Raw genomic sequence first — 110371 nt, 5'->3', positions numbered from 1 at the left:
AAACCGAGAGCGGGGAGAACCCGTTCCGCCAGACAGGGGACAGAACAACCATGAAACAAGTCATTCGGGCGGCGCTCATCGCCGTCACCGCGGCTATATGTGCGAGCGGAGCACAGGCCCAATCGCCCACTCTGGCGCAGGTCAAGAATCGCGGGATCTTGCACTGCGGCTCCGGCACCGGTCTCGCCGGTTTCGGCATCCCTGATCAGCAGGGCAATTGGAGCGGCATGGACGTGGACGTCTGCCGCGCCGTCGCCTCGGCGATCTTCAACGATCCGGCCAAGGTCAAGTTCATTCCGCTCTCGGCCAAGGACCGCTTCACCTCGCTGCAGTCGGGCGAGGTCGATCTTCTATCGCGCACCACGACCTGGACGATCTCGCGGGACACCGCGCTCGGCCTGAACTTCGCCGGCGTCAACTACTATGACGGCCAGGGCTTCATGGTCCGCAAGAAGCTCGGCGTCGATTCCGTGCTGAAGCTCGCCGGCGCCTCGATCTGCACCCAGCAGGGCACCACGACCGAACTCAACCTCGCAGACTATTTCCGCAGCAACAAGATCAAGTACGAGGTCGTCGCCTTCGCCTCCAACCAGGAGACGGTCAAGGCCTATGAGGCCGGCCGCTGCGACGCCTTCACCACCGATGCCTCGGGCCTTTACGCCGAGCGTCTGACGCTTTCGAATCCGGACGATCACATGGTGCTGCCGGAGATCATCTCGAAGGAACCGCTCGGCCCGGTTGTGCGCCATGGCGACGATGTCTGGCTCGATATCGTCAAATGGTCGCTCTTCGCCATGATCAATGCCGAAGAGCTGGGCGTCACCAAGGCGAATGCCGACGAAATGCTCAAATCCGACAACCCGGAGGTCAAGCGTTTCGTCGGGACCGAAGGCAAGTTCGGCGAGCCGATGGGCCTGACCAATGACTGGGCCTATCGGATCGTCAAGCACGTCGGCAACTACGGCGAGAGCTTCGAGCGCAATGTCGGCTCAGGTTCGCTGCTCAAGATCGCGCGTGGCCAGAACGCGCTCTGGACCAAGGGCGGCCTGCAATACGCTCCGCCGATCCGGTGAGGATGCTGATGCGCGGCACTCGTCGCGCATCGGTCATTGAAGCTGTCTTGTTCCGGCGAACCGGATAAGAATACGGGCTGGCAGTGATCCGTTCGGGTCGCTGCCGGACCCTCGGTCGCCAACACTCAGAAGGGCGTCAGACGTGTCGACTACTTCCGCCGAGATCAAACCGGGCAAAGCCTCATTGCTCTACGACCCCAAGATTCGGGGTTATGTCTATCAGTTCGCCCTGCTCGCCGTGGTCGGCTTCCTGATCTGGTCTGCGGCTTCGAATGCGATCGAGAACCTGCGAGCGCAGAAGATCGCCTCCGGTTTCGGCTTCTGGCACAACGCGGCCGGCTTCGACGTCAACCAGAAGCTGATCCCCTTCAGCGCATCGGGCAGCACCTATGGCCAGGCCTTCTGGGTCGGCCTGCTCAACACGCTGCTCGTCGCCTCGATCGGCATCGTGCTCTCGACCTTCCTCGGCTTCTTCGTCGGCGTCGCCAGGCTGTCGAGCAACTGGATCGTCTCCAAGCTCGCGATGATCTATGTCGAGGTCATTCGCAACCTGCCGCTGCTGCTGCAGCTGTTCTTCTGGTACAACGCGGTGCTGAAGCCGCTGCCCAATCCGCGCCAGTCGATCGAGCTTCCGGCTGGTTTCCTGCTCAATAATCGCGGCCTCTATGTGCCCGATCCGCAATTCGGCCCCGGCGGCAACCTGATCATCTGGGCGCTGCTGATCGGCCTGGTCGCGACCTTCGTCTTCCGCTTCTGGGCTCGCAAGCAGCAAGCGGCGACCGGCAAGCAGTATCCGATCGGCCTGGTTGCCTTCGGCCTGATCATTGTCCTGCCGCTGCTGGTCTATTTCGCCACCGGCCGGCCGATCACCTTCGTCTATCCGGAGCTCGCCGGCTTCAATCTGCGTGGCGGCATCCAGATTTTCCCGGAGTTCGTCGCGCTACTGGTCGGTCTGACGACCTACACCGCCGGCTTCATCGCCGAGGTGGTCCGCGCCGGCATCCTAGCCGTCTCGAAAGGGCAGACCGAGGCGGCCAATGCGCTCGGCCTGCGGGCGGGGCCGACGCTAAAGCTCGTCGTCATCCCGCAGGCAATGCGGGTGATCATCCCGCCGCTGACCTCGAACTACCTCAACCTGACCAAGAACTCCTCGCTCGCGGTCGCGATCGGCTATCCCGATCTGGTCCAGGTCTTCACCGGCACGGTGCTGAACCAGACCGGTCAGGCGGTCGAGGTCGTGGCCATCACCATGGCGGTCTATCTGACCATTTCGCTGGTGACGTCGTTTTTCATGAACATCTACAACAAGCGCATGGCGCTGGTGGAACGGTGAGGGCGCCCCGATGACCGACGCAACCACCGAAATGGCTCCCTACGCCTTCGTCCGCAGGGAGACGCTGGAGCAACAACCAGCGCCGCTCTCCGTCGCCGGGCCGCTCGCCTGGGTCAGGCAGCACCTGCTCTCCAGCCCGCTCAACATCGCGCTGACGCTGGTCTGCCTCTATCTTGTCGTCGACTCGGTGCCGGGGCTGATCCGCTTCTACTTCCTCGACGCGGTCTGGACCGGTACCAGCCGCGATGCCTGCCTCGCAGACAAGGTCGGCCGGCCGGTCGGCGCCTGCTGGGCCTACATCGCCGATCGCTTCCAGTATTTCATCTATGGCTCCTATCCGATCAGTCAGCGCTGGCGCGTGAACATCGTCTTCGTCATGTTCGCGCTCGGCGTCGTCTGGCTGCTCTGGACGAGCGCGCCGAAAAAGAAGCTCGGCATCTTCTTCTTCTTCGTGCTGCTGCCGATCTCGGCCTATGTGCTGCTGCTCGGCGGCCCCGGCGCCGAGCGCTTCCTCGGCTTCTGCCTCACGGTGACGCTGGCGCTCGCGGCGCTTTATGTCGTGCTCTCCTTCGTGCCGCAGCTTGTCCGCTTCTACATCGGGGAAGCTGCGGTCGGTGTGGTGCAGCAGCTACCCATCTGGAAGCGCTTCTTCGGGCCGAAGCAGCTCGTCCTGTTCGCCCTCGCGATCTTCGTCTTCCTCAGCCTGCTGGCGAATAGCCCCGGTCTGCCCAGGGTCGATACCGGCCTCTGGGGCGGCATGACGGTGACTTTCCTGATCGCGGCGGTCGGCATCGTCTTCTCGCTGCCGCTCGGGGTCGTTCTGGCGCTGGGGCGCCGTTCCAGGCTGCCGATCATCCAGCTGCTCTCGGTGATCTTCATCGAGTTCGTCCGCGGCGTGCCGCTGATCACCGTGCTGTTCATGGCCAACACCATGCTGCCGCTCTTCGTGCCGCAGGAGTATTCGCCGGACCGGTTGCTGCGGCCGCTGGTCGGCGTGGCGCTCTTCGCCGCCGCCTACATGGCGGAGGTGGTGCGCGGCGGCCTGCAGGCCATGCCCAAGGGCCAGTATGAGGGCGCGATGTCTCTCGGCCTCGGCTACTGGAGCATGATGCGGCTGATCATCCTGCCGCAGGCGCTGCGCATCGTGATCCCGGGCATCGTCAACACCTTCATCGGGCTGTTCAAGGATACGACGCTGGTCACCATCGTCGGCATCTTCGACTTCCTGCGTACCATCGAGGCGACCCTGGTCGATCCGACCTGGGCGACGCCGACGACCCGCGCGACGGGCTATGCTTTCGCCGCGGTTTTCTATTTCCTGTGTTGCTGGGGCATGTCGCGCTACTCGATTGCGGTCGAGAAGCGGCTCGCCGCCGGCCAGAAGCGTTGAGGGGACCAATCATGGCTATGGCAGAAACCACCAGCTCGCGCCCGACGGCGCTGAAGCAGACCGCGCTCAACACCGCGACGGCCGTCGAGATGATCGCCGTCAACAAGTGGTACGGCGAGTTCCACGTGTTGCGCGATATCAATCTCAAAGTGTCGCGCGGCGAGAAGCTGGTCATTTGCGGCCCGTCCGGTTCCGGCAAATCGACGATGATCCGTTGCATCAACCGGCTGGAGGAGCACCAGAAGGGCCAGATCATCGTCGACGGCACCGAGTTGACCAACGATCTCAAGAAGATCGACGAGATCCGCCGCGACGTCGGCATGGTGTTCCAGCACTTCAACCTGTTCCCGCATCTGACGATCCTGGAGAACCTGACGCTGGCGCCGATCTGGGTTCGCAAGATGCCCAAGAAGGACGCCGAGGAGATCGCGATGCACTATCTCAAGCGCGTCAAGATCCCCGAGCAGGCGTTGAAGTATCCCGGCCAGCTCTCCGGCGGCCAGCAGCAGCGCGTCGCCATCGCCCGTTCGCTATGCATGAGCCCGAAGATCATGCTGTTCGACGAGCCGACCTCGGCGCTCGACCCGGAAATGGTCAAGGAGGTGCTCGACACCATGGTCTCGCTCGCGGATGAGGGCATGACCATGCTCTGCGTCACCCACGAGATGGGCTTTGCCCGTCAGGTCGCCGACCGGGTGATCTTCATGGACGCCGGCCAGATCGTCGAGATGAACGAGCCGAACGAGTTCTTCAAGAACCCGCAGCACGAGCGCACCAAGCTCTTCCTCAGCCAGATCCTGCTTTGAGGCAGGCCGGTCTTACCGGCCATGACGGCGCCCCTGCGGGCGCCGTTTGCGTTGGTGACACGACATCCGGCGTTGGCGTCGCGAGGGAACCTTTGCCGGCGCTCGCCGTTGCTTTTCCCAACACAGGAGGAAAAGCCGATGAAATTGCTTGCATCGACCCTGGCCGCGGGCCTGCTGCTCGCCGGCTCCGGTGCCTTCGCGCAGTCCGTGGATATCGGGCCGGGCGGCGTCAGAATCGACCCGCGCACGCCGCATCAGCGCGCGATGGATCGCGAGGATCGCTGGCGCGAGCGTGATCGCTGGGAACGCCGCCGGGCCTATCGCGCCGAGCGCGACTGCCGCACCGAGACGCGAATTCGGGAGACCCCGCGCGGTGAAATCCGTCGCACGGTACGCGTCTGCGACTAAGCGTGAGTTGAGTTACGTCTAGTCGGGTCTATTGCGACCGCCGCACCCAGTTGGTGCGGCGGTCTTGCATTGCGTGGTTATTTGGCGTTGCGCGCCTTCACGGCCGCATCGGGGAAGTCCGAGAACAGCCCGTCGATGCCGAGCGCCAGATAGGCCTTGTACTCGGCCGCCGGATCGCCCTTGAAGTCGGAGGCAAGGCGCTTGGGCTCGCTGCGGAAGGTCCAGGTGTGGACGAAGAGCCCGACGGCATGGGCGTTCTTCACCACGTCGGTCGGCGGCAGCAGCACGCGGTCGCGCTCGTCGATCGTGCCGTCGCCGTTGAGGTCGCGCGGCTTGCCGTCGTCGCCGAGCACCTGCTTGGCCGGCATCAGATAAGGTTTCCAGGGACCGACGCCGTCGGCATAGGTCTTGACCTCCTTCAGTCCCTCGGCAGTGACGAGGTCCTTGAAGGTGCGCTTGTCGCCGGTGACGACAAAGTCATAGGGTTTGTCGAACGGCGCGGCGAGGACGATGCCGCCATCCTTGTCGACATCGTCGGCGTCGACGAGCTGGATCAGGCGCAGCTGTGTCTTGCCACGCAGGTATTTGAGGTTGGCTGTCTCGAAGCTCTGGATGAACACCGGAGAGGTCTTCTCGGTCCAGCCGGCGGCTTTCAGCTGATCGAGCAGCTTGTCCTCGATCGCAAGACCCAGAGCCGAATGATAGGTCGAGTGCTTGATCTCCGGGTAGATGCCGATCGTGCGGCCGGTCCGGGTGCTCTCGGCTTTGGCGAGGTCGATGACCTGCTGCAGCGTCGGGATCTCGTATTTGCCGTTATGCGACTGATCGCGGTCGGCAAAAGCCTGCTTGGCCCGCAGCGTCTTGATCTCGGCGAGGGTGAAGTCGGAGGCGAACCAGTCGGTGGTGTCGACGCCGTCGATCTTGCGGGTTGTCTTGCGCGCGGCGAACTCCGGCCGGGTCGAGACGTCGGTGGTTCCCGACAGCATCGGCTCGTGGCGGACGACCAGGTGTCCGTCCTTGGTCGAGACCAGGTCGGGCTCGATGAAATCGACGCCGTGCTCGATCGCGAGCTTGTAAGCTTCGAGCGTGTGCTCCGGCAGATAACCGCTGGCGCCGCGGTGGCCGACGATCAGGGCCGGCTTGCCGTCGAGGGTGGGGGCCGTCTGTGCCTGTGCGGCCGGAATCTGGAGCGCCAGTGCACCGAGAAGCGATGTCGAGAGAAGGAGGTTCTTTATCATGGTTTGACCTAGTCTCGCGGAAATGCGCGCGACCTTAAGGCACTGGATATGACACGGCCATGAAAGCGCGCGCTCGGATTCGAGGAAAGTGTCGTGGCTCTCGCCCGGATTTGGGGAGGTCGGTAATCGAGTAAGGTGCCGGTTCGCACTCCACTCGAATTTCGGCGCAAACAGAAGCGGACCGACACTTTCCGTAGGCTGGCCGGGTTTCGAATAAGTAGAGACATCATGGCTGAACGACGATATGGCGAGCCCGCTCCCAAGACGGTCGAAACGATTGCCGGTGCGGATTGGTATGGCGACGAGCTCAACCGGCAACGCTTTCAAAGCACGCTGTTTGCCGATCTCGATCTGAGTGAGGCCCGGAACACCGGCTGCGTCTTCAAGGAATGCACCTTTCGCCGGGCGCGCTTCAACGGCTCTACGCATCACAGCGCGGCTTTCTTGAACTGCACCTTCGCCGCGTGCAATTTCTTCGACACCACCTTCACGGAATGCAAATTCGTAGGCAGCATGTTCGACGGCTGTCAGTTCGACAGCATGCAGGTCGTCGATGGCGACTGGTCCTTCGTTGGCCTTCCTGGGGCGGATTTACGGAAAGCGAGCTTTCGCGGCACCCGATTGCGGGAAGCTGACCTGACCGGCGCGCGGTGCCAAGATGGCTCGATCCGGGAGGTCGATTTGTCCGGAGCCTGGCTGCACAGCGCCGATTTTTCGAATTGTGATCTGCGAGGAAGCGATCTGAGTGCGTTGGAGCCTGCCAACGCCCAGCTTAGCGGCGCGATCATCACGATCGACCAGACTATTGTCGTTGCCAGGGCTTTGGGCCTGGACGTTCGCAGAAAGTAGGCACTGCCTGAGCGTAGGCTCGCTCCGATCCCTCGCTCTGTAGTCCCGCCAAGAAAAAGCCCACTCCGACGGGGGCCGGAGTGGGCTTCGCGTGGTCGCTGACGTCAACGGGACCGACCAGTTGTGGCGCCGCCGGCCTGTCTCGTCCCGCGAAATCTCAGCGGCGGCCTTCGAGCGTGGTCTTGGCGTCGAGGCGCTTGGACGGCGGCGGTGTGGTGTCGACCGGCTGGGTGGCGCAGGCGGCCAGCGACAAGCAGAACAGGCCGGCGAGCGCGAGACGGGCGAAGGTGGTCATTGCAGGATCCCCAGACGATTGGCGTTACGGAAGGAGTTGTATCGTCTTGCGCCCTGTGGGACGAGGGCGTCAAGGGTCCTTTCGCGCTTCGGAATCGTTCCAGATCGCGCTGCCCTTGACGAGCAGTGACAGGAAACGCCGGACATGACCCCCGCCGCCCGCATCAGCGCCGCCATCGAGGTCCTGACGGACCTGATCGAGCGTCGGCGCCCGGCGGCCGATGCGTTGAAGGATTGGGGCCTGTCGCGTCGCTTCGCCGGCTCGAAGGACCGCGCCGCCATTGCCTCACTGGTCTATGACGCGCTGCGCCGCCGGGCTTCCTCTGCCCACGCGCTCAGCGAGGAAACGCCTCGCGCGCTCGTCCTCGGAATGCTGGTCAGCCAGCGCGGCATGGCGGTCGAAGAGATCTCGGAGCTCTTCAACGGGCAGAATCACGCTCCGGCTCTGCTGACCGAGTTTGAAGTCGCGGGGCTCGTTGCCTTCGACCTCAATGCGGCGCCCGGCTGGGTGCGCGCCGATGTGCCGGACTGGCTCTGGCCCTCTTTCATGGCCGGCTTCGGCGACGATGCGGTCGCCGAGGGGCAGGCGCTGGCGGGCAGGGCTCCTGCGGATATCCGTACCAATCGGCTGAGGACCGATCGCGACAGGCTGCGTTCCGCGCTGAGCCATCTTCAGCCTGAGCCGGGGGCCTGGTCGCCCGACGCGCTGCGCTTCCTGCCCGGCCCCGACGGCCGAGGCCCCTCGCTGCAAAGCGAGCCGAGCTTTTTCAATGGCGAGTTCGAGATCCAGGACGAGGGCTCGCAGCTCGTGACCCTGCTCGCCGGCGCCCGGCCCGGCGAGACGGTGGTCGATCTCTGCGCTGGCGCCGGCGGCAAGACGCTCGCGCTGGCCGCTGTGCTTGACGGGAAGGGGCGCATCTTCGCGACCGACCTCGACAGCCGCAGGCTGGCGCCGCTGCACGATCGGGTTGCCCGCTCGGGCGCCGGCAATGTCGAGGTCCGCGTGCCCAAGAGCCGCGGCCATGATGCGCTCGCCGACCTCGCCGGCAAGGTCGACCTGGTGCTCGTCGATGCACCCTGTACCGGTTCCGGCACCTGGCGGCGCAACCCCGACGCGAAATGGCGGGTGCGTCCCGGAGCCCTGGCCGAGCGCATCAAGGAACAGGCGCAGGTGCTCGACCGTGCCGCCACGCTGGTCAAGTCGGGCGGGCGCATCGCCTACATCACCTGCTCGGTGCTGCCGGAAGAGAACGACGTCGCGGTCGAAGCCTTTTTGGCGCGGCATGCTGGCTTTGCGCCGATTGCGACACGCTCGCTGCTGAATACTGGCGAGGTCGATTTCGGCCTGCTCGCCCGCTTCGCCACGCGCCTCGGCTTGCAGCTCTCGCCGCGCCGGACCGGGACGGACGGGTTCTACCTGAGCTGCCTCACGGCGCCGACCTGATCCGCTCTCAGCGCCGTTGCGCGCTTGCGCGCGATGGCGTAACCGGGCGCGATGAGCGCCCAGCCCCAAAACACCGTCCCCCACGACTCCATCCTGATCATCGACTTCGGCAGTCAGGTGACGCAGCTGATTGCGCGCCGGGTGCGCGAAATTGGCGTCTACTGCGAGATTGCGCCGTTCCAGTCGGCCTCGGAAGCCTTTGCCCGGATGAAGCCCAAGGGCGTGATCTTCTCCGGCGGTCCGGCCTCGGTGCCGGATGAGGGCTCGCCGCGTGCGCCGCAGGAGGTGTTCTCCTCAGGCTTGCCGGTGCTCGGCATCTGCTATGGCCAGCAGACCATGGCCCATCAGCTCGGCGGCAGGGTCGAAGGCGGGCATGCCGCCGAATTCGGCCGCGCCGATGTCGAGATCGTCACGCCGTCGGCCCTGTTCGAAGGCGTCTGGGAGGAGGGCGGGCGCTATCCGGTCTGGATGAGCCATGGCGATCGCGTCACCCAGCTGCCCGCCGGTTTCACCGTCAAGGCGACCTCGGAGAACGCGCCCTATGCGGTGGCGAGCGACGAGGACAGGCGCTTCTACTCGACCATGTTCCACCCCGAGGTCGTGCACACCCCGGACGGCGGCAAGCTGCTGCGCAACTTCGTCGTCGACATCTGCGGCTGCAAGCCCGACTGGAGCATGTCGGCCTATCGCGCCGAGATGCAGAAGAAGATTCGCGACCAGGTCGGCACGGGGCGGGTGATCTGCGGGCTCTCCGGCGGCGTCGACTCCGCGGTGGCGGCCGTGCTGATCCATGAGGCGATCGGCGACCAGCTCACCTGCGTCTTCGTTGACCATGGCCTGATGCGGATGAACGAGGCCGAGGAGGTCGTGCGTCTCTTCCGTGACCACTACAACATCCCGCTGGTCCATGTTGAAGCCGAAGAGCTTTTCCTCTCCGAGCTCGCCAAGTGCGGCGCCGATCCGGAGGCCAAGCGCAAGACCATCGGCCGGCTCTTCATCGACGTCTTCGACGCCGAGGCTGCCAAGCTCGGCGGCGCCGATTTCCTCGCCCAGGGCACGCTCTATCCCGACGTGATCGAGAGCGTCTCCTTCTCCGGCGGGCCTTCGGTGACGATCAAGAGCCACCACAATGTCGGCGGCCTGCCTGAACGCATGAAGATGAAGCTCGTCGAGCCGCTGCGCGAGCTGTTCAAGGATGAGGTCCGTGTGCTCGGCCGCGAGCTTGGTCTGCCCGAGGCCTTCGTCGGTCGCCATCCCTTCCCGGGGCCGGGCCTCGCCATCCGCTGCCCCGGCGAGATCACCAGGGAGAAGCTCGACATCCTGCGCAAGGCTGACGCGATCTATCTCGAGGAGATCCGCAAGGCCGGGCTCTATGACGTGATCTGGCAGGCTTTTGCCGTGCTGCTGCCGGTGCGTACCGTCGGCGTGATGGGCGATTACCGCACCTACGACCATGTCTGCGCTTTGCGCGCGGTGACCTCCGTCGACGGCATGACGGCCGATTTCTACCCCTACGACATGGCTTTCCTCGGCCGCACCGCGACCCGGATCATCAACGAGGTCAAGGGCATCAACCGGGTGGTCTATGACGTGACCTCAAAACCGCCCGGCACAATCGAGTGGGAATGAGGCGCAAAGCCCGGGAATAGCCTGGGGCGGCAGCAATTACGCTGCCCGTCATGCTGGCGTACGGGGCTGACCGCTCGTTGCTCAGACGCACTAATTCCAATGGGTCGTAGAGATATCTCTATTTGTCATTGATGGAGATAATCGAGGCTCTAGCGTCAGATCAGTCGATCGGCTGGCGGACAATCCGCTGGGGACGTGCTGATGGCCATCGCTCTCATCATCGTCATGGCGGTGCATCTTGCGGTCGCAAGCCTGATTGCGCTCAACTCAACGCTCGAAGCTGAGCGTGCAGTCCTCGCCGTCAAGGACTTCGCCCAGCAACTCTCCTGACGAGTTGAAGGACCCCTTGTTGATGGCGTCGAAGATGCCGCTGTCCTTGCCCTGCATCACACGCAGCCCGTAGCTGCGGGCGAGCTCGACGGTGCCGTCGCTGCTGCCGCCATCGACGATCACATGCTCGATCTCGATGTCGCGCGTCGCATTGCGGCGCGCGGACTCGATGCATTCCTTCAGATAGTCGACGGCGTTCAGCGTCGGGGTCACGATTGTCGCGATCATGGATGCAGCTTCGCCGCTGAGGCCGGTTTGTTCACGAGAACCGCGGCGAGTTCGCCACTTCCTGTCTCGCAGCGATCATCGGCAGATGCTCGTCTTCAGCTGCGCCGGACTCTTCGGCCACCGGAATCCTAGTCACTGCGTTCTGCATCGCCCACATGGCCGCCTGGGTACGGTTCCTGACGCGGACCTTTCGCAGGATCGCCTTGACGTGGACCTTCACCGTGGCTTCGGCGATCTCCAGTTTGCGCGCGATCACCTTGTTGGATTCGCCCAGCATCAGCCCCTCAAGGATGCTCACCTCGCGGGCCGAAAGGCCCTGGAATGGCGAGCCGTCTGCCCGCCTTTGCACGCCCTGGAGGAGGCGCTGCGGCTCGACTGCGATCTCGGAGAGTTGTGACAGAAGTTCGGGCGGGAAGACGGCGCCGTTGGCGATGACGACTTCCAGTGACGTGATGAGATCTTGTGCCGAAATGGATTCGACGAGATAGCCCACTGCGCCGAGCTGGATGGCGCGACGCATCAGCTCGCGGCTGTCGCGGAGGGCGAGTGCCACGATCTTGGCGCTCTTGAACTGCCTTTTGATATCGCCGACGATCGAGCACGACATGTCGTCGATCACGACGATGAAAAGGTCGGGGATTTGCTGGCTGACTTCCGGCCTGTAGAGATCGCAACTCGTCGTTCTCTGGCTTACATGGAAGCGTGCGCCATCCAATAATTTGGTTATGCCTTCCCGAAGCAGGGCGTTGTCGCTCAGTACAGTGGTTTCGATGATTTCAGGCATCGTTACTCCCCTTCTACTCGGCACAAAACTGTCTCAACGAGCGCAACAGGGAGCGTCAGCTCGCCATTGCCTCAGCGAAAATATTCCACCGCGTTGTTAGAGAAACCTTCAGGTAAGGTACGCTTGGCCTAATCAATTATGAGCACTGGATGACGCAACGGGATGCGAGCAACCAGAATTTCATCGTTAATAATTAGTTCATTCGGATGCATCCGTCTTGTCGGGAAAATTACTATCCCGTCAGGATAATCCTTACAACGAAAGCTGTATTTGGCTGCTGATTTCGATCTCAGGCGAGCGGTTTCAACCTGTCGGATCGACTCTGAGGATACGAAGCAGGTCCTTAGCGAGCACAGCCGCTTCGGTACGGTTGCGGACATTGAGAGCGCGCATCAACGCCGAGACGTGAATTTTTGCCGTTGGCTCGGCAATGTGGAGTGCCTGGGCGATTTCCCGGTTCGAAAGCCCATCGGCCAGCAGTGCCAGGACATCTTTCTGCCGGCGCGTCAGCCCGAATGGGGCCTGCTGCGGCCCGGCGCGGCGCTGCGGTGCTTCGCGAGCGCTATGCATCTCTATTGTAGACCCGAATGACGTTAATCCGCGCGGGACCGCGAGACGTCCGGCGAGAACTTCCCGGACCGCTTCAACGATCTCGTCATCCCGTTGCAGTTTCGAAATGAAGCCGTGAAATCCTTCCGCGATATAGTGGAGGACCTGATCGAAGGTACCATTGCTCGAGATGACGATGTAACGCGTCGTCGTCGAGGCTCGCTTGAAGTCCCAGATGATCTGCGGTTCGGTGGAGCCGGTCATGCGCAGACTGACCAGCACGAGATGGATCGGCTGATCTTCCATCAGGCAGCGCATCAGGCCTTCGAAATCTGGAGCTTCCAGAAACTCGGCGTCTGGCAGCGCAGCCTGCAGAATCGTGCGCAGACCCGTGCGGTAAAGCGCATGTTCGTCGGCAACGAGGATCCTGGTCATGTCTGCGCCGCCGGTCTGCTCGCCTTTGCAACGAGGGACGCGACCGCGCGGGTGGGCTCTGCTGGTCGCAGGCGGCCCTCAAGCGCAGGCTTCTGAGCCCCCGCATTTCGTAGCGGCAACGGTTCTTCAAGTCGCTACGCTCTTCGGGAGATGTGGTTAGGTGGCGCTTGGCTATTATTGTTGTGGCCGCGCCAAGTTGAGTACTCCACGCAGGGCCGAATGCGGCAGCTCAGCCCGCTGATGGCATAGTCACTACTGTCAGACGTCGAGGATCCAGCCATGACTGGCGCCATATCTGATGATGTCGAGGCGCGAGTGCAGCATCAGCTTCTTGCAGGCTCTGTAGCGGTAGGTTTCGACCGATTTGATGCCGAGGCCGACGCGCCGGGCGATCTCCTTGTTGGAGTGGCCGACGGCGGCAAGGCGCAGGACCTGCGTCTCACGATAGGTCAGCGTGCCGCTCGCGGTTGCCGGGGCCGAACCGGAGGCCGGACAAAGCTTGCGAATCCATTCCGAACGGAAGTCTTCCAGATCGGAATCGATATAGACGCCGCCGCTCAGCACAGTTCTGATCGCCTGTGCGACCTTTTCGCTTGCTGAAGCTTTGAGGACATAGCCACAAATGCCGATCCTCAGCGCCTTCTGGACATAACTCGGCTCCTCGTAGTGGGTCAGCATGACGATCCGCGTATCGGGCGCCCCTTCGAGGATGCGCTCGGCCAGCATCAAACCGCTCATACCTGGCAATCCCATGTCGAGCACGACGATGTCGGGGCTTTGGCCGCGGACGAGCGCGAGCGCCTCAGATGCACAGGTCGCCTTTCCGACGAGTTCGAGATCGGGCAAACCGAGCACGAGGGCCTGCAGGCCGGCGAGTACAACCGGGTGGTCATCGACCAGGATGAGACGTGCCGTCATGACGGGGCACCTCCAAGCAAGTCGCAGACCAACGGAGCAGTCGCGGTGACGATCGTGCCCTTGCCGAAGCGCGGGCCGATCGCCAGCGCCCCGCCGATGTCAGCCAGGCGTTGCCGCATTCCGCGGAGTCCGATGCCGGCAGCGTCGCTCCCTTCCGGTAGCACCGCTTCTGCAGAAAGGCCGACGCCGTCATCGGCTATCGTCAGCGAGATGGAGGCATCGGCAAATTCCAGGACGACGTCGACTTTCCGGGCGCCGAGCGCGTGCTTGAGCACGTTCGTCAGGGCTTCCTGAGACACCCGATACAGTGCGTTCTCGATGTCGATTGGCAGCGGGCCTGGCTCGTTCCCCTTCGTCTTGAAGGAGAAACCAAGTCTGCCATCGACTGCGACCGATGCCACCATGGATTCGATGGCGCGGGCAAAGCCGAGCTCTTCGATGATACGAGGCCGCCCATTGACGACAGCATGATGGATCTTGCGCCCGATCCCGGCGACGTGCTCGACGATTTCTTCGAGACTTTTTTTTGCGGGACCTTTCGCTCTATTCTGCAAGACCCGTAGTTCTGCAAGGACGACGGCCATCTCCTGCCCGGTATGATCATGCAGGTCACGCGCGATGCGTTCGCGCTCGTCACAGCGAATGTGATTGATCTCGTCCTGCAGTTCGTGCGTTCGCGCCTCGACGACGCGCAGCGCTTCAGCGACGAAGCAATACTGCTCGACCAGCCGCAGGCGGTCACTGCGCAACTCGTCGAATTGCTGCACGGCAACGCGTTGCTGCCGCTCCGCCGTCAAACGCCGTATCCGCTCCGCCGCCGCGGAAAACCGTGGGTCAAGTAGCGGGAACAGACGTAGAAGAAGCGTGGCTTGGCGGCTTCGGCGTCGGGGTACCAGCACATTGCCGAAGCAGCGATAGTCGGTGGTACCGTCCGGTCCGTCAAAACTGATCCGTTCGATCAATGGCTGGCGTGAGCCTGAGCAGGCGCGAAGATAGGTCTGCAAGGTCTCGACCCCGCTCGCGCACAGATCGAGCAGCGAGGGTATCGAGCTCGCGGGATTGAGAAGCTGGCTAGCGGCGCGATTGAACGCGTGGACACTTCCGTCGCTCAAAGCGATGACCGACGGCTCGAGATAGGTCTCGAGGTCTAGTTCATGCCGAAGCTGTAGATGCATCATCTCGGAAGTATTCCCTCGTATCGGGGCCCAATTCCGTTCGCTTCAGATGAAGGACAACGCGGCAGCCAGGGGCCCCTCTGGCGATCGTTTGCTCGAGATCCACCGCAGCGTATCCGACCGTGTTGGCGGCCATCCGGCCGAAGATGTTCGAGGTCAGCATGCAGAGGGACGGGTGGTTCGCAGCAGCCTTACCGAGAGGGCAGGCGCAATTCCCGAATACGACGCGGTCCTCGTCTTGCTCGATCAAAGAAAAACTCCCGCCTGCGCGGTTTTTCAGATCGATCAGAACCTCGATCAGCTGACTGCGGTTGAGGTTTTGAGTGCCCAGCGCCGCCTTGTATTGCTTCTCGATATCGGCTCCCAACCGCGCGGCGATGCTGCTGACATAGACGCATGCATCCTCGACGCCCGCTATTGTCTCCAACAGCTCCGCCATATTGGCGACCAGGGCGTTGAAAAGACCATGGTGGTCGAATTTGATGTCAAGCGAGCCGATGCTCGGCGACGTCACGTTGGTGGCAGATGGAGTCACGATGACTGGCCTCCAGAGCGGGGCGTTGTTCCAGCAAGAGCGTCCATTGGCATTCGCGGAAGATTGCTCCCGTGCCCAGGGGAAGAAGGGCTCCTTTCTCGGCAGTGCTGTTTCATGTGATCTACTTCAAGTCTCCGGTGTCGTTGAATTATGAGTGTCTAAACTTGAATTAAATGGATTAATTTCAAAGTTTTTATATACTGAATTCACGATGTTTGCGATAAAATTTCTATCTAAAACGTAGGCCGTATTAGCATTCCATAATTTTAAAGAATTTAGATGTCGTTATAATATTTAGAATAGAACGGTCGTTAGGGTATCTGGATGGCGTGTGTGCCTGCCACGAGGGCGCCGAATATTCTTCCTCGAAGGGAGAAAGATATAAACACTGCGCAGCTAGCGATGGGTGCGACAGCCGAGGTAGTTTAACGTGATCTCAAAACACGAAATTCGCATCTTATGGGTGATAATAGCAGCTTATTGGGATGGTGTCTGCCAAAATTTAGCTAAACTTGTACTGAATGGATTTTTTACAGCAGATATTCTAATATAGGTTGTATGAGGGCAGCGCGGATCGTGATCGAGCCGAGCTGGGTGAGAACCAAAAGAGAACGAGAGAACCGGAAAATTTGTAAGAAAATTAAATGAATTGGGCTTAGAGGGTGGTATAGTGAGATTATTTTGAATTGAAGATAGGTTGATGCATAATATAAATGGAATAAAAGTAAGATACATTACATTTATCTACTTTCTGTAGAATGATTTATAGCCTCTATCGTTCGCCCAGGGTTCGTGGCGTCAGGAGCGAACCGGCGGGCATCTTCGTTGGCGAGAATGTTGTGATCTTCACGATCATGTGAGGATTTCTCGGCGGTGGAGCGGCAGAAGCACTGGATCCATGGAGATTGCCTGGCGGCATTGCGAACTGCCGTTCACATTCGGCCCCCTGTTTTTTGCTCACCCACTGTCGATCACAGAGCGACTGGGCCTGGTCGAACCTCTCGTCGATGCAATGGCAAAGCGACGAGTTTTCGGAGCCGCCGCCAGGCAAATGGCAGGAAGCTTCGCTGGGCGTGGTCCGTGGGCGTGCGCAATACCAGGCCGGGGTCGATGATCATCGTCCCGCCGGTCTGGGCGGCGAGACGTCGGTTGAAGACGAGATGTTCGCAGATGTCCGGATCGGCCTGGAGATAGCTGCTCAAGCGATAAGTGTCGGCGCGGTAGAGGCACAGGCCATTGAATGTCGAGGCGCATACAATCTCGCGATCGTCCGTGAGCGCTCGCTGGTGTGGATAGATCCGTGAGCGGAAGAGCCGATAGTACTTGAAGATGTCGATCCGGTTTCTCGCAAGGTCGTCGAGAAGGGTCTCGAATGATCGATGTTCGTCCTCGAACACCAGAAGATCATAGTAGTGTGGGAGCGAAGTCGCCGACACGCCGAATATGCGTGGCCGATCGAGTTTCGCAGCGGCCGCAAGCAAGGCATGCGGCAAGGGGGGCCTCGCGATGACGTTGTCTATGTCGAGAACGCAGACGAAGCGAGGTTGGAGGCCCGATGCTTCGAGTTCATTCTTGAGCCGCTCTCGGCCCAGCGCCATCCGCCTCAGACGCCTTGGTTCGTCCGCCATGAACGGGGTTGGGACAAGGGTGATCTTCCGACGCGTCTCTGCTGCTGAAGCAATGCACGTGTTCCGTCCCGCGATCCGTTCTTGCCGACGAAGGCTGCGACGCTCAAGCCGCTACGTCACGGACTGGATCGTCGCGAAGGAGTGCTGTGCATGGAGCGGCCTGCGCTGGACGATCAGATGCCGCGGGCGCTTTTGCCAGGCGTTCAGCCGTTCGTGCAGGTAGTGTTCGGGCAGGTATTGCAGCGAGCCCTGCCGCGAGCAGGATGTCCATGCCGCAGCTGTCGTCGGCCGTATTGGTGAAGCGTAGGCGCGGTGTGGGCTGCTGCGCTGCGAGCGCCCGCCCGGCCCGGGTGATGTGTGGAAGGTCGAAGACGGCCCAGCGGAAGTCGTCCGGGAAGGCGAGATAACGATCGTACTGGCGGAAGGCGTGTCCGACATAGCCGCCGAGGTCGAGCAGCGTCCGGGCGCCTTCGTCGAGCGCGCCACGCAGCCAGAACAGGACCGGATATTCGGCCGCCGGCATCGGCTCGATGCCGGCGGCCATGGTGGTGTAGTGGTCGATGTCCGCCATCGCGTCATGGTCGAAGCCGGAAATACCGGTCGGCAGCGCGCGCTCGGCGGCATCGAAGCTGGAGTACTTGCCGTTGTAGCCGCAGTGATATCTGCCGGCACGAAAGCGGGCTTCGTAAAGTCTCTGGCGCAGCTCGACGACGCCCGGTCAGCTGGCCGAGGCCGGGCCGGCCGTCCGGCGCAGTGTCTGCTTCAGGCTGGCGATGACGGACATCGCTCAGGCATCGCCGGCGCGTTTCGCCTGGGGGCGGGCGTTTGGCTTGATCGGGTTGGTTTTGCCGGGCCGCGAGGTTTCGACTGTGCCAGAGGCTTCCGGCCGCGCTGCGAGCCCCAGCAGCCTCGCAGCGGGTTGCGCGAAGAGTACGGCCAGGGCGAGCAGCAGGAGCGCCACCGTCGCCCGCAAGCGTGTCGAGGGAAGGGCGCCGTCCGAATGAGGCGCCGGCATGTGAGGCATCGGCGCCGTGCTCAAGGTGGGCCGCGGCGGCGTCCGCCGGGCGGGCGCACCGAAAACAGCTTTGGTCAGCTCCGCACCGCCGTCGTCGACAGCGAGCCAGTGTTTCGTGAAGGCAGAATGCCGGACCGCCGGCAGCGACGGGGAGATGCGGGTTTTGCTGCCATCGTCCCGGCTGCGCTTCTCCGAGCTGGTCAAGGATCCCTCCGTTTTGGCCGATCGGGAGCCTTGCTTCCTCATCGGGCCGGCTCCGCGCATAGCTTTCAGAGCTGTTGCCGAACCTCGTCGATGCGGATGACGGCGTCTTCGCCGAGATAGCTGCCGTTCTGGATCTCGATGAGTTCGAGCGGCTCCGTGCCACCGTTCTCCAGCTGGTGCACTGCTCCAGGCGGGATGAAGATGTGCTCGTTCCTGCCGAAATGGCCGACGGTCTCGTCGACCGTCACGGTGGCAGTGCCGCGCACCACGACCCAGTGCTCCGAGCGGAAACGATGCTTCTGCAGCAGGAGGCGTCCTTTCGGCGCGACGATCATGCGCTTGACCTGGAACCCGTCGCCGGCATCGACGATTTGATAGGAGCCCCAGGAGCAGTGGACGCTGGCATGCGTCTCGGCCTGGCTGCAGCCCTTGCTGCGCAGGAGTTCGACGACCTGCTTGACCTCGGCCGCCCGGTTGCGGTCGGCGACCAGCACCGCGTCGCGGTTCGCGACCACGATCAGATCCTCGACACCGAGGACGGAGGTCATTGGTCCGTCGGTCGAGACCAGGCAGTTATGCGCGTCGACCAGCTCGACATTGCCGCGGCGGACATTGCCGCTGCCGTCATGATCGCTCAGGGCCCAAAGCGCATCCCAGCTCCCGATGTCGGACCAGCCGCACGACATCGCGACAACGGCGGCCCGGTCAGTGCGTTCCATGACGGCGAAGTCGATCGAACGCTTCTGCGCCCTGACGAAGCCGTCCAGCGCCAGTGCGAAGGCGCCGCCTTCGTCGCTCCCACACGCGACGGCTGCTTCGACCGCGTTTACCGTCGCCGGCTCGAAGACGCGGTACTCCTCGATCAGGTTGCGCGCACCGAACAGGAAATTGCCGGAGTTCCATAACCAGCCTCGGCGCAGATAGTCAGCCGCGCGATGCCCGTCAGGTTTTTCGGTGAAGCAATCGACGGATCGTGCCTCTCCTTCGAGCATCATTCCTGGCTCGATCCAGCCATAATCCGTGCAGGCGTGTTGCGCCGGGATCCCGAAGGTGACGAGTCGCCCGGCATGGGCGGCGGGCAGGCCGCCGGCGACGGCGTGGCGGAAGGCGGCACGGTTGGTCACGATATGGTCGGAGGCGACGACGAGGACGGCGCTGTTCGCCTGCTGGCCTTCCGCGATCAGGCAGCCAGCGAGGATGGCGGGACCAGAATCCCGTCGCTCAGGCTCGAGCACGATCTCTGCCTCGGCGTTGATCTCCGCCAGCTGCTTTTCGGCCAGGACGCGGTGACTGTGGTTGGTCAGGACGAGTGGTGGGCCGAACAGCTTGTTGCGCAGGCGCAGGACCGTGTCCTGGAAGGTTGAGCGTTCGCCGAGCAGCATGGCGAACTGCTTGGGAAGGGAGTTGCGCGAGGTCGGCCACAGCCGCGTCCCGGCACCGCCGCACATGATGATCGGGCGAATTCTCGCAGACATGTCGACCCTCTCGGCGTGAACTGGAATCGGGTCGCTGCTGGCTGGCGAGACCCGTGAGTTGGCGCATCGGCGTCTTTACCTCGTTCCCCCGGCAGGACGAGCGGCCAAGGCTGCTGTCGGTCCGAGCGAACGGCAAGCGCCGGTCGGGCAGAGACGGGGGACGAGTTCCCGGAGTGAATTGATGCGTTCAAAGCTAGCTCCGACCGCCCAGCCGAAGCCTGGCGCCGCGATGCGGGCAGGATGTCAGGACCGGCGGCGTTTTCCGCTTCGGCATTCGGGCCAAGACGCGTCGCCACCGGATTAATCCCATAGTCGAGCGGAGAGCTCGTCGCTGGGTCAGGGCGTCTTCTCGCGTTGCGTGGGAAGTAGCCCTTCCTCGTTGCCGGGGGCGCTCACTTCCCAAAGTGTCCGATCCGCCCCGCGAGAAATCCGGTTTGATTGCTAGTGAAGATTGGCCTTCCGGCTAACGCAGAGGCGGCGTAGACGGTCCCGATTGCGCCGCCACCCGCGTGCCATGGCGGGCATAAGGGCCTTCGAGCCGGCAGCTTGTCACCGTGCGAGGCGGGCGTCGCTTCGCGATGGGGCGGCTGGAGCAGTTATTGGCGAGATGGCGGGTGATGAGTTCGTCGGAATGAGGGGGGATTACTAAGCATAAATCAATGATATACTTCAAGTCATAAGTTTATAAAATCGATAAGAAAACAAAAACAAAAACCCGTTAGCTGTATTGCAGAGATTGGTAAGCGCCGCTCTTCACAGCCTCCCATCTTGATGATGATCAAGTCGAAAGATGTGGCGCGGCTACCCTGCTGGGCGCTCTCGACTGCCTAAGCCGGCCAATAAGTCACTTGCTTGCGATGAAGGTCAAGTCGAAGTAATAATTGTTCGAATCAGCTGAAAATCGTGCATGAGGAAAGCATGATTCGAGAACAAAAACCTGAAGTGATCGGATACGAAAACGGTCCGTATCAATACATAGCGGTTCTTACTATTTTGGCAGCCAAAGAACTGGCTGATAACGATATTGATTATGTGCCATTGCTAATGAAATCGGGTTTGCCGTCGTCACTTTCCAGTGATGCGTTGTCGAACATGCCTGTTCGTAGCCAGTCTGAGTTTCTTGATTTGGCAGCCGATGCCTTGAAAGATGATTTACTTGGGTTCCACCTCGCGTTGAGTTTTGATTTTCGTGCACTCGGTTTCATTTATTACGTAGTCGCTTCTGCTGAAACCCTGGCGCAGGCGCTCGCCAATGAAGAGGAATATTCAGCGATCCTGAACGAGCCGGTGCGGCTGCGAAGCGGCAGAACGAGTGGCCTGTCTGTCGAATTGAGCTACGAAGGCTTGGATCCCCATCTGGACCGTCATTTTTCGGAGTTCTGGATCACGGGCACTCTCAAGCAGTGCCGCGACTTTACGAGCCGCGAGCTGATCCCAACCTCCGCGACCATGGTCCATCTGCGAGTGGGCAAGGTACCTGAGATGGACCGCTATTTCGGTCGGGAAGTCGTCTTCGGGGCGGACAGGGACCTTCTCGAATTCGGAAAGGACGTGGGCGACTTGCCGCTCGTCACCCATGATCCGCATCTTCATCAGCTTCTACGGCGGCTGCAGAGCCGCGGATCCACGGTGCGCGCTCCGGAACCCGACTCCCTGCGGTTTCGCGTGGAAAAGGCGATCACCGCACGTCTTCGGTACGGGACGGTCACCATCGACGCCATTGCCAGTGACCTCGGAACGAGCGCGCGCACCCTGACACGGAAGCTTGCGGAGGAGGGGGTGAGCTTCAGCAGCATTCTCGACGGTGTGCGGGCCTCCCTTGCCGTTCGATATATGCGAAACGGCGAGATCGTCATGTCGCAGCTCGCCTGGCTGCTGGGCTATCGCGAGCCGAGCACCTTGGTCCGGGCGTTCAAGCGATGGACGGGCAAGACGCCGACGGAGTTTTGGCGCGAGCTCAAGCAAGGCGGGTTCGACGACGCCTGACTTGGGGGTTTGCTGCGGGTGCACATTGGCGGGAAAAAGCAACGATTTGGCGGGCAAAGCTATGACGTGCCTGCCGCCTTTCACCTATACACGCACCGTCCTACTTCGGCTGCCTCGCGAATCAGTGAGCCGAAAAATCGCTATGAGACGAGTCCACGTTGCTGCGGTGAAGCTGCGCGTGACTTTATGCCGTCTGAATACGACTTGGGAAGTTGAAATGAAAATCTGGGCTAATAAGTAGCGGATCACCTCCGTTTCTGTGAAGTTTGACAGCAGCATCCAGATTAACTGCGCCTCTTCTCAAACTGTCGCTTCTGCGTAATCCAGCCGCCGACTAACCGTATCGGTTAGTCCACGGCGGAGCCGTGTCTGCTTGAACGGCTTCGCATGTCTATCCATGGAGAGAGACTTCATGACTATATACTACGTATCGCCGACCGGGTCTGACAGCCAGGCAGGAACCATCGAACGGCCTTTTGGCTCCCTGCAATATGCTCATGATCTCGCGAAGCCGGGTGATACAATCTATCTCCGCGGGGGTGTATACAAGCTCACCGAGGGCATCCAGCTGACCAATGATGGTACCAGCGGGGCGCCGATCACGATCTCCAACTACCCGGGTGAGACGCCCGTCCTGGATGGGTCTCAGATGACGTCGACCGACTATTACGGTCGCGGGGGAGCTGGCGGCTGGGTGCTCGATGGTTCGAGCATCTCATGGAACCACATCGTCGGGCTTGAGATTCGCGGCGGGCCGATGGGTGGCCTCGTGTTGCGCGACCAGTCGCACAACAACATCGTCGAGCGCCTCGACGTGCACGACAATGGCCGGCTCACCTATTCAGAGGGCAAGGGCATCTCCTTGTTCGGAGCCAGTTCGAACAATCTTTTCCTCAACAACGACTCCCATGACAATCAGGACTTGTCCGGCGACAATGCCGACGGCTTCCAGATCAGCACCACCGGTGCGGGCAATGTCCTGCGCGACAACCGCGCCTGGGGCAACTCCGATGACGGTTTCGACTTCTTCAATATCCAGGACGGCACGCGCAATGCGCCGGTCCGGATCGAGGGCAACTGGGCGTTCGAGAACGGCTACGCGGCGGACGGCAGCGTGTCGGGTGACGGCAACGGCTTCAAGCTAGGCGGTTTCCGGGAGGGTACCGGTAGCTCCTCTGGCGGTCACATCGTCATCGGCAACGTCGCCTGGGGAAATGCGGCGATCGGTTTCGACGAGAATCGTGGAACCGGGATCACGCTGAGAGAGAATACGGCTTACGACAACGGCACCTACAATTACGGCTTCTTCAACGGGACAAGCAGCTTCTACGACAACGACGCCTTCGGATCCGGCAGGATTTCGGCTTCCGGATCGGGATCTGGCAATTCGTGGAACGCCGGGGGAGGCTCCGGGAGTAACGCCTTTGCGTCCCTGGAAGCTGGCTTGGGAATCGCCGATCGTCTTGCCGATGGGTCGCTGCCCTTCACCGACGGGACGGGCACTACGCCGCTCCCCGAAACTCCGGGAACCGATCTGGGCGGCGTCAAGCCGGCGCCCCTGGACCCGGTGATTCCCACGCCTTCGGAACCTGCGGTTCCGGCTCCTTCGGAGCCGGCCCCCACGGTACCTGCGGGCCCCATGGCCAAGCAGTACGGCACGGACCGGGCCGATACGCTTACGGGTACGGCCGGGAGCGATTTCATTCACGGCAACAGTGGCTCCGATCGCCTGGATGGCGGCGCGGGCAACGACGAGATCCGAGGCGGCAGCGGCGCCGACATCCTGACGGGCGGTTTTGGTGCCGACCTCATGCACGGCGGCGACGATCGAGACACGTTCGTGTTCAGGGCTGCAGGGGAGAGCGGCGTCGGCGCAGGCCAGCGCGACGTCGTGCAATGGTTCCAGCAAGGAAAGGACACCATCGACCTCAGCTTGATCGATGCGAACACCGCAATGTCCGGGGATCAGTTGTTCAAGTTCGTTGGTGAGACACGCTCGGTCGAAGCCAATTCGGTTTCATTCTTCAAGTCAGGCAGCTCCACTATTCTTCAGGGTGATATCAATGGAGATAGTGCGGCTGATTTTCAGATCGAGTTCAACAGCAAGCTGATTCTCAATCGATCTGACTTCGCCCTCTGATTGATTGGCGAACTCCCTAGTTAGGCCAGGTCGACCCTTCCGGGCCGGCCTGGCACACCAGATCTGCTCCCGCCGGCCCCCCGATCGCGAGGATTTTGAACTGTCAGACTCCCCATCCCTTGGCAAGCCGACTTTCGCAATGGATTCTTGGCGAGAGCGAGGTGTTGTTGCGTTGAATGCCTGGAAGAGGAAGCTTCTTTCCTGGCGAATTTTCCGTGTTATTTTGAGAGCGTGGTTGAATACCTGGAAGAAAGCGGTTCTTTCTTGGCAGGCTTTGCGCGTTCTTCTGGGAACGCGGTCAGAGGGCGCGCCGGCAGCCTCCGTCGCGATGGCGGCCTTCGGAATTGGTAGTCGACCGGTTCCATCGGCTTCTCCGCTCACGGACGCGCTCTTCCGATGGCGCCGTGCGCTCGTCACGATCGCGGTACTCAGCGGCATATTGAACCTGCTCACGCTGGCCGGTTCGCTTTATATGCTCGAGATCTACGATCGCGTCCTGCCGAGCCGAAGCGTCCCGACCCTGATCGGCGTCACCCTGCTCGTCGTGATGCTGTACTTCTTCTACGGCGTTTTCGAGATATTGCGCGGTCGCCTCCTGCTGAGGATCGGCGGCGCGCTCGACGAGGCGATGACGTCGAGAGTGTTCCGGGCCTCCCTGGCCGTTTCGTTGACCTCACGCTCGTCAGGGGAGAGCATGCAGCCCGTGCGCGACCTTGATCAGGTGCGCACGTTCCTATCCGGCAGTGGCCCGGGGGCGCTGTTCGACCTGCCGTGGATCCCGCTCTATCTCGGCGTGTGCTTCCTGTTCCACTTCTGGATCGGTGTCACCGCTCTCGTCGGCACGATCATTCTCGTTGCGTTGACGGTTCTGACCGAGCGCCTTTCACGTTCGCCGGCCAGAGCGACGAGCGAGGCGGCCGCGCAAAGGCTGCATGTGGGGGAAATCGGCTGCCGGAATGCCGAGACCGTCCAGGCGATGGGGATGGGCGGCGAGATGACAGCCTTGTGGACGGCTGTGAACAATGAGCATCGCCGTCATCAGCAGCGCGCCGCAGAGGTCGCCAGCGGTTTCGGGGCCGGCTCCCGCGTGCTACGCCTGCTGCTGCAATCCGTGGTGCTTGGCGTCGGAGCCTATCTCGTCATCAAGCAGGAAGCGACGGGCGGCATCATCGTGGCCAGTTCGATCCTCACCGCGCGTGCTCTCGCGCCGGTCGACCTGGCGATCGGCAACTGGAGCGGGTTCGTCAAGGCTCGCCAGGCCTGGGCGCGCTTGACTGAACTGCTCGCCGCGCAACCGTCCGTGCCGCCGGCCCTGGCGTTGCCCGCTCCCCGGGAATTGCTCGCGGTGGAGACCGCCTCGGTGACGCCCCCCGGTGTGCAGCGCCTGACGGCCATCGACATCGCCTTCACGCTTCGGGCCGGGCAGGGCCTGGGCGTGATCGGACGCAGCGCTTCGGGAAAGTCGTCGTTGGCCCGCCTGTTGGTCGGCATCTGGCAGCCGCTCCGCGGCGCGGTCCGGCTCGATGGATCGTCGCTCCAGCACTGGCAAGCCGAGGCTTTGGGGCGCCATGTCGGCTATCTGCCGCAAGAGGTCCAGCTCTTCTCGGGGACCGTGGCGGCGAACATCGCGCGCTTTCGCAGTGATGCAACGGCTGCCGAGATCGTTCGCGCTGCGATGGCGGCCGGCGTCCACGACATCATCCAGCGTCTTCCGAACGGCTACCAGACGCAGATCGGCGACAGGGGTGCCGCCCTCTCGGCGGGGCAGCGGCAGCGGATCGCGCTGGCCCGCGCATTGTACGGCGAACCCTTCCTGGTCGTTCTTGACGAGCCCAACTCGAACCTCGACTCCGATGGCGAGGAGGCCTTGACCGCAGCCATTCTCGGTGTGCGCAAGCGAGGCGGGATCGTGATCGTCGTTGCCCATCGACCGAGCGCCTTCGCCGCCCTCGATCAGGCGATGGTGATGGCGGATGGCCGGATGCAGGCCTTCGGGCCCAAGGAACAGGTCCTCTTCACCTCGCTCAAGGCTGTGCCCAAGTCCACCGAACTACCCGCTGGAGCAACGCTGAAGCGAGAGGGCGCATCGCATGAGTGACGTTTCCCAGCGGACGATCGCCTCGATCGACAGACTCCTTCTAGCCGCCGGCGGCGGCGTCGCCTTTTTTCTCATCGCGGTCGGCGGATGGGCCACGATGACCGAGTTCTCGGGTGCGGTCATGGCTTCAGGCTCGCTCGTCGTGGAATCCGAGCTGAAGAAGGTGCAGCATCCGACCGGGGGCGTGGTCAGCGAGCTGCGTGTTCGTAACGGCGACCGGGTTTCGGCGGGGGATATCGTGGTTCGCCTCGACGAGACCGTGACTCAGGCGAGCCTTGCCATCGTGCAGAAGGCGCTGAACGAGGCCATGGCGAGGCAGGCTCGCCTTTATGCCGAACAGAAAGATGTTTCGGAAATCCTGTTCCCGGACGAGTTGCTGCCCTTGGCCGCCACGCCGACGATGAAGACGCTTATGGACGGGGAGCAGAAGCTTCTCGACATGCGCAAGACGTCACGCTCCGGCATGAAGTCGCAGTATGCGGAACGGATCGGGCAGCTCCGAGACCAGATCCAGTCATATGCCGAGCAGATTGCCGCGAAGGATCGCGAGATCGAGCTCATTCGGCAGGAGCTCGAAGGCGTACGGGACCTGCTTGGCAAGAAGCTCGTTTCGCTCAGCCGTGCGAATGCACTGGAACGCGAAGGAGCGCGCCTCAGCGGTGAGCGAGGGGCCCTTGCCTCGTCGGTGGCTCAAACCAAGGGGAAGATCACGGAGACTGAACTGCAGATACTGCAGATCGACCAGGATTTCCGGACCGAAGTCGGCAAGGAGCTCGCCGATCTCCGAGGCAAGATCTCGGAGCTGGTCGAGCGAAAGATCACAGCTGAGGATCAGCTCAAGAGGACCGATATCAGGGCGCCGCGGGACGGGACGGTCCACCAGCTCGCCATCCACACGGTCGGGGGTATCGCCGCGCCCGGGGAAACGCTGATGATGATCGTGCCGACATCCGAGCGGCTAACGGTCCAGGCCAAGGTGGCGCCCCAGGAGATCGAGCAGATCCACCAGGGGCAACGCGCTGCGCTGCGCTTTTCTGCCCTCAACCACAGCACTACGCCCGAGATCGGCGGCGTGGTCTCGCTGGTGTCAGCCGACCTGACGGTCGACCAACGCTCGGGCCAAGGCTTCTACACGGTTCGGATCGCCGTTGCGGACGACGAACTGGCACGGCTGCAGGGGGCGAAGTTGACGCCGGGGATGCCCGTGGAAGCCTTTCTGCAGACGCAGCAGCGGACGGTCCTGACCTATTTCACCAAGCCTCTCGCGGACCAGATCGCCCGCGCTTTCCGGGAACGGTGAGCGCCGGCATCGTCTGCCCGGGTTTTGACGGACGCCGGGCTGGGCCGAACCGGCGCAGGTCTGTCAGGCCTGGGGAAGGCCGAGTCCGCGAAGTCGGGCATCCGATGGCAGGGGCGCCGCGCCCTCGCCATTAAGCGCCTGACGATTGGCACTGAAATTTCGTCGGCTCGCGCCGCGGCCGTTCTTGATGGACCTCAACTCGGCGTTGGTACGGCGCTGCACACTCCCCGCCATGCCTGGCTTCGTGGCTAGGTTCCCTGGCGGTCGGAGCAGCGTCATGAAGGTCGTCATCCTGGCGGGAGGCTATGGTACGCGCCTGAGCGAAGAGACCACAGTCGTCCCGAAGCCGCTTGTCGAGATCGGTGGGTATCCGATCCTCTGGCATATCATGAAGATCTACTCGCACTATGGGTTGAATGATTTCGTCATCTGCTGTGGGTACAAAGGTTCGGTTATCAAAGATTATTTTAGAAATTTCTTTCATCGAAATTGTGATTTTACGATCGATCTCACAGATAACACCTTGGTCACGCATCATCCCTCACGCGAGCCGTGGCGGGTGACAGTTGTCGACACGGGCGAGAAGACGATGACCGGCGGCCGCTTGAAGCGGATCCGGGAACATCTTGGCGGGCAAACGTTCTGCCTGACCTACGGCGATGGCGTCGCCGACGTGAATATCCGTGATCTGATCGCATTCCACCACCAACAGGGTGCGCTGGCGACCGTCACGGCCGTTCAGCTCCCGGGCCGCTGGGGTGCATTGAATCTCTCCTCCGACCGGCCGCGAGTCATAGGCTTTCGGGAGAAGGAGAGCGGCGACGGTCACACGATCAGCGGCGGGTTCTTCGTCGTCGAGCCAGAGGTCCTCGACCTGGTCGACGGAGATGAGACGGTTTGGGAGCAGGAACCCATGCGTCGGCTCGTCGCCGACGATCAACTTGCGGTCTACCGACACGAGGGGTTCTGGCAGAGCATGGATACTTTGCGAGACAAGGTTTTGCTCCAGGAGATCTGGGATTCGGGGCAGCCGCCCTGGCGCGTCTGGCAACGCCCCCAAACCGAGACCGAAACGCCCCGAATCCTGGTCGCGGGCTGACCTCAAACATAGGGCTCATGCCAATGAGAGTTCTTCTCACAGGAGCCGATGGCTACATCGGAGCGGTTCTCGGCGCCAGGCTGCTCGATCGAGGCCACGAGGCGGTCGGGATCGACACCGGCTTTTATCGGCGCGGTTGGCTGTTCGAGGACGGCTTGACCCGGCCATCCGTTCTCACGATGGACTTGCGCGACATTGGCCTGGCACATCTTGCGAATGTCGACGCGGTCGTCCATCTCTCGGAGCTATCGAACGATCCGCTCGGCGAGAACGATCCTTCGATCACATTCGCAATCAATCACGAAGGTTCGGTTCGCCTCGCTCGCCTGTGCAAGGCCGCCGGGGTCACTCGCTTCATCTATGCCTCGTCGTGCAGCATCTATGGCGCGGGCGGGAGCGAAGCCAAGACGGAGCTGTCGAGCCTTCATCCGCAGACGGCCTATGCCCGCTGCAAGATCCTCGTGGAGGAGGAGGTCCGCAAGCTCTCGAGCAGCGACTTCGTGCCGGTTTTCCTCCGCAACGCCACGGCGTTCGGCGCCAGCCCGCGCCAGCGCTTCGACCTCGTGCTGAACAACCTCGCGGCCTGGGCGCATGCCGCCGGTGAAATCCGGATGACGAGCGACGGTACGCCCTGGCGGCCGCTCGTGCATATTGAGGATATCTGCTCGGCGGTTCTTTGCGCGCTGGAAGCACCGCGAGAAGCCGTGGGCGGGGAAGCCTTCAACGTCGGCGACAACGACCAAAACTATACGGTGCGGGACATTGCCGAGATCGTCGGCGCGGTCTTCCCGAGCTGCCGCATCACTTACGGGCCGGCGAGCGGGGATAATCGCAGCTACCGTGTTTGTTTCGACAAGATCAGGGAACGCATGCCGCGATTCCGTTGTGCCTGGAGTGCGGAGCGCGGGGCGCTTCAGCTGCGCTCCGTGTTCGAGCGGATTCAGTTGGATCTGGCGACGCTCAACGCGCCTCCCTTCACGCGACTCGAGGAGCTCAAGCATCTCCGACGGACGGGGCAGATCAATGAAGCTCTGCGTTGGACGGCGCGGGCTGTTCGGCCCGAGTCGGTCGCAGCCTGACGGAGTGTAGCATGATCTTCTCGGCGACGGATCTGGAGGGCGTGATTGCGATCGATCTCGAGAGGCATCACGACTGTCGCGGCTACTTCGCGCGGACGATGTGCCGAGATGAGCTCGCGTCTCAGGGCTTGGTTGTCGACTACGCGCAGGACAGCATGTCCTTCAACCAGAGACGTGGAACCCTGCGGGGCATGCATTACCAGAATGCTCCTTACGCCGAGACGAAGCTCATCCGCTGCGTGCAGGGCGCGGTCTACGACGTACTCCTCGACATGCGGCCCGGTTCGAAGACGTATCTGCGCTGGCAAGCCTTCGAGCTCACCGCCGGCAACGGCAAGGCTCTCTACGTTCCGGAAGGCGTCGCCCAGGGCTTCCAGACGCTGGCAGACACGACGGCCGTTTACTATCGAATCTCGGTTCCCTATGCCGCGCACGCCGCCGCCGGGGTCCGATACGACGATCCACTTGTCGCGATCGCCTGGCCCGAGCCGGTGACCGTAATCTCCGAAAGAGACGCATCCTGGCCGGATCTGGAGAGATACGGGGAGCGGCGTCAGCTGCGAGCCGTGCCGGCCTTAACGGGGAACGAGAACAATGCTTGAAGCGCCGGGCGTGGAAGAGGTAGCCCTTCCGAGGGCCGATGTCGGCACGGCAATTTCGACGCTCCGGCTCAAGAAGGGCTGCCGTTTCTGTGCGACAGCTCTCGAGCATGTTTTCGTCGACCTCGGCATGTCGCCGCTCGCCAATTCCTATCGGCGGTTCGGCGATCTCGGCAAGCGCGAATACTTCTTCCCGTTACGAGCCTATGTCTGTGCCGAGTGCTTTCTCGTCCAGCTCGAGGATTCCGAGAGTCCCGAAGCCATCTTCAGCGATTACGCGTATTTTTCGTCGTTCTCGAATTCATGGCTCGATCATGCCCGACGGTATGTCGACGACATCTCCGAGCGGTTTGGCATAGGAGGGCAGAGTCAGGTCGTCGAGATCGCCAGCAACGACGGCTATCTGCTTCAATATTTCGTCGAGCGGAACGTGCCGGTCCTCGGGATCGAACCGGCCGGGAATGTCGCGGAGGCCGCCCGTCGGCGTGGAATCCCGACCCGCGTCCGTTTCTTCGGCCAGGAGACGGCACGCGAGCTGGTGCGGGAAGGGATCCGGGCCGATCTGTTGATCGGGAACAACGTTCTCGCGCATGTTCCGGACCTCAACGATTTCGTGCGCGGCCTGAAGATCCTGCTCGCCGACGATGGCGTGATCACGCTCGAATTCCCGCACCTGATGAGGCTCATGGCGGAGAACCAGATCGACACGATCTACCATGAGCACTTTTCATATTTTTCGTTCCTGGCAGTCGAGAAGATCTTTGCCGCGCGAGGTCTTTGTCTGTTCGACGTCGAGGAACTGCCGACCCACGGCGGCTCCTTGCGCATCTATGCCCGCCATGCCCGGGACGGCGCCCGCCCGGTCAGCCCACGCGTGGCCGACCTTCGTCGACGCGAGACGGAGTTTGGGCTCGCCAGTCTCGACCGCTATCTCGCATTCGCAGGCCAGGTGCACGAAACCAAGTACAGACTCCTCGAGCTCCTGATTGCAGCGAAGCGATCCGGCAAGCGGGTCGTCGGTTATGGAGCGCCGGCCAAGGGCAATACGCTCCTGAACTATTGCGGGGTCCGCTCCGATTTCATCGATTACACTGTCGATCGCAGTCCTCATAAGCAGGGTCTTTTTCTCCCGGGAACGCATATCCGGATCGACGATCCGAGCCGCATTCGGGAGACGCAGCCGGCCTACGTCCTCATTCTTCCCTGGAACCTGAAGGACGAGATCATGGAGCAGATGGCCTATATCCGCGATTGGGGTGGGAAGTTCATCGTGCCGATCCCGTTCGCACGGGTGATCGATTAGGAGAATGACACCAGCGGGCAGACATCATGATTGAGAAACTGGCGGGCGGTGAGCCGGGCTATCTCGAACGGCCCCTCTTCGGCGCGCTGAAGGGGGCGCAAACGGATCAGCCTGCCGCCCGCTACGGAAACGGGATCGCGCCGGTGTCACAAGCAGCGCCCGATCTTCTTTCGGATTCTGGCGATGCCATGCACAGCCTCGTCAAAGAGCTCTATCCTATCTGCCGCAGTATCACTGGCGACGGCGTGCGCGCCACGCTCGGCTGCCTGTCGCAATATCTTCCGCTGGAAGTCGTCGAGGTCCCGACCGGAACACAGGTCCTGGACTGGACGATACCGCGGGAATGGAACATCCGCGACGCTTTCATCAAACGGCTCTCGGGAGAGCGTGTCGTCGATTTCAGGAACTCCAACCTGCATGTCGTCGGCTATAGCGCGCCAGTTTGCGCTCTGATGACTCTTGCTGACCTTCGGTCGCGTCTGCATACCCTGCCTGCGCAGCCTGACCGGATTCCCTATCAAACGTCCTACTACGCGGAGACATGGGGCTTCTGCCTTTCGCACAATCAGCTCGAAAGCCTCTGTGACGAGGACTACGAGGTTTGCATCGATTCAACCCTGCAAGATGGCTCTCTCACCTACGGCGAATGCCTGATCGAGGGCGAAAGTTCGGACGAGGTCCTGATCTCGTGCCACGTCTGCCATCCGTCGCTCTGCAACGACAATTTGTCTGGTATCGTCGTTGCGACGGCGCTTGCCCAGGAATTGTCACGACGCCCGACCCGCTACAGCTATCGCTTCGTTTTCGTGCCGGGCACAATCGGAGCGATCACATGGCTCGCGCGGAACCGATCTGTTCTGGAGCGGGTGAAGCACGGTCTCGTTCTGACCTGCCTCGGCGATGCGGGCCGGATCACCTACAAGAAAAGCCGAGGCGGTGACGCCGAGATCGATCGTGCTGTCGGCTACGTGCTGCAGCAGAAGGCTTCGGAATTCGCGATCCGGGATTTCTCCCCGGACGGATACGACGAGCGTCAATACGGATCACCCGGCTTCAATCTTCCGGTCGGCTGCCTCATGCGAACGCCTCATGGCGAATTCCCAGAATACCACACCTCAGCCGATAATCCGAGTTTCGTGCACCCGGCGGCCTTGGCGGATTCCGCCCGCACGTGCCTGGATGTAGTCGATGTCATCGAGAACAATAGGGTTTACTGCAATCTTCACCCGTTTGGGGAGCCGCAGCTCGGGCGCCGCGGGCTCTATGAGAGTCTGGGCGGTCAGGTCGCGAGCGACTTTCGACTGGCGATGCTTTGGCTCCTCAACATGAGCGATGGAACGAACAGCCTCCTCGATATTGCCGCCAAGGCGGGCCTTCCGTGGCAAAGCGTGAAGGACGCTCGGCGAGCGCTTTGCCGGGAAGGCCTTCTCGAGGTGCTGGATCGGCGGCCCATATGATCCAAACGCAGAGCCCGCGCTCGCGCGCTGCGTCTTGCGACCGATGGCTTCGATCTCGATGGCGAAGCGTTCGGCCGCGTCCGTAAAATTCGCGAACTCCGAGAGCCCTTCAGTCGGCCGGCTTCTCGACCCACGCCATGACATGCGACCTCAGCAGCGGGATGCTGTTCAGTAACGGGTACAGCGAGGGGTGCAGGCGGCACGCGGCACGCGCCAGAGGCGGCGCCAGGGTGACCCGGCGAGTTTCGATCTTTGCTTGGGGGAACAGCTCCCTGATCCGGCGGGCGGGGATGCCCCGCATATCGGGATTCCGAGGATTGCTGACGGCCGCGTCATACCAAAGGATCGCGCCGGAGGGTTTCAGATATCCCCACATCGTATCAGCGAGCTCCTCCTGAAACGCCCGATCCAGGATCGAGGAGAATACCGTGAACTGCAGGACGAGATCTTGGCTCAGCGGATCTACTCGCGACACGGAAGCATCACCGATAAACAACCTGAGCTCCGCAGGAAGCTTTCGCCGGGCCATCTCCACCCTCTCGGGAAGAAGATCGATGCCGATCAGGCGCTCGGCCGAGAATCCGATCTGGAGGAGATCCGCAAGGACATTACCCTCGCCACAGCCGATCTCCAAGGCGCAGCGGGTGCTCAGATCATGCCAGGCCCGCCTGGCGAGGAACCATTGTATGAGCCGCCTTCGTTCGGCGAGGGTGTGCCGCATCTCGGGACGGCTCATCTCGTATAGTGAGCCGAGCGAGCCGTCGCGGCGACGTGCGTAGCGCTTTTTGACCGCCTCGAGTTCTGTGTTGTGAGACAAGTTGCCCTCCCGAGCCTAAGGCAGCGTCAGATGTAGTCGGCAGTTGTCGCCGAGGATCCCCGAGCGGTCATGGAAAGGCGCATCATCGGCGGCGGCAGTGCGCGGCATTTGATCCGCATCAAGTCCGCCGGCTCCGGAGCAGCATCGCGACGCGCGGCCAGAGTCTGGTCAATGCGACTACGGGCCGGGGAAAAAGGAATCCGTCCGTCCGGAGATGCGATACCCGAACAGGCCAAGCCACTCCCTGACCGCTATATCCAGCCGTTGAAGGCCGTGCCCTACGATGGTGAAGGGCCGGATTGAATCGCTTCGTCCACGGGTCTGGTAGTCGACCGGATAAGGGATGACCGTCAGCCCGGCCTTCTGGAAGCAGCCCATTGCGCGCGGCATGTGCCATGCGGACGTTATGAGAACCCAGCGACCCTGCGCCGATGCACCCAGGAGAGCTTTCGTGTTGCGGACGTTGTCCCAAGTGGTCCGTGACGCCGTCTCGATGAGGAGGCGTTCCGTCGACAGGCCCAGCCGCGTCATTTGCTCTGCTGCCAGCTGCGCTTCCGATCGCGACGGGCCGCTGGAATATCCCGTATAAACCAGGCGCGCCTCTGGATGGCGCCGGGCCATCTCCGCAAAGCTCACGAAGCGTTCGGCCGCCCCGTTCAGCGAAAACTCACCCCGATCGAATGACCTCGCCAGGTCCACGGCGCCTGACAGGACGATGATGCCGTCGATCGGGCGCCCGTCTTCCTGATACTTGGGAAAACGCTCCTCGAGAGGACGGATCACTATATTCGCAATCGGCAGGATTCCGGCAATCAGTGTTCCACCGATGCCCAGGCCGGCCAGCCAAAGACCGCCACGTCCCCGGCGAACGAGTGCGACAATCAAGCCGAGCAGGCCGACTGCGGGAAGAAGGTTCGAGGGCACAGTTGAGAATGCCGCGATCTGGGAAAGCGTCGCGTACATGTGATAAGCAGCCCTTAGATCACGCTGCCTTTGGACGGAATCGTCCAAAGGCAGCGTGATCGGTTCTCATACTTTAGAGCATGCTTGGCACGAAAAACCGTTGCCGCTTTTTCGTAGCATGCTCTAGCGCGGGCCAAGCCCATCAGGACACTGAATTGGCCTCTGGTCTCGTCCGATGATCGTACAGGAATTCGGCTGCATCTCCGGGCCGGTACTGCACATAGGACTTGAGGTCGACGCGGGTCAGCACGGCTAGGATGTTCGGCGCACGATCTCCTCTGACCGATGCCGGCTTTCTCAGCGACGCCAACGCGTTCGCCGCAACGTCCCGCGTCGTGCTCCCCCACCTCACGGCGAAGAGGACCACGTCGGCGATGTTTGCGAGAGCGGGAACACCGGGCGATACGAACACCGCCGGCGCAGCCATGACGATATAGTCGTAACGCTCCTGCACTCTTTTCAGACCCGCGATCAGCGCTGCGCTCACGAGCAATGTCGGATCACCGTCGGTGAGCTCCATCACGCTGAGGCGGTCGAAGCCCAGATCTGACTCGCCCGAGCAGGACTGAGTGGCAAAACCTTCGTCGAGGTTCGCCGGAGCCCTGCCTGGCGGCGTGGGGTAAATGTGCTTGTGTGGGACATGCTCGCTGACGAGGAGAACACGTTGATTCAGGCCCCGAAGACAGGACGCGAGTCCTTCTGCGAGCGCCGTAGTACCCTCGGCAGGATGACTGGACGTCAGGAGGATGATCTTACCTTCCTTGCGGTGCCCGGTCGCCGCCAGCGTCATGGCGCACGCGGATTCGACCGCGAACACATTTGGATACGCGGAGGCTTCGAGTGTGGGCCGGCGCGGGCGATTGGGTGAGCGAGGGACATCGGGGATGAGACCGACGCATGGAACGCCGAGCGCGCTCTCGATGTCACTGGACTGCCGGAACGTACGGTCCAACTGCTCTCTCGTCGAAGCTGCTACCCCGCCCAGCAGGGCAAAGGCGATGATCGCAGCGGGGATGTAGAGGTAAGGGCTGAGGGAGCTCGGGCGCAAGGGTACGGACGCAGGCGCAAGCAGGTACACGCCGGTCGTGCGCGGATCCTTGTACTCTCGTTTGAGCTGGCTGAGCCCTCTGACGTTGTCCGCCGCCGAAGCGGCTTTTCGTTCGAGGGTTTGAAGCTCTTTCCGCTGAGCGAGCATCAATCCCGATACGGTCTGCAACGACGCGGTGTGTTCCGCAAGCGCGCGCTCCTGCGTACGCAGCATGCGGACATCCTGCTCAAGCCGGGCCATCTCGGCCGCGACTTCTTGAGCCGGGGCTGGCTGCGACGCCAGCCGCAGATTCCTGACGCGTTCCAGCTTCGCCAGCTCGGCCCGGACTCCCTCGAGCTTTTGGACGGTCTCTGCGATCGGCTCTCCCTTCGCACTATCCGGGGTGCTCGCTCCATGGACCGACGACCAGGCGCTCAGCGCCTCGTCCGCAGCCTCGGACTCGCGCTGCGCCTGGGTGAGGCTCTGGTCCAACCATTGTTTCGAATTCTCGAGCTCGAGCTGCTTGCGCTGTGACATCGCATTCAAATGAAACGCGGTGATCTGATTGGCGATCAGGGCGGCTCTGACCGGGCTGGAGCTTTTGTAGCTGATCGAAACGACGCTCGAGCGTCGCTCTTGTCGAACCATGAGGGAGAGCTTCGCCTCCTCGAGACCGGGAGGCGCCAACCCTGTTGGGCCAGCCGACTGTCCTTCATTGGCTGGCGATGGTGAGACCGCTGCTTGGAGCTGCGCCGCGGCGCCGACCAGCCCCTCGCGTAGATGAGCCTCGAAAGACATCTCAGATCCGGCCGAGCTTGAAGGCGCTGTCGCCTGATACTCGGGAAGGCCTGACAGGCTCGCCAGCACCGCACGCAGGTGTGCGTCCGACGTGATGGTTGCGATATGAGTGTCGACAACGGCATCCAGGATACCGGCGGCGACCTGAGTCTGCGTAGGCTCGATCACGATTTGTGACGTGGCGGTGTATTTCGGCGGCAAGACGAAGGCCGCGACGCCAGTCAGGAGCGCTCCGACAAGTGCGAAACAGGCGATGAACGCCTTATGCCGCCAGATGAGGGCTCCAATGTTATGGATCTTGATATCCCTGTTGCGCGGCCTGTCGTCCGAAAGCTCGGAGAAGGCTGCTCCCGAGGGATGGCTTGCTGAGATAAACTCGGTCGTACCAAGTCTCATCGCAGACTCTTTTCTGCTCGTGCGGAAAGGGCGTCTAGATCTTGTGGTGCAGGTCATTGACCTGGTGAGCGCTGCGCCTCCTGCATGCGCACCCAAAGGATGCACGAGCCTGGACGCTGCACGCTATTGAACGCTTACGGCTGCTCGGCCGATGCAACTTGATTGTGATCAACACGGGCCGATTTTGCCGTCCTAGCCTCACCTCAGTTCAGAGGAGGCTCAATTGAAAGCTGTGATTCAAGCGGGCGGCAGAGGCACACGCCTCATGCCTTACACCTCGGTTCTTCCGAAACCGCTGATGCCGATCGGCGCACGGCCGGTCCTGGAGCTTCTTTTACAATGGCTCCGCCGGAATAATGTCGAAGATGTCTACATCACCACGGGATACCTCGGTCATTTGATCCGGAGTTTCTGCGGCGACGGAAGTCAGTGGGGCATCAACATCAAGTATACGCAGGAAATCGAGCCGCTCGGGACTGTAGGGCCGCTCACTCTGTTGCGCGAAGCCCTGGACGGTACCTTCCTGATGCTGAATGGCGACGTCCTCACGGATCTCAGCCTGCAAGCGCTCGCCATGACCCATCGGAAGCACGGCGCGCCGCTGACCATCGCGACGACCGTTCGCTCCACTCCGATGGATTTCGGGATAATCGAAGATCAAAATGGCGCCGTCACCAGATTCACAGAAAAGCCGACGCTTTTGAATTGCGTCAGCATGGGTGTGTACTGCATGGAGCCGGAGGTAATTAAGTACATTCCGCCCGGAATACCCTTCGGGTTAGATGATCTTGCTCATTGCTTGCTGGAGAAAGACGTGCCGATCCACGTCTACAAGCATGAGGGACTCTGGCTCGATGTCGGCCGGGTCGAGGATTTCCACCGCGCTCAGGAAATCAAGTGGGAAGAGCGGGCGCCGTCCTTCGTCGCCTAGGCGGGCCAGCGGTCTTCAGAGTTGCCGCAACCCGCAGCCCGTGCCGCCGAATGTGAGGAGTATTTCATGTTGCTTGTGTCGGAGCCTACGCTCGGTTGGGAAGAGAAGGCTGCCCTGGCCGAGGTCATCGACAGCGGCTGGATCACCATGGGCGACAGGGTCAACGCCTTCGAACGGGCGTTCGCCAAGGCCCATGGTGCCGACGATGCCGTGTCGGTGAGTTCCTGTACGGCCGGCCTCCATTTGATCCTGCACGCGCTTGGGATCGGTCCGGGCGATGAGGTGCTCGTGCCCGCGCTGACCTTCGTGGCGACCGCGAATTGCGTCCTCTACGTCGGAGCGAAGCCAGTTTTCGTCGATATCGCGTCGACGGACACGCCGCTGATGTGCCTGGAGGATGCGGCGACGAAGTGCACCAGCCGAACGAAGGCGATCATCCTCGTGCACTTTGCCGGCTACCTCATCGATCCCGAGCCATGGCGGGCGTTCGCGGCGGAACGTGGCTTGCTGATCGTCGAGGACGCGGCGCATGCCACCGTGCTTCCGGGAGTCGGCACCCTGGGGGTGGCGGCCGCTTTCAGCTTCTACGGCAACAAAAACATGACCACGGCCGAGGGGGGGGCGATCCTGGCCCGCGACGAGAAGCTTCTCGACAGAATTCGGCGGGCCCGCGGCCACGGGCTGACCAGCGGCACCTTTCAAAGGCGGTCGGGCAAAAACCCGATCTATGACGTGACGATGCTGGGCTTCAACTATCGGCTGGACGAGCTGAGGGCTGCGATCGGCCTCGTCCAGCTCGGTCACGTCGAGCGGTGGAACGCGAAGCGAAAAGACCTTGCGCAGCTCTATCGGCGCTCGATCGAGGCCCAATGTCCGATGGTGACGGTGCCGTTCGACACCGGACGGGCCTCGGTGCACCACATCATGCCGGTGCTGCTGCCGCGGTCGGCCGAACGGCAGAACATCATCGATCGTCTGCGCGAGGCCGGCATCCAGACGACCATCCATTATCCCCCGACGCACCATCTCTCCTTCTATCGCGCGCTCTATCCGAACGTTTCGCTGCCGAAGACGGAAGACTTTGCAGCCCGCGAACTCACATTGCCGCTCCATCCACGGATGGAGCCCGCGGACGTCGGGATCGTCACGCGCGGTCTCGCGGAAGCTTTGGAGGCCGAGCCGGGCTTTGCCGGAGCAGCCTCTCTCCGCGGCGCCTATGGCGCCTCTCCATCGAACCTGTCCGTGAGGGTGTCGTCGCCATGATCGTAACGACCTTGTCCAAGGCTGAAGGCCCGAGTAGCGCCGCGGACCGTGCGCGCCGTGCGCTCGACATCTGTCTGGTTTGCCTGGCCCTGTTGTTTCTCGCTCCGCTCCTGCTGCTGGTGGCGGCTGCGGTGTGGCTCGAATCCGGAGGTCCGGTCTTGTTTCGTCAGGTTCGGATCGGCAAAGGCGGCAGATATTTCTACATGTACAAGTTTAGAAAATTTCATGCTGACGCGGGGAGGGCCGGCAGCCCTCTGACGCTCAAGAAGGATCCTCGGCTCACATTTGTCGGAAGCATTCTCGCGGCCACGAAACTCGACGAGCTGCCTCAGCTCTGGAACGTGCTGAGAGGCGAGATGTCGATCGTTGGGCCACGTCCAGAAAGCCTTGCCTTCGCTGACTGTTTTCAGAGTGGGTGGGAAGATTTGTTGAACTTCAAGCCCGGCTTGATCGGCCCATGTCAAATCATGTTCCGAAATGAAGCCGATGCGTTTCCGGGCGATGTGGCTCCTGATCTGTTCTACAGAGCTGTCCTCTTTCCCCTGAAGGCGAGCATCGATCTCGAATATTTCAAGAACAGGACCTTGATGAGGGACTTCATCATCATGCTGCGAGGCGCCCTGGCTGTGGGCGGCTATGTTCCAGCGGCCCACGCTGGCCTGGTCGCAGTCAAGTCGGGGCCGCAGAACCGAGGCGCGAGCGCGGGTGCCAGCCCGGCTTCCGTGTAACGAAAGGGCTCGTGCCATGACCTATGACGGCGTCAATGTTCTGGTCACCGGGGCCGACGGGTTCATCGGCTCGCATCTGACCGAGGCCCTCGCGAGTCAGGGAGCCAACGTCACCGCGCTGACCCTGTACAACTCCTTCGACAGTAACGGATGGCTCGACGAGGCATCGAGCGGCACGAAGGGGCGCCTGGATCTCGTGCGCGGCGACGTCCGGGATGCGGCCTTCGTCGGGCGGATCATGCCGGGCCAGGACGTCGTCTTCCATCTCGCGGCGCTGATCGCCATTCCGCATTCCTACGCTGCGGCGCAGACCTATGTCGAAACAAACGTCCTGGGCACACTGAACGTGCTGGAGACCGCCCGTCGGTTGGGGACTGAGCGCGTCGTCCACACCTCGACCAGCGAGGTCTATGGCACCGCGCTCAGGATGCCAATCTCGGAGGACCATCCGCTACAGGGCCAGTCGCCCTACTCGGCCTCCAAGATCGGAGCCGACATGATGGCCGAGGCCTTCGCGCGATCATTCGACTTGCCGGTCGTGACGCTCCGTCCTTTCAATACTTTCGGCCCCCGCCAAAGCGAGCGTGCACTCATCTCGACGCTCATCCGGCAAGCGCTCGATCCGAGTTGCGAGACCGTGAGGGTCGGGGACACGACGCCAGTCCGAGACCTCACCTATGTCGAGGACACGGTGCGTGCCTTCCTGGCCGCGGGCAGTGCGACGAATCTCGAGTTCGGGCGGGCCTACAATGCCGGTAGCCAGAGGGCGGTGACGGTGGCTCAAGTCATTGATCTCGTTCTCGATCTGTGTGGAAGCTCGAAGCCTGTGGAACAGGAAAGCGTTCGCATGCGCCCTGCGAACTCCGAGGTGCGCGCGCTCTTGGCCGACAGCAGCCGCTTCGCGTCCGCCACAGGATGGGCGGCGCGGATCAGCCTGCGCGAGGGGCTCGGCCGAACGATCGAATGGTGGCGCAATCGTCTGGCGGCGGGGCAAGTGCGCCGCCATAGCCACTTCATGACGTGAGCGGAGCAGACGTCACGGGGCAGGTCCGGAAGACGCTGCCCCGTGACGTCTGCTGCTCACGCGAACCGGAGCCATTCATATGATGCGTCGACATATACGCGGCGGCCGAACCGGGGCATTCCTGGCCGCAGTTGGGCTGGTGCTTCTCAGCGCGCTCGTTCCATGTCGGGCAGAGTATCAGCTCTCGCCCGGCGACATCGTCGAGATTACCGTTGCCGGCATGCCGGACTTGAAGCAACGCGTTCCGATCCAGCTCGACGGCACGATCACGCTTCCAATCGTCGGCGCCATCGCCGCCGCGGGATCTACGCCCGCGGATGTCCGGGCTCGTGTCGAAATGGCGCTGGCCGCGAAAGTCTTGCGCCAGAGAACTTCTGACGGGCGCGACCACGTCGTATTGCTCCAGCCCGGCGACGTGGCCGTGGCTGTCGCCGAATACAGGCCTGTCTATGTGAACGGCGACGTCTTGCAACCGGGCCAGCATCCCTATCGTCCCCAGATGACGGCCCGACACGCGATCGTCCTCTCCGGCGGCGTCAGTACGGTCCGAGGGCGCGCCGCGAGCATCGGCGTGGAGGTGGTCGAGGTCGAGCGCGAATACCGTACCACAGCTCTTGCCTTGGCCAGGGAGCAGGTCCACGCATGGCGGCTTGCGGCGGAGCTCGAGGGATCGGAGAGCATCAAGGAACAGCGGCTCGTGGAAACGCCAATACCGGCTGCGACCTTGAGCGAGTATCTCCGGACAGAAACCAGCTACCTCAACATTCGGCTGCGCGAGTACAAGAACGAAAAGGCGCATCTCCAGAGTGCGGCTCGCACGGCCGGCGAGCAGATTGAAACGTTGACGACCCAGGAGAAGAAGGAGGCGCAAGGCCTTCAAACCGACATCGACGAGCTCGACCGGGTCAACAAGCTCTTCGGTTCGGGCAGTCTCGTCAGCGGACGAGTGACGGACGCCCGGAGAGCGGTTTTGCTGTCGTCGACCCGGCATCTCCAGACGATATCAACGTTGAGTCAGACGAAGCAGCAACGGGACGAGTACCTGTTCCGCCTCGAAAAGCTCGACACGCAGCGCCGCTTGGAAGTTCTGCGGGACATAAAGGAATCGCAATTGCGAACCGGCGAGATGAGAACCAGGCTCGAGGCGGCGGCCCAGAAGTTACAGGTCTACGGACGAATGGCGTCGGTGGACGCTGCCAACAGAGGAGCCCGTCCGGCAATCACGATCATCCGCAGGAGCGGGGAGGGATGGGATCGTCTCCCGGCGTCGGAAGATGCTGCCTTGCTGCCGGGTGACGCGATCGAGGTCGTCGCGCGCGCCGATCAGGTCGCGACCGCGGCAGTGCAGTGAGCCCTCTCGCCGCTGGTCGATCAGGCAGCAGGGGCTCATTTGCCAAAAGGTAATCTTGCTCGCGTCGGCGCGATCTGGCGCGGTAGTATTCGGATTCATCGATCGATCTGAGACGGGAGCACCGGCATGTCATCGATCGCAGCCGCGGACCTTCGGACAGAGACGAGGAAGCATGGGTTCGCGTCGACGATGTGGTTCACAGCGTGGCAGGGCCGAGTCCGGACCGTTGAGCTGCCCTATCCCCGCTCCGGACCGCATGCCGTCGCCAAGGAGTTGATCACCCTGGTGAGGATCCTGCGCTCTGCCCGCCGCGAGCGCGTTCTCATGCTGAACAGCTCGTCAGGGGTCATCTACCCCGACCTTCTGGCCTGCGTGATCCTCAGCTTTCTGCCGCGGCGATACCGATCGGCATTGATGCTCATCGGCGAGATGTGGGAGCCGAACACGGGGCTCAGGGGGCTCCTCGAAAAACTGGCGATTCGCCTCGTAGATCGGGCCGTGGATCGGTATGTGGTCTACTCTCAGGACGACAAGCAGGCGTTCTGCGCCTTGTGGGGGATCGACCCGGACAAGGTCGGGATAGCCCTTTGCTACTATCACCTGTCCGCACAGGAACTCGAAGGGCCGCCGCTTCCGAACGGAACACATATCTTCGCCGGCGGGGATAGTGGACGCGATTATGCGCCCCTAGTCGAGGCCGCGCGCCAGTTCCCGGATACCCGATTCGTTCTGGCAACGGCCTGGACGAGTCCGAAACCGGTGCCGCCGAACGTCGACATCGTCCTTGCCAAACGCACCAGCACATCGCACGCCGAATTTATCCGTCTGCTCCGCACGGCACGCGCAAGCGTGGTTCCTCTGCAGCAGGGGATGAAGCGCTCGGTTGGGCAGCAAACCTACCTCAACAGCATGTATCTGGGTAAGCCCACCGTGGTGGCGCGCGGGCTGGGGATCTCGGATCACCTTGAGGATGGCCAACACGCGCTCGTCGTGGATGGAACGGCGTCAGGGTATGTGGGCGCGCTCTCATGGCTTCTCGATCCCCAAAACCAGGAAAACGTCGCCGCAATGGCAGAGCGAGGGCGCACCAGGGCGGCCTCGTTCACCTCCGATCGACTTGCCGAGGATCTGCTCCGTCAGGCCGAGCTGGCTTTACAGGAGCATTCGATTTCGACCGGTGGCACGCAGGAGAGTGCTGATCGCGCTACGGTGTAGGTCCAAAATTCCTTCGCCAAGTCTAAATTAAGACGGCTGCGCTGATGTATATAGTGAAATTCTTTGAATATATTATACTATCAATTGTGGCTCTTATTCCGTCTTTAAATCTGGTTCTAGCCTTCCATCCTAGCTTGATCTGCGCTGGTTCGATATTTGCGGGCTCCTCTCGTTCTAGGGCGCGGTCTTCTATGGCTCCGAAACTGAGGAGCTCCGGCCGCCCCATCAAGTCGCCGATTATCTCGATGCAATCCCGCAATTTCATCAATGATCCCGTGCCGATGTCGATTGGATCGGCACTTGTCCATGGCAAGGATCCGGCACGGAGAAATGCGTCAACAACGTCATCAACATAAACCCAGTCAAGAACCCTCCGGGCGCTGCCGAGTTCTGCTAATTGACCATCTTGCAATTTGTTGATGACATAAGGTAATACCTTATAGGACTTTTGACGAGGTCCATAAACCATCATGAGCCGAAGAATGGATACTTCCAATCCGCTGAGCGAAGAAACCATTCTGGCATAGGACGTACTGGCTGATTTAGCTGCGGCATAAGGTGAGTAAGGAAATTCATCATCTTTGCCGGGTTCTTCAAATGAACCTGCCATGATGACATGAATGTTTCTGTGTCGGGCAGATTCCAAAAGAATATTAGTTGTCGATATCAGATCATTTTGTAGGCTGTCCGGGATAAGGTTTATATCGCGACCGCCTTTGCTATCGCTGGTGAGGTGGTAGATGATATCAGGTTTGTGTTCACTGATAATCCTTTCGACGTCTGCTCTTTTGCTCGCGTCGCACTCATCCCACGTCACATTTGCTGCGATCAAGAGGTCGTGATTATTGATATTCCGAGAGACGCAAACAACATTTGACCCGTGAAGGGCCAGCGCTGAAGCAAGGTGTGATCCAATGAAACCGGTCGCTCCAATGACAAGGGTATTCTTGCCTTTTATATCCGCGTACTGCATGTCTTTTCCTTACTCCCTGGGCTGTGGCAATCGGAAAAGATTCTTGCCTCGGCTCAGATTAAGTCGCCCGATCGACCCGCATTCATCGACTTGTCCGTCCGGCGAGGCTTCCTTCCCGGGCTTAGTGCTTGACGATGAGCCGCGCGGGCTCGCCTCAGGCCGCGATGGGCTGGCCTACAGTGGGGTCGAGTCTGGTCCCGGTTTCCGCAGGTTTGACCCTGCAGCCAGCCGGAGAAACGCCGTTTCAGGCAAGGAACCATCCGCCGGCCGTCGACCCCTTGCAGCAGCGTCGGAGAGAGAAACGAAGCTTGCCGAGGACACGGGAGGCGATTGCGTCCAGGAGTTGTTTCGGTCGGTATTCTCGGCCGCAAGCTGCGCTTCGCGGCCAGCGGGTCGAAACGCGACATTGCCCGTCAGTACGTGCCCTGCCGGCGTCGGAAAGTAGAAGTCGCGCGTCCAGGTCTCGGACGGCCGTCCGTTCTCGTCCGTGCTGCGGCAGTTGTCGTAGGCTGTGCAATTCGCGACTGTGCAGGCAACCGTCGCGGCATTGTCTGTGAAGCCGTTCAGAACGTTGCCCCAGGCGTAACAGTCGGTCACAGCGTGCCCGCCGGAGGTGCCGCTGGTGTTGCCCTTCGCCGCTAGCCGTTGACCGCCCAGCTTGAAGCCGTTCCCTTCACCCTTGCCCTGCGATCCATCGGCAAGGAAGCCGTTCTGCCAAGCCCAGCAGCGGCTGAGCACGACGGGCGGGGACTGGGTATTGTCGTTCACGTTGAACAGATCGAAGCCGTCGTCGGAGTTCTGCCAGGCGCGGCAGCCTCTCAACGTATTGCCTGTCGAGGCCGGGCCCCAAGGGCTGATCTGGTATCCGTCGGCGTTCGTGTTCTCGATATCGGCGTTGAAGTAACTGTCGCAATTCACCAGCAGATTATCGGTCGCGTAGCCGAACAGCGAGAAGCCCTTGCCCTCCGATCCATTCCAGCCATTGCCATGGATGCTGAGGTTCTCAAAAACATTGTTGTGCGATCCTTCGTCGAGCGAACGTCCCCCATCGAGGATCACGCCCCCCATTGGGCCATTTCGGATGTCCAGGCCTCTGATGATGAGGTTGGACACGTTGTAGAGCGATAATACGTAGCCACCGGCATCGGTCGGGCTGCTGTAGCTGTCCTTGGCGGAGGACAGGCCGGAGCCATTCAGGATGACGGCTTCGGTATCGTGGTTCCGGATCGTGATGGGATTGCCGGAGGTCCCTGACCGTCCGCTGAGGTGGATGCCCGAGGGGCCGGTGAGATCGTAGCTCCCGCCGCGCAGGATGATCGTGGTACCGGCCGTTGCGGCCGAATAGGCCTTCTGCAAGGTCGCCCATGGCGAGCCGATCGAGCCGTCTCCAGCAGCGTCGTCGCCGGTCGGCGCGACGAAGTGGACTGTTTCATCGCGCGCCCCGGTGCTCAGAGCGGAGCGCGCCGTCAGTCCGGTGGACGCCAGCAGCCCCATACCCGCGCTTCGGATAAGTGAACGACGCGATGGCATGTAGCGGCGCTTCATGCCGGGGCTCCATGTTCCTACCTGGCACACCGAACGCCAGTCACATGTTTGGGCGGCGGATATCTTGATGTTCGTCAACAAGGCCCGCGCGATCCCGCCGGCTGGTACTCGCTGGGCCAGTTCTGCCCCGGTCGCGCTACAGACCGACACGTTCTTGCGATTGCGCAGCAGGAGTGCGGGTGCCTTTGCCCGGCTTCATCCGGTCGAACGCGCCTCGAACGAAACCCCAGCACGTCCCCAATCCATAGCTGAGATGGAGTGTCGCCAGTGCTGCTGGCAGGAGTACGACGTGAAGGGTCGGCTCCTCGCGGCCCGCGAGCAGCACGGATAGGAGGAGAACGGTCGCGTAGCCGAGCAGGGCTGCCGCTGCGATGAGCAGCGCTGGCGGAAAAACCAACGAAAGCAATGCCGGCAGGACCAGGAGCAGGATCAGAACCAGCGGCGCGAAATGTCGTAACGCCACCGCTCCAGAGCTGCTGAGAGCTGCCCGGGCGACACCCACGCCATTGGCGAAGTACTGCCGCCACAGAGCTCCGAACGTCCGCCGCGGCTGATAGAGCGCGCGAATGTCGGGGGACAGGTAGAGCCCGTAGCCGAGCTTGCGAACACGGGCGTTGAAATCATTGTCTTCGGCCCGGTGAAGATCCTCGCGCAGAGGCCCGACCTGATCGATGACATGCCGCCAATAGCATCCGTTCCAGACCGTATCCGCCCAGCCTTCCGCCCCCTCCTTGCGAAACTTCGCAACCCCGACCCCGAACGGGCTTTTGTGGGCACTCACGATGGCGCGACCGACGAGCGTTCGACTCTCGGCCGGACGCGCGATCGCGCCCACGCCCGCGGCCCCCGTTCGCATCAGGCATTCCACGCTCCTGCGAACCACGTCGGGCTCGAAGCGGGCATGTGCGTCGAGACGTATGATCACATCCCCCGTCGCCTGGCTGAAGGCCAGATTGATGCCCGCCGCGGTCTGCCCATTGCTATTGCGCAAGACGCGAACCTTGCGGTTCCACCTCTCCAGATCGAGCAAGGTCGCGTACGTTCCGTCTTTCGAGCAGCCGTCGGCGAAGAAGATCTCGACGATCCCATCATAGTCTTGGGCGATGATGTCGCCGACGAGCTGCTCCAGCCCCGAGGCTTCATCGTAGGTCGGCACCACGACGCTGACCGTCGGGCGGGCCGGAACGATCCCGCCGGGATAGTCCAGGAGGGCCGACCGGTAACTATGCTCTCTGCCGAGCGATTTCTTCACGAATGCCCTCCAGGATTCGGTCGCGGTTAGCCTCGAGCGTATTGTCGCGCATCAGGGCGCGGCCACGTTTCCTGAGCCGGTCTCGCAATGCGGCATCGTGGACAAAGCTCTCGATCGCATTGGCGAGGGCAGACGAATCCTGCGGCGGAACCAGCAGGGCGGTTTCGCCATGCGTCAGGAAGGAGGGGATCCCTCCCACTCTGGTCGCGATCGTCGGCAGCCCAATGGAAAGCGATTCATTGACGACCTGAGGGAAGCCCTCGGTCGTCGACGACAAGACTAGGGCACCCGCCTTCTGGTACAACTCGAACAAGGACGGGCCGTAGGGAACGTAGCCGTGAAATGTGACCTGCTCGGCTATTCCGAGTTTTGCGGCGAGCGTTCGCAATTCCTGCTCGATGGGGCCCGTGCCGACGAGATCGACGTGGCAGCGTAGACCGCGCTGGTTCAGCTCGACGAGCGCTGCGAAGAGATATTTGTGCCCCTTCTCAGGGGCCAAGCGGCAGACATTGATGAGACGCGTGGGATCCTTGCCCGCGGACATCTTCGAGAAGAGCTCGAACTGAGCGCTGTCCACTAGGCACGGGAAATGGTTGTGAACCCGGCCGCTCAACCGGCCGTACTCGTCGGCCATCTCCTGGCCGACCGTGAACACCGTCCGATCGCGAGCGATGCGCCTGAAATCCCACTCCAGGATGCGGGCTGCCGCCAGAGCGGCCCAGCGCTTGAGGCCTCGATGGGCGCTCATTTGTTCGATGAAGTTTTGACGCACGACGGGCAGCACGGGGACGCCGAGCGAAATGCATACCCGAGCGATGATGTGTCCGATCGGATTGGGGCCGCAGACCAGGAGCGCATCCCAGGTCTTTGCCTCCTGGCGGACAGCTTTCGCGATTGTCCAGTATATGCGGGGGTCATTGCGCCAGAACTGATAGAGATTCTTGTAGAACGGCATGGCGAACAGCGAAAGCCGTCTTCCCCTCAGAGGGTAGGGGGCCCGCCCAGTGGTCGGCGAGAGCCGGCCGATGAAGACGATTTCATCGGCAAATTCGTTGAAGCTGGAGGGAAACAGGATATAGGACTCGTCGGTAGAAAGCCGAGAGCCGTCGAGCCAGAAGACTTGATCAACGAAGACGGCAAGTCTCATCTCACTATGTCCCAGTGTTTCCCGCGTCGCACAACGCCCAAAGCTGATGGGCGATGGCGCGCGAACCGTGCCGGAGAATGACGGCGGAACGTGCGCGTTCGCCGACCTGGCGACGAAGCCCGCAATCCCTGGCCAGACGGACCACATGCCGCGCGAGTTCGTCTGCGTCGTGATCTGCAATGAAGCCGGTTGTTCCGTGCTCGATCAGATCGGCCACAGCGTTGACCCGGGTCACGACGGCCGGCACGCTCGCCGACATGGCCTCCAGAACGACGTTGGGCATGCCTTCGTGCTCGGATGAAAGCAGGAGAATGTCCGCGGCAGAAATCAGCTCCCGGGCGTCCGGGACCGCTCCAATGAATCGAACCGCCCCATTCAGGTTCGACTGAGCGATTTGGCGCTCGAGATCCTGAAGACAGCCAAAATCCTTGCCGGCGACGACTGCCTCGACGGGAACTTCTTTGCGCGCCCTCCCGATGATCTCGATGAAGCGATCGAACCGCTTTTGCTGCACAAGGCGGCCAACGCCCACCACGAGGACCGTGTCGTCTCCAATCCCGAGCCGCGCGCGCCACGTCGCGCGCCAGAGGGCGATCTGATCGAGCGTTGGTGGTTCGACGCCATTCGGAATGTAGACAGGCTTGGGACGCGCGGCCTTTATCTGTGCGATCTCGTCGTAGGTTTCCCTGGAGTTGCAGACGGCGAGCGATATCGCCGAAAGGCTCGCCCAGGCCCAAAATGGCCTGAGGCGAGCGGGCAGATCCGCGAACAGCGCGTTCCGGAAGGAGCCGATGCACCAGACGTCCATGCCCAGAAGGGCCAGGCCGAACGGATTTGTGTAGGAGGACCACGAGAAGAAGTATCTGACGCCCTGAGCCGCGCAGGCCGCACGAAGCTGGCGCATCTTCGCGAGCCGGCTCCCCGTGAGGAGCCGTACCGGGATGCCGAGCGAGCGGATATGCTCTTCCCAGAACCCGAGCTCGCCTGAAACGTAGACCACCGGAGCCCAGCGCGTGCGGTCGCAGTGGCTCAGGAACATGAAGAGCTGGCGTTCGCTGCCGCCTTGCGAGAGCTGGCCGATCAGCACTGCGACCGGCTCGGGCTGGACCGTGAAGCTTTCGCCATGGCGATCCGCTGCACCCGGCATGGTGATGTCCAGCGGCGTCGGCGGCTGGAAGCGGCGCGCCGACGCGGGGGGCTCCAGAGCTCGTGTCCTGGGGTCGGAGGTCATGATGTGCTCCTCCTCGCAAAGACGCTCGACACCAGTTCGCGATCGGCCTTTGTCATGAAGACAAAGTAGGCGAACGCGCCATAAGCGAGCGCGATCACGGCTGCGAATGAGGCGAGCGAGAGCCAGCCTGTCGGCCACCACAGCGCACAGAGGATTCGGCCGAGTGCCGCCACGCCGGCCATTCCCAACAGGCCGATGGCGAGGTGACCATTGAAGGCGTACCAGCGAAGCCCCAGAAGGACGGCGCTACGGCTCGACACGAAGAGCACATTCCGCATGGTCCAGACGAGCGCCGCGGCGGCCGGAACGCCGGCGAGGCCCAGACCGGCCCGCACGAACGCTATGGCCAAGACGACGTTTGCCGCGCCAAGGGCGAGCGTCACGAGTCCCTGAGCTTTGACCTCGTTGTAGGCCGTCAGCACGTAGGAGAGGGGCCGCGTGGCCAGATTGATCGTCAGGGGCGCGACGAGAAGGAGCAGAACGGTTTCGAGATCCGCAAAGGCAGGGCCGAGCCAAAACGCCAGCAGCGGCGCCCCCATGCCGCAGAGAAGGCCGATCGGCAGTGCAAGCCAGATGGCGAGAAGCCTGACGGAGCGCTTTGCCAGCTCTTGAAGGGCTTGTTTGTTGCCTGTCGCGTAGTGCGCCATGATGGCGGGACTCAACACCGGGAGCACGGCTTCGCCCATGGTGTAGATCAGGACCGGAAACAGTAAGATCGAAGCATAGCGTCCTGTCGCTTCAGGCCCCAATAGCTGATTAACGATGATGACATCGACCTGCATGATGAACAGAACGCCGATGACGTTGATCGCCGACCAAGCGCTGAGGCCGATGAGAGGACGAAATCGCGCGCTTTCGATTAGGCGAGGGTTGATCGAGAGCTCAGGCGTCAGTTTCCTCCATAGGAGAACATCCCCCGCCAGGCCGATGGCGGCTGCCAGGATGAAGCCAATCCCGACATGGACGAGACTTGGAGGCTCGGCGGCGAAGAGAAGCACCACGACGCCGATCCTGCACAACGCGACCAAGGACCGGACGATGTTGCGCAGATCGAACCGGTGACGGATGAGGCTCGACACGCCGAAAACCCCGCCGACAAGCGCCGTCATCGCGGTCACGCCAACCGCGGCCAGAACGAACCTGGTCCCCGCAACCAGGTCCGGCGGAATCTGGAACATGAGCGGCAACAGGTAGCAGGTGGCGGCGATCGGGACGAGCAGCAAGCAGGAGGCAAGCACGGCCAGGATCAGGGCGCTGTTGAACGTCCGGTTCGCTGACCTGACGTCGCCTTGATTGAGATCGATCCCCAAATAGCGGAAGACGGAACCATTCAGGCTGTCGGTCACGACCGCAAGATAGATGACCAGAGAATTGGCCAGCGCCAGCATTCCATAAGCGGCGAGCCCGAGATTGCTCACCAGGAACGGTACGTACCAGGCCATCAGCCCGACATTGAGCGTGATGAAGCCGACGCTGCTCAAGACGTTCACGGAGAAGCGGCGGCTTCCCGAGTGATCCTCCGGGCCTGTTCGCGCAGAAGCTGCGGCGGCGTTGAGCGCTGTCGGGTCGGCTTCGTCGCGCTGGTCGGAATGCGAGGCTCCAGTCCAACGCTCCGGCGGGCGCGCGTCCACCGGCCGCAGCCGCTTCCGTTCGCCGCTGTCGCGTGCCTCTTCGCACGTGCAACCGGATATGCTCGGATTGCCGTGGACGGATATGCTGGTCAGCATGGCGCTAGCCGGTCGCATCGGCGAGGCTCGTCGGTAATCGATTACGGGGAGAAGGCTCCCCCGGCCGCCATTCAGCGATAGTTTCCTCGGCTTCCGCCTTTGCGATGAGCGATGGGGCCAGAAGCAGTACCAGAATAACGAGGAGGCTGGCGTGGATCTCGAGCCCTCCCGATTTGATCCAGGCCATCGCATAGGCGACGCAGACGCCCACCATGATTGCGTAGTAGGCGCTCGGCATCTCCCGCCTCGCCATGGCGCGATATCTGACGAAGCTTGCAAGCGCCGACGCCAAAATGGCGACATATATGAGCAGGCCGAAGAGCCCCGTCTCGATGGCGACTTCGAGGAAGGGCTGATGGCTCGGCAAGTCGAGCCGGTGGTTGGTCGCGGTGGTCAGCGCAGCCAGATAAGGGTGCAGCGCGAACGGGCCATTGCCGATGCCGACTCCCGTCGCAGGATAATCGCGGAGCAGTTGAAGGCTCGCCTGCCACAGCAGCTCTCGCCCGCCCAGCTCGCCGCCCTCTTCGGCGGAGAACCGCTGGGAAATCGTCTCGAAGAAGAACGGCGCGGCGACAGCGGTACAGAGGAGGAGGACGAGGCCGGTGATCCCCCATGCTCGGGTCGATTTTCCAAACAGGAAGGCGAGCAGCAACAGCAGAACCGCGAGCGAGCTGCCGCGCGACCCGCTCAGCGCCGTGCCGAGTAAAACGCAGAGGAGGAACACGACACTCAGGGCCATCATGGCAACCCGCCGCGAACCTGACGAGCGCAGAACAGGCCACATGACGCCGGGAAGCGTCGTGATGAGCATCAAGCCAAAAACATTCTCGTTGATCTCGAATACTTTCAATCTTTCTTTAAAGTCATATTCAGTAAAAATAATTGTAAATATTGCGCATGCAACGAGCAGCCAGCCCATTGCGCTCAACATTTTCATGAACCTGTCGAGCGCATCAAGGGACCGGAGTTGATTTGTGATCATGAGCAGGAGGATGAAGCTGATCGTCCAGGCCACCAGCTTGCGGCGCGCTTCGATCAGGTCGGGGGCCCAAAGCATCGTCACCGCACCCCACAAGATATAGAGCAGGACGAGCAGGCAGGTGGCGTTCCACTGGATCGATATCGGCCGGCCCATCGCTCGGGCCATCCCGACGCCCAGGGTCGCCGCGACGGCTCCGTTCGCCGCAAGCGCGTAAGCGCTCTCGTCGAAGCGAAGGTCACCGGGTGGAAGAAGGATCAGGAACCAGGCGATCAACGTCGTCGTGAGCGGTCGCTGCAGCAGAAGCAATCCGACCGCCCCGGCCACGGCCATGCCGATGAGCAGGAGCGGCGCCAGCGGGTTCCTGAGAAAGAGGAGCCCGGCGATGACGACCGCCAGCAAGACCATCCCGGCTGCGAGGATGCCGAACATCGCGTTCCGCCCCACCCAGCTTCCGGCGCTCATGGCATTGCGTCCTGCAACTGGGCGGTTCCGTCGACCGGGACGCTCACCTGCCGGCCGAGAGCGGCCGTTTCCAGCAGGTCGCAGGCCGTCGTCGTGTTATGTCGGCGCCTGACATAATCCAGTGCGCGCTTGCCCATTTCTTGGTTCAGGATACCGTTCTTCGTCAGAAGGTGCAGATCGCTCCGCAAGCCCGCCGTCGTTCTGCTGACCCTTCCCAGCGCTTGCGTTTCGATCACGTGTCCAGGGTCTATCGCTAGCGACAGCACGGGAACGCCGACGCTCCAGGCCTCCAGCATCGTATTAGGAAAGCCTTCCGCTTCGGACGTGTTGACCAAAACCTTGCTGTCTTCGAGGAGCGCCATGATTTCAGCGGCTTGCGTCGGGCCCAGGAAGGTGACGTTGCTCAGCGAGCGCATCTTGCGTTCGAGATCGGAGCGCGTCGCGCGGGGCAAGGTCGGGTCGAACCCGCCAACGACGCTGAAACGGAGGCCCGGGCACGATCCGGCGAGGTCGAGAAACCGCTCCAGGCGCTTCTCGGGACGGATCTGCGCAACCCAGAGGGCGTCGATCTGGGCGCCCTCCAATGGCCGCGGCCGGGAAGCGAACGACCTCAACAGGTTCGGCACGGCGACGGTTCGCCCTCGTAGCCGATGCGGCAGCCGGGTTCGTTGTCCCTCATGCTGGATCGCGATCGCATCCGCGCTGTGCAGCCCGAGCGCATAGAGCGGATTATGGAACCACGGCCGATGTCGGTAGGTGGACCAGGGCTTGCAGTGATCGTCATGCGCGAGGGCGTAGATGAAGCGCGTCCGGCTGCGGAGCCGGCCGATCAGCCCAACCAGCCAGAGAAAGTCGTCGGGCAGGCGCGCATAGAGGACGGTCGGCGAAACATCTTTCAACGCCCGCCAGAGCCGGGCCGCGCTCGAAGGCCTGCGCCATGAGGGCGCGGCGTCGAGACAGAGAACCCCTGCGATGGTCGTTGGCGGCGCGCATCCCTCCCCATCGCCATAGATCAGGCTCACCTCGTGTCCGCGCTGCGCCATGGCGGCCGCGAGATGAGCCACTTGCGCTTCCGCGCCCCCTGACATGCTCGTATCCCCGGCCAGGACCCTCAGGGAGCGCCAGCCGGGCGAGTAGAAGCACCACCGCATCCGCCGATCGGCGGATCCGAATTGGGGCGCGGTTTCGGCGGCCGCGGAGGCGTTGCGCAAGGCGGTCGCCCGGTTGGCCGCAGTTTCGGACGCAATCGTAGCGTCAAGCATGATCCGGACTGCTCCTGGCTCGAAGTTGCGGGCTCGAACGGGTTCGCGGTCTCGTTCGGCACGATTGCGCGCTTTGGCACCCAAGCTGACGGGGTTCCGCACTGAGGAGTTGACGCGTGTCATATCCGAAGCGCCGTCTATGGCGCCTGCTTGTGCCATCGAGGCTGCGTGATCGCCGGACCGAGACGTGCCGACGATCGGCGCACGCTGCGCGTCTGCAGGAAATATAGAGGCAATCACCGATGTGCGGCATTTGCGGATGGTTCGGACGACGTCCTCGGGGGGCGCACGAGGCCACCTTACGGATGGTCGAGCAGCTGCGTCACCGCGGCCCCGACGATGCCGGGATCGAGAGCGGGGACGGCTGGGAACTCGGCTTCCGGCGCCTCAGCATCCTCGATCTCAGCCCGTCGGGGCATCAGCCGATGCGCAGCGAGGACGGGCGTTACTGGCTGGTCTTCAACGGCGAGATCTACAACTATCTCGAACTTCGCCAGGACCTGGAGCGCGCCGGAGAGCGTTTCCGCAGTGGTTCCGACACGGAGGTTCTGCTTCGGCTGCTGATGCGGTCTGGCGCGGAGGCGCTTCCGCTGTTGAACGGCATGTTCGCGCTCGCCTTCGTGGACACAGAGGCCCGCAGCTTCGTGCTGGCTCGAGACCGGCTGGGCGTGAAGCCGCTCTATTACACCGTCGCCGACGGCAGCCTGCGTTTCGCGTCCGAGCTGAAGGCGCTGGTCGCCGAGCCGAATGCCGACCAGTGCGTCGACAGCGACGCCGTCGCTCAATATCTGGCGCTCGGCTATCTGCCCGGCGAAACCTGCATTTTCGAGGGCCACAGCAAGCTACCACCAGGCCACGTGCTCGCGGGGACGCTCGACCGGCCGGGGGCGGCGTATTCGAGGCCCTACTGGAGCCTGGCGCTCAATGATGATCCGGGTCGCCGGCCGATCACGCCGGCGGAACTGGACGAGCTTGAAAACCTGCTCCTCGACGCCGTCCGCATCCGCCTTCGCAGCGACGTTCCGGTCGGTCTCTTTCTCTCGGGCGGCCTCGACAGCGGGCTGGTCGCCGCCATGGCGGCGAAGTCCGAGGTGGCGCCGCTCGCCCTCACGATCGGTTTTGCGGAGGAGGGATGGGACGAGAGCAAGCTCGCCTCGCTCACTGCGAACCATGTGGGATTGCAGCACCGCATCGTCCCGCAGCGGTCCGGCGGGCTCGCCGACGTGGACCGCCTGTCCTGGTTTTTCGACGAGCCCTTCGGCGATCCCTCTGCGCTACCCTTCTTCACGCTCTGCGAGGCAGCGGCCGGGCACGCCACGGTGTTTCTGTCCGGAGATGGCGGCGACGAGATGTTCGCGGGTTATCGCCGCTACATCGAGGCCCTGAACCGCGCCGGCGTGATCAAGGCCGCCGGGCGGATGGGAGGCCCGCTTCGGATGGCGAGCCGGCTTCTGCCGCAAGGCTCGCTCGCTCGATACCGACTCTCGAAGCTCGCTTTGCCTGACCATGGTTGCGCGGCCGCGTTCGATGAATCACCCGACGATCCGGTACTGGGCGGCATCGTTCATCCGGACCTGCGGCCGAGCTTGCGAATTGCGGGCAGGCCGATATGGGAGAGATGGCAAAGAAGCAGCGGCGCCGGCGTCACGGCCCGCCAGCAGCGGCTGGACTACGGTCTCTATCTGCCCGACGACGTGCTGGTGAAGGTCGACCGGGCATCCATGGCGCATTCCATCGAGGTCCGGTCACCGTTTCTGGATGTCAGGCTGGTCGAGTGGGCAGCGCGGCTTCCGCGCTCGGCACTCATCAATCGCACACATGGGAAGCTGCCGCTCAGGGCGCTCGGTCCCCGGCTGCTTCCGGAGGCGACGCTTCAAGCCCAAAAGCGCGGCTTCGGCGTGCCGCTCGACGATTGGTTCCGCAGCGCGGCGGGCCGGGCGATGGTTCAGGACCGGCTGCTCGCCCCCGAAAGCCGGGCCAGCCGGTACTGGAACGTGCCGGCGGTCGAGCGCCTGTTGGAGACCCATGGATCCGGCCGAGGTCGAGGCTTCGGCGTGATCCTCTGGCGGCTGCTCATGCTCGACGCCTGGTCCCGCCACTACGCGAATGCCCGCCAGGAGCACTGGCAGGCCTCATCGACACCGAGCGGCTCACGCATGCCCGAGCGCGCTCAGCGCCCAGCCTATAATGCGTAGATTGTACATGCGAGGTGCCGAGGCGAGCCCTAACCCTGTCGTTCGACGACCCGTCGCTCGTAGGGCTTCTTGAGCCGAATTTCAGCCGAGAATGAGGTCGCGGCGCCAGGCGAGCACCGCTGACGACCGACCCGTTGCCCATGTCACGTCAGGGGAGCCGCTGCTACCACCTACAGCCTACCTCGGAAACCCAGTCGAGAACCGGCACCGCAAGGAACATCATGTCGTTGCGGTATTGATATTAGTCGGCTGCGGGATTGAGGTTAGACGAATGTTGCTAACGCTTGACGACTCTCGCCATACAGATTTTTCCGGAGTTTTAGCTACAAAGAGCCTGATCCGGCCACCGGCCCGAGATCCTCGACTCCGGCTCGTTCCCGGCAACGTCGTTCTTTTCTGGCAAGACGAGCACCTGCCCCACGCCATCGAAGTGGTCGATGGCGCGATCAGGGCCGTTCGGCTCTGGAGCGACGGGACTCGCCAGATCGTGACATTCTTCTGGCCCGGAAGCGTCATCGCGCCTTCAGCCTTGCAGCGCTACACCGCTGAAACCTTGACGCGATGCACCTTGCGGCCTCGCGAGGACATTGCCGCGCCTGAGCCGAGCGGCACCGATCAAGCTCTTCAGGCTTCCCTCCGCCTTTTGGCTGCGACGGGAAAAAAGAGCGCGACATGCCGAATGGCTTGGTTCTTGCTCCAGATCCGCGAGCACCTTCCCCGGGATCCTGTGCTCCCAAATGCATTTCGTGTCGTTATCCCGCGCAATGATATCGCAGACTATCTCGGGATGACGCTGGAAACTGCGTGCCGGACGCTCGCCACATTTCGTGCGCAGGGATTGATCGACCTGCCGACTCGTAAAACGATCTGCTATCTCAACATTCCTCGCCTGATTCGGATTGCCTCGTTGCCGTCCGAAGGGGCTGGAGTGTGATCCGAGCGGCGGCTGCCGTCCCGCTTGGCGCAATCATCGCGCTGAGCATCAGGGCGAGGTCTGCGACACCGCGCAGGTGATGCGCGACGACGCGACCATTCTCATGCATCAGTGCGCGGCGATCGGCTGCGTCCACCGGATGGCCAGTCCCGGAAAGACCCCGCCCGAGATCATCCAGGCGTAGGTCGGCTCTATCTCGGCGAGGCGACATCATCAGCATCGAGGATATCTGTCAGGGCTGCTGAAGAGCGCCTTGGGGCGAAGCGTTCGGGAGCATCGGTGGCTTTCGTCCCGGCCGTGCCGCCGATGGCGCGCGTCAGTGCTCAAATAAATTAGCATTGACTAATTAATTAGCGCAGGCTAATTGATTGGCATGTTCGAAGTCGCTTCCGTCTCCACTGTCATGCGCGCACTCGCCGACCCGACACGGCGAGCGGTGTTCGAGCGGATCTCGGCCTGTGACGAGATCACCGTGGCGGAGCTGACCCGCGGCAGCGGCGTGACGCAGGGCGCCATCTCCCAGCATCTCAAATCGCTGAAGCAGGCCGGCCTCGTCGCCGAGCGGCCTGAGGGCCGCAACGTGTTCTATCGCGCCGAGCCGGATGGGCTGGCGCCGCTCGTCGACTGGATCGGCCATTACGGCGTCTTCTGGCGCGAGCGCTTCGCCAACCTCCGCACCCTTCTCAAGGAGATGGACCCATGACCGCCATCGACCTGCAGCCCGCCACGCAGGAGATCGTCGTCGACGAAATCCTTCCGCATGCGCCGGAGACGATCTGGAAGGCCCTGACCTCGAGCAAGTTGATCGCCCGCTGGATCATGGAGCCCTTCGGCTTCGCTCCGGTCGAGGGGACGCGCTTCACCTTCAAGACGACGCCGGCAGGCGCCTGGGACGGGACGATCCACTGCCAGGTGCTGGACGTCATCCCCAACGAGCGCCTGGCTTATTCCTGGAGGGGCGGCGACGACGGCAATGCCGGCTACGGCTCCCGGCTTGACACCGTCGTCACCTGGACACTGTCCAAGGCAGCGAGCGGCACCCGCGTGCGCCTCGTCCATTCCGGCTTCGAACTGCCACGCAACGAGGCCGCGTTCACGAATATGGGGCGTGGCTGGAAGACTATTCTGCCCCGCCTCGGCGACGTCGCCGGCGAGGACAATTGACGCCGCAGGACTGCCCCGGCTGCCCAGCATCCCTTCCTGGAGAATGACGATGAGCTATGCCTACACGGGCGGCTGCGCCTGCCGCGCGATCCGCTATGAGATCGCGGCCGAGCCGATCGAGAGCAATGACTGCCAATGCCGCCAGTGCCAGCAGCAAAGCGGCACCGGCCACAGCTCCTATCTGAGCTTCGTCGGCGCGCCGGTCACGGTCGAGGGCAAGGCGAGCACCTGGGACGTTGTCGGCGAGGGCGGCACGGTCAAGCGCTGTGCCTTCTGCCCGACCTGCGGCTCTCCCGTTTATCTGACCTTTCCGGACATTCCCGACCTGTTCATCGTCCGCGCCGGCAGCCTCGACGAGCCCGGCCGCTACAAGCCAGAGATGGTGTTCTGGCATTCGGTCGCCCAGCCCTGGGACCATGTGCCTCCAGGCATTCCGAGACACGAGAAGCTGCCGCCGCGGTGAGGGCAGACCTACCCAGCCTCAATAGGGCAGGCCGACATAGTTCTCTGCCACGCTGGTGAGCGCGGCCTGCGACTGCGTCAGATAGTCGAACTCGGCCCGCCTGATCCTCTGGTCGAAGCTGCTCGCCTCCGGGAAGAGGTGGAGCAGGTTGGTCATCTGCCAGGAGAAGCGCACCGCTTTCCAGACCCGCGCCAGCGCCTTGCCGGAATAGGCATTGAGCCCGGCATCGGAGCGCTCGGCATAGTGCTCGCGCAGCGCCTCGAACAGGTAATGCACGTCGCTCGCCGCAAGGTTGAGGCCCTTGGCACCGGTCGGCGGCACGATATGGCCGGCATCGCCGGCGAGGAAGAGCTGGCCGAAACGCAAGGGCTCGGCGACGAAGCTGCGCAGCGGCGCGATGCTCTTCTCCAGTGACGGCCCGGGCATCACCGCCGCCGCGACTTCCTCCGGCACGCGCCGGCGTAACTCGTCGAAGAAGCGCTCGTCCGACCAGGCTTCGACCTTTTCGTCGAGCGGCACCTGGACATAGTAGCGGCTGCGGGTCTGCGAGCGCATCGAACACAGCGCGAAGCCGAAGGGCGAGCTGGCATAGACCAGTTCATGCGCCGCTGGCGGCCGATCGACCAGCAAGCCGAGCCAGCCGAAGGGATAGACGCGCTCGAAGGTCTCGATCGCCCCCGCCGGCACCGAAGCGCGGCAGATCCCGTGGAAACCGTCGCAGCCGGCGATGAAGTCGCAGGCGATCTCGCGCCGCTTGCCCTCGTGGATGAAGCTGACGCGCGGCGATGAACCGTTGAAATCATGGAGCTGAACGTCCTCGGCCCCGTAGAACGTCGTGGTGCCGGCCGCTTGCCTCGCCTCCATCAGATCCTGCGTGACCTCGGTCTGGCCGTAGACCGTCACCTGCTTGCCGGTCAGGCTCTTGAGGTCGACGCGCTGCAGGCGCCCTTCGAAGGCGAGCGAGAAGCCGTCATGCGGCAGGCCTTCTTCGGCGAGGCGCCCACCGACGCCCGCCTCGCGCAGCAAATCGACCGTGCCCTGCTCGAGCACGCCGGCCCGGATGCGCGAGAGCACATAGTCCGCGCTCTTGCGTTCGAGGATGACGTTGTCGATGCCCTGGCGCGTCAGCAACTGGCCGAGCAGCAATCCGGCCGGCCCGGCGCCTACGATCACGACCTGGGTGCGCATGGCATCCTCCCGCACGAATCTCGGGCTCGCCGAGCCCTGTACTTTCACAAGAAAATGCCATCGCCTCTGCTTGACCGGAATGGAGCTTTCACCCAACCTATTGGACAAAACGAACATCGGGTTGCTCGCATGTCGCTCGCTTCGGTGCCGGCCTACTGGCTCTATGACGAGCCACGGGAGCAGCGTTTCCCCGATGCGCTGCATATCGAACGCATCAGCGCCCGCAGTGCTCCACGCGACTGGCGGATCGAGCCGCATCGCCACCAGGACATGGCCCAGTTCTTCCTGATTGCCTCGGGTGGCGGCCTGGTCCGGGTCGACGGTGTCGAGCATCGGCTGATCCCCGGCACCGTCCTGTTGCTGCCGCCGCTGGCGATCCATGAGTTCCGGTTCAATCCGGACACCGAAGGCTTCGTCGCCAGCGTCGCGACCTCGACGCTGACGCCGCTCTTCGAAGCCGAGCCCGCGCTCGGCGCCGTGCTGAGCGAGGTGTTCGTCGACAGGCGAGGGCCGAACGATGCGGGCACGGCTGAGCTCGCCATGACGATGGAGGCAGCGCTCGCCGAGTTCGGCCGCAACCGCGGCAGTCGCGAGCTCGCGCTAGCCGCCCATGCGCGCTTGATCGCGATCTGGTTCGCCCGCATCGCGCGTTCGCATGCGGTGGCAAACAGCGGCTCGAACGATGCGCGCGCCGTGCTGGTCAGGCGCTTCATCGAGCGCGTCGAGAGCCATTTCCACACGCATGAGCCGCTCGATGCCTATGCGCGTGATCTCGGCGTAACCGGCCCGCATCTCACCCGCGTCTGTCGCGAGCTGCTCGGCCATTCCGCAATGCGGGTGATCCAGGGGCGGCTGATGCTCGAGGCGCGGCGCGACCTCGTCTACACCCGCTCGCCGGTCTCGCAGATCGCCTTCCGGCTCGGCTTCTCGGATCCGGCCTATTTTTCCCGCTTCTTCGCGGCGCGCGCGGGGATGTCGCCTTCGGAGTACCGGGCGGCGGGGTGAGGGTGGTTGTTTTTGTTCTTTGTTTGTTCTAAATACTGGCGATGGGAAGGCCATCTCCAGATCAACCAGATCTGTTCAGTTGGGATGCCCGCTACGGGATCGTGGGCGGCCGTGACTGGTCGAAGACCTTAGTCGCCCCTGGCTGGATCAGATACTTCTTCGCGCTGGTGCCGCCGCCAAAAGATGCTGCGGCGATCGATGCGTTCGCCCATGATCTTCGCAGTTCGCACGATTTGCGGGGGTGGCCGATCGGACTGGCGCGCTATCACGTCACCTTGTGCGGCATCGAGCGATATGGCGGAGCTGCCAGCGAGGAGATCGCAGCCTTGGAGAAGGTTGGCGCTTCCGTGGTCGCGCCGGGGTTCACTGTCGCCTTCGACCATGTCGCGGGGCATGGCAAACGCGGCGATCGACAGGCCGTTTTTCTTGAAACGAGCCAGACGTTCTCGATCCTCGACAGGCTTCAGAGAAGCCTGCGTCGCGAGATGCGGGCACGAGGTTTTCGGACGCCGTCCAAATTCGGACCGCATGTGACGCTGCTCTACGATGAGCGCCCATTCAGCAAGCCAATAATCCCGCCTGCGAGCTTTCCGGTTCGGGAGTTCGTTCTGATCCGCAGCGTTCATGGCACAAGCCGCCACGACCATCTTGCCCGCTGGCAACTCGGCACCCGATGATCGCGCCGACGTCGCCTAGGCGCCTTCGCTCTCCGGCGCTGTTCGCGGGACGGTGCGCAACACCTCTGCCCTGATCCCACCGCCGGCAAGACGCTCACGCCCACCCATCCGGTCGATGTCGAAGACAAAGAGCGCCGTGTCGCAATGGCCGCCGAGCCGGCGGATCAGCCGCGCTGCCGCCATCGCCGTGCCCCCGGAGATCAGGCAATCGTCGACGATCGCGACTTGGCGTCCCGCCAGCCGCGAGCCCTTAGAGATCACCACGCCTTCGCCGAGCTCGTAGTTGGCCATGATGCTGCGCATCACGCCGTTGCGCAGCGAATCGACCTTGCGGATGTCGATGAAGCCGAGGCCGTTGCGATAGGCCAGCGCTCCGGCAAGGCCGAGCCCGCCGATGTCGATGCCGGCGAGCACCTCGATATTGGCCGGTATCCGCGACGCGAGCGCATCGACGATGGGACGGGTCAAAGCCGCTTCGCTGGTCGTAATGGAGAGGTCGGGAAAGTCCACGCCCGCCGCGGTGTGGTCCTTCCAGGGGCGGAAGGGGATATCGAGCTTGTCGTCGCTCGTCGCGGCCTGCTGCAACTGGTCGATCATGGCGCGCCCATCCGATTCCTTGCTCGCCCGATACGCGCCATCGTTACCGGCCGGATGACAGGACGCGAGAGACGCATGATTGTCCGCGCTGCGATCGGCGATGGCAACGAGCGCCTGCTCGGAACACTCAGCTTTCTTCGCCGTAGTCCGGCGCCAGGCGGCGGGGTCGCTTGATCTCCGGTCGGCCGCATGCCACCTCGGCGCCGACGGCAATCAGAGACGGTCAGGACGATGGTCACGCTCTACGGCATCAAGAACTGCGACACGATGAAGAAGGCCTGGAGCTGGCTCGACGCGCACAAGATTCCCTACGCCTTCCACGACTATCGCGTCTCCGGCATCGACAAGCCCAGGCTCGAAGCCTGGTGCAAGGAACTCGGCTGGGAGAAGGTCCTCAACAAGGGAAGCACGACCTTCCGCGAGCTGCCCGAGGCCGACAAGCAAGGCCTCGATGCCAAGAAGGCGATCGCGCTGATGCTGGCGCAGCCGACGATGATCAAGCGCCCGGTGCTCGATCTCGGTGATCGTCGCATCCTCGCCTTCAAGCCGGATGTCTATGAGGCTGCTTTCGCCAAGCGCTGAGCGCCCGGCTGCCGGCACAGCCCCGCCCGGCGTGCAAGGCTCTTTCGCGAAAGGTGGCGCTGGGCTAGGCCCGCGTCCATGACGACGGATTTCAGCTTTCACCTACTCGGCCGGGACGGCGCAGCCCGCACCGGCGAGGTTCGCATGCCGCGCGGTATGATCCGCACGCCGGCCTTCATGCCGGTCGGCACCGCCGCCACGGTCAAGGGCATGTATCCCGAGCAGGTCAAGGCGCTCGGCGCCGATGTCGTGCTCGGCAACACCTATCATCTGATGCTGCGGCCGGGTGCCGAGCGCGTCGCCAGGCTTGGCGGCCTGCACAAGTTCATGAACTGGCCGCACCCGATCCTGACCGATTCCGGCGGCTTCCAGGTGATGTCGCTCGCCAATCTGCGCAAGCTGACCGAGGAGGGCGTCACCTTCCAGTCGCATATCGACGGCTCGAAGCATGTGCTGACGCCGGAGCGCTCGGTCGAGATCCAGAACCTGCTCGGTTCGGATATCGTTATGCAGCTCGACGAATGCGTTTCGCTGCCCTGCGAGGACAAGGTCGCCGAGAAGGCGATGCGGCTCTCGCTGCGCTGGGCCGAGCGCTGCAAGACGGCGTTTGGCGATCCGGCGGGCAGGGCGCTGTTCGGTATTGTCCAGGGCGGGGCGGTGCCGTCCCTGCGCGTCGAGAGCGCCCGCGAGCTCGCCGCCATGGACCTCAAGGGTTACGCCATTGGCGGGCTCGCGGTCGGCGAGCCGCAGGACATCATGCTGGCGATGATCGAGACGGTCGAGCCGCATCTGCCGCAGGAGAAGCCGCGCTACCTGATGGGCGTCGGCACGCCGGACGACATCGTCGAGGCGGTCAGGCGCGGCGTCGACATGTTCGACTGCGTGATGCCGACACGCGCCGGACGCCACGGCCAGATCTTCACCCGCTTCGGCCGGATGAATCTGAAGAACGCCAAGCACGCCGAAGACCCACGGCCGGTCGACCCGCAATCCTCCTGCCAGGCAGCCAACACCTATTCGCGCGCCTATCTGCACCATCTGGTCAAGGCCGAGGAGATGCTCGGCAAGATGCTGCTGACCTGGGTCAATCTGGCCTATTACCAGGAGCTGACGGCCGGCCTGCGCGCCGCCATCGCCGCCGGCCGGCTTGAGGACTTTATTGCTGAGACGAAGGAAGGCTGGGCCAGAGGCGAGCCGGCGTGATCGATCCCGGGCTTGGCCTGCTGCTCATCAAAATGGCGGTCGCGGCCGCCATCGTCGTCAGCTGTTCGCTGTTGGCGGAACGGGTCGGGCCGCTGCTCGCGGCGATGATCGCGACGCTGCCGATTTCGGCCGGGCCGGTCCTGGCGTTCCTCGCGCTCGATCACGACGCCACCTTCATCTCAGCCAGCGCGCTGGGCAGCATGAACTCCAATCTCGGCAATGCCTGTCTGTCGCTGGTCTACGTCCTTTTGGCGCAACGTTTCGGCACGGTCGTCAGTCTCGGCGCCGGGCTGGTTACTTGGATCGCGGCGATTGTTGTGCTGCGCGAACTCGCCTTGCCCTTTCCGGCGATCCTGGCGCTGACGATCATCGCTTTCCCGACGCTGCATCGGATCTTCCGGCCCTATCTCGCGGCGCGCCCGGCCAAGCCTCCGGGCCGGCTCTGGTATGTGCTGCCATTGCGCGCCGCCACCGTCGCCACGCTGACTGGTGTCGTGACCGCCTTGAGCGCCACGGTCGGGCCGACCTGGTCGGGCGTGCTTGCCGCCGTGCCGCTCGTATTGTCGAGCCTGATCGCGATTTTGCAGCCACGCATCGGCGGGCCGGCCAGCGCCGCCGTCATCGCCAACAGTGCGCTCGGCCTGCTCGGCTTCGGGCTGGGGCTCGCCACGGTTCACGCCACGGCGCCGATATTCGACTCCTGGCCGGCTCTCGGCCTCGGTCTGCTCGTCTGTATCGTCTGGAATCTCGGCCTGATGGCACTAGCGCGCCGCCGGGCGACGCCATGAGGCGGCGAACAGCCCGGCGATGATCAGCGCGATGCCGCCGATCTGCAGCCCGCTCGGGATCTCGCCGAGCACGGGGATGGCGAGCAGCGTGCCGACCACCGGGATCATCGGCGGAAAGCGCCCGGCGACCGACGGACCGAGCACCGGCGTCGACCAGCTCCAGATCCACAGGCCGACGATGACGTTGAGTACGCCCTGATTGATCGCGTGCAGCGCCAGCACCCACCAGGGCGCGACGTCGAAGCCGCGGAAATAGAAGGCGAAGTAGATCGGCAGATAGGCCATCGACAGCACTGAAACCACGGCCGTGGCCTTGAGCGCATTGACCCGCCAGAGCTGGATCAGCAGCGGATAACCGCCCCAGACCAGTCCGACGCCGAGAAAGCAGAGATCGCCGAAGACGATGCTCGGGTTGGAATGCGTCGTGCCGGCGATGCCGAGGCAGGCGAGGCCGATGAGCACCGCGATCACGCCGAGCACGAGCTGCCGCGTCATCAGCGCGCCGAACAGGACGACGCTGCCAACGATACCGATCACCGTGACGGTGCCGGGCCCGATCACGGCGCCGTGCGCTGCCGGGGCGAAGGTAAGCCCGGTCATGAGCAGGAAGCTCATCGGGAAGCCGCTCATGATCGCGAGGATCAGGCCGCGCTTCCAGCCGAGGCCGGCGCAATCGCGCAGGCCCCCGGCCATCATGAAGCTGGGCAGGAGCAGGAAGCCGGCGGTGACGAAGCGCAGCGCCAGCATGTCGTGCGAGGAGAGGCCGTTCAGCACTGCATGGCGGCTGACGACGAAATTCGCCCCGAAGATCACCATGGCGAAGGCCATGCCGGCAAACGCGAGCTGCCTGCGTCGGCGCAGTTTCTCGTCGGAAAGCGGAACGGCTTGATGCATGCTCCGGCTTAACGCGATGCCGGAGCTGCCGTTAGGGGCCAAACCGCATGGCGCTGCCTATTGCAGCGCAGCATGATGCCTCAGGCGAGAGCCTTCAGCGCCGAGCGCCCGGCATAGATCGCCTGTGCGCCGAGCTCCTCCTCGATGCGCAAGAGCTGATTGTACTTCGCCGTCCGGTCGGAGCGGGCAAGGGAGCCGGTCTTGATCTGCCCGCAATTGGTCGCGATGGCGAGGTCGGCGATGGTCGCGTCCTCGGTCTCGCCCGAGCGATGCGACATCACGGCGGTGTAGCCGGCGCGCTGCGCCATCTCGACGGCGGCCAGGGTCTCGGTCAGCGTGCCGATCTGGTTGACCTTGACCAGGATCGAGTTGGCCGTCTTCTCCTTGATGCCCCGCGACAGGCGGGTGACGTTGGTGACGAAGAGGTCGTCGCCGACCAGCTGGCACTTGTTGCCGACGAGATCGGTCAGCGCCTTCCAGCCCTCCCAGTCATCCTCGGCCATGCCGTCTTCGATCGAGACGATCGGATAGCCGGCGACCAGTTTGGCGAGGTACTTGGCCTGCGCCTTCGGATCGCGGGTTTTGCGTTCGCCTTCATAGACATAGGAGCCGTCTTTGAAGAACTCGGTCGCGGCGCAGTCGAGCGCCAGCGCGACGTCTTCGCCGGGCTTGTAGCCGGCCTTCTCGACCGCCTGCATGACGAAGTCGAGCGCTGCTTCCGCCGACTTGATGTTGGGGGCAAAGCCGCCCTCGTCGCCGACATTGGTGTTGTGGCCGGCGTCGTGCAGGGCCTTCTTCAGCGTGTGGAAGATTTCCGCGCCCATGCGCAGCCCCTCGGCGAAGGAGGGCGCGCCGATCGGCATCACCATGAATTCCTGGAAGTCGATCGGGTTGTCGGCATGGGCGCCGCCATTGACGATGTTCATCATCGGCACCGGCAGGACGCGGGCCGAGGTGCCGCCGACATAGCGATAGAGCGGCAGGCCGGACGCATCGGCGGCCGCCTTGGCCACGGCGAGCGAGACACCGAGAATGGCGTTGGCGCCGAGCTTGCTCTTGTTCGGCGTGCCATCGAGCTCGATCATCGCCTGGTCGATCGCCGCCTGGTCCTCGGCGTCCATCGCGACAATCGCTTCGGCGATCGCGACATTGACGGCCTCGACCGCCTTCAGCACGCCCTTGCCGAGATAGCGGCTCTTGTCGCCGTCGCGCAGCTCGACCGCCTCATGCGCGCCGGTCGAGGCGCCAGACGGCACCGCGGCGCGGCCCATCGAGCCGTCTTCGAGCACGACATCGACCTCGACCGTCGGGTTGCCGCGGGAATCGAGGATCTGGCGGCCGATGATGTCGATGATCGCGGTCATGGCAGGCTCCGGAGCTGAGTGGGCAAGGGATGCCGCGCTTCTAGACACAAGCGGCGGCGACGGGAAGGGGCGGTGGCGTTTATCCGGGCCGGGCATTAAAAGCCGCGGCAACGCCAGCGGCCGTGATCGACGGGCGCCCACTTGCTCAGGACCAAGCCATGACACTCGACGCCTCGACCCTCCAGCTCGGCAAGGCAAGCGACTTGCCGCGCTCGCCGGAGGAAGCCCGCCTCGACCGCGTGCCGAACCCGCATGCCGGCACCGATTATCTCGCGCGCTTCACCTGCCCGGAATTCACCTCGATCTGCCCGGTCACCGGGCAGCCCGATTTCGGCATCCTGGTGATCGACTACCTGCCGGGCGACTGGCTGGTCGAATCGAAGTCGCTCAAGCTCTACCTCAGCGCCTTCCGCAACCACGGCGCCTTCCATGAGGACTGCACCGTCGGCATCGGCAAGACGCTGGTCGAGCTGCTCCAGCCGAAATGGTTCCGCATCGGTGGCTACTGGTATCCGCGTGGCGGCATCCCGATCGACGTGTTCTTCCAGACCGGCGAGGCCCCGAAGGGCCTGTGGCTGCCCGACCAGGGCGTCGCGCCCTATCGCGGGCGCTGAGAGCTTGCCGCCGAAAAGTGCGAAGCGGTTTTCGGATTACGGCACGCTCAAGAGAAACTCAGGTCCGGCTGCCCGCCAACGGCAGGATACGCGGCGTTGCGAAGCCGAGCAGCGTGATGCCAGCGGCGAAAAGCAGGATCGCGCCGCCGGTGCCGAAGAGGTGCAGGGCGGCGCCCATCAGCACCGGCCCGAGCGCATGGCCGCAGAACAGGGCACAGGCGAAGAGCGCCACCGCCGAGCCGCGCGCGGTCGGCGCGAGCTCGGTTGCCTGTGCCTGGAAGGTGCCATGCATCAGGAAGAAGCCGAAGCCGCTCAGCGTGAAGATCGCGACCGCGCTCCACCAGGGCAGGAAAGGGAGCGAGAAGAGAGCGAAGGCCAAGCCCATGACGATGCCACCTAGCGTCGTCATCCTGGTCGGGCCGAGTCGCTCGACCAGGATACGGGTCAGCACGCCATAGACGATGCCGCCGAGCCCGGTGCCGGCGATGACGAGACCGGCCTGCGACGGACCGACGCCGGCACGCTCCTGCAGGATCGCGGCGATATAGGGCGGCATGCCGAAGATCAGGCTGCCCTCGACGATCACGAGCCCATAAAGCAGCTTCGAACGCGGATTGGCGAAGACGGCGGCATAGTTCGCGAGCGCGCCGGCGAAGCTGAGCGGTGCGCGCCGCGCATCCGGCCTCGGCTTCAGCACGATCAGCACCAGCGCACCGGCGATCGCGGCGAGGCCGGCGGCCATCACGAAGACATAGCGCCAGCCGATATGCTCGGCGATCAGCCCCGAGCAGGCGGCGCCGACCATCTGCCCGACGATCATCAGCACCAGGAAGCGGCCGAGCATGACCTGCCGCTCGGCCATAGGCGCCCGGTCGCCGATCGCCGCCATCGCGACCGGGATGATGCCCCCGGCGGCGATACCGGCGACCATGCGCACGACCGTCAGCACTTCGAACGAGCCGGCGAAGGTCACGGCAAGCGACAGGAGCGCGAGCGCGCCGAGGCAGGTCGCGATCGTCCTGAGCTTGCCAAGCGAATCCGCGATCGGCCCGAGGAAAGGCTGGCCTATCGCATAGGCGAAGGAGAACCCGGTCGCGATCGCAGCGACCTGGGCAATGCTGCGCCCAAACTCGGCCGCCAGCGTCGGCACCAGCGGATCGAGCAGGCGCATCGTGAAGGTCGAGGCGAAACCACACGCCCCGAGCACGAGGATCAGTGAATTCAGCGAGCCTTGCGAGGGCGTCGATGGAGGTGGCGGGGCACTTGGGGCGTCAGACATACGCCAGCGTAGAGTGCGCCGCACGCTTGGCAAGGCGATCGAACTCTTGCAGCTCTGCGATCAGCGCATGGAAGTCGCGCAGCGGCACCATGTTCGGCCCGTCCGACGGCGCGTTGTCCGGATCCGGATGCGTCTCGATGAAGACGCCGGCGACGCCGACAGCGACCGCTGCCCGGGCCAGTACCGGCACGAATTCGCGCTGACCGCCGGTCGATGCGCCCTTGCCGCCCGGCTGCTGCACCGAATGGGTCGCGTCGAAGATCACGGGCGCACCGATCTCCGCCATGATCGGCAGACTGCGCATATCGGTGACCAGCGTGTTGTAGCCGAAGGAGGCGCCGCGCTCGGTGAGCATCACGTTCGGATTGCCGCTGTCGGTCACCTTGGCGGCGACATTGACCATGTCCCAGGGCGCCAGGAACTGGCCCTTTTTGACGTTGACGACGCGGCCGGTCTTGGCGGCGGCGACGAGCAGGTCGGTCTGCCGGCAGAGGAAGGCCGGAATCTGCAGGATATCGACAACCTCGGCGACCGGCGCGCATTGGCTCACATCGTGGATATCGGTCAGCACAGGCATGCCGGTGCGCTCGCGAATCTCGGCGTAGACGGGCAGGGCGGCCTCGAGCCCCATGCCACGCTGGCCCTTCACACTGGTGCGGTTGGCCTTGTCGAAAGACGCCTTGAACACAAGGCCGATGCCGAGCTTCTCGGCTGTCTCCTTTAGGGCCTGAGCGATCTCGAGCGCGTGATCGCGGCTCTCCATCTGGCAGGGGCCAGCAATCAAGGCGAGTGGCAGGCCGTTACCGAATCGGACGGGCCTGGCGAGCTCGGCGCCCACAGTGACGATGGCGTTGGCGGTCATGACGGGCTCCTTGGCTTAAGGCCGGGGGTTTAGAAGCCGCTCACTTGGCTGGCAAGCGCCGCCATGGCCAGCGTGTGACGCCGGAAGCGTACAGCGCCGCCCAAATCAGCACCGGCTGGAAGGCGAGACGAGGGCCGTGATACCACCAGTTGCTCGGCAATCCCGGAAGGACGACGCCTTCGACGGCGTGCTTGAGATTGGCCGGGAACACACAAAGCGCATAGAGCGCGAGGCCGATCCCCGCAGCCTTGCGCAGCTTAGGAACAAGCAGGCCGAGTGCGCCCAGAATTTCAGCGATGCCTGTCGCGATCACGGTTAGACTCGGCGCGGGTACCCAGTCCGGCACGATCGGCAGGAACGCCGCGGGCGAGCACAGGTGCAGCAGGCCGGCGGCGAGATAGAATGCCGCCAGCAGCCAAAGTATGGCGCGCCGCCCTGCGCTCATCGCCTCAGGTCACCTCGAACCAGCTCCACAGCCCGCGGTCGAAGCGCTCCAGCACGGTCGAGGAGATCAGCCAGCGCCCGGGATTGTCGGCGATGAAGGCGATGTGCAGGCGCTTGCCCTCGGGAATCTGCACCGTGTCGAGAAAATAGGGCTCCCAGCCATCGTCGAGTGGGTGCAGCAGGCGGAAGCTGTGGCCGTGGACATGCAGCGGCTGCAGGAAGGCGGTCTTGTTGGTGATGCCGATCACCACCGGCGTGCCACGCTTGACGCTGAGCAGCGGCTTGCCCTTCGGATCGCCCTGGCCGCCATTGACCGTCCAGGGCCTGGCGAGGTCGAGCCCGGCGAGGTCGAGCTTGTTCTCAGGCGTGACCTTGGCGCCGCCTTCGATCACCATCTCGGCGCGCTTCGCGTCCTGCAGCCGAACCGCTGCCGGCAGCGCGGGGTTAAGCTGCATCGCAGCGATCGGCGCGCGCGCTGGCTTGGCCGCGCCTTCCGACACGAAGCGAACCAGCGGCACACCGGGCCCGATCAGCGCGGTAACGCTGGCTGCGGCGCCGACCGTCTCCGGCATATCGAATATCACGTCATAACGTGTGCCCGGTGCGAAAGGCAGCTGCCCTCGCACCGGCTCGAAGGTATCGGTCGGCTGGCCATCGACCGCCGCAACGGAGGCCTTCGTCTCGTCGAAGCGCAATCGCATGATCCGCGCATTGCAGGCATTGCCGAGCCGAAGCCGGACGCGAGCGCCCGGCGGAAGCTTGACCGGCAGCGGCGGCGGCTTGCCGTTGACGGTGAGCCAGCTGCCGAGCCGCCCGGCAGCGGCGCCGTCCTGCCCATCGGCCGCGAACGGCAGGAGCTTCTGGTCGTCGCCGAGTAGCCAGTCGCCAATCAGGACGGGCAGGTCGAGGTCGACCGAAGGCGGCTCCTTCTCCTCAACGATAAGCATGCCGGAGAGCCCGCGGCCGGACGGCTCGGACGAGCCGCCGATCAGCATCGGGCGATAGAGGAAAGTCCCGGAATCGGGCGGCGTCAGCCGATATTCGAACTGCCCGCCCGGCGGCGCCGGCTCTTGGCTGAAGCCGCCGACGCCGTCCATGGCATGATCGGCGCGCAGGCCATGCCAGTGCAGGGAGAGCGGCTTGTCGGTCCGATTCTGCAAGGTGAGACGCAATGTCTCGCCCTGCTTGACCTTGAGCACCGGACCCGGCGTAGCGCCATCGAAGGCCCAGATCTCCGTTTCGGGCGCCGGTGCAGGCCGCAGCCGCACCTTGGTCGAGGTCGCGACAAGGTCTCGCACCGCGCCGCCGGTAGGCGGCGTCGATGCAGTCGGCGCCTGCTGGGCCAGTGCGGAAAGCGGCGAGAGCAGGGTCGCGGCCCCGGCGGCCTGTGCGATCACAAGGCGTCGGCTGGGATGAGGGCGCGAGGCCGGCGGCGAGGCGTCTTTTCTCATGCTCGCGACATAGCCGGGCCGTGCTGTTCTGGCGAGTGGAAAGCCGCTCGGGAGCGGTCTTCGCAGAACTGTCGCATTTTTTTGCTGCATGACGCGCCCGAAATGGTATAGCGGCGCGGCCTACGGTGCTGCTGTCGCGAAGACTGCGATATGGCGCACCGGGTCGGCGGGCGTGGCGGAACTGGTAGACGCACTGGTTTTAGGTACCAGCGGCGAAAGTCGTGGGGGTTCGAGTCCCTCCGCCCGCACCAGGATTCGGATTTCGCGAGCGCGGCGGCGGTCACCCGGCGTCGCGCTTTGGACATTGAAGTAAAGAGCTGTTGGCGGATCAGAACGATGAACGTGACGGAAACCCTGTCCCAGGGCCTCAAGCGCGAATTCCAGGTGGTGCTGAACGCCGCCGACCTCAAGACCAGGCTGGATGACGGCCTCGCCGGCTTGCAGGGCAAGGCCCGCATTAATGGCTTCCGGCCCGGCAAGGTCCCGGTCGGCCATCTGCGCCGGCTCTATGGCCGCTCGGTCATGGCCGATGTCGTCCAGAACGCCGTCAACGAGGCGAACCAGAAGATCATCGCCGACAACGAGCTCAAGCTCGCCTTCGAGCCGCAGATCAAGTTCCCGGAGAACAAGGACGAGATCGAGTCCGCGATGGAAGCCAAGGGCGACCTCGCCTTCACCGTCGCGCTCGAGGTGCTGCCGAAGATCGAGATCGTCGACCTGTCGGACGTCGCGCTCGAGAAGCCGGTCGCCGAGGTGCCCGAGGCGGATGTCGATGCCGCGCTGGAGCGCATGGCTTCGCAGAACCGCAGCTTCGTCTCGAAGAAGGAGGGCGCCAAGGCCGCCAAGGGCGATCGCCTGCTGATCTCCTTCGTCGGCACGCTCGAGGGCAAGCCCTTCGACGGCGGCACCGGCTCGGAAATCCCGCTCGAGCTCGGCGCCGGCCAGTTCATCCCTGGCTTCGAGGAGCAGCTCGAGGGTGTCAAGAAGGGCGACCAGCGCACCGTATCGGTGACCTTCCCCGAAAACTACGCGGCTGAGAATCTCGCCGGCAAGCCGGCCGAGTTCGCCGTCACCGTCGACGACGTCCAGGCGCCGGGCGATCTCAAGATCGATGACGAGCTCGCCAAGGGCTTCGGCATGGAGTCGCTCGAGGCGCTGAAGACCGCGATCCGCGAGCAGGTCGGCCGCGAGTTCGGCGAGCAGTCCCGCCGCAAGGTCAAGAAGAGCCTGCTCGACGCGCTCGACGCCAAGTACAGCTTCGAACTGCCGCCGACCCTGGTCGAGCAGGAGTTCGCCGCGGTCTGGAGCCAGGTCGAGGCGGACATGAAGAACGCCAACAAGACCTTCGCCGACGAGAACACCACCGAGGACGAGGCTCGCGCCGAGTACCGCAGGATCGCCGAGCGTCGCGTGCGCCTCGGCCTCGTGCTGGCCGAGATCGGCGAGCAGGCCAAGGTCCAGATCGCCGACGACGAGGTGACGCAGGCTCTGATCCAGCGCGCCCGCCAGTTCCCGGGCCAGGAGAAGCAGGTCTGGGAGTTCTATCGCAAGAACCCGCAGGCTCTCGCCGAGATCCGCGCCCCGATCTTCGAGGAGAAGGTCGTCGACCATCTGCTCGGACAGGTGAAGGTCTCCGACAAGTCGGTTTCGCGCGAGGCACTCTTCGCCGATGACGAGGACGAAGGCGCCGCCGAGACCAAGCCGAAGGCGGCCAAGGCGAAGAAGGCCAAGAAGGCCGCGGACGACGAGGCTTCGGCCTGATCCTTCCGCACCTAGCTTACGATTTCGCGCCGCCCGCACCCCGCCGGGCGGCGCTTCCCTTTTCAGCCGCCACCGGCATGCTTATGTGGGGTTTCGCCGCTCTCGGCTGATTCTCGCCCGCTTTGACCCCAAGGACCGACCATGATGCGTGACCCGATCGAGACCTATAACAATCTCGTCCCGATGGTGGTCGAGCAGTCGAGCCGCGGCGAGCGCGCCTTCGACATCTATTCGCGCCTGCTGCGCGAGCGCATCATTTTCCTGACCGGCCCGGTCGAGGACTACTCCGCCTCGCTGATCGTGGCGCAGCTGCTCTTCCTCGAAGCCGAGAATCCGAAGAAGGAAATCTCCTTCTACATCAACTCGCCCGGCGGCGTGGTGACCTCGGGCCTGTCGATCTACGACACCATGCAGTTCATCCGTTGCCCGGTGACGACGCTCTGCGTCGGCCAGGCTGCCTCGATGGGCTCGCTGCTGCTGACCGCCGGCGCCAAGGACATGCGCTTTGCCCTGCCGAACGCCCGGATCATGGTCCACCAGCCCTCCGGCGGCTTCCAGGGCCAGGTCACCGACATCTTGATCCATGCCCGCGAGGTCGAGAGCCTGAAGCGGCGCCTGAACGAGATCTATGTCAGGCACACCGGCCGGTCTTACGAGGATATCGAGGGCGCGCTGGAGCGTGACAACTTCATGACCTCCGAGCAGGCGCGCGATTTCGGGCTGATCGACAAGGTCATCGACAAGCGCGCGGACGAGGCGGCTGCCTAAAGCACTGGCCGGAAGAGCGGGTGCCGGCTTTCAGCGGAAGCCGGTACTTTAAATGGCTACCCCGGCACGACGCGCCTGTGGGTTGGCGAGTGGTTCCCGAAGGACCATATTGCCTAGAGACTAGGCCCCATGTTTGCATGGGGCATCGGAAGGGCGCAGCAAGGCGCTCGAGCGGTCCGGTTTTGGGTCAGTTTCGTCGCCACCTGCGCCAGAGCGACGCGTTAACCTAAAAATCGTGATCTGAGCGCCTATTATGACGGGGAGACGACATCAGCCTGCCGTTATTCGGTGGCGGATTTTGTCCTCCGAGATGGAGAATCACGATGAGTAAGGCCAGCGGCGGCGATTCCAAGAGCACGCTCTACTGCTCCTTCTGCGGCAAGAGCCAGCATGAGGTCCGCAAGCTGATCGCGGGCCCGACGGTGTTCATCTGCGATGAATGCGTCGAGCTCTGCATGGATATCATCCGCGAGGAATCGAAGTCCGCGCTGGTGAAGTCCAAGGACGGCGTGCCGACCCCGAAGGAGATCCGCAAGGTTCTCGACGACTACGTCATCGGCCAGGACCACGCCAAGAAGGTCCTCTCCGTCGCGGTCCACAACCATTACAAGCGGCTCTCGCACGCCTCGAAGCACAACGATGTCGAGCTGGCGAAGTCGAACATCCTGCTGATCGGGCCGACCGGTTCGGGCAAGACGCTGCTGGCGCAGACGCTGGCGCGCATTCTCGACGTGCCTTTCACCATGGCCGATGCGACGACGCTGACCGAGGCCGGTTATGTCGGCGAGGACGTCGAGAACATCATCCTGAAGCTGCTGCAGGCTTCCGACTACAATGTCGAGCGGGCTCAGCGCGGCATCGTCTACATCGACGAGATCGACAAGATCAGCCGCAAGTCCGACAACCCTTCGATCACCCGCGACGTCTCGGGCGAGGGCGTGCAGCAGGCCCTGCTCAAGATCATGGAGGGCACCGTCGCCTCCGTGCCGCCGCAGGGCGGGCGCAAGCATCCGCAGCAGGAGTTCCTGCAGGTCGACACCACCAACATCCTGTTCATCTGCGGCGGCGCTTTCGCTGGGCTGGACAAGATCATCTCCAGCCGCGGCAAGGGCACCTCGATCGGCTTCGGCGCGACGGTGAAGGGGCCGGACGACCGGCGTACCGGCGCGATCTTCCGCGAAGTCGAGCCTGAGGATCTGCTCAAGTTCGGCCTGATCCCGGAATTCGTCGGCCGCCTGCCGGTGCTGGCGACGCTGGAGGACCTCGACGAGGCGGCGCTCAAGACCATCCTGACCGAGCCCAAGAACGCACTGGTCAAGCAGTATCAGCGCCTGTTCGAGATGGAGGACACCGAGCTCACCTTCACCGACGAGGCGGTCAGCCTGATTGCCCGCAAGGCGATCGAGCGCAAGACCGGCGCGCGTGGGCTGCGCTCGATCATGGAGGGCATCCTGCTCGAGACCATGTACGAATTGCCGGGGCTGGAAGGCGTCGAGCAGGTCGTCATCGGCCCCGAGGCGGTCGAGACCAAGTCGCGCCCGCTGTTCATCTATGCGGACCGCGAAGAAGAGGCCAAGTCGGCCTCGGCCTGAACGACTTGAGCGACTTGCCCCGACGGCGTAGCCTCTCACCAGAGACTATGCCGGGGGGCGGCCTTGACGACATATCGCGATAGCGAGCGCGCGGGTCGATGATGGCTCGCGCCGCAATAAGCTGCATTTTCGCCAGCCTGGCCATGATCGGAGCGGCGCTTCAGCCGACTCCTGCCGGGGCCCAGACCAGTTCCGACCCGCTGATGCGGGTCTTGTCCGATCTCGGGATCGAACTGCCGGTCGTCCTCGCGACGAAAAGAGCTGTTGCGGCGCCCATCGAAGCCCTGTCGCGCGAGCGCTGCGACCGGGAGGCCGCGCTGGCCCTCGCCGACGGTCTGAAACAGGCCGGTTATCGCCGCGAGGGCGCTGAGGCGCTCGTTCGCTTCTCCGACAATTGCGGCGGCTTCGTCGATGCTCTCCGCCGGGCGGCGAATCTGCTGCTGGATCTGTCGGATTGGACCGCCGCCGCCGTAGTTGCGAACAAGGTCATCGCTGAGCAGCCACACTCGGATAATGGCTATTACCTGCGGGCCCTTGCGAACGACAAGGCGGGCAAGTTCAACGAGGCGATCGACGATTATCTGACCGCGATCGCGTTGTTCGGGAACAAGGACCGCATCTCGTCGGCCGCTTATTTCGCCGCCTCCCGGGCCTATGAGAAGCTCGGGCAGTACTGCGATGCGATCGTGCCGATCGAGGCCTGGGTCGCCGTCAATCCCTTGCGTAATGATGACAGTCGCGCGCAGGCGGTGATCGGCTCTTTGCGCAGCAAGGGGCAATGCGCGGAAAGGGCCTTCGCGCCTGACGAGACCATCCCGATCACACGGAGCGGGCAGGTCGTGACCGTGGCTGCCACCGTCAACGGTACGAAGGGCGTTTTCATCATCGACACGGGTGCGACCTTCGTTTCACTCCGCCAGAGCTTTGCCGATCGCGCCCGGATCGTGGTCGATCCCACGAGCAAGGTGCGCCTGCATACGGCGAATGGCATTGTCGAAGCCCGTCGTGGCAGGGCCGCCCTGATCGAGCTCAAGCGCGTTCAGGCGACGGAGGTTCCGGTCGTCGTGCAGACCGATGCTGCCGGCAGCTACGGCGCGCGAGTCGATGGCCTTCTCGGAATGAGTTTTCTCAGCCGGTTCGATGTGATGATCGACAGGCGCAGCGTCAGGATCCGGTCGCGCGGCGGCACGAAGCTTTGATACTGGGCTTTCTAGGCCTGCTCGTCGGGGGTAGCGAAGAAAAGCCCAAAACAGCTCGGACTGAGCAAAGCTGGGTCCTTGTTCAATTCGGAACACGCGCCGATTGGCGCGCGTTTTGCCTTGTAAGTTTGGGCGGATACGACTGCCCGCACACTGCTTTTGCATTGGCGGAGCCATCACGGCCTCGTGTGCTGGCTGCGGCAGAAGCTGCGGTGGACTGCGTGAGGCGTCGCTTGAAAGCCGGCGTCGAAGCATCCACTTTATGTTCACTTGCGAGAGTCGCGTGCCTGTAGAGGGCGTGGCTCGCAGGGGCGCCTGGCGCGAATGGTCGCGCCGCGCGGTACGTCCGCTCGATTGCCTTTCCAGGGGTCGGCCGGGCGAAAACTTGAAGGACTAGACATGACTGGCTCGACGCCCCGCGCCCCGCTTGTCCCCGGTACGACCGATACCTATCCGGTCCTGCCGCTGCGCGACATCGTCGTATTCCCGCACATGATCGTGCCGCTCTTCGTTGGCCGCGAGAAGTCCATTCGCGCGCTTGAGGAAGTCGTCAAGAATGATGGCCTGATCCTGCTCGCCACGCAGAAGAATGCCGGCGACGACGATCCGGAGACCGGAGACATCTACGAAATCGGCACGCTCGCCCGCGTGCTCCAGCTGCTCAAGCTGCCCGACTCGACCGTAAAGGTGCTCGTCGAGGGCATCGGCCGGGCGAAGGCGCAGACCTACACCGCGACCGACGACTTCTATCAGGCCGAGGCCGAGGCGCTCGCCGAGGAGGCCGGCAAGAAGGTCGAGGTCGAGGCGCTGGCTCGCTCGGTGATCAGCGAGTTCGAGAACTATGTGAAGCTCAACAAGAAGATCTCGCCCGAGATCGTCGCGGCGGTCTCCCAGATCGACGAGCCGGCCAAGCTCGCCGATACGGTCGCCTCGCATCTCGCGGTCAAGATCGCCGACCGCCAGACCGTGCTGGAGGTGATGAACGTCGCCCACCGGCTCGAGAAGGTGCTCTCCCTGATGGAGAGCGAGATGTCGGTGCTGCAGGTCGAGAAGCGCATCCGCTCGCGCGTCAAGCGCCAGATGGAGAAGACCCAGCGCGAGTACTATCTCAACGAGCAGATGAAGGCGATCCAGAAGGAGCTCGGCGACGGCGAGGAAGGCCGCGACGAGCTGGCTGAGCTGGAAGAGCGCATCGCCAAGACCAAGCTGACCAAGGAAGCGCGCGACAAGGCGATCGCCGAGGTCAAGAAGCTGCGCCAGATGTCGCCGATGTCGGCGGAAGCTACCGTCGTGCGCAACTATCTCGACTGGCTGCTCGGCATCCCGTGGCAGAAGCGCTCGAAGATCAAGAAGGACCTCGCTGCCGCCCAGCAGGTGCTCGACGACGATCATTTCGGCCTCGACAAGGTCAAGGACCGCATCGTCGAATATCTCGCCGTGCAGCAGCGTGCCAACCGGCTCGCTGGCCCGATCCTGTGCCTCGTCGGCCCTCCGGGCGTCGGCAAGACCTCGCTCGGCAAGTCGATCGCCAAGGCGACCGGCCGCGAATTCGTGCGCATGTCGCTCGGCGGCGTGCGTGACGAGGCTGAGATCCGCGGTCACCGCCGCACCTATATCGGCTCGATGCCCGGCAAGATCATCCAGTCGATGAAGAAGGCCAAGACCTCGAACCCGCTCATCCTGCTCGACGAGATCGACAAGATGGGCCAGGACTTCCGCGGCGACCCGTCGGCGGCCCTGCTCGAGGTGCTCGATCCCGAACAGAACTCGACCTTCAACGACCATTACCTCGAGGTCGACTACGACCTGTCGAACGTGATGTTCGTGACCACGGCGAACACGCTGAACATCCCGCCGGCCCTTCTGGACCGCATGGAGGTGATCCGTATCGCCGGCTACACCGAGGACGAGAAGGCCGAGATCGCGCGCCGCCACCTGATCCCGGGGACGATCAAGAAGCATGGCCTCGAATCCAAGGAATGGTCGATCGACGACGAGGCCCTGACGACGCTGGTCCGCCGCTACACTCGCGAGGCCGGCGTGCGCAACCTCGAGCGTGAGCTCGCCAACACCGTCCGCAAGGCGGTGAAGGAGATCGTGCTGACCAAGAAGAAGAAGGTCGCGGTCACACCGGCGGTGCTGGAAGAGTATCTCGGCCCGCCGCGCTATCGCTATGGCATGGCGGAGACCGAGGATCAGGTCGGCGTCGTCACTGGCCTGGCCTGGACCGAGGTCGGCGGCGAGATGTTGACGATCGAAGGCGTGATGATGCCCGGCAAGGGCAAGATGACCGTCACCGGCAATCTGCGCGACGTGATGAAGGAATCGATCTCGGCAGCGGCATCCTATGTCCGCTCCCGCGCCATCGATTTCGGCATCGAGCCGCCGCTCTTCGACCGGCGCGACATCCACGTTCACCTTCCCGAGGGGGCGACTCCGAAGGACGGTCCATCGGCGGGCATCGGCATGGCAACGGCCATCGTCTCGGTCATGACCGGCATCCCGGTTCGCCGCGATGTCGCCATGACCGGCGAGGTGACGCTGCGGGGCAGGGCGCTGCCGATCGGCGGCCTCAAGGAGAAGCTCCTGGCCGCCCTGCGCGGCGGTATCAAGAAGGTGCTGATCCCCGAGGAAAACGCCAAGGACCTGGTCGATCTGCCGAAGTCCGTGAAGAACGGGCTCGAGATCGTGCCGGTCTCGCGGATGGATCAGGTGCTCCAGCATGCGCTGGTGCGCCAGCCCGTCCCGATCGTTTGGGAGGAGGACCTGAAGGCGGCAACGCCCAAGGCCACCGAGGACGACGCGGCTACGGGGCTCGTCGCCCACTGAGCCCATTGTTCGTGAATAGGAAGGCCGCCGGTTCTGCCGGCGGCCTTTTTTGTTGGCTGGCCACTTGAGCCGCACCCTGCGTCATAGCTTAGCGCTGATTCAGGAGGTGCCGATGAGCACGCAGAACAAGGCTGAGACCTGGCTAGAGGCCAATGAGTGCGCCGCCCGGATCGGGTTGTCGAAACGGGCGCTGCGGCTCTACGAGGAGCGTGGCCTGCTTCGCCCGCGACGGACGGAGAAGGGCTGGCGTCTCTATGGCGCCGACGAGATCGCCCGGCTGCACGAGATCCTGGCGCTGAAGCGACTGGGGCTCAGCCTGCAGCGGATCACCGCGCTCCTGCACGGCAAGGCGCTCGATCTCGCAGGTGTCCTCGGCATCCAGCACGACCTGCTTAGCGAACAGCGCGAGCGGGCCGAGCAGGGACTGCCCTGGTCCGCGCCGCGCAAGCCAAGCTCGCAACCGGCACCTCCCTCACCGCCGACGAACTGATCAAGCTCGCGAAGGAGGCCAACATGACGCAGACCAACACCGATTCCGTTGCCTGGCGGCGCTACGAGCAGGCGCGGCCGCGCACCGAGGTCAAGATCGACCTAGGTCGTTTCGCACGCTGCACCGGCTTCTACCGGCATCCCGCCGGGCTGATCATGACCGTTACTCTGGAGGGCGATCGCTTCTTCCTGCAACTCACCGGTCAGCCCAAGTTCGAGCTTTTCGCCGAGAGCGAGAGCAATTTCTTCCTGAAGGTCGTACCTGCGCAGATCACCTTCGCGCCGGCTGATAACGATCGTGCCGAAGCACTGACCCTGCATCAGGGCGGATACGAGGCGGTCGCCACGCGTATCGATGAAGTGGAGGCGAAGCGCCAGAGTGAGGAGCTCGGCGAGCGGGTGCGCAATCGGATCCCGCATCCGCAAAGCGAGTCGACGCTGCGCGAGTTCCTCGAACAGCAACGGCGTGACGGCGACATGCCTTTCGAGCTCTTGAGCGCGGAGCTGGCGGAGATCGTGCGCGAGCAGCAGCCGATCGTCAGCGCAGAGCTCGAATCAAAAGGGGACTTGCGCAGCTTGGGCTTTCGCCGCGTCGCCGAGGACGGTGTCGACATCTACGAAGTCGAGTTCGTCCAGGGCACCCTGCAATGCGGCATAGGCTTTGGCCAGGACGGCCGCGTGCATACGCTCTGGATGCTGCCGGCCTGAGCAAAGGCTCCGCAAGCTGTAGCCTGCGGCTTGCGGAGCTGCCCCTATGGCCTTAAACGGCGAGCAGGGGGCGGTTAGCTCAGTCGGTAGAGCGCTTCGTTTACACCGAAGATGTCGGCGGTTCGAGCCCGTCACCGCCCACCAGCCATCGCATTGCACCTGTCGGACCCGGGCGCTCGTCCAATTGGTTCAGCGACTACGGGTGTAGATCATCGCGTAGCGATCGGAATAAGCGCGCGTCCAGCCGGGCAATTCGTCAAAGAACGGAATGCGGCCGTCCCCGGCCGACAGCAGCGCCCAGTCGATGCCATATTTGCGCAACTGCGTTTCCAGCAGTGGCTTGCCCGTGCTGCGTCCCATTGCGTCGTCCGCTTGCGTGAAGCCGTTCAGGAAGAGCTGGTCGGTGCGGCCATCGATAAACGTCTTCACGCCGTGGAAGATGAGGGTTCCGCCGAAGTCGTAGGAGTTGAGGACAGGGCCTGACAGGCCGTGCTGCGTAGCGAAGGCGAGCGCGTCTTTCGCCGATGTTTTCTGGCTAGGCTCGATCACCGGGCCTCCGGCTAGGATGCCCGCTGCGACAATAAAAGGAGCAGCGATCACGCCGAGTCCCACTTGGTAGCGCCCAAGCAGCAAACGCTCCAGCCCGTCGCGTTGCTCCATCATCCATGTCCGGACCGAAACTGCGGGAAACTGTTCCGCGACCTGCACAGCCAGCACCAAGGGAACCAGCAGGAAGAACACGTAAACGAAGCGCTCGTGCGCGAGATAGAGATGTAGCGCGAACAGGACGAAGAGTGCCTTCGCCAGCCCGATGCGGAGACCCGAGGTGAGCAGCCCCAGCACCATCAGCAGCAAGGCCACTTCGTTCAGGGGGGTGGCGGAGGCGTTGAACGGCCGCCACTCCGTTATCAGCGGCACTGCCTCGTTGGCACCGACAACCGAGAAGGTCGCCAGGATGGCTTTGAGGCCATAGGGGTTGATCAGGCTCACCAGCGGGCAGAGCGCGCCGAAGATGCACCACTGAATCAGGAGCTGCGGCCGCGTCAGCCGATAGCGGATGAGGACGTCCAGCCCGGCGAAGGCAGCGATGACGAAGCCGAGCGTGAACGACGCGTGGAGATTGGTCCACAGCCAGATTAGCCCAAGCAGTGCGAAGTTGGGTGACCGTCCGGCGCCAGCGGCCCGGAACAGGCAGGCTGTCCAGATCACGATGATGGGCAGTGTGAAGACATGCGGCCGGGCGGTGAAGACGAAGGCGGACAAAAGGGCCAGGCACAAAGCCAGCGCCATCGCGAGGCTCGGCTTCAACGTCTCGCCGAGCTGCCAGGCTAGCAGGAAGACCGTCAATGAGATCGCTGTGGCTGTGACGAGTGCGACACCGTTCCAGCCGGCGCCCTGATAGGCCAGCGCCAGGAGCACTTGGCTCAGCCATTCCTTCGCGATCCAGGGGTGGCCGGCGAAGCTGTGCGAGTAGCTGTCGATGGTTGGGAATGTGCGGGTGGCAAGCATGTCGAGCCCGACGCGAATGTGCCACCAGCTGTCGGGGTCCTGCAGAAGGGCCGGGGTGCGGGCGAGCAGAATCGCAGCCATGATGGTGGCCGAAAGCAGGCTGACGATCAGCCTCATGCGCCAGGCTTCTCCGGTAGGCGATAGCGAGCCGGCCACGGGCTGGATGCTTTGGCTAGCACTCATGGCTTGCGAACTCTGGCGTCAGGCGGCAGCTGAGCCCGCAAACCGGGACGGGAGACGAACACATACCGGGATGAGCCGAGATAGAAGAGGATGGAATAGGTGCACAGGCCCGCAAGCTGGGCCAAGGGCGACTCGACGAAACCGAGTGATCTCGCCAGGGCCAGGACCGCGAGATTCGCGCAATAGGCAGCTAGGAAGACGAGCACATAGCGACGCCCCTCGCTCATGCTCGGACCCGCCTGGCTGCCGAAGGTCCAGCGCCGATTGAGCGTGAAGCCGGCAAGGAGACCTGCGGCATAGCCGGCCGCGTTCGAGACTATGTCGCCCCAGCCCAACGCGAGACCCGTCAGGATCACGGCATAGCCGAGCGCCGTGTTGATAAGCCCGACGACCCCAAATCGCAGCACGCGCAGCCGCTCAGGCGGCTGATTTGACCGCATGGACAAAATACTGCGCTCCGAGAGGAAAACGGGTGAGGTAGCGCTCGAGCGGTCGCAGCCGCGCCAGTGGTCGCGGAAAGAAAATTCGGTAGACGGCCCTGGCTTCCGGCAGGCCGGCCGCCGCGATTCTGGCGCGCATTTCGTTCGCTGCGATCAGAACGGCATCCTTGTCGAACGGGCAGTTCCGCACGGCATGCCTGGTTAGCGGATTGAGAGGGTTATGTTCGAACAGGAAAAGGCTGCCTCCGGGAGCGAGCACTCGCGCGATCTCGCTGAGCAATCCGGCCTGTAGCTGCTCGGGGATATGATGAAAGACACAGGCGACAAAGACGACATCGAACCGACCGTCCGGAAATGGGATCGCCTCGCCGTCGAACGGCGTGAATTGTGCCTGCCCGGGAAAGCGCTTTGCTGCCATGTCGAGCGATTGTGCCGATGGGTCCAGCAGCACGATCTCGGCATCGGGGAAGACCGCGCGCATAGGACCCAGCGAGTTGCCGATGCCGGCGCCGAAGTCGAGGATCCGGCTTGGATGGCGTCCTGCTGCCATGAGGGTGTTCGCGACATCCTCGATCTTGTACCGGGCAAAAAAATCCGGCGCCTCGCCACTCACGCGAATGCTGGCGGCGTGCTGCTGCTGATAGTCGAGAGCGAACTGGTCGAATTCCGCCTCAGGCACTGACGGCACCCTTCACACGTTCTTGCAACTCGTGCACGGGGCTGCCTTGGGTCCCGGCCGTATCGTCACAGACGATCTCAGCGACGATGTAGAGGGGACGGCGCTTCGTTTCCATGTACATGCGCCCGAGATACTCGCCGAAGATGCCGAGTACGAGCAGTTGTACGCTGCCAAGGATGAGGATGATTGCGGCAAGGCTGGTCCAGCCGGGCAGGGTGTTGCCGGCCAGCCATGACATGATGGTGTAGCCGAGGACACATAGTCCGAGCACGCCAAAGCCCATCCCCAAATGCGAGGCGAATCGCAAGGGCGCGATCGAGAAGCTCGTCATCGCATCGAAGGCCAGCAGCAGCATCTTCTTCAGCGGGTAATGTGTGGTGCCCGCGAAGCGCGCATGCCTTTCGTAGGGGAAAGCGATCTGCCGCAAGCCGATCCAGCTCACCATGCCACGGACGAAGCGATAGCGCTCCGGCATTGCGTTGAGATGGTCGAGCGCACGCCGGCTCATCAGGCGGAAATCCCCGGCATCTGCGGCGATCTCGATATCGACCATTCGCCGCAGCATCCGATAGAACAGGGCGGCGCTGGAGCGCTTGAACAGACTCTCGCCATCGCGCTTCAGGCGCTGGCCGTAAACGACGTCGAAACCTTCATCCATCTTCGCCATCATCGCGGCGAGCAGTTCCGGCGGATCCTGGAGGTCTGCGTCGAGGATCAGGCAGCGTTCGCCCCGGCAAAACTCAAGCCCCGCGGTGAGCGCGATCTGGTGGCCGTAGTTGCGGGCGAGATCCATGCCGACGACATGGCTGTCACGGCGAGCGAGATCGAGAATCGCTTCTCGGGTGCCATCGGTCGCGCCGTCGATGACGAGGACGATTTCGTAGGATGGCCCGACCGCCGCCAGGCAAGCCGCGCTCACGCGCCGGTGCAGCTCGGCGATGCCGTCCCGCTCGTTGTAGCAGGGCACCACGACCGACAGCGCTATGCTGCGTCGAAAGGCGCCGTGATGAGGGTCGGCCATGATCTGCATCCACGTTTTCGCAAGGATGGACCAGTTCGGTTGGAGAATGGTTAAATCCGGCAAGACCTGACGTGGCACCGATGATCAACATTTTGACGGCTTCGGTGCTTGACAGTCAGGGCCCGGGGCCATAATCCCAACCCCGCCGAGGACATGTTCCTCCGCCGCCCGCGCGGGCGTAGCTCAGTTGGTTAGAGTGCCGGCCTGTCACGCCGGAGGTCGCGGGTTCGAGCCCCGTCGCCCGCGCCAGTAAAATCAAGGGTTTGCATAGCAAGCTCCATAGGGCGTTACAAATTCCGGACCGGCACGGTTACACTTTTCGCCCGGCTTTGTTCTCTCTCAGCTTCGACCGACCCTCGCGACGGTTGGCATCTACTGCTCGCACCGTGACGAGGTTCACAGGGTTGTAGGTCTTCTGCAGCCTGGCTGATGCCGACAGTGTGTTTGCCATCTTCGCAGAGACGGCGTGAGCATCGGCTCCGCCGGCGGTTGCCTCTACGGTCCCGGACCTGCGCATGTCGGATAGCTTCCGGTCCTCGTCCGGGCCGAATTCGGCTTCGCGAACCGTGCGGAAATCCTCCGCGAGCTTGTTCTTGGAGTAGGGCGCCGGCGCGTGCGGGCGGCCGCCCTTCGCGGTGGTGCCTCCACCGCGCGTCCGGAAGATCGGGGCGTTCGGCATCAGATCGAACCCGAGGCTCGAGATGTACGAATCGAGCGCCCAGGTGGCGCGCTTTCCGAGCGACGCGGCTGCAGCACGTCCGGTCTTGGTGCGAGCAAGCGAGAATATCGCGCCCTGAACGTCATCCGCCCTCTGGCCGGTTGAAAGCTTTCTCAGATCGATCGGTGACAGCTGGCTGTCCCACGCGGTCGCCATGCAGGCTGCCATGCCCTTGTAGCCCATGCGCCACGCCCGTTTGCAGAGGCGTACGACCTCTCCCTCGGACCAGATGTCCTGCCGGGCGTCAGGCGCCCTGTTGGCGAAGGCGAGAGACGGGTCAGCGTCCGCGACGCACATGCCCATTGCGGCCATGCGCTTCCACAGCGCGCGCCAGACCTTGATCACCCGGTGCCGCTCCGAGATGGATATTTGCTGCTCGATCAGCGGCACAAGGCCGTTCGCCTCGCCGGTCTTGGCGTCGATCGAGAGGAACGCTTCAGGCTGGACCGTCTTCGGATCGACGTCGGACCAGAGCGGCCCGAGCCACTTCCACGCCCGCGGCCAGTCGTCCCGGCTCTCCTGATCCTTGTTCTGGTGAGTGCCATCCTTGGCCCGCTCGGCGGCGCGCATCTTCATGGCGCGCTCGTAGCCGTGCCCGACGGTTCCAGGCAGATACTTGGGCCTCGCTACGAGGCTGACGCCCGTACGGATCTGATCCCACTCAGCGTTGAGCTCGATCGCGCGCTGCTGATCCTCCGGGGACGGCACATTGCGGCCTCCGATGACTAGGCCCGCCCCAAAGGTCAGGAACTTGAAGCCGTGAGGCTTCATGAGGTCGGACGGCTTGTAGCGCCACCGGTTCCTCATGAAGATGAGGTGGCGAATGGTGTCTTTGCCCATTTCGATCCCGGCGATCATCGGCGCCCGCCTGCCAGCATGGCGAGGCGCTCGGTTGTTACGTCGCGAGCATCGCGCGGGCGATTCGATGGGGTCAAGGCAGACCGGTTGTCCATCCATTGATCCACCGCCTTGAGATCGTAGAAGCCTGTGTCCTGATCGGGGCGTGGGAAACCCCGCTGCAGCAGGCGCGGCAGTACGGCCTCGAACTCGGCGAGCGTCAGGTGCAGCCGCCTCGCGGCCTTTACCGGTGGGACGTCCCGCGGCTCGACGGGAAAGCGTACCTGTGAAGAGTGCAGAGCCGATCCCATCGTCAGCCCCCGAGGTGAGGCTGATCGCCGTGCTCGCCTTCCATGGCATCGGCGAGGGGGCGGGAGCGCGCGACCCATACGGCAGCACGGATCATCAGGCTGCCAGCGATCGTGACGATGCAGCCCAAAGCGAAGGCTTCCCAGGGGGTCATGCCATCACCTCGTAGAGGCTGGCGATGCCGACGAGCGGGATCAACAGGAAGAGGACGATCGCAGCGGCGCGCTCGCCGATCTCGTCGACAACCCACGCGACCGGAATCCGGCCGTCGTCGGTGACGCGTTCATCGACCGTGATCTCGAACACCTCGCGCTTCGTCGCGCGCAGACTGTTGAGGTGGTTGCGTATGGCCTCGGCGCCCTCGCGAGTGAGGTAGTGCTCGCGGTGGCCGAGCCGGCCGGCGTGGACCGCATAGGCGATTTCGCGAGCTTCGGTGAGGTCGAAGGCCGGGATGAAATAGGTGCTCGCGTTCACTCTTGGTTCCTCCAAGCGGCGGGCTTCTGCAGTTTTCGGGTGGCGGTGTGCTGTCGGGGATATTTCCGGAAGCCAGGGCCGCGCAGGCGCGACGGCGGGCGAATGCCCAGCTCGGCGCGCTTATTCCGCTTGGCCTTGCCGGCGGCGGCATGGTCGGCGGCGTCCTTGGCTGGCTTGCAAGCGAGATGGGATGGGCCGAGATTCTCGTCTTCATCGGCCCCGCCGAGTTCCAGGGCCCGGACGTGCTCGACGAACCAGTCATCCTTCGTGCCGTCGATCGGCAGCTCACAGTTGACGCAGACGCCCTTCGTCCGCTCCCAGGCGCGCAATGCGCGAGTGCCGGTCATCCTCAGGCGTGTCGTGGTGCCGACGTCGTCACGAACGAAGGGCATTAGGCCGCCCTCCCGAGCTCGGTCACCTCGCATTCGAGGATGACAGACAGCAGCTCGAGCACGGCCGTCTTGCTATCCTGGAAGCGCTGCTTGCCCATCGCCTTGAGGGACTGGCTCTCAGCCGTCCAAACGATGACGACGCACTCTCGAACGCTGACAACGGCATAGCCGTCCATCGGCTTGATGAAGGCGGCAAGCCGCAGCGCCTCGGCCTTGCTCGACACCACGATCTGGCGTTGCTCGGCATAGCCGGCGCGGATTAGGCACCATTTGCGCAGGTGCTCGCTGGTTGGGAATTGCTCGGCCAGGTTCTCCGGCAGCGTCTGCCAAGCTGCGTTGACCGAGGCAAAGTAATGGGCGTGCGATTTCGCCGAGCGCTGCTCGATGGCTTCGAGGTTGTAGACCTCGCCTATGACGAAGGCCGCGTCGCAGCGCTTCGCGAAGCCGGGCAGCGGGTGCATCGCCTCGCCATTCCATTTGAAGGGTAGGGCGGCGTTCATGCGGCACCGGCCGGCGCCATCGCGCCTTCGAGCATGCGCTTGACGTCCAGCGCGTCGCCCGGCTGCCGAGCCCAGAAGTCTCGCAGAGCATGCCGGTTGCGGCTTTCGAATAGGCCGATCGCCGACACCTCGTCCCGGTTGTTCTGGACGAACTCGGCCACCCGATCCGCGATCTTGCCGAGCGGAACCGGCTCCAGCGGCCCGGTCGGGTCGAACTGGAACAGGATGGTCTGGCCCTGGCCAATCTGCGCGAGCCGCTTCTCGGTCGCGCCGGCATCGGCCGCTTCCCATGCGGTCATGTCCTGCGCGCGGCTGCGATCGACCTCCTCGGCCGCATAAACGTTGCTGAAATCGTCCGGCCACGCCTTGCGGAGGGCCAATGCCTCGGCGACCTTCGCCAGCATCAGGCGGGGCATCTTCGGCCAGTTTCCGGTTTGGTCGAGCGCCTGCTTGCCAGTCTTCCGGCGACGCCCGTCTTCGCCTTCGCCCCACTCGTCCTTGATCGGGGCGTACTCGTCCCAATAGGCCGAGGCCGTAACCTTGTGCCAATCACCGTGCGAATGCTTCCAGACCCGCACCGTCGCCTTCACGAGGCCGATCAGGTTCGTTGCCGACTTGAGGGCCGGGTCGATCTCGAAAGTCGGCTCGTCTTCATCCGGTCGGTAGCAGCCGGTGCGATCGGCGATGGCGCGGAACCCGTCGATCGCGACGATGATCGACATGCGCCGCTTGTCCGGCTTGTCCTTCGAGAACACGAAGGCGTAGATCTGCCGGCGCAGCGGATCGAGCCGCAGATGCTTGGCCGTGTGGACGAAGAGCTCGAACTCGTCCTGGTTCGTGTCAGCCGCGACCGTCTTGCGGATAAGCGCGAGCTGGTTGTTACTGAAGTCGAGCGAGCGCATGGGAACGACAGCGTTCATCGGTCACTTCCTCAGGATGCGGATGGTGTTGCCGCCATTGGAGAGGACGGCGCCGGGGATCTGGCGGCCCTCGCGGAGGGCGGCGGAGAGCGCGGTCTGATCCAGCTTCGGCGGCTGCGGCTTGAAGAACTCGGCCGGGATGTCGGCCTCTTCGTTGACGATCGCCTTCGGCTTCACGGCCGACAACGTGACGGTGCCTACGTCGGTCTCGACCGTCTTGCGGCCCGCGATCTCCAGCGCAGTGCAGATCAGCGTGCGCTTGAGCTTGGCGCGGTTGGTGAGCCGCTCCTTGCGTGAGGTGAGTTCCTTGGCGAAGGCGTCGATGCCGTCCGCCATCGCCTCGTCCAGGCCGATGCCGGCGAGCAGCGAGCGGATGATGCCTTCGAGGTCCGTTTCGCCTTCCAGCGTGTCGCGGACGAAATCCTCGTCGCCGTCGGCAAGCTGGGCGATCTGGTCGCGCAGCACCTTGGCGGCTTCGAGGTCGCGCTGGACCTTGGCGATGTCAGGCTGTGCGTTCATGAGAAGCGGCGCTCCTGAATGGTGCGGCCCTGCTCGCGGGCCAATTCGGCGATGACGCGGGCACGAAGCTCGCGGCGGAGGGGTTCGGCGTTCCGATATCGGCGGCAGCGGTCAGCGACCTGCTGACGAAGGGCTTCGATCTCGGGATGGGCGCGAGCAACGCGACGGGCGTGGCGCCATGCGGTGAAGGAAGCGATGGCCTGACGGGCGAGACGCCTGATCATGCTGCCCTCCGCATGTCGGCGCGGAGCCAGTTCAGGACGCGCATGCACAAGGCTTTCCGAGCCGGGCAGCCCATCTCGTTGGCGCGCTTCAGAGCGCTGCGGAGAGACGTCATCGCCATCTCGACGCGGTGGCGGCGCGACCAGGGATAGACAGCCGCTGGCAGATCGGGAAGGGCGGCGAGATCGCCAAGGGCCCAGCCGATCCAAGCGTTGAAACTGTCGAGGGAGTGGTTGCTCATCGCCGCTCACTCCGCCGCGATCGAGTAGCGGGTGATGTCGTCGCTCGCCGCGATGCGGGCGAGGCTGGCATCGAGCTTGGCGAGGCAGTCATTGAAGAACGCGCGGCGCTCTTCGGTCGTCTGGCGGATGCCTTCTTCGACGCAGAACTGAGCCGCGTCATCAGCCTTCATGCCGCGAGGGATCGGCGCCGGCTCGCAAGCACGGCGGGCGGTCATCAGCGCCTTGAACAGGCCGTCAGCAAACGCCGCAGCAGCGCAGAAGCGATCGAGGTCAGTGAGGGGCTGGGCAGACATCGCGTCTCTCCGTTCGTTGGAGAGACTATGAAGCGGTAAAATTACCGCGTCAAGTACGAGCGGTAAAAATACCGAAATACGTTGCCGCGCGACCCGGCCTGCTGACACCGTGCGTCAGGGATACCGACTCGACTCGCAAACGGCTTTCTGACTTCATGGTGAACGAAACAAGAACGAGCGGAGTGGCGTTGGATGAGCTTGGCTTGGAGCGAACGGGCAGGGCGGTCGGAGCTGGCCTCGGTTTGGGCGATCGACATCCGCTGCGATGACTGCGGACGAACCAAGCGCATGCAGGCGCCAGAGATCGCCGGTGTGGTGCGCCAGGGCACGCGTAGCCTGATCGGCCTGCACAACCGTCTGCATTGCGCGCTTTGCCGAGAGCGCGGCGGCCTCGGCAGGAACATCAGCATCACACCTGTTTCTCGAACTGGCGGATCAGGTCAATTGGCATGAACGCGAGTCGCGAATGAGCAGCGGTACCCAGTTTAGTCCGCGGCTGGTTCTGCCGCTATAAAGAAACGAAGGTCACATAATAGAGTGAGTCGTAAATCGCGTGATCATATCAGTTAAGCCATTTCGGCAGGTTTCTTGAGCACGAAAAAGGCCGGTAAAAATTGGGTCAATCGTCACGCGACCATTAGCATTCAGCTTGTCCGTATGCTGATGGAGGTAGTCGACGTCTCTAGAAATAACGGTAAGCGAGCTCTCCATAAAATCAAAATCGCTAACTCCGCGTTTCTTGGCGTAGGCCATCAATGCTGCGCGGTCGGCGATAACACTAGTTTCATCGAAAATGCGGTCAGGCGAAGCCAGTGTGGCGCGAAAATTATCTAGGTCTTTGATATTCATTTTAATTTCATTAGGCGGGCTATTGACCCGATAAAAATCGACCTGAGCGCGTATCGTTTTCGGTAGGATATCCTCGCAATAGCTCGCAATTCTGACTGAGTAGCGAGCGAACGCAGCCCGTTCGTTTTCCCGGCTGGCGGCGTCCATCTTTTCCGATTTAAGAAAGTCCCGGCCTAAGGTTGTAGCAGCGAGAACCGTTCCGATAATGGTGCAGGCGACGGCGATCCCCTGATGGCGCCTCTCCATTTGAGACCAAAGTATCGCCGCTCGTTGAAACCAACCGGTCTCAGCCATCACACACTTAGCCCCATTGCCTCAGGATATGGGATGACGCGCAGAATCTGCTTCACGCGCGGCGCTTCGAACTGCAGGGTCTCAGGTGGGGGATTATATTGCGAAAGCAGTACATGGCCGCTGCGGCGCCCAACCAACGTCTTGATGAAAGCCGGGCCCGGCTCGTGCTCACTCTCGCCGTGCAGTTCGATAAGCACGTCTTCGCCATCGACGGGCTTTCGCCCATCCGGATCCACGAAGATCGGCCAGCCATGCTTGTAGACCGGCTCCATGCTGGTGTTCTTGAGGATCACCGCGAAAGCCTTTGGTCGGTTGAGTAGGCCGGCGGGGCGTTCGAGATACTGCAGGGCATCGCCGTTGAGTTGGAAGTCGCCGTCGCCTTCCTTGCCGCCAAGGGCGATGCCGCGCACGGCGAGATCCGGGCGGCCGCCCTTCTGCGGGTGCGGGGTTAGCGGGATACGCGGGCCTGCGTCTGCCGCCGGTGAGGGCGCCTCCTGGCCGGTGCCATCGACAAGCCAGGCCAGAGTCGTGTCCAGGGCTCCAGCAAGCGCCTCGAGTGTGGCCATCGCTATGCCTTGCCGGTTTGGCGCGCTCAGCGCCCGGCGCGCATTCCTGATCGCATCGGGCTTGCCCGCCTTCTTCGACGCAGCGTTGTCCGTCAAGCCGAGGGCGGCCAGCCGTTGATCGATGCGCGAGAGGATCTCAGCCAAATTCTGCATGCCGGTAATTTGACCGGAACGCTCGCAAACGGCATCCGGTAATTTGACCGTTGACAATGCGGTAAAAATACCGATCATGGTTCCTCATGATGGGAACTGCTGAACTTCTCTTGCTCGCCCAAACCTACGCCGACGCGGAGGGGGTCAGCTTCACCACGATCAGCTCGCGCGTCTTCAATGACGGCAAGAAGCTCGATGCGATCGTGGCGGGAAGCGACCTGTACACGTCGCGGCTGAATCGCGCGGTCATCTGGTTCTCGACCAACTGGCCAGAGAGCGCCGTCTGGCCGCCAAGCATCCCAAGACCCGCCCAAACTGAGGGGAGGGCCGCCTGATGTCCGACCTCCAGCTTAAGTCCATCATCGAGCGCATCCTCCGGCTCCACGCCGAGGAAGACGAGATCAAGGCTGCGATCACCAGCAGCGACGATCGCCACCGTTACGTGCTCGGACCTCTCTTCCCGCTGCTTGGGATGATGACCCCGCCCGCTACCCGCGCCTTCACGGCGGCCGGCCGCATGCTGGGCTGCTCGACTGACGGTGCTCGCCATCGGGCCGCGATCTGGCGTCGACGCGGTTCGTTCGACGCTGCGTGGGCTTGGCGCATTGATTTGTGCGGCGAGCCTTGGCCGGTCTGCGAGTTGCCCGACGGCTGCGTGGGCTTCGTCTACCTGCTGGAGGTGGAGTGCTACCCGGGCCTGTTCAAGGTCGGGTTCTCCCGCAGCCCCGAGGATCGGGCTGATCGGCTCTCCCGCGACTTTGCCTCTCCCTTGCGACTGCGCGCCCAATGGCCCGCGACCTGGGTCGACGAGCATCTTGCTCACGTCGCGCTCCATCGCTTTGCCATGGCCAACGAGTGGTTCGACGCCAGTGGCGCCTATGCCGGCCAACTTCCGGTGGCTCGCTTCTACACGCCCGCTCGGATGTGGAGCGAACTGAAAAGCAAAGAGGCGGCGTGATGTCACGGCCTCACACGATACGGGCGGCGGTTCTTTCGGGCAGGCCTGTCGTCTCGAAGGTCGAGCGGCAACTGCTCGCTGATCGGCCCGCGCTGATCCGCCTCCGGCGAATTGTCGTTCGCCGCCAGTCTATCGCTCCTGCGGACCGCCAGCCGTTCCATCAACCGGCGGCCCGCAAACCCAGTCAGATCCCACTCCACGCAAAGCAACTCCCGCAACTCGACTGCCTCTGAGCAGTCGCTGAAGCGCGCCGTTCCCGCGACGGGACAGTTCCAGGGCCCATCCCAACCACACCGAGGCTCAGATGATGCAGCGAGACGAATGGTTCTTCCGCTTCAAGACAGCGACCCGCGCGCTGATCAAGATGATCGGCACGATCGAGGATGCGGCGGTGATCGCCGGCGTCTCCAAGTCGGTGATGCACCGCTGGTCCTCGGCCACCGACGCTGACATGATCACAATCGCCGCCGCGCTGAAGCTCGAGGCCGAATGCGGCGTGCCCTGCGTGACCGAGGCGATGGCTGCCCATGGCGGTATGTCGCTGATCAAGGCGGACGGCTCGGCCGCCCCGCCTTGCATGATGACCGCTTTTGGCGGCGTAGCCGATGAATTCGGGGATCTCGCCATCCGCGTCGCCGAAGCTCTCCGAGACGGCAATCTGTCGGCGAATGATCACACTGCCATCAACGACGCCCTGGCGAGCCTGATCGAGGCCGCCAACCGCGCCAAGGGCACCAGTGCTCGCCTCCGTGCTGTCGGAGAGCAGTCATGAGCGCGGCATGGCACGATGAAGCCCGCGTCATGCTCGAAAGCGGCGTGAAGGTCCCGGCAATCGCCGCTGCGCTTGGACGGGGGCAGCAGTCTGTTCGATGGGCGCTCGACATCAACGGCGAGCGTGAAAAGCACCGGCAGCGCGTTGAGACTGGGCGAAAGCGCGACCGGACACAGCGCCGATCGTCCGGCCGCGGCTGCGGTACGCCACATGCCCACCCCGGCATTGAAGCCTCTCGCAATCCCTTGGCTGTGGCGGACGACCACGCGGCGGCCAGGGCCTACACAAAGCCCGATCGTGCACGGCCAAAGCCGTCGCTGCCGAGTTTCAGTATGCCGCCTGCGATTGAGGACGAGCGGCCGGCCTTCAAGCTTGCGCCCAAGGTGCGGATGACCGGCAGCCCCGGCGCCGAGCGCTGGCGCCAGATCCACCTCGCAATGATCCGAGCGGGCAAGATCGCCCAGCGCGGTGACCTCGTTTCGGAGATCGCCCGATGACAGTCGTGATCCGCGAGACATCGACCAATCACAGCCTGCGCCCGCTTCGCGTCGAGACGCAGGGCAGGCCAGTCATCTTCCTCGGCATGGGCATGCCGCTGCCCGCGGACCATCTCGATGCCGTGGGCGCCGCCGAAGCCCTGCGGCTCTTCCGCAAGGAACGCCTCGACACCACGGACATCGCGTTCCGGCTGGAGTGCACGCCTGCGGCTGCGGCCGAAGGGCTCTCTTCGGCCCGCGAGCAAGAGCGGAAGAGGGCGGCGTGAGCCTCGCGAGCTACCACGGTATTGTCGCGGCATCGCGCGGCGCCTTCATCCCCACCGGGTTTGATGGCGACTTCGATCTGCCTGCGTCGCTATTTCCTCATCAGCGCGAAGCGGTTGAATTCTCGCTGCGCGCCGGCGCGTCGGCGAACTTCCTGGACACCGGGCTAGGCAAGACCCGCGCTGCATTGTCTTGGGGAAGTCGTCGCCCGCACCAACCGTCCGGTGCTCATGCTCGCACCGCTCGGCGTCACGCGGCAGCACAAGGCCGAGGCCGACGAAATCGGCATCGACGCTGTCGTCTCTCGCGATGGTGGTCCGCAGGAAGCCCAGATTGTCATCGCCAATTACGAGCGGCTTCATCTGTTCGATGCCTCCGAGTTCGCAGGCATCATTCTCGACGAGAGCTCTATCCTCAAGAGCTTTTCAGGCCAGACGACCAAGCGCCTCATCGAGACGTTCAAGCGCACCCCTTACCGTCTCGCCTGCACCGCAACGCCGGCGCCGAACGATCATGCCGAGCTCGGCACCCATGCCGACTTCCTCGGGGTCATGACGCGCGATCAGATGCTGATGCGGTGGTTCATCCACGACAGCATGGACACAGGCACGTGGCGGCTGAAAGGCCATGCTGTTCGGCCCTTCTGGGACTGGGTTGCTTCGTGGTCGCGCTGCGTCTCGCGCCCCTCGGATCTCGGCTTCTCCGACGACGGGTTCGAGATGCCGGATCTACGCATGCACCGCCATTTGGTGGCCGCCGATCGGCTCACCGGCCGGGGCGAGGAAAAGGACGGGCAAGCGCATCTCTTCCGCATGCCCGACATGTCCGCGACCTCCGTCCACACGGAAAAGCGCCTGACCTGCCAGGCTCGCGCCGAAACAGTCGCGGCCATCGTTGCAGCCGAGCCGAACGAGCCTTGGACGGTATGGGTTGAGACTGACTATGACGCCGACGCGATCATGGCTGCCGTCCCGAATGCGGTTGAGGTTCGCGGGTCGATGACGCCGGAGCAGAAGGAAGAGCGCCTCACGGCGTTCTCCACCGGCAACATTCGCGTCCTCGTCACGAAGGCCAGTATCGCTGGCTTCGGTCTCAACTGGCAGCACTGCGCGCGAACTGTCTTCGCTGGAATGAGCTTCTCATACGAGGCTTTCTATCAGGCGGTCCGGCGCCATTGGCGCTTTCGCCAGACGCGGCCCGTCGATTGCCATGTCGTGTTCGCTGATACCGAGGCGGCAATATGGGACGTCGTCACGCGCAAGGCCGGTGATCACGAAGCCATGAAGCGCGAGATGACGTTGGCGATGGCCCGCGCGCATCGCGCTGAGACGCGGCTCCATTCCTATCAGCCACAGAAGCTGGCTTCGCTGCCGGCATGGGTGAGCGCATGACCGACGTTCTCGACCAGAAGATTGGCGACCGCTTCGCGGCCTATCATGCCGACACTGTAGAATTCACCGCGACCATGCCGGCCGGCAGCATCGGCCTGTCCGTTTACTCGCCGCCGTTCTCGCAGCTCTACGTCTATTCGGAGAGCGAGCGCGACATGGGAAATGTCGCCGACCATGCTGAATTTGCGGAGCGATATCGCTTCCTCGTTCGAGATCTCCTGCGGGCGACCAAGCCGGGGCGCATAAGCGCTGTCCATTGTTCGGACCTGCCGCTCAGCAAGTCTCGCGACGGTGTCATTGGCCTGTTCGACCTGCCTGCGCTGATCCGGCAGGTTCATGAGGACGAGGGCTGGATTTACCATTCCCGCGTGACGATCTGGAAATGCCCGGTCGTCGAGATGACGCGCACCAAGGCGCACGGACTGCTCTACAAGACGCTACGCACGGATGGCAGCCGAGTTCGCGTCGGTATGCCCGACTATCTCCTGATCTTCAGGAAGGAGAGCGACGGCAAGACACCCGAGCCCGTCCGGCACGATCCCGGCGTCTATCCCGTCTCATGGTGGCAGGAGGCTGCTTCACCGGTCTGGATGACCGTCGACCAGACCAACGTCCTAAACGTTGCTGTCGCGCGCGACGACAAGGACGAGCGGCACCTTTGCCCGCTGCAGCTAGACGTGATCGAGCGGGCCGTCCACCTGTGGAGCAACCCCGACGAACTGGTCTATTCGCCGTTCATGGGGATCGGCAGCGAAGGCTATATCGCCGTCAAACACGGACGCCGCTTCATCGGGACGGAGCTCAAGGAAGCTTATTTCAAGCAAGCCGTTCGCAACCTGACTATGGCCGAAGACACCGGCACGTCCGGCGATCTCGTATCGATGATGGTGGCCTGACAGATGGCCGCGGCCGCACCCATCCGTGACCCGCTCGCTCAAGGCGCACGCGTCCGCGTCGTCGCGGGCGAGCACACCGGCAAGCTTGGCACTATCCAGCGCGCCTATCGTGGCCGCCCCTGCGGCCTGGACCGCATCTACGTCGATCTCGACGGAGGTCCTATCGGCTGGTCTGTCTCGCTCAAGGTCGAAGAGCTGGAGCCGTTGCGGGTGAGCGGGCTGGCCGGAACTCGCGCTGTCCCAGGAGTAGGATGATGGCTTTATCCTGCTTTGCCACCTCCAACTGCCTTTTGTACGACCTCGACAATCGTCGGCACGTTAATGTCATCCGTAGATTGCCCTGGCAGCGGGCGGAAAGCCGCAGCGAGCATCATCGAGCGATCGCTGGGCTCAACCTTGATGTCCTTGTCCGCCGCCAAGGCAAGGTAAGTGTGCACCATTGTGCGACGCTGCGCAGCGTCAGCGCCGAGCGCCAAATTGTCAGACGCATAGCGCGCGAAAAACCGCAAGACCCAACCATATCCGCCAGCGCAGATAACCACGATCAGGATAGCCAAATAGGTCGGCTCTTCATTCTTCATCGGCAGGATGGCCAAGAATTCCTTGCCATAGCGGACGATACTGGAGATCGCAGCGATTACGCCCCCGACGAAGAGCGTCAACCCGATCCAAAAGCGCACGCCATGCCACATCGCCTTGCTTCGCCAAAGATCGAAGGCTGCGCGGAGTCGGAGCCCTTCCTCAAAGGCTTCTCGAGCAGCATTGATCTCTTCAGTCTTGTCGACTTTAAAGGCGGTGAAGTCGGACGCCAACTGCTCTGCGTCCGATGCTTGCGCTTCCTTAAGATCGATCATTCGACTTTCGACCAGCCGTTGGGCGGTATCTGTGTCGCTACGGAGCCGTATCAGCTCTTCGTTGATCCTCTGAAGCTCTTGGTCGGTGCCTGTTCTGAATACTACGAATGCATTGTCCAGTGCGGACAACAGCTGAGATCCGTTATTGGCATCCGAACGCGCATTAAGGTACCGCGGGTCGTTGAACAGATTAAGAACGGAATTATCTGTCAAAAGCGGCCTTATTTGGCCATTTCCCCAAAGTTGTGGCGCTATCGCGTCAAGGGTGGCTGCAACTGCACCAAAGTAATTGTTTTCTACGATATCTATCAGAAAGCCATTGTTCTCGTCGATGAGAGGCAAATTGCTTGTAATTGTAAATTTTCCGTCGATTTCAAAAACATTCAGTTTGGAATCTTCGGATGTCTTAATGATTGCTGCTCGCAATTTTCCAGTTGCTTCTTGGTGTTCGACATATCGATGTTGATTTCCAAGTACATCGGCGACGAAGGTCCAATAGGATCTCTGATCCCGCATAAGTTCTCGCGCTTTGGCTTCATTGTCCAAAGTGACATTCCGCGTACTAAAATATTGCTCAATTTTGCTCAGTCGAATTTGGTCGGACGTGGTCATTCGCTGGTCCCCAGAAGAAGCGCCATTCGAGGCAGGCGCTCCACCAAACTAAAAAATACCCAGGCGACCGTGGCGCTGCGACATTGCTCAAGCAAGCTGCGCGCTAGGCGTGTCCACAACCTCCCGAGGGCAGCATGAGCCGCGATCCCTACGACATTCTCGCGTCGCGAGCTGCGGAAAGCGCCGCCAGCCACGTGGAATACATGCGTTCCACCACAAAGGGCGACACGCCGATCGAGCAACTGTTGTTCACCGCTTTGCGAGCCGTGATCGCCTATGGCGGCGTGACGGTCAAAGACATCTATTTCGCGCATGACGAAGGCCACCTTGGTCGCCTCAAGGCTGACGCGGACTATAAGGAAGACTCGATCTTCATCCGCACTCAGGTGCAGGTCGGCAATTGGCGCGTGGATTTTCTCCTCGATGCGCCTGTCCTCAACGACGCAGGCGTCATCGATCACTGGCGGCAGCTCGTCATCGAGTGCGATGGGCACGATTTCCACGAGCGGACGAAAGAACAGGCTGCGAAGGACCGTTCCCGCGACAGGGCGGCGCACCTCGGCAAGATGACGGTATTCCGGTTCACCGGCGCCGAGCTCTGGCGTGATCCTTGGGCGTGCGCAAAGCAGGTCTGCGACTGGGCATTCGCAGTGCGCTGGAGGCAGATCTGATGCCCCGGATTCGATCAATTCACCCCGGCATCTTCACCGACGAGGCGTTCATGTCGGCGTCGGCGCACGCTCGGCTTCTGATAATGGGCATCTGGACCGAGGCCTGGGATGATGGCGTCTTCGAATGGAAGCCCCTTACCCTCAAGGCTAAGATATTCCCCGTCGACAATGTCGACGTAGCCGGGCTGCTGGCCGAACTCGTCGTGCTCAACTTCATTCGCCAGTTCGAAGCAGGCGGCAAAAACTACGGCGTAGTTCGGAACTTCCGCCTCTATCAGCGGCCGAAAAAGCCCAATAGTTCCGGCAAGCTACCGAACTGTTTGGATGAATATGCCGGTCCAGCACCCACCAGTTCGGAACCGGTTCCGAACCACTTACCCACCAGTGGGGAAAACTCTCCGCAGATGGAGGATGGAGGAGGAAAGGGAAAGAAAGAACCCAATCCTGAATCCAAGAGCTCTACGACCAACGTTCGGTCGGTCGACAAGCCGACACGACAACCGGTGGACAGCCATTTCGAGGAATTCTGGAAGGCCTATCCCCATCGCGGCGAGGCCGCCGACCCGAAGAAGCCGGCCAAGGAGAAGTTCGACCGGGCGGTGAAGCGCGGTGCCGATCCGGCAGCGATCATCGCCGGCGCCAAGCGCTTCGCCGAAATCGAGCACAGGGCAGGGCGCGCCGGCACTGAGAAGGTCGCTCAGGCTGCCACCTGGCTCAACCAGGAGCGCTGGAACGATTATCCGGCACTTCCGGCCGCCGGCACCGGCCCCCCATCGTCACAGGTCTTCGTCGCCATCCATTCCGAGGAATGGGAGGCCTGGCAGGCGGCTTCGTCCGAGAAGCTCAAGCCGATCGATACACGCCACCACGGTCTTGGCCGCTACTTCCCCGCTCGCTGGCCGACCGAAACTGAGAGAGCCGCCTGATGGCAAAAAAGAACAGCAACCGTCGGCAGGACAAGTGGAAGAAGGCTGCGCTGAAGGCTGCTGCGCAAGGCCCGGCTCCGAACCAGAAGGTGATGACCACCATCCTCAACCCGGCGCCGGATCTCGATCTCAGGCAGAAGACGAAATGGTTCTTGGTCTTCACCTCACCTCGTGCCGAAGCGCGAGCGATGGCTGGGCTCGAGGAAGCCGGCTGCTCGGTCTTCTGGCCCAGCGAGCACAAGACCGTCACGGTTGGCAAGCGCACCACCTTCGATGCTGATATCGCGACCTTCCCGCGATACCTTCGCCAGCGGTCCGCTATTGAGCCCGCTAGACGAGGACGATGCCCCGGCTGCTCGTCGACTCATCGTCAAAGGCAAGCCCATCGGCAGCGTCTTCGACATCGATGGAGTCCAGGCGATTGTCTCCGACAGCAATGGATGGGTGAGGGTGCCGAACACAGCCCTTCGTGCGATCGCCGACTATCAGAACGGGATCGAAGCGGCCAAGCCGGAGAAGCCGAAGGCGCCATTCAACCGAGGCGATGCTGCAACCATCATCGAAGGGCCGTTCATGCACTTGCAAGCGACCATAGTCGACTGTGTCGGATTGAGCGAGGCAAGGGTTCTGATTGAAGCTTTCGGTCGCTACGTATCTGTTACCCTCAGTGTGGATGGTCTGGAGGCCGCGTAGAAGCGCTCGGTGCAATCTGCTCTGGTCGCGTGTCGACTAGCGGGCGAACCACCCAAAATTTAGATTGCTTGTCGGGCATGATATTCCATTTGCTTTTGTCAAGTTTTAAGCCGATGACTCGATCGATTATCTCTTCACTACCCTCGACGTGGCGGCCAATTTTTGCTCCGTTCAGGTCAGTATCAATGAATTCAACATTTTCGAAATGAGCGCCGACGAGGTTTGCATCCGATAGGTTGCTCGCTACAACGGTTCCATTCTTGAATAACGATTTTGAAAAATTACAATGGCGTAATTTTGTTGATACAATAGTGAAACTATTAACGTGGGCATCACCGAAGTCGCAATGATCTAATGTTGATGAGTGTATACTTAGTCGTATTGCCCTAAGTTCTGTAAATATTATATCGTATCCAACAATGTTTAAAAATGAAGTTCCGACGAGGCGCGCTGAATGGAAAACGGCTGAGTTGGCCGCGTCAATTGAGTCAAAAACTACACTATCACCGTGAGTGCTGGCAAAATCTGCGTGCTGTATGCTTCCGTAGTTAAAGCGAGCCCCGTTGAGGTGGCTGTTACGGAGGTCGGCGCCTTGGAGGTTTACAGAGTTAAATCTAGATTTTCCGAGATCTGAATTTGACAATCTTATGGAGTGCATTTTGATTCCGCTGAAGGAGGCGCTCCTTAGATCGGCATAATCAAAAGGAACTTCAGCGACGTGAACGAAATCAACCTGCGCGGTTGCCAGTCCGCGAATTAATTGCGCGCGCTCTGGGCTTCTTGCCCTTTCGGATCGTTTGAGGACAACTTCCATGTTGTCATCTTTGGTCGAATTGACAGTCTCAACTGTGTAGTAAGATGTTAGTGAGTGACTGAAATTTACAAGCTGAGATATAAGTTGGTCGTCCAAAACCCGACGGGTTTCGGTGTCGTTAATGTTTGTCAATGGAGTTGAAAATATTCTCTGAGTGAGGAAATTCAATTCAGATAGTGCGCCGCTACGACGCTGCGCTTCCGATGTTATTGTTTGGAGGTCAATTTTCGAGCTTTGATCAATAATCAGTTCATTTTGCGCAGCTAGAAGTTTCGTTTGTTTTTCAAGCTTATTGTTTTGCTCTGAAAGCAGTATGATTTGACGAAACAGGAGTGCACTTCCGATTAGGCTGCCAAAGGCAATAAGGATTCCAATTGCGGTCTGCGCGATCCAGCGACGCGATGACACGGCAGCGTACCAAGCTACGCCTTCATGGGCAGCGTCCCGGGCATGGCTCACCGCCGCGCCGTGGCGTGCATCAATTACCGCGTTAGCTGCAGCTGATAAATTGCTTACGACCGCAGACAATGAGGCCGTGGTTGAATTGAGCGCGCGGGCGATAACGTACCATCCGACCGGCGCAGCTACTAAAAGTGCAAGTCCCGCGCCGGCAATCATTGCTTGGGCGGTCTGCGAGACCTGGTCTACGGTTTCAGCGGCCCTTTCGATTTTGGGCGACAGCAACACCCAGCTGACAATCGCACCGGCCGAAGCGCCAATCGCAACGCCGAGTACCAATGACAAGGCCCCTACGCTCGATGTTGAGTTGCGAGGTGTCCCCGCCGGCATGTTGCAACCCCATTCACTTAGTGCAGGAGCACTAACATTCTCATGCCGTGCTCCTTGTAAACTGGGCTCGGTCGTGCAATTGTAGATTCACGGTTTGTTCGGCGTGTGTGCTCGCCTCGGCTGATGCTCCCCGAACCCCGCGCCGCCTCACTGGCGGCCTCTTGCGAAGCTTTGCCCGGCGACTGCGGATGTACCAGCGCACAGGGTGACAGGAGCCCGGCCCTTTGAGGTCGGGCTTTCTCGTGTCAGCCGACGAGCGCGCGCACCAGTTCGGCCGCTTCCTTGCGGACGTTCGCCGGCGCGATCATCGGGTCTCCCCGCCTGTTGGCCGCGAACAGGGCAACCCTTTCGAGCGCTAGCCAGTAGACTTGGTCTACTTCAGCTTTCGCCTCCTGGGCGTTGATGGTCCGGGTAGAGACGCCGAGCAAAACGGCCAGTTCGCCCTGAGTGAGCCCGCAACGTTCGCGCAGCGCCTTGAAATTGTTGCTCGACATTGAATTCGCTCCGGTCTGGTGGCATATTCCGGGGCAGGGAACCGGGAGGTCTTTCGACCCCCCGGCCCCTTCCGGGTTAGAAGGACATGGAGATCGTCAGTCTCCATCTCCCCCATCGGAAGGCGACGGTGAGCTTGATGCTCATTTGTCGTCCTCCTAGTGGTCGGGCGACCACCGCCCGACACAGATAATATACGCAGAAACTGCGCATTGGTCAACGGACCTTGCGCAGTTTTTTCGTATTTTGCGGCGTTTCTTTAAGCCCCGCGGTTATGGCTAGCTGGTGCCATCCCTTCCGCCACGTCATCGCCGTGCCCGCATCTCACCTGTTTCCCAACGCAAGCAGGTTGACCCACGCAGAGGATCAGCCGGCCGCTATCTTGCTCGGAGCTACCGGCCTATGGTCCCGGCTCATGATAGGAGCCTGCTAATGAGCGATGATGGATACAAGGTGATTTCGGTCGAGGACGACCCGAAATTGCTGCAGGAAGCGCTGGACCGGATCAGCGAGGATGAGGGTGTTTTGGTCAACGTGCTTTGGCAGCCCTCACGGGAGGTGACGGTCGACGGCGTAACCAAGCAAGCCAGTTCCGGCTTCGTGGTCATCGCCGATTTTGGCTTGGAACAGCCCGAGCCCCACCACTAGCCGCAAAACGAGACTGACAACGCAAAGCCCGCGCGGTTCGCCCTGCGGGCTTTCTCATGTGCCCTGGCTTGAGATCCGCCGAGCAAAGCCCGGCCCTTCGAGGCCGGACTTGCGCCTGAGTTAGCTCGCAGAGCGGACGGCCTTGGCCTGCGTGATCAGCGCCTGCAGCTCTGGTCCGCTTATCGAAACGCTTCCGTCATCGGCATGGATCTCGATCGAAGGCGGCGGCTCATCCCCACCTTTATCCCCGAGAAACAGAAGAGCCTCGCGCAAAGTGTCGAAAGATCGCGAGGTAAAGGTCGAGCCCCAGATCTGCACAGTGGTTCGAACCGAGCCGTGGGCGTGCAGAGTGCTAATCGCAGCATCAGTGGTCATGCGGTCACTCCTGCCAGCACATTGCAGGCGTACACCAACCTCACATCGCATCGCCTGTTCCACCGGAAGCGCAGCACACTGCCGCGCCCTGACCTCCGATCGAAGCAGCCGAAGCCTGGCGCCCCTGGCAACAAGACCGCTCGGTGGCAGAGACGCAGGGCAGGTCAGCTTGGACGTCGGCCGGCATCTACTTACCGGCGCTTCGGCTTTGAGAGCAGCCCCGCCTCGATGGCGAGCTCTAAATCGATCTCTGCGATGTCCTGACTGGTGAGCTTGAGATCGCGGCGTAGTCTGCGGTGGGTTTCCAGATCGATCGGGACCTCATTGTGGCGCGGTGAGTTAGCAGCCGCCCGCGTGCGGCTTTTAGGCATAGGCATTCGGCATGTACGCGCGAGACTATGGCGCGGATGCAGCAGCGTTAAATTCAGGCGCCACCTGACTACGACGGTGGAACCAATGCCCTCGTCCTCGATTTATTGGGATCGAGTGCGCAAGGGCATTACCATGGCGAGTGGATGGGCCCCGGATGGGGCAGTTCAGGATCAGATCGACGACTCGGTCACCGACGCGGTGCGACTGGCACGCGCCAAACTCCCCTCTGGCCCTGGCGAAACTCACTGCCAAGTTTGCGGGGAGGAGATCCCACCAGCACGGCGCGAGGCTATGCCTGGGGCCAAAACGTGCGTCGACTGCCAGTCCGGAATTGATCGGCGACCGGATTTCAGCGGCATCAATCGGCGTGGTAGCAAGGACAGCCAGTCAAAGTGACCACGCGCCGGCATTCGTGGCATGAGGCCCGGCCCTGACAAGTCGGGTATCGATCTACTGAAGGCGGCCTGGTTGGTCGGTTTCAAGGCGTCGGCGCCAAAACTTGCCCGCGCGCTCGTATACGGCATCCGGTGTCAGCGCATTAAAGAGCGCTAGAACGCCCTTACCGATGCATAGGTTGGAGTTCTTATCGAAGTAGGCCAACTTCTCATCTTCGAACTGGAAGAGGTAGGTCGCAGCGCCTTCCTGATATAGGAAGCCGAATTCATCGAATTGGCGTATCATCCAACCAGCTGCTTGGTCCTCCGTCATTTGGGCTTCACATATGGCTGTAGGGTTTCTTCGTTGAAGTGAGCTCGTTCCTTTGATGCACCCTTGAACCATTCGCACCAATAGCTCTTTCCTCCGCCTGTTGCTTCAGACACCACCATCGATGGGCCGCCGGACTTCAACTGTACCAAGTCACCTGGTTTGAAAGCGTTCGCCATGTTGGCCCTCGTGCTAGGCGCGATAGTTTCGCCGCCGCATCCTGAGGTTGAATCTCAAGGAGTGCAATGGCGCGTGCTGATCTGAGATCTAAGCAATCCGAAGCATGGCGCCCATGGTACGGCACCGCCCGCTGGCAAAGACGCCGGGCAGCACAGCTCATGCTCCAGCCGCTATGCGAGCGCTGCCTTGCTCAAGGTCTGACAGTCCCCGCAACGGTCGCCAACCACCGCATCGCTCATAAGGGCGATGCCATCCTCTTCTGGGAAGGCGAGCTCGAAAGCGTCTGCGCCCCTCACCATGACAGTGTGATCCAGGCTGAGGAGAAGCGAGGCTTCGTCTTTGGCAATGGTGAGGATGGCCGCCCCCGAGACCCGCGGCATCCTTGGAACCGATGAAGGGTCAATCCCGGTGATGCGGAGGGGGGAGGGTTTAAAGTCTGTGGCCAACACCGGCTAGACCGCGCGCCCCCCTCCGTTCGCACCGAGATCAAATCCAGAAAGAAAAGTTGAAGCCCCGTAGGGAAGCGTCATGAACGTGATCGAAGGCGGCGGCGCACCAGTGCCAGATTGGCCATCGCTATTCGACGATGTCCTGGACGTTGCTGCGGCCGGCGGGCACTGGCGTCGGATCATCAGTGAGTTGAAGACGCGCGAACTTCTGGCCGAGGTGAATGCGCATGCCGTGCAGCGCCTGGTGCTGGCCTACGTGATCTATGACCGGGCGGCGCGCGAAGTCGCTTCGACCGGTGCTGTCCTCAAGCCGAAGCGCGGCAACCCCAAGTCCATCGCACGCGTCAGCCCGCACTTCACCGTCTTGCGGGAAGCAGCATCTGACGCCGCGCAGATCGAGGCGGAGCTCGGCCTCGCGCCACGTCGGCGATCGGCTGCCACGAAGGCCGACAATGGCAAGAAAGCCCCGCGCGCCGCGGATCGATTCCTCCGGCCGGTATCCTGACGACCCGACGACGGCTTATGCCGTAGCCACAGCTCAAGGGAATCGGCCCGACGGGAGCTTGGCCGGAGAGTTGGAGATCGCGGCCTGCCGGCGCCACCTTCGCGATCTCGACACATCTTCTAGCCGCGGTCTGCGCTGGGAGATTGATCGCGCGGAACATGCTCTCTCTTTCGCGCCGGCGATGTTCACGATCACAGAAGGAGCGAAGGCGGGGCAGCCGTTCGATCTGCTGCCGTGGCACGTGTTCGTGAAAGGCTCGCTGTTCGGCTGGCGCAAGACGTCAGGCCGCATGCGGTTTCGCAACGCGTGGCTCGAAACAGGGAAGGGGCAGGCGAAGAGCCCGTTCATGGCCGAGGTCGGCCTGTATATGTCCGGCTTCTATGGTGTGCAGCGCGCTCGAGCATTTGCCATCGGCCAGGACCGAAACACGGCGAACGTCCTGTTCAAGGACGCGGTTGCAATGTGCCGGGCGCCGATCCCCGGTGAATACGACGAGGACGAGACCCCGGATTCGCTGGTTTCCCTTGGGCAGGCACTGATCCGGGGTGAGGGCGACAACGCCTGGAAGATAGAGTTTCCGGCCAATGATGGCCTGTTCCAGTCGCTCGCGAATGGTGAGGCGGTGTCTGGTCCAAAGCCGATCGTGGTGCTCGCCGACGAGATCCACGAGTTCAAGACGAACACTTCGATCGAGCTCTGGAAGCAGGCTATCGGCAAGATGCCGGGAGATGCCCTGATGCTCCTTGGCACCAACACGCCGAGCTCATCGCAGATCGTCGGCACGGACTACAGCGCGTACTTCCAGAAGGTCGCGCGGGGCGAGATTGAGGACGATGAGGCCTTCTCCTTCATCGCCCGCGTGGACAAGGCTGACAGGGAACACATTTTCGACCGGCCTGAGCTTTGGACCAAGTCTCTGCCCGCACTTGGCGTCACCTTCCCGCGCGAGAATATCGACGGGATGGTGCGGACTGCCAAACAGCTCTTGTCGACGGCGTTGTCGACCAAGCGCCTATATTTCGGCATCCCGATTGGCGCGACAGAATTCTGGATCGCTGAAGAGGCTTGGGTCGCGGTCCAGGGGCGTGTCGACGAGGTGAAGCTCAAGGGCTGCAAGTGCTGGCTGTCGCTGGACCTGTCGCAAAAGAACGACCTGACAGCCCTGTCGGTGTGCTGGATGGACCCAGACGGCCAACTGCACGTCAAGACGTTCTACTGGACGACTAAAAGCGGTCTCGCCGATCGGGCGCGCAAGGACCAAGCGCCTTATGAGCAGTGGGTCGAAGCTGGCCATCTGACGGCAGTTGACGGCGCCACGATCGACAAGACGTTCATCGCCGCGAAGGTGGCGGAACTTTGCGCCGAACATGAGGTCGAATTCTTGGCCTTCGACGCCGCTGGAATGGCCGACTTCATCGCAGCGTGCGAGCAGGTCGGCTTCCCGGTGTGGCGGTGGAAGGGGCCGGACGAGCCGGAGGGCTCAGGCCTCAAGCTGGTAGCGCACGCGCAGGGGACGCGGCGCGTCTTTGAGGAACGGCAGCTCACCATGCCCTCGTCGATCGAGAGGCTCGAGGATCGCCTCCTTGAGAAGACGGTCACGATCGATGCTTCCCCTGTCACCTATGCCTGCGCGGCGAACGCGCACGTGGTCGAAGACGGGCAGAAGAACAGGGCTTTCGACAAGAAGCGATCGCGTGGGCGAATCGACGGCATGGTGACCATCGCCATGGCCGTCGGTGCCGCCACGATGAACGAAGCCCCGGCGCTCGACATCGACGCGCTCGTCGGCTGATCGGAGATCAACACATGACCACGATGTACCGCACGACGGCCGCGGCCGGCGACGGCATGGATTTCGTCATCTCCGATGGCAGTCTCGACCGCCATGGCACCCGCATCAATCCGAAGGGCTGGGTGCTCGCAAACTTCCTTCGCAACCCGATCGCCTTGTTCGGCCACAGCGGCGGATTCCCGATCGGTCGATGGGAGAACGTTCGGGTTGACGGCGACAAGGTCGTCGGACGCCTGGTGTTGGCAGCCGAAGGCACCAGCGCGCGGATCGACGAACTGCGCAAGCTGGTCGAGCAAAAGATCCTTCGCGCGGTCTCCGTCGGCTTCAGCGTCCTCGAATGGGGCCAGCCCGGCAAAAGCACTTTCGATATCGAGAAGCAGGAACTGCACGAGGTGTCGCTCGTCTCTGTCGGCTCGAACACGAACGCGCTGGCAGCGGCGCGAGCTCTGAACATTTCCGAATCCACGATCCGCCTGGCCTTCGGCGAGCATGCCGATGAGGGCCGCGACGGCGTGTCTACCCCCGGCAAGCACGCCGATCAGACGACCGCGGACGAGAAGCGCACCCCAGCGGGCCTTCCGCCGCTACCGAAAGCAAAACCGATGGAAAAGTCCCTCTCCAAGCGTATCGAAGAGACCGAGGCCGAGCTCGTGTCCGAGCGCGACGCCCTGACGTCAGCCGTCGAAGCGGACGATTCCGCCGAGATGGAGACGCGCTCCGGTACGATCGAGGTGCTCGAGGAGCGCCTGACCAATCTGCAGCGTGCCGAGAAGGCCATGGGCCAGCGCGCCGCTGGTGGCGGCGACAAGCCGGTAAAGCCGGTCGTGCGCAAGCCGCTCGGCGTGAAGGCCCGCCAGCCCAAGCCCGGTGACATAGTGCTGCGTGCCGGCGTCGTGCAGATGCTGTCCTATGTCGGCCAGAAGGACCCGATCAAGGTGCTCGAAGAGCGCTATGGCGATCATGAGGAAACCAATATCTTCGTGCGCGCCGCGGTCGACCCGGCCAAGACGACTGTGAGCGGCTGGGCTTCCGAACTGATCGAGACCGAGACCGTCGCCTTCCTGGAGACGCTGCGCGAGATTTCGTTCTACCCGCGTCTCGCGTCGCTCGGCGCCAATCTGCAATTCGGCCCCGGCCGAGGTCAGATCAAGGTTCCGGCGCGAGCTGCAACCCCGTCGATCAGCGGCTCTTTCGTCGCCGAAGGCTCGCCGATCCCGGTTCGCCGCATCGGCCTCACCAGCGCGACCCTCACGCCCCACAAGATGGGCGTGATCAGCTACTTCACACGCGAGGTGGCGAAGTACTCGACACCGCAGATCGAGAACCTGCTCCGGCAGGAGATCCGCGGCGACACGGCCGACACGATCGACACCCTGCTGATCGACACGACTGCGGGCTCGACCACGCGTCCCGCCGGCCTGCTCAACGGCATCGCGGCGCTGACCGCGTCGACGGCCGGTGGCTGGCAGGCCATCATGGAGGACATCGATACCCTGGCCGCGCCGTTCGATACTGCGAAGGCAGGCCGTTCGCTGGTCCTCCTGATGAACCGGCGCGAGGCTCGCAAGCTGAACTTCGTGCCGGGTCCGGACGATCGTCTCGGCTCGATGCGGCAGCTTCTGGCGGATTCCGGCATCACGCCGATCTCGTCCGTCAACGTGCCGGCCGGCCGCCTGATCATGATCGACGCGGCGGATTTCGCCACGGCGGCCGGCGATCAGCCGGAGTTCGACGTCAGCGAGCAGGCTGTCATTCACGCCGAGGATACCAGCCCGCAGCAGATCAGCGCTGCCGGAACGCCGAACGTCGTAGCCGCCCCGGTCATCTCCATGTTCCAGACGGCCAGCATTGCGCTGCGCATGCTGCTCGACGTGACCTGGGCGATGCGCCGCGCCGGCATGGTGCAGTGGGTCGACGGTGCCGACTGGACTTACAGCACGCCGACGCCCTGATCGGCATCTGACGACAAGGGGCAGGGCGCTCGCGCCCTGCTTCATTCCCCAGAAACCCAGGAGGCCGATATGGCTGACGATCTCGATAAGGTCCGCAAGGACTATGAGGAGTTTTTCGGCAAGAAGCCGTTCAACGGCTGGGATGCCGCCGAGCTGCAGAGGCGCATCGACGAGAGGCTCGCCGGCGCCGACGATGCCAAGGCGGTGAAGGCTGGTGCACCCTCGACCGATCCGTATCCGACGCAGGCGGATCTCGACGCCATGCGCGCCGGCACCTACCGCGATCGCGAGCTGACGACCCGCTGATCATGGCGAACTGGCTTGCCCGGGTGCTGCCGTCGTGGCTGTCGCGCTCGAAAGAGGGCGAGTATCGCCCGGGCCCTTATCTGCTCTCCGATGGGGTGCTCTCGGCGAAAGCCGGCGCCATCCTAAACTGGTGGCAGTCAGGCTATTCGCTGCAGCCTTACAGCGAAGGCGGCGCCATGGTCGAGGCGTGCGTCTCGGCCTATGCGCAGACAGTCGCCATGTGTCCCGGCGATCACTGGCGCAAGCTGGCGAACGGCGGCCGCGAGCGCGTGACGACGTCGTCCCTGAGCCGCATCATGAAGCGGCCAAACGATTATCAGTCGATCAGCGACTTCCTGCTCAATCTGACGCGGCGCCTCTACGACAAGGGCGAGGTATTCGCGCTGGCGGTTC

At 62.9% G+C, this 110371-nt stretch carries 115 protein-coding genes, 3 tRNA genes and 1 pseudogene (1 of these 119 cut by a window edge); 65 read left to right on the top strand and 54 right to left on the bottom strand.

The window, feature by feature from the left end:
• Positions 1-50: 50 nt before the first annotated feature.
• The 5 genes from BLM15_RS08250 to BLM15_RS08230 all read left to right on the top strand — a co-directional run bounded on the left by BLM15_RS08250 (position 51) and on the right by BLM15_RS08230 (position 5010).
• Entirely contained in the window at positions 51-1073 is a 1023-nt protein-coding gene (locus tag BLM15_RS08250) for an amino acid ABC transporter substrate-binding protein (RefSeq protein ID WP_126112076.1), read from the top strand.
• Positions 1074-1215: 142 nt separating this feature from the next.
• Positions 1216-2406: an amino acid ABC transporter permease gene (locus tag BLM15_RS08245; RefSeq protein ID WP_236846608.1), complete on the top strand. Its 1191-nt coding sequence runs from the start codon at positions 1216-1218 to the stop codon at positions 2404-2406.
• 10 nt (positions 2407-2416) lie between these two features.
• Positions 2417-3796, top strand: a complete 1380-nt coding sequence (locus tag BLM15_RS08240; RefSeq protein WP_126112074.1) for an amino acid ABC transporter permease — start codon at positions 2417-2419, stop codon at positions 3794-3796.
• Positions 3797-3813: 17 nt separating this feature from the next.
• The gene (locus tag BLM15_RS08235) at positions 3814-4602 is read left to right on the top strand and encodes an amino acid ABC transporter ATP-binding protein (RefSeq protein WP_442859453.1); all 789 of its coding nucleotides are present in this window, start codon (positions 3814-3816) and stop codon (positions 4600-4602) included.
• 138 nt (positions 4603-4740) lie between these two features.
• Positions 4741-5010, top strand: a complete 270-nt coding sequence (locus BLM15_RS08230; protein ID WP_126112072.1) for a hypothetical protein — start codon at positions 4741-4743, stop codon at positions 5008-5010.
• A gap of 77 nt (positions 5011-5087) precedes the next feature.
• On the opposite strand, the gene BLM15_RS08225 is transcribed toward BLM15_RS08230, so the two are convergent.
• Positions 5088-6248, bottom strand: a complete 1161-nt coding sequence (locus BLM15_RS08225; RefSeq protein WP_126112070.1) for a glycerophosphodiester phosphodiesterase — start codon at positions 6246-6248, stop codon at positions 5088-5090.
• Between the two features lie 228 nt (positions 6249-6476).
• Here BLM15_RS08225 and BLM15_RS08220 point away from each other — a divergent pair, with 228 nt between their 5' ends.
• Entirely contained in the window at positions 6477-7097 is a 621-nt protein-coding gene (locus BLM15_RS08220) for a pentapeptide repeat-containing protein (protein ID WP_126112068.1), read from the top strand.
• Positions 7098-7254: 157 nt separating this feature from the next.
• Here BLM15_RS08220 and BLM15_RS31300 read toward each other — a convergent pair whose 3' ends face one another.
• Positions 7255-7392: a hypothetical protein gene (locus BLM15_RS31300; protein ID WP_164547439.1), complete on the bottom strand. Its 138-nt coding sequence runs from the start codon at positions 7390-7392 to the stop codon at positions 7255-7257.
• A 144-nt stretch (positions 7393-7536) separates the two neighbouring features.
• Between BLM15_RS31300 and BLM15_RS08215 the strand changes: the two genes are divergently transcribed.
• Positions 7537-8835, top strand: coding sequence for an RsmB/NOP family class I SAM-dependent RNA methyltransferase (locus BLM15_RS08215; protein ID WP_126112066.1), 1299 nt, complete (start codon positions 7537-7539; stop codon positions 8833-8835).
• 51 nt (positions 8836-8886) lie between these two features.
• Positions 8887-10464 carry a glutamine-hydrolyzing GMP synthase gene (gene guaA / locus BLM15_RS08210; RefSeq protein ID WP_126112064.1) on the top strand — a complete coding sequence of 526 codons (1578 nt, stop codon included), beginning with the start codon at positions 8887-8889 and terminating at the stop codon, positions 10462-10464.
• A gap of 267 nt (positions 10465-10731) precedes the next feature.
• On the opposite strand, the gene BLM15_RS08205 is transcribed toward guaA, so the two are convergent.
• From BLM15_RS08205 to BLM15_RS08160, 10 genes are all read right to left on the bottom strand, one after another.
• Positions 10732-11022: a glycosyltransferase gene (locus BLM15_RS08205; RefSeq protein WP_126112062.1), complete on the bottom strand. Its 291-nt coding sequence runs from the start codon at positions 11020-11022 to the stop codon at positions 10732-10734.
• A 31-nt stretch (positions 11023-11053) separates the two neighbouring features.
• A complete protein-coding gene (locus tag BLM15_RS08200) occupies positions 11054-11806 on the bottom strand; it encodes a response regulator transcription factor (RefSeq protein ID WP_126112060.1) in 753 nt (250 codons plus the stop codon).
• A 303-nt stretch (positions 11807-12109) separates the two neighbouring features.
• A complete protein-coding gene (locus tag BLM15_RS08195) occupies positions 12110-12790 on the bottom strand; it encodes a LuxR C-terminal-related transcriptional regulator (RefSeq protein WP_126112058.1) in 681 nt (226 codons plus the stop codon).
• 258 nt (positions 12791-13048) lie between these two features.
• Entirely contained in the window at positions 13049-13708 is a 660-nt protein-coding gene (locus BLM15_RS08190; protein ID WP_126112056.1) for a response regulator, read from the bottom strand.
• Positions 13705-14886, bottom strand: coding sequence for a sensor histidine kinase (locus BLM15_RS08185; RefSeq protein WP_126112054.1), 1182 nt, complete (start codon positions 14884-14886; stop codon positions 13705-13707). Before BLM15_RS08185 ends, BLM15_RS08190 begins: the two co-directional genes overlap by 4 nt.
• Positions 14861-15418 (bottom strand): methanogen output domain 1-containing protein, encoded by a 558-nt coding sequence (locus tag BLM15_RS08180; protein WP_126112052.1) that lies wholly within the window; start codon positions 15416-15418, stop codon positions 14861-14863. The genes BLM15_RS08185 and BLM15_RS08180 overlap by 26 nt, the downstream gene beginning before the upstream one ends.
• Before the next feature lie 971 nt (positions 15419-16389).
• Positions 16390-17046, bottom strand: a complete 657-nt coding sequence (locus BLM15_RS08175; protein WP_126112050.1) for a glycosyltransferase family 2 protein — start codon at positions 17044-17046, stop codon at positions 16390-16392.
• Between the two features lie 103 nt (positions 17047-17149).
• Positions 17150-17641, bottom strand: a complete 492-nt coding sequence (locus BLM15_RS08170; protein ID WP_236846704.1) for a methyltransferase, TIGR04325 family — start codon at positions 17639-17641, stop codon at positions 17150-17152.
• 192 nt (positions 17642-17833) lie between these two features.
• Positions 17834-18061: a hypothetical protein gene (locus tag BLM15_RS08165; RefSeq protein WP_126112046.1), complete on the bottom strand. Its 228-nt coding sequence runs from the start codon at positions 18059-18061 to the stop codon at positions 17834-17836.
• Between the two features lie 269 nt (positions 18062-18330).
• Positions 18331-19740, bottom strand: a complete 1410-nt coding sequence (locus tag BLM15_RS08160) for a mannose-1-phosphate guanylyltransferase/mannose-6-phosphate isomerase (protein ID WP_126112044.1) — start codon at positions 19738-19740, stop codon at positions 18331-18333.
• A 918-nt stretch (positions 19741-20658) separates the two neighbouring features.
• Here BLM15_RS08160 and BLM15_RS08155 point away from each other — a divergent pair.
• The 9 genes from BLM15_RS08155 (at position 20659) to BLM15_RS08115 (ending at position 32801) form a co-directional block, all read left to right on the top strand.
• The gene (locus BLM15_RS08155) at positions 20659-21726 is read left to right on the top strand and encodes an AraC family transcriptional regulator (RefSeq protein WP_126112042.1); all 1068 of its coding nucleotides are present in this window, start codon (positions 20659-20661) and stop codon (positions 21724-21726) included.
• 412 nt (positions 21727-22138) lie between these two features.
• Entirely contained in the window at positions 22139-23866 is a 1728-nt protein-coding gene (locus BLM15_RS08150) for a calcium-binding protein (protein WP_164547438.1), read from the top strand.
• A gap of 328 nt (positions 23867-24194) precedes the next feature.
• Positions 24195-25964 (top strand): type I secretion system permease/ATPase, encoded by a 1770-nt coding sequence (locus BLM15_RS08145; RefSeq protein ID WP_126116110.1) that lies wholly within the window; start codon positions 24195-24197, stop codon positions 25962-25964.
• Complete coding sequence (locus BLM15_RS08140) at positions 25957-27264, top strand: HlyD family type I secretion periplasmic adaptor subunit (RefSeq protein ID WP_126112038.1); 1308 nt, start codon at positions 25957-25959, stop codon at positions 27262-27264. Before BLM15_RS08145 ends, BLM15_RS08140 begins: the two co-directional genes overlap by 8 nt.
• Before the next feature lie 277 nt (positions 27265-27541).
• Positions 27542-28363, top strand: coding sequence for a glucose-1-phosphate cytidylyltransferase (gene rfbF / locus BLM15_RS08135; RefSeq protein WP_126112036.1), 822 nt, complete (start codon positions 27542-27544; stop codon positions 28361-28363).
• A 17-nt stretch (positions 28364-28380) separates the two neighbouring features.
• On the top strand, positions 28381-29442 hold the full coding sequence (locus tag BLM15_RS08130) for an NAD-dependent epimerase/dehydratase family protein (RefSeq protein ID WP_335904832.1): 1062 nt from the start codon (positions 28381-28383) through the stop codon (positions 29440-29442).
• A gap of 11 nt (positions 29443-29453) precedes the next feature.
• A complete protein-coding gene (locus BLM15_RS08125; protein ID WP_126112032.1) occupies positions 29454-30044 on the top strand; it encodes a dTDP-4-dehydrorhamnose 3,5-epimerase family protein in 591 nt (196 codons plus the stop codon).
• Entirely contained in the window at positions 30037-31344 is a 1308-nt protein-coding gene (locus tag BLM15_RS08120) for a class I SAM-dependent methyltransferase (RefSeq protein ID WP_126112030.1), read from the top strand. Before BLM15_RS08125 ends, BLM15_RS08120 begins: the two co-directional genes overlap by 8 nt.
• Before the next feature lie 188 nt (positions 31345-31532).
• Complete coding sequence (locus BLM15_RS08115) at positions 31533-32801, top strand: DUF4910 domain-containing protein (RefSeq protein WP_126116109.1); 1269 nt, start codon at positions 31533-31535, stop codon at positions 32799-32801.
• Between the two features lie 109 nt (positions 32802-32910).
• Here the strand turns inward: BLM15_RS08115 and BLM15_RS08110 are convergent, their stop codons facing one another.
• From BLM15_RS08110 to BLM15_RS08100, 3 genes are all read right to left on the bottom strand, one after another.
• Positions 32911-33618, bottom strand: a complete 708-nt coding sequence (locus BLM15_RS08110) for a class I SAM-dependent methyltransferase (protein ID WP_164547437.1) — start codon at positions 33616-33618, stop codon at positions 32911-32913.
• A 177-nt stretch (positions 33619-33795) separates the two neighbouring features.
• Positions 33796-34581 carry a YdcF family protein gene (locus BLM15_RS08105; RefSeq protein ID WP_126112028.1) on the bottom strand — a complete coding sequence of 262 codons (786 nt, stop codon included), beginning with the start codon at positions 34579-34581 and terminating at the stop codon, positions 33796-33798.
• Between the two features lie 142 nt (positions 34582-34723).
• Positions 34724-36802 (bottom strand): GumC family protein, encoded by a 2079-nt coding sequence (locus tag BLM15_RS08100; protein WP_164547436.1) that lies wholly within the window; start codon positions 36800-36802, stop codon positions 34724-34726.
• Between the two features lie 223 nt (positions 36803-37025).
• On the opposite strand from BLM15_RS08100, the gene BLM15_RS08095 reads away from it, so the two are divergent.
• From BLM15_RS08095 to BLM15_RS08070, 6 genes are all read left to right on the top strand, one after another.
• Complete coding sequence (locus tag BLM15_RS08095; protein WP_126112024.1) at positions 37026-37733, top strand: nucleotidyltransferase family protein; 708 nt, start codon at positions 37026-37028, stop codon at positions 37731-37733.
• Positions 37734-37799: 66 nt separating this feature from the next.
• Positions 37800-38996 carry a DegT/DnrJ/EryC1/StrS family aminotransferase gene (locus BLM15_RS08090; protein WP_126112022.1) on the top strand — a complete coding sequence of 399 codons (1197 nt, stop codon included), beginning with the start codon at positions 37800-37802 and terminating at the stop codon, positions 38994-38996.
• The gene (locus tag BLM15_RS08085) at positions 38993-39724 is read left to right on the top strand and encodes a sugar transferase (protein ID WP_126112020.1); all 732 of its coding nucleotides are present in this window, start codon (positions 38993-38995) and stop codon (positions 39722-39724) included. The genes BLM15_RS08090 and BLM15_RS08085 overlap by 4 nt, the downstream gene beginning before the upstream one ends.
• A gap of 16 nt (positions 39725-39740) precedes the next feature.
• A complete protein-coding gene (locus BLM15_RS08080) occupies positions 39741-40748 on the top strand; it encodes an SDR family NAD(P)-dependent oxidoreductase (RefSeq protein ID WP_126112018.1) in 1008 nt (335 codons plus the stop codon).
• Positions 40749-40827: 79 nt separating this feature from the next.
• Positions 40828-42099, top strand: a complete 1272-nt coding sequence (locus BLM15_RS08075) for a polysaccharide biosynthesis/export family protein (protein ID WP_126112016.1) — start codon at positions 40828-40830, stop codon at positions 42097-42099.
• Between the two features lie 126 nt (positions 42100-42225).
• Positions 42226-43314 carry a glycosyltransferase family protein gene (locus BLM15_RS08070; RefSeq protein ID WP_126112014.1) on the top strand — a complete coding sequence of 363 codons (1089 nt, stop codon included), beginning with the start codon at positions 42226-42228 and terminating at the stop codon, positions 43312-43314.
• 22 nt (positions 43315-43336) lie between these two features.
• On the opposite strand, the gene BLM15_RS08065 is transcribed toward BLM15_RS08070, so the two are convergent.
• The 8 genes from BLM15_RS08065 to BLM15_RS08030 form a co-directional block, all read right to left on the bottom strand.
• Positions 43337-44287 carry an NAD-dependent epimerase/dehydratase family protein gene (locus BLM15_RS08065; protein ID WP_126112012.1) on the bottom strand — a complete coding sequence of 317 codons (951 nt, stop codon included), beginning with the start codon at positions 44285-44287 and terminating at the stop codon, positions 43337-43339.
• Positions 44288-44461: 174 nt separating this feature from the next.
• Positions 44462-45832 carry a right-handed parallel beta-helix repeat-containing protein gene (locus BLM15_RS08060; RefSeq protein ID WP_126112010.1) on the bottom strand — a complete coding sequence of 457 codons (1371 nt, stop codon included), beginning with the start codon at positions 45830-45832 and terminating at the stop codon, positions 44462-44464.
• A gap of 136 nt (positions 45833-45968) precedes the next feature.
• Entirely contained in the window at positions 45969-47084 is a 1116-nt protein-coding gene (locus BLM15_RS08055) for a glycosyltransferase (protein WP_164547435.1), read from the bottom strand.
• Entirely contained in the window at positions 47056-48231 is a 1176-nt protein-coding gene (locus BLM15_RS08050) for a glycosyltransferase (protein ID WP_164547434.1), read from the bottom strand. The genes BLM15_RS08055 and BLM15_RS08050 overlap by 29 nt, the downstream gene beginning before the upstream one ends.
• Before the next feature lie 4 nt (positions 48232-48235).
• Positions 48236-49462: a glycosyltransferase gene (locus BLM15_RS08045; protein ID WP_126112004.1), complete on the bottom strand. Its 1227-nt coding sequence runs from the start codon at positions 49460-49462 to the stop codon at positions 48236-48238.
• Positions 49459-51189 carry a lipopolysaccharide biosynthesis protein gene (locus BLM15_RS08040; protein ID WP_126112002.1) on the bottom strand — a complete coding sequence of 577 codons (1731 nt, stop codon included), beginning with the start codon at positions 51187-51189 and terminating at the stop codon, positions 49459-49461. Before BLM15_RS08040 ends, BLM15_RS08045 begins: the two co-directional genes overlap by 4 nt.
• 4 nt (positions 51190-51193) lie before the next feature.
• Complete coding sequence (locus BLM15_RS08035; RefSeq protein WP_126112000.1) at positions 51194-52633, bottom strand: O-antigen ligase family protein; 1440 nt, start codon at positions 52631-52633, stop codon at positions 51194-51196.
• A complete protein-coding gene (locus BLM15_RS08030) occupies positions 52630-53895 on the bottom strand; it encodes a glycosyltransferase family 4 protein (RefSeq protein WP_164547433.1) in 1266 nt (421 codons plus the stop codon). Before BLM15_RS08030 ends, BLM15_RS08035 begins: the two co-directional genes overlap by 4 nt.
• A 305-nt stretch (positions 53896-54200) precedes the next feature.
• Here BLM15_RS08030 and asnB point away from each other — a divergent pair, with 305 nt between their 5' ends.
• From asnB to BLM15_RS08005, 6 genes are all read left to right on the top strand, one after another.
• Positions 54201-56090, top strand: a complete 1890-nt coding sequence (gene asnB / locus BLM15_RS08025) for an asparagine synthase (glutamine-hydrolyzing) (protein WP_236846606.1) — start codon at positions 54201-54203, stop codon at positions 56088-56090.
• 271 nt (positions 56091-56361) lie between these two features.
• Positions 56362-57024, top strand: coding sequence for a Crp/Fnr family transcriptional regulator (locus BLM15_RS08020; protein WP_164547432.1), 663 nt, complete (start codon positions 56362-56364; stop codon positions 57022-57024).
• 79 nt (positions 57025-57103) lie between these two features.
• Positions 57104-57208 carry a cupin domain-containing protein gene (locus BLM15_RS32315; protein WP_442859435.1) on the top strand — a complete coding sequence of 35 codons (105 nt, stop codon included), beginning with the start codon at positions 57104-57106 and terminating at the stop codon, positions 57206-57208.
• Between the two features lie 189 nt (positions 57209-57397).
• Positions 57398-57727 (top strand): ArsR/SmtB family transcription factor, encoded by a 330-nt coding sequence (locus tag BLM15_RS08015; RefSeq protein ID WP_126111992.1) that lies wholly within the window; start codon positions 57398-57400, stop codon positions 57725-57727.
• On the top strand, positions 57724-58188 hold the full coding sequence (locus BLM15_RS08010) for an SRPBCC family protein (RefSeq protein ID WP_126111990.1): 465 nt from the start codon (positions 57724-57726) through the stop codon (positions 58186-58188). Before BLM15_RS08015 ends, BLM15_RS08010 begins: the two co-directional genes overlap by 4 nt.
• Before the next feature lie 49 nt (positions 58189-58237).
• The gene (locus BLM15_RS08005) at positions 58238-58651 is read left to right on the top strand and encodes a GFA family protein (RefSeq protein ID WP_126111988.1); all 414 of its coding nucleotides are present in this window, start codon (positions 58238-58240) and stop codon (positions 58649-58651) included.
• A gap of 18 nt (positions 58652-58669) precedes the next feature.
• Here BLM15_RS08005 and pobA read toward each other — a convergent pair whose 3' ends face one another.
• A complete protein-coding gene (gene pobA / locus BLM15_RS08000) occupies positions 58670-59839 on the bottom strand; it encodes a 4-hydroxybenzoate 3-monooxygenase (protein ID WP_126111986.1) in 1170 nt (389 codons plus the stop codon).
• 129 nt (positions 59840-59968) lie between these two features.
• Here pobA and BLM15_RS07995 point away from each other — a divergent pair, with 129 nt between their 5' ends.
• Both BLM15_RS07995 and BLM15_RS07990 read left to right on the top strand, forming a co-directional pair.
• Positions 59969-60844: a helix-turn-helix domain-containing protein gene (locus BLM15_RS07995; protein ID WP_164547431.1), complete on the top strand. Its 876-nt coding sequence runs from the start codon at positions 59969-59971 to the stop codon at positions 60842-60844.
• A gap of 101 nt (positions 60845-60945) precedes the next feature.
• Positions 60946-61521, top strand: coding sequence for a 2'-5' RNA ligase family protein (locus tag BLM15_RS07990; RefSeq protein WP_206438619.1), 576 nt, complete (start codon positions 60946-60948; stop codon positions 61519-61521).
• Positions 61522-61536: 15 nt separating this feature from the next.
• On the opposite strand, the gene BLM15_RS07985 is transcribed toward BLM15_RS07990, so the two are convergent.
• On the bottom strand, positions 61537-62118 hold the full coding sequence (locus BLM15_RS07985; protein WP_126111980.1) for a phosphoribosyltransferase family protein: 582 nt from the start codon (positions 62116-62118) through the stop codon (positions 61537-61539).
• A gap of 231 nt (positions 62119-62349) precedes the next feature.
• On the opposite strand from BLM15_RS07985, the gene BLM15_RS07980 reads away from it, so the two are divergent.
• The 3 genes from BLM15_RS07980 to BLM15_RS07970 all read left to right on the top strand — a co-directional run bounded on the left by BLM15_RS07980 (position 62350) and on the right by BLM15_RS07970 (position 64691).
• Complete coding sequence (locus tag BLM15_RS07980) at positions 62350-62700, top strand: ArsC family reductase (RefSeq protein WP_164547430.1); 351 nt, start codon at positions 62350-62352, stop codon at positions 62698-62700.
• A gap of 78 nt (positions 62701-62778) precedes the next feature.
• Entirely contained in the window at positions 62779-63903 is a 1125-nt protein-coding gene (gene tgt, locus BLM15_RS07975; RefSeq protein WP_126111976.1) for a tRNA guanosine(34) transglycosylase Tgt, read from the top strand.
• The gene (locus BLM15_RS07970; RefSeq protein ID WP_126111974.1) at positions 63900-64691 is read left to right on the top strand and encodes a hypothetical protein; all 792 of its coding nucleotides are present in this window, start codon (positions 63900-63902) and stop codon (positions 64689-64691) included. Before tgt ends, BLM15_RS07970 begins: the two co-directional genes overlap by 4 nt.
• On the opposite strand, the gene BLM15_RS07965 is transcribed toward BLM15_RS07970, so the two are convergent.
• Both BLM15_RS07965 and eno read right to left on the bottom strand, forming a co-directional pair.
• A complete protein-coding gene (locus BLM15_RS07965; protein WP_126111972.1) occupies positions 64665-65585 on the bottom strand; it encodes a DMT family transporter in 921 nt (306 codons plus the stop codon). The genes BLM15_RS07970 and BLM15_RS07965 overlap by 27 nt on opposite strands.
• A gap of 80 nt (positions 65586-65665) precedes the next feature.
• Positions 65666-66949 carry a phosphopyruvate hydratase gene (gene eno / locus BLM15_RS07960; RefSeq protein WP_126111970.1) on the bottom strand — a complete coding sequence of 428 codons (1284 nt, stop codon included), beginning with the start codon at positions 66947-66949 and terminating at the stop codon, positions 65666-65668.
• Positions 66950-67107: 158 nt separating this feature from the next.
• On the opposite strand from eno, the gene queF reads away from it, so the two are divergent.
• Positions 67108-67563, top strand: coding sequence for a preQ(1) synthase (gene queF / locus BLM15_RS07955; RefSeq protein ID WP_126111968.1), 456 nt, complete (start codon positions 67108-67110; stop codon positions 67561-67563).
• A 58-nt stretch (positions 67564-67621) separates the two neighbouring features.
• Here queF and BLM15_RS07950 read toward each other — a convergent pair whose 3' ends face one another.
• The 4 genes from BLM15_RS07950 to BLM15_RS07935 are packed head-to-tail and all read right to left on the bottom strand — an operon-like array spanning position 67622 to position 71599.
• Positions 67622-68842, bottom strand: coding sequence for an MFS transporter (locus tag BLM15_RS07950; RefSeq protein WP_126111966.1), 1221 nt, complete (start codon positions 68840-68842; stop codon positions 67622-67624).
• Entirely contained in the window at positions 68835-69704 is an 870-nt protein-coding gene (gene kdsA, locus BLM15_RS07945) for a 3-deoxy-8-phosphooctulonate synthase (RefSeq protein WP_126111964.1), read from the bottom strand. Before kdsA ends, BLM15_RS07950 begins: the two co-directional genes overlap by 8 nt.
• A gap of 40 nt (positions 69705-69744) precedes the next feature.
• Positions 69745-70149, bottom strand: coding sequence for a DoxX family protein (locus tag BLM15_RS07940; protein WP_126111962.1), 405 nt, complete (start codon positions 70147-70149; stop codon positions 69745-69747).
• Between the two features lie 4 nt (positions 70150-70153).
• Positions 70154-71599, bottom strand: coding sequence for a multicopper oxidase family protein (locus BLM15_RS07935; RefSeq protein ID WP_126111960.1), 1446 nt, complete (start codon positions 71597-71599; stop codon positions 70154-70156).
• Positions 71600-71765: 166 nt separating this feature from the next.
• On the opposite strand from BLM15_RS07935, the gene BLM15_RS07930 reads away from it, so the two are divergent.
• The 9 genes from BLM15_RS07930 (at position 71766) to BLM15_RS07890 (ending at position 81089) form a co-directional block, all read left to right on the top strand.
• Positions 71766-71850: transfer RNA gene (locus BLM15_RS07930), tRNA-Leu, on the top strand.
• Positions 71851-71935: 85 nt separating this feature from the next.
• Positions 71936-73360, top strand: a complete 1425-nt coding sequence (gene tig, locus BLM15_RS07925) for a trigger factor (protein WP_126111958.1) — start codon at positions 71936-71938, stop codon at positions 73358-73360.
• A gap of 144 nt (positions 73361-73504) precedes the next feature.
• On the top strand, positions 73505-74128 hold the full coding sequence (locus tag BLM15_RS07920; protein ID WP_126111956.1) for an ATP-dependent Clp protease proteolytic subunit: 624 nt from the start codon (positions 73505-73507) through the stop codon (positions 74126-74128).
• A gap of 323 nt (positions 74129-74451) precedes the next feature.
• Complete coding sequence (clpX, locus tag BLM15_RS07915) at positions 74452-75720, top strand: ATP-dependent Clp protease ATP-binding subunit ClpX (RefSeq protein ID WP_110491201.1); 1269 nt, start codon at positions 74452-74454, stop codon at positions 75718-75720.
• Between the two features lie 203 nt (positions 75721-75923).
• Positions 75924-76919 (top strand): retroviral-like aspartic protease family protein, encoded by a 996-nt coding sequence (locus BLM15_RS07910; protein WP_164547429.1) that lies wholly within the window; start codon positions 75924-75926, stop codon positions 76917-76919.
• A gap of 399 nt (positions 76920-77318) precedes the next feature.
• The gene (gene lon, locus BLM15_RS07905; protein WP_126111952.1) at positions 77319-79748 is read left to right on the top strand and encodes an endopeptidase La; all 2430 of its coding nucleotides are present in this window, start codon (positions 77319-77321) and stop codon (positions 79746-79748) included.
• Positions 79749-79860: 112 nt separating this feature from the next.
• Positions 79861-80238, top strand: coding sequence for a MerR family transcriptional regulator (locus BLM15_RS07900; protein WP_126111950.1), 378 nt, complete (start codon positions 79861-79863; stop codon positions 80236-80238).
• A 23-nt stretch (positions 80239-80261) separates the two neighbouring features.
• On the top strand, positions 80262-80945 hold the full coding sequence (locus tag BLM15_RS07895; protein ID WP_126111948.1) for a DUF3471 domain-containing protein: 684 nt from the start codon (positions 80262-80264) through the stop codon (positions 80943-80945).
• Positions 80946-81013: 68 nt separating this feature from the next.
• A tRNA-Val gene (locus BLM15_RS07890) sits at positions 81014-81089 on the top strand.
• A gap of 45 nt (positions 81090-81134) precedes the next feature.
• On the opposite strand, the gene BLM15_RS07885 is transcribed toward BLM15_RS07890, so the two are convergent.
• The 4 genes from BLM15_RS07885 to BLM15_RS07870 form a co-directional block, all read right to left on the bottom strand.
• Positions 81135-82571 carry a hypothetical protein gene (locus tag BLM15_RS07885; protein ID WP_335904821.1) on the bottom strand — a complete coding sequence of 479 codons (1437 nt, stop codon included), beginning with the start codon at positions 82569-82571 and terminating at the stop codon, positions 81135-81137.
• 62 nt (positions 82572-82633) lie between these two features.
• Positions 82634-83044 carry a GtrA family protein gene (locus BLM15_RS07880; protein WP_236846605.1) on the bottom strand — a complete coding sequence of 137 codons (411 nt, stop codon included), beginning with the start codon at positions 83042-83044 and terminating at the stop codon, positions 82634-82636.
• 10 nt (positions 83045-83054) lie between these two features.
• A complete protein-coding gene (locus BLM15_RS07875; protein WP_126111942.1) occupies positions 83055-83756 on the bottom strand; it encodes a class I SAM-dependent methyltransferase in 702 nt (233 codons plus the stop codon).
• Entirely contained in the window at positions 83749-84777 is a 1029-nt protein-coding gene (locus BLM15_RS07870; protein ID WP_126116107.1) for a glycosyltransferase family 2 protein, read from the bottom strand. The genes BLM15_RS07875 and BLM15_RS07870 overlap by 8 nt, the downstream gene beginning before the upstream one ends.
• Positions 84778-84949: 172 nt before the next feature.
• Here BLM15_RS07870 and BLM15_RS07865 point away from each other — a divergent pair.
• A tRNA-Asp gene (locus tag BLM15_RS07865) sits at positions 84950-85026 on the top strand.
• 61 nt (positions 85027-85087) lie between these two features.
• Here BLM15_RS07865 and BLM15_RS07860 read toward each other — a convergent pair.
• The 11 genes from BLM15_RS07860 to BLM15_RS07815 are packed head-to-tail and all read right to left on the bottom strand — an operon-like array spanning position 85088 to position 90203.
• Positions 85088-86353, bottom strand: coding sequence for a hypothetical protein (locus BLM15_RS07860; protein ID WP_126111940.1), 1266 nt, complete (start codon positions 86351-86353; stop codon positions 85088-85090).
• Complete coding sequence (locus tag BLM15_RS07855; protein ID WP_206438618.1) at positions 86350-86643, bottom strand: hypothetical protein; 294 nt, start codon at positions 86641-86643, stop codon at positions 86350-86352. The genes BLM15_RS07860 and BLM15_RS07855 overlap by 4 nt, the downstream gene beginning before the upstream one ends.
• 2 nt (positions 86644-86645) lie before the next feature.
• Entirely contained in the window at positions 86646-86795 is a 150-nt protein-coding gene (locus BLM15_RS31295) for a hypothetical protein (RefSeq protein ID WP_164547428.1), read from the bottom strand.
• Positions 86792-87115, bottom strand: coding sequence for a hypothetical protein (locus BLM15_RS07850; RefSeq protein ID WP_126111937.1), 324 nt, complete (start codon positions 87113-87115; stop codon positions 86792-86794). The genes BLM15_RS31295 and BLM15_RS07850 overlap by 4 nt, the downstream gene beginning before the upstream one ends.
• The gene (locus tag BLM15_RS07845; RefSeq protein WP_126111935.1) at positions 87112-87507 is read right to left on the bottom strand and encodes an HNH endonuclease; all 396 of its coding nucleotides are present in this window, start codon (positions 87505-87507) and stop codon (positions 87112-87114) included. Before BLM15_RS07845 ends, BLM15_RS07850 begins: the two co-directional genes overlap by 4 nt.
• Positions 87507-88007, bottom strand: coding sequence for a hypothetical protein (locus BLM15_RS07840; RefSeq protein ID WP_126111933.1), 501 nt, complete (start codon positions 88005-88007; stop codon positions 87507-87509). The genes BLM15_RS07845 and BLM15_RS07840 overlap by 1 nt, the downstream gene beginning before the upstream one ends.
• Complete coding sequence (gene bet, locus BLM15_RS07835; RefSeq protein WP_126111931.1) at positions 88004-88927, bottom strand: phage recombination protein Bet; 924 nt, start codon at positions 88925-88927, stop codon at positions 88004-88006. The genes BLM15_RS07840 and bet overlap by 4 nt, the downstream gene beginning before the upstream one ends.
• Before the next feature lie 3 nt (positions 88928-88930).
• Positions 88931-89446: a siphovirus Gp157 family protein gene (locus BLM15_RS07830; RefSeq protein WP_126111929.1), complete on the bottom strand. Its 516-nt coding sequence runs from the start codon at positions 89444-89446 to the stop codon at positions 88931-88933.
• Complete coding sequence (locus BLM15_RS07825) at positions 89443-89670, bottom strand: hypothetical protein (protein WP_126111927.1); 228 nt, start codon at positions 89668-89670, stop codon at positions 89443-89445. The genes BLM15_RS07830 and BLM15_RS07825 overlap by 4 nt, the downstream gene beginning before the upstream one ends.
• The gene (locus BLM15_RS07820) at positions 89667-89909 is read right to left on the bottom strand and encodes a hypothetical protein (RefSeq protein WP_126111925.1); all 243 of its coding nucleotides are present in this window, start codon (positions 89907-89909) and stop codon (positions 89667-89669) included. Before BLM15_RS07820 ends, BLM15_RS07825 begins: the two co-directional genes overlap by 4 nt.
• A 6-nt stretch (positions 89910-89915) precedes the next feature.
• Positions 89916-90203, bottom strand: coding sequence for a hypothetical protein (locus tag BLM15_RS07815; protein ID WP_126111923.1), 288 nt, complete (start codon positions 90201-90203; stop codon positions 89916-89918).
• 192 nt (positions 90204-90395) lie between these two features.
• Here BLM15_RS07815 and BLM15_RS07810 point away from each other — a divergent pair, with 192 nt between their 5' ends.
• On the top strand, positions 90396-90656 hold the full coding sequence (locus BLM15_RS07810; protein ID WP_126111921.1) for a hypothetical protein: 261 nt from the start codon (positions 90396-90398) through the stop codon (positions 90654-90656).
• A gap of 72 nt (positions 90657-90728) precedes the next feature.
• Here the strand turns inward: BLM15_RS07810 and BLM15_RS07805 are convergent, their stop codons facing one another.
• Together BLM15_RS07805 and BLM15_RS07800 are read right to left on the bottom strand one after the other, a co-directional pair.
• The gene (locus BLM15_RS07805; RefSeq protein WP_126111919.1) at positions 90729-91346 is read right to left on the bottom strand and encodes a hypothetical protein; all 618 of its coding nucleotides are present in this window, start codon (positions 91344-91346) and stop codon (positions 90729-90731) included.
• Positions 91346-92143, bottom strand: a complete 798-nt coding sequence (locus BLM15_RS07800; RefSeq protein WP_126111917.1) for a S24 family peptidase — start codon at positions 92141-92143, stop codon at positions 91346-91348. The genes BLM15_RS07805 and BLM15_RS07800 overlap by 1 nt, the downstream gene beginning before the upstream one ends.
• An 8-nt stretch (positions 92144-92151) precedes the next feature.
• Here BLM15_RS07800 and BLM15_RS07795 point away from each other — a divergent pair, with 8 nt between their 5' ends.
• From BLM15_RS07795 to BLM15_RS32310, 8 genes are all read left to right on the top strand, one after another.
• A complete protein-coding gene (locus BLM15_RS07795; RefSeq protein ID WP_126111915.1) occupies positions 92152-92400 on the top strand; it encodes a hypothetical protein in 249 nt (82 codons plus the stop codon).
• Positions 92400-93023: a GIY-YIG nuclease family protein gene (locus tag BLM15_RS07790; protein WP_126111913.1), complete on the top strand. Its 624-nt coding sequence runs from the start codon at positions 92400-92402 to the stop codon at positions 93021-93023. The genes BLM15_RS07795 and BLM15_RS07790 overlap by 1 nt, the downstream gene beginning before the upstream one ends.
• Positions 93024-93327: 304 nt before the next feature.
• On the top strand, positions 93328-93795 hold the full coding sequence (locus tag BLM15_RS07785; protein WP_126111911.1) for a phage regulatory CII family protein: 468 nt from the start codon (positions 93328-93330) through the stop codon (positions 93793-93795).
• Positions 93792-94292: a hypothetical protein gene (locus BLM15_RS07780; protein ID WP_126111909.1), complete on the top strand. Its 501-nt coding sequence runs from the start codon at positions 93792-93794 to the stop codon at positions 94290-94292. Before BLM15_RS07785 ends, BLM15_RS07780 begins: the two co-directional genes overlap by 4 nt.
• A complete protein-coding gene (locus BLM15_RS07775; RefSeq protein ID WP_126111908.1) occupies positions 94289-94558 on the top strand; it encodes a hypothetical protein in 270 nt (89 codons plus the stop codon). Before BLM15_RS07780 ends, BLM15_RS07775 begins: the two co-directional genes overlap by 4 nt.
• A 228-nt stretch (positions 94559-94786) precedes the next feature.
• Positions 94787-95947: a helicase-related protein gene (locus tag BLM15_RS07770; RefSeq protein ID WP_126111906.1), complete on the top strand. Its 1161-nt coding sequence runs from the start codon at positions 94787-94789 to the stop codon at positions 95945-95947.
• Positions 95944-96843: a DNA-methyltransferase gene (locus BLM15_RS07765; RefSeq protein WP_126111904.1), complete on the top strand. Its 900-nt coding sequence runs from the start codon at positions 95944-95946 to the stop codon at positions 96841-96843. Before BLM15_RS07770 ends, BLM15_RS07765 begins: the two co-directional genes overlap by 4 nt.
• Before the next feature lie 3 nt (positions 96844-96846).
• Positions 96847-97098, top strand: a complete 252-nt coding sequence (locus BLM15_RS32310; RefSeq protein WP_126111902.1) for a KOW motif-containing protein — start codon at positions 96847-96849, stop codon at positions 97096-97098.
• 5 nt (positions 97099-97103) lie between these two features.
• Here the strand turns inward: BLM15_RS32310 and BLM15_RS07755 are convergent, their stop codons facing one another.
• Entirely contained in the window at positions 97104-98309 is a 1206-nt protein-coding gene (locus BLM15_RS07755) for a hypothetical protein (RefSeq protein WP_126111900.1), read from the bottom strand.
• A 134-nt stretch (positions 98310-98443) separates the two neighbouring features.
• Here BLM15_RS07755 and BLM15_RS07750 point away from each other — a divergent pair, with 134 nt between their 5' ends.
• The 4 genes and pseudogenes from BLM15_RS07750 to nusG all read left to right on the top strand — a co-directional run bounded on the left by BLM15_RS07750 (position 98444) and on the right by nusG (position 100599).
• Positions 98444-98980: a PDDEXK family nuclease gene (locus BLM15_RS07750; RefSeq protein ID WP_126111898.1), complete on the top strand. Its 537-nt coding sequence runs from the start codon at positions 98444-98446 to the stop codon at positions 98978-98980.
• On the top strand, positions 98980-99906 hold the full coding sequence (locus tag BLM15_RS07745; RefSeq protein WP_126111896.1) for a hypothetical protein: 927 nt from the start codon (positions 98980-98982) through the stop codon (positions 99904-99906). The genes BLM15_RS07750 and BLM15_RS07745 overlap by 1 nt, the downstream gene beginning before the upstream one ends.
• Positions 99906-100151 (top strand): annotated as a pseudogene (locus BLM15_RS32305) (hypothetical protein); the annotation flags it as partial. The gene BLM15_RS07745 and the pseudogene BLM15_RS32305, both read left to right, overlap by 1 nt.
• A gap of 28 nt (positions 100152-100179) precedes the next feature.
• A complete protein-coding gene (gene nusG, locus BLM15_RS31810; protein ID WP_236846604.1) occupies positions 100180-100599 on the top strand; it encodes a transcription termination/antitermination protein NusG in 420 nt (139 codons plus the stop codon).
• Here the strand turns inward: nusG and BLM15_RS07735 are convergent.
• Entirely contained in the window at positions 100571-102151 is a 1581-nt protein-coding gene (locus BLM15_RS07735) for a pentapeptide repeat-containing protein (RefSeq protein ID WP_206438617.1), read from the bottom strand. The genes nusG and BLM15_RS07735 overlap by 29 nt on opposite strands.
• Positions 102152-102447: 296 nt before the next feature.
• A complete protein-coding gene (locus BLM15_RS07730) occupies positions 102448-102696 on the bottom strand; it encodes a helix-turn-helix transcriptional regulator (RefSeq protein ID WP_126111890.1) in 249 nt (82 codons plus the stop codon).
• Between the two features lie 430 nt (positions 102697-103126).
• Between BLM15_RS07730 and BLM15_RS07725 the strand changes: the two genes are divergently transcribed.
• Positions 103127-103342: a hypothetical protein gene (locus tag BLM15_RS07725; RefSeq protein ID WP_126111888.1), complete on the top strand. Its 216-nt coding sequence runs from the start codon at positions 103127-103129 to the stop codon at positions 103340-103342.
• 120 nt (positions 103343-103462) lie between these two features.
• On the opposite strand, the gene BLM15_RS07720 is transcribed toward BLM15_RS07725, so the two are convergent.
• Complete coding sequence (locus tag BLM15_RS07720; protein WP_126111886.1) at positions 103463-103717, bottom strand: hypothetical protein; 255 nt, start codon at positions 103715-103717, stop codon at positions 103463-103465.
• 456 nt (positions 103718-104173) lie between these two features.
• On the opposite strand from BLM15_RS07720, the gene BLM15_RS07715 reads away from it, so the two are divergent.
• Positions 104174-104485, top strand: a complete 312-nt coding sequence (locus BLM15_RS07715; protein ID WP_335904820.1) for a DksA/TraR family C4-type zinc finger protein — start codon at positions 104174-104176, stop codon at positions 104483-104485.
• A gap of 54 nt (positions 104486-104539) precedes the next feature.
• On the opposite strand, the gene BLM15_RS07710 is transcribed toward BLM15_RS07715, so the two are convergent.
• Together BLM15_RS07710 and BLM15_RS07705 are read right to left on the bottom strand one after the other, a co-directional pair.
• Positions 104540-104797 carry a DUF6953 family protein gene (locus BLM15_RS07710; protein WP_126111884.1) on the bottom strand — a complete coding sequence of 86 codons (258 nt, stop codon included), beginning with the start codon at positions 104795-104797 and terminating at the stop codon, positions 104540-104542.
• Positions 104794-104973, bottom strand: a complete 180-nt coding sequence (locus tag BLM15_RS07705) for a YodC family protein (protein WP_126111882.1) — start codon at positions 104971-104973, stop codon at positions 104794-104796. The genes BLM15_RS07710 and BLM15_RS07705 overlap by 4 nt, the downstream gene beginning before the upstream one ends.
• Positions 104974-105502: 529 nt before the next feature.
• Between BLM15_RS07705 and BLM15_RS07695 the strand changes: the two genes are divergently transcribed.
• The 5 genes from BLM15_RS07695 to BLM15_RS07675 form a co-directional block, all read left to right on the top strand.
• Positions 105503-105928 carry a P27 family phage terminase small subunit gene (locus tag BLM15_RS07695; RefSeq protein WP_126111880.1) on the top strand — a complete coding sequence of 142 codons (426 nt, stop codon included), beginning with the start codon at positions 105503-105505 and terminating at the stop codon, positions 105926-105928.
• Between the two features lie 70 nt (positions 105929-105998).
• Positions 105999-107720, top strand: coding sequence for a terminase large subunit (locus BLM15_RS07690; protein ID WP_236846603.1), 1722 nt, complete (start codon positions 105999-106001; stop codon positions 107718-107720).
• Between the two features lie 14 nt (positions 107721-107734).
• On the top strand, positions 107735-109672 hold the full coding sequence (locus tag BLM15_RS07685) for a phage major capsid family protein (protein ID WP_126111876.1): 1938 nt from the start codon (positions 107735-107737) through the stop codon (positions 109670-109672).
• A 69-nt stretch (positions 109673-109741) separates the two neighbouring features.
• On the top strand, positions 109742-109978 hold the full coding sequence (locus BLM15_RS07680) for a hypothetical protein (RefSeq protein WP_126111874.1): 237 nt from the start codon (positions 109742-109744) through the stop codon (positions 109976-109978).
• A gap of 2 nt (positions 109979-109980) precedes the next feature.
• Positions 109981-110371: the 5' portion of a phage portal protein gene (locus BLM15_RS07675; RefSeq protein WP_126111872.1), read on the top strand. Its footprint extends 989 nt past the window's final position; 391 of the gene's 1380 nt are visible here — the first part of the coding sequence; its start codon is at positions 109981-109983; its stop codon lies beyond the right edge, outside the window.

Source organism: Bosea sp. Tri-49 (assembly GCF_003952665.1).
Taxonomy (GTDB): Bacteria; Pseudomonadota; Alphaproteobacteria; order Rhizobiales; family Beijerinckiaceae; genus Allobosea.
This window is presented reverse-complemented; position numbering and strand designations above follow the sequence as displayed.

Excerpts from the sequence above, each read along its gene's own strand:
- BLM15_RS08250 (WP_126112076.1), top strand. The coding sequence starts at position 51 with ATGAAACAAGTCATTCGGGCGGCGCTCATCGCCGTCACCGCGGCTATA.
- BLM15_RS08240 (WP_126112074.1), top strand. The coding sequence starts at position 2,417 with ATGACCGACGCAACCACCGAAATGGCTCCCTACGCCTTCGTCCGCAGG.
- BLM15_RS08235 (WP_442859453.1), top strand. The coding sequence starts at position 3,814 with ATGGCAGAAACCACCAGCTCGCGCCCGACGGCGCTGAAGCAGACCGCG.
- BLM15_RS08230 (WP_126112072.1), top strand. The coding sequence starts at position 4,741 with ATGAAATTGCTTGCATCGACCCTGGCCGCGGGCCTGCTGCTCGCCGGC.
- BLM15_RS08225 (WP_126112070.1), bottom strand. The coding sequence starts at position 6,248 with ATGATAAAGAACCTCCTTCTCTCGACATCGCTTCTCGGTGCACTGGCG.
- BLM15_RS08220 (WP_126112068.1), top strand. The coding sequence starts at position 6,477 with ATGGCTGAACGACGATATGGCGAGCCCGCTCCCAAGACGGTCGAAACG.
- BLM15_RS31300 (WP_164547439.1), bottom strand. The coding sequence starts at position 7,392 with ATGACCACCTTCGCCCGTCTCGCGCTCGCCGGCCTGTTCTGCTTGTCG.
- BLM15_RS08215 (WP_126112066.1), top strand. The coding sequence starts at position 7,537 with ATGACCCCCGCCGCCCGCATCAGCGCCGCCATCGAGGTCCTGACGGAC.
- guaA (WP_126112064.1), top strand. The coding sequence starts at position 8,887 with ATGAGCGCCCAGCCCCAAAACACCGTCCCCCACGACTCCATCCTGATC.
- BLM15_RS08205 (WP_126112062.1), bottom strand. The coding sequence starts at position 11,022 with ATGATCGCGACAATCGTGACCCCGACGCTGAACGCCGTCGACTATCTG.
- BLM15_RS08200 (WP_126112060.1), bottom strand. The coding sequence starts at position 11,806 with ATGCCTGAAATCATCGAAACCACTGTACTGAGCGACAACGCCCTGCTT.
- BLM15_RS08195 (WP_126112058.1), bottom strand. The coding sequence starts at position 12,790 with ATGACCAGGATCCTCGTTGCCGACGAACATGCGCTTTACCGCACGGGT.
- BLM15_RS08190 (WP_126112056.1), bottom strand. The coding sequence starts at position 13,708 with ATGACGGCACGTCTCATCCTGGTCGATGACCACCCGGTTGTACTCGCC.
- BLM15_RS08185 (WP_126112054.1), bottom strand. The coding sequence starts at position 14,886 with ATGATGCATCTACAGCTTCGGCATGAACTAGACCTCGAGACCTATCTC.
- BLM15_RS08175 (WP_126112050.1), bottom strand. The coding sequence starts at position 17,046 with ATGGCGGACGAACCAAGGCGTCTGAGGCGGATGGCGCTGGGCCGAGAG.
- BLM15_RS08165 (WP_126112046.1), bottom strand. The coding sequence starts at position 18,061 with ATGCCGGCGCCTCATTCGGACGGCGCCCTTCCCTCGACACGCTTGCGG.
- BLM15_RS08160 (WP_126112044.1), bottom strand. The coding sequence starts at position 19,740 with ATGTCTGCGAGAATTCGCCCGATCATCATGTGCGGCGGTGCCGGGACG.
- BLM15_RS08155 (WP_126112042.1), top strand. The coding sequence starts at position 20,659 with ATGATTCGAGAACAAAAACCTGAAGTGATCGGATACGAAAACGGTCCG.
- BLM15_RS08150 (WP_164547438.1), top strand. The coding sequence starts at position 22,139 with ATGACTATATACTACGTATCGCCGACCGGGTCTGACAGCCAGGCAGGA.
- BLM15_RS08145 (WP_126116110.1), top strand. The coding sequence starts at position 24,195 with ATGGCGGCCTTCGGAATTGGTAGTCGACCGGTTCCATCGGCTTCTCCG.
- BLM15_RS08140 (WP_126112038.1), top strand. The coding sequence starts at position 25,957 with ATGAGTGACGTTTCCCAGCGGACGATCGCCTCGATCGACAGACTCCTT.
- rfbF (WP_126112036.1), top strand. The coding sequence starts at position 27,542 with ATGAAGGTCGTCATCCTGGCGGGAGGCTATGGTACGCGCCTGAGCGAA.
- BLM15_RS08130 (WP_335904832.1), top strand. The coding sequence starts at position 28,381 with ATGCCAATGAGAGTTCTTCTCACAGGAGCCGATGGCTACATCGGAGCG.
- BLM15_RS08125 (WP_126112032.1), top strand. The coding sequence starts at position 29,454 with ATGATCTTCTCGGCGACGGATCTGGAGGGCGTGATTGCGATCGATCTC.
- BLM15_RS08120 (WP_126112030.1), top strand. The coding sequence starts at position 30,037 with ATGCTTGAAGCGCCGGGCGTGGAAGAGGTAGCCCTTCCGAGGGCCGAT.
- BLM15_RS08115 (WP_126116109.1), top strand. The coding sequence starts at position 31,533 with ATGCACAGCCTCGTCAAAGAGCTCTATCCTATCTGCCGCAGTATCACT.
- BLM15_RS08105 (WP_126112028.1), bottom strand. The coding sequence starts at position 34,581 with ATGTACGCGACGCTTTCCCAGATCGCGGCATTCTCAACTGTGCCCTCG.
- BLM15_RS08100 (WP_164547436.1), bottom strand. The coding sequence starts at position 36,802 with ATGAGACTTGGTACGACCGAGTTTATCTCAGCAAGCCATCCCTCGGGA.
- BLM15_RS08090 (WP_126112022.1), top strand. The coding sequence starts at position 37,800 with ATGTTGCTTGTGTCGGAGCCTACGCTCGGTTGGGAAGAGAAGGCTGCC.
- BLM15_RS08085 (WP_126112020.1), top strand. The coding sequence starts at position 38,993 with ATGATCGTAACGACCTTGTCCAAGGCTGAAGGCCCGAGTAGCGCCGCG.
- BLM15_RS08080 (WP_126112018.1), top strand. The coding sequence starts at position 39,741 with ATGACCTATGACGGCGTCAATGTTCTGGTCACCGGGGCCGACGGGTTC.
- BLM15_RS08075 (WP_126112016.1), top strand. The coding sequence starts at position 40,828 with ATGATGCGTCGACATATACGCGGCGGCCGAACCGGGGCATTCCTGGCC.
- BLM15_RS08070 (WP_126112014.1), top strand. The coding sequence starts at position 42,226 with ATGTCATCGATCGCAGCCGCGGACCTTCGGACAGAGACGAGGAAGCAT.
- BLM15_RS08065 (WP_126112012.1), bottom strand. The coding sequence starts at position 44,287 with ATGCAGTACGCGGATATAAAAGGCAAGAATACCCTTGTCATTGGAGCG.
- BLM15_RS08060 (WP_126112010.1), bottom strand. The coding sequence starts at position 45,832 with ATGAAGCGCCGCTACATGCCATCGCGTCGTTCACTTATCCGAAGCGCG.
- BLM15_RS08050 (WP_164547434.1), bottom strand. The coding sequence starts at position 48,231 with ATGAGACTTGCCGTCTTCGTTGATCAAGTCTTCTGGCTCGACGGCTCT.
- BLM15_RS08045 (WP_126112004.1), bottom strand. The coding sequence starts at position 49,462 with ATGACCTCCGACCCCAGGACACGAGCTCTGGAGCCCCCCGCGTCGGCG.
- BLM15_RS08040 (WP_126112002.1), bottom strand. The coding sequence starts at position 51,189 with ATGCTGACCAGCATATCCGTCCACGGCAATCCGAGCATATCCGGTTGC.
- BLM15_RS08035 (WP_126112000.1), bottom strand. The coding sequence starts at position 52,633 with ATGAGCGCCGGAAGCTGGGTGGGGCGGAACGCGATGTTCGGCATCCTC.
- BLM15_RS08030 (WP_164547433.1), bottom strand. The coding sequence starts at position 53,895 with ATGCTTGACGCTACGATTGCGTCCGAAACTGCGGCCAACCGGGCGACC.
- asnB (WP_236846606.1), top strand. The coding sequence starts at position 54,201 with ATGGTCGAGCAGCTGCGTCACCGCGGCCCCGACGATGCCGGGATCGAG.
- BLM15_RS08020 (WP_164547432.1), top strand. The coding sequence starts at position 56,362 with ATGTTGCTAACGCTTGACGACTCTCGCCATACAGATTTTTCCGGAGTT.
- BLM15_RS32315 (WP_442859435.1), top strand. The coding sequence starts at position 57,104 with ATGCGCGACGACGCGACCATTCTCATGCATCAGTGCGCGGCGATCGGC.
- BLM15_RS08015 (WP_126111992.1), top strand. The coding sequence starts at position 57,398 with ATGTTCGAAGTCGCTTCCGTCTCCACTGTCATGCGCGCACTCGCCGAC.
- BLM15_RS08010 (WP_126111990.1), top strand. The coding sequence starts at position 57,724 with ATGACCGCCATCGACCTGCAGCCCGCCACGCAGGAGATCGTCGTCGAC.
- BLM15_RS08005 (WP_126111988.1), top strand. The coding sequence starts at position 58,238 with ATGAGCTATGCCTACACGGGCGGCTGCGCCTGCCGCGCGATCCGCTAT.
- pobA (WP_126111986.1), bottom strand. The coding sequence starts at position 59,839 with ATGCGCACCCAGGTCGTGATCGTAGGCGCCGGGCCGGCCGGATTGCTG.
- BLM15_RS07995 (WP_164547431.1), top strand. The coding sequence starts at position 59,969 with ATGTCGCTCGCTTCGGTGCCGGCCTACTGGCTCTATGACGAGCCACGG.
- BLM15_RS07985 (WP_126111980.1), bottom strand. The coding sequence starts at position 62,118 with ATGATCGACCAGTTGCAGCAGGCCGCGACGAGCGACGACAAGCTCGAT.
- BLM15_RS07980 (WP_164547430.1), top strand. The coding sequence starts at position 62,350 with ATGGTCACGCTCTACGGCATCAAGAACTGCGACACGATGAAGAAGGCC.
- tgt (WP_126111976.1), top strand. The coding sequence starts at position 62,779 with ATGACGACGGATTTCAGCTTTCACCTACTCGGCCGGGACGGCGCAGCC.
- BLM15_RS07965 (WP_126111972.1), bottom strand. The coding sequence starts at position 65,585 with ATGCATCAAGCCGTTCCGCTTTCCGACGAGAAACTGCGCCGACGCAGG.
- eno (WP_126111970.1), bottom strand. The coding sequence starts at position 66,949 with ATGACCGCGATCATCGACATCATCGGCCGCCAGATCCTCGATTCCCGC.
- queF (WP_126111968.1), top strand. The coding sequence starts at position 67,108 with ATGACACTCGACGCCTCGACCCTCCAGCTCGGCAAGGCAAGCGACTTG.
- BLM15_RS07950 (WP_126111966.1), bottom strand. The coding sequence starts at position 68,842 with ATGTCTGACGCCCCAAGTGCCCCGCCACCTCCATCGACGCCCTCGCAA.
- kdsA (WP_126111964.1), bottom strand. The coding sequence starts at position 69,704 with ATGACCGCCAACGCCATCGTCACTGTGGGCGCCGAGCTCGCCAGGCCC.
- BLM15_RS07940 (WP_126111962.1), bottom strand. The coding sequence starts at position 70,149 with ATGAGCGCAGGGCGGCGCGCCATACTTTGGCTGCTGGCGGCATTCTAT.
- BLM15_RS07935 (WP_126111960.1), bottom strand. The coding sequence starts at position 71,599 with ATGAGAAAAGACGCCTCGCCGCCGGCCTCGCGCCCTCATCCCAGCCGA.
- tig (WP_126111958.1), top strand. The coding sequence starts at position 71,936 with ATGAACGTGACGGAAACCCTGTCCCAGGGCCTCAAGCGCGAATTCCAG.
- BLM15_RS07920 (WP_126111956.1), top strand. The coding sequence starts at position 73,505 with ATGCGTGACCCGATCGAGACCTATAACAATCTCGTCCCGATGGTGGTC.
- clpX (WP_110491201.1), top strand. The coding sequence starts at position 74,452 with ATGAGTAAGGCCAGCGGCGGCGATTCCAAGAGCACGCTCTACTGCTCC.
- BLM15_RS07910 (WP_164547429.1), top strand. The coding sequence starts at position 75,924 with ATGCGGGTCTTGTCCGATCTCGGGATCGAACTGCCGGTCGTCCTCGCG.
- lon (WP_126111952.1), top strand. The coding sequence starts at position 77,319 with ATGACTGGCTCGACGCCCCGCGCCCCGCTTGTCCCCGGTACGACCGAT.
- BLM15_RS07900 (WP_126111950.1), top strand. The coding sequence starts at position 79,861 with ATGAGCACGCAGAACAAGGCTGAGACCTGGCTAGAGGCCAATGAGTGC.
- BLM15_RS07895 (WP_126111948.1), top strand. The coding sequence starts at position 80,262 with ATGACGCAGACCAACACCGATTCCGTTGCCTGGCGGCGCTACGAGCAG.
- BLM15_RS07885 (WP_335904821.1), bottom strand. The coding sequence starts at position 82,571 with ATGAGGCTGATCGTCAGCCTGCTTTCGGCCACCATCATGGCTGCGATT.
- BLM15_RS07870 (WP_126116107.1), bottom strand. The coding sequence starts at position 84,777 with ATGGCCGACCCTCATCACGGCGCCTTTCGACGCAGCATAGCGCTGTCG.
- BLM15_RS07860 (WP_126111940.1), bottom strand. The coding sequence starts at position 86,353 with ATGATCGCCGGGATCGAAATGGGCAAAGACACCATTCGCCACCTCATC.
- BLM15_RS07855 (WP_206438618.1), bottom strand. The coding sequence starts at position 86,643 with ATGGGATCGGCTCTGCACTCTTCACAGGTACGCTTTCCCGTCGAGCCG.
- BLM15_RS31295 (WP_164547428.1), bottom strand. The coding sequence starts at position 86,795 with ATGACCCCCTGGGAAGCCTTCGCTTTGGGCTGCATCGTCACGATCGCT.
- BLM15_RS07845 (WP_126111935.1), bottom strand. The coding sequence starts at position 87,507 with ATGCCCTTCGTTCGTGACGACGTCGGCACCACGACACGCCTGAGGATG.
- BLM15_RS07840 (WP_126111933.1), bottom strand. The coding sequence starts at position 88,007 with ATGAACGCCGCCCTACCCTTCAAATGGAATGGCGAGGCGATGCACCCG.
- bet (WP_126111931.1), bottom strand. The coding sequence starts at position 88,927 with ATGAACGCTGTCGTTCCCATGCGCTCGCTCGACTTCAGTAACAACCAG.
- BLM15_RS07830 (WP_126111929.1), bottom strand. The coding sequence starts at position 89,446 with ATGAACGCACAGCCTGACATCGCCAAGGTCCAGCGCGACCTCGAAGCC.
- BLM15_RS07825 (WP_126111927.1), bottom strand. The coding sequence starts at position 89,670 with ATGATCAGGCGTCTCGCCCGTCAGGCCATCGCTTCCTTCACCGCATGG.
- BLM15_RS07820 (WP_126111925.1), bottom strand. The coding sequence starts at position 89,909 with ATGAGCAACCACTCCCTCGACAGTTTCAACGCTTGGATCGGCTGGGCC.
- BLM15_RS07815 (WP_126111923.1), bottom strand. The coding sequence starts at position 90,203 with ATGTCTGCCCAGCCCCTCACTGACCTCGATCGCTTCTGCGCTGCTGCG.
- BLM15_RS07810 (WP_126111921.1), top strand. The coding sequence starts at position 90,396 with ATGAGCTTGGCTTGGAGCGAACGGGCAGGGCGGTCGGAGCTGGCCTCG.
- BLM15_RS07805 (WP_126111919.1), bottom strand. The coding sequence starts at position 91,346 with ATGGCTGAGACCGGTTGGTTTCAACGAGCGGCGATACTTTGGTCTCAA.
- BLM15_RS07800 (WP_126111917.1), bottom strand. The coding sequence starts at position 92,143 with ATGATCGGTATTTTTACCGCATTGTCAACGGTCAAATTACCGGATGCC.
- BLM15_RS07795 (WP_126111915.1), top strand. The coding sequence starts at position 92,152 with ATGATGGGAACTGCTGAACTTCTCTTGCTCGCCCAAACCTACGCCGAC.
- BLM15_RS07790 (WP_126111913.1), top strand. The coding sequence starts at position 92,400 with ATGTCCGACCTCCAGCTTAAGTCCATCATCGAGCGCATCCTCCGGCTC.
- BLM15_RS07785 (WP_126111911.1), top strand. The coding sequence starts at position 93,328 with ATGATGCAGCGAGACGAATGGTTCTTCCGCTTCAAGACAGCGACCCGC.
- BLM15_RS07780 (WP_126111909.1), top strand. The coding sequence starts at position 93,792 with ATGAGCGCGGCATGGCACGATGAAGCCCGCGTCATGCTCGAAAGCGGC.
- BLM15_RS07775 (WP_126111908.1), top strand. The coding sequence starts at position 94,289 with ATGACAGTCGTGATCCGCGAGACATCGACCAATCACAGCCTGCGCCCG.
- BLM15_RS07770 (WP_126111906.1), top strand. The coding sequence starts at position 94,787 with ATGCTCGCACCGCTCGGCGTCACGCGGCAGCACAAGGCCGAGGCCGAC.
- BLM15_RS07765 (WP_126111904.1), top strand. The coding sequence starts at position 95,944 with ATGACCGACGTTCTCGACCAGAAGATTGGCGACCGCTTCGCGGCCTAT.
- BLM15_RS32310 (WP_126111902.1), top strand. The coding sequence starts at position 96,847 with ATGGCCGCGGCCGCACCCATCCGTGACCCGCTCGCTCAAGGCGCACGC.
- BLM15_RS07755 (WP_126111900.1), bottom strand. The coding sequence starts at position 98,309 with ATGACCACGTCCGACCAAATTCGACTGAGCAAAATTGAGCAATATTTT.
- BLM15_RS07750 (WP_126111898.1), top strand. The coding sequence starts at position 98,444 with ATGAGCCGCGATCCCTACGACATTCTCGCGTCGCGAGCTGCGGAAAGC.
- BLM15_RS07745 (WP_126111896.1), top strand. The coding sequence starts at position 98,980 with ATGCCCCGGATTCGATCAATTCACCCCGGCATCTTCACCGACGAGGCG.
- nusG (WP_236846604.1), top strand. The coding sequence starts at position 100,180 with ATGCTGATATCGCGACCTTCCCGCGATACCTTCGCCAGCGGTCCGCTA.
- BLM15_RS07730 (WP_126111890.1), bottom strand. The coding sequence starts at position 102,696 with ATGTCGAGCAACAATTTCAAGGCGCTGCGCGAACGTTGCGGGCTCACT.
- BLM15_RS07725 (WP_126111888.1), top strand. The coding sequence starts at position 103,127 with ATGAGCGATGATGGATACAAGGTGATTTCGGTCGAGGACGACCCGAAA.
- BLM15_RS07720 (WP_126111886.1), bottom strand. The coding sequence starts at position 103,717 with ATGACCACTGATGCTGCGATTAGCACTCTGCACGCCCACGGCTCGGTT.
- BLM15_RS07715 (WP_335904820.1), top strand. The coding sequence starts at position 104,174 with ATGCCCTCGTCCTCGATTTATTGGGATCGAGTGCGCAAGGGCATTACC.
- BLM15_RS07710 (WP_126111884.1), bottom strand. The coding sequence starts at position 104,797 with ATGACGGAGGACCAAGCAGCTGGTTGGATGATACGCCAATTCGATGAA.
- BLM15_RS07705 (WP_126111882.1), bottom strand. The coding sequence starts at position 104,973 with ATGGCGAACGCTTTCAAACCAGGTGACTTGGTACAGTTGAAGTCCGGC.
- BLM15_RS07695 (WP_126111880.1), top strand. The coding sequence starts at position 105,503 with ATGAACGTGATCGAAGGCGGCGGCGCACCAGTGCCAGATTGGCCATCG.
- BLM15_RS07685 (WP_126111876.1), top strand. The coding sequence starts at position 107,735 with ATGACCACGATGTACCGCACGACGGCCGCGGCCGGCGACGGCATGGAT.
- BLM15_RS07680 (WP_126111874.1), top strand. The coding sequence starts at position 109,742 with ATGGCTGACGATCTCGATAAGGTCCGCAAGGACTATGAGGAGTTTTTC.